The following is a 112,603-nucleotide window of genomic DNA, read 5'->3' on the forward strand; positions in this document are numbered from 1 at the left end:
ACCGGTGCGGCTGTCGTTGCGGCAGCCGGCAGCTGCACCGTCACCGATTGGCCGGCCGGATTGGGCCACAGCTTGAGCTGCTGGGTTTGGGCCTTGCTGGTGCTGGTTGTGACGAAGGCCCGGTTTTCAAGCACCAGAATTCGGTCATCGGTGGCGGCGGGATTGGCGCGGCCGTCACGGTTGCTGGTGGCCACGTACACCCGCCCCTGCGGCGACACGCACACGGCCCGCAACCGCCCGAAGCCGGAGAGAAAGTCGGCGGCCGTGCCCACGGTGGTGCCGTTAGTAGCCAGGGGCAGCTGGGTCAGCTTGTTGCCGCGCAGGGCTACGGCCAGCAGGCTGCCCCGCCAGCCCGGAATGGCGGGGTGGTCGTAGTAGGCGAGGCCGGCAATGCCCACGGTAGGCGCCCAGGCGTAGAGCGGCTCCCGCACGTTGTTGGCGGTGCAGTAGGGTCGTTCGTCGGCCAGGTTGCAGAAGCCTTCCACCGTGGGCCAGCCGTAATTGCCGTTGGGCTCCAGCAGGTTCAGCTCGTCCTCGGCGTTCTGGCCGTGCTCGGTGCTGTACACGCGCCCGTTGGCGGCTCGCACCAGGCCCTGGGCGTTGCGGTGCCCGTAGCTGTACACCAGGCTGCCGGCCACGGGGTTGTCGGCTGGCACAGAGCCGTCGAGGTTGAGGCGCAGCACTTTACCGTTGAGAGAAGCACGGTCCTGAGCCGCGGGCCGGTTCTGGGCGTCGCCGGTGGTCATGAGCAGGGTCCGGTCGGGGAGGATGAGCAGGCGGGAGCCGCTGTGCGTGCTGACGGCCGGAATATCGGCCAGCAGCACCCGCGGGCTGCCCAGCGCGGTGCCGGAGTAAGTGAGGCGCACCAGCTTCACTTTGTAGCCGTTGTCGTTGTAGTTATACACCACGTACACGAAGGGCGAGGTGGCAAAATCGGGGTGCAGCACCATGCCCAGCAGGCCGCCTTCGGAGCTAGTGGCCACGTCGGACAACGTGACGAGCGGCTGCACTTGCCCGGTAGTGGGATTTACGCGGCTGATGCGGCCCCCGCGCTCCGTCATCCAGATGGCATTGTCGGGTCCCCATACCAGCTCCCACGGCACCTGCAAGCCCGTAGTCAGGGCCGATACCGTTACGGTAGTGTTGCCAACCGGAAAAGTGGTTAGGGCTGGCTGGGTTTGGGCGGCGGCCGGTTGCTGAAGTGCCGGCAGGAGTGCGGCGCTACACGCCAGGAGCAGGAAAGAAAGCTTTTTCATAGTCAGTTAGTTAGGTTGGATAAAGAGCAGGGCCGGAAAAGGTAAGCAGTTTTCCACTATAACTCGGCCAAGATGATTGGATGGTTGCCTCAAGCACCGGATACTATGCGTTGCACGTCCAGGCCCTAGCCACCACGGGGCCGCCCGGCAGGAAGTATCAGCTGCTAGAACAGCCTGTGTACTCATGCCACGGAAGTAACGGTACGGCGCTGAAAGAGCCGCTGCTACCCAATACTGCCGCCGTTTGCTTGCAGCTGCCTACTTTACGGCTCGTTTCTTCTGCTCCACCCCATGTTCACCATCAGTACCGACCCCGCCCAACTCGACCTGAACACCGTGCACCGCTACCTGGCCGAGGAATCGTACTGGGCCCGCGGCATTCCGCGCGAGACGCTGGAACGGGCCGTGAGCAACTCCCTCAACTTCGGGCTGTACGCCCCCGATGGCCGGCAGGCCGGCTTTGCCCGCGTCATCACCGACCGGGCCACCTTCGCGTGGCTGTGCGACGTGTTTGTGCTATCTGAGTTTCGGGGGCAGGGCCTGAGCAAGCAGCTGATGACAGCCGTGTGGAGCCACCCCGACTTGCAGGGCCTGCGCCGCTCCATGCTGGCCACGCTTGATGCCCACGGCCTCTACCGGCAGTTTGGGTTCGAGGATCTGGCCGCGCCCGAGCGGTACCTGGAAGTGCGTCGCCCGAACCCGTACGGCGCCCCGACGGCGAACTGAGCGGTGCTGCCGGGCTGCATAGCACATAAGCTAGCGGCAACAGTTTTTAGCGAAGAAAAACGCACCGCTGGGCTTTTTTTCGTGTCCTGTATGCAGAAGGCGGCTTATCTTCCGCTACCGCTCCCATCCGCTGCTATGAATACGACCTTGGCTGCCCGCTGGCACCGTCTTACCACGCCCCTGCTGCCCGATGAAGGATTGCGCAAAGCAGCCCTTCAGCAACTATCGGCGGCGTACGAGGCCTCCGACCGGCACTACCATTCCCTGCGGCACATCCGGGCCCTGCTCGAAACCCTGGACCGCCACGCCGCCCAGCTCCAAGATGCGCCGGTGGTGCAGCTGGCCGTGTGGTTTCACGATGCCGTGTACAACCCCTTGCGCGACGACAACGAAGCCCGCAGTGCCGCCCTGGCCCTGGAGTTTTTGCAGCGCACCACCCTGCCCGCCGACCGGCAGCAGCGCGTAGCCTTCCTGATTGAGCGCACCAAGGACCACACCCAGCCCCAACCCCCCGACGATACCGACCTGCACCTGCTCCTCGACGCTGACCTGCAAATCCTGGGTGCCGCCGAAGCCGACTACTGGCAGTACGCCCGCCAGGTGCGCCAGGAGTACCGCCTCGTGCCCGATTTCATGTACCGCCGTGGCCGCCGCAAAGTCCTGGAAAAGCTGCTCGGCGCCCCAGCCTTGTATCATACCGAAGCTTTCCGCAACAAGCTCGATGCACAGGCCCGCCGCAATTTGCAGGCCGAGCTGAAGGCGTGGCAGAATGGGGGATTGTAGGGGCCTCACCCCCCGGCCCCCTCTCCCGCGGAGAGGGGGAGCCTGACGCCAAGTCGTTCTGCGCCGCCCTGTCGGCTCCCGCCTCCAGAACGGCTTACCATTGAGGACGGCAACGAACAGCAGCCGCATAGCGGGCTACAGGTTTGTAGTGTGAAAGATTGGGTAAAGAGTTCAGCGCCGCGTAGCGGTGCCAGAGACGCTTGACCGTTTCTGGCACCGCTACGCGGCGCTGAACTTATCTGCATTAACCTGGCTACAACCCCTCAACCGCTACGCGGCCACTGTGCTACTACAGGCAGGTAGCCGTTCTGGAGGCGGTAGCCGACAGGGCGGCGCAGAACGACCTGGCGTCTGGCTCCCCCTCTCCGCGGGAGAGGGGGCCGGGGGGTGAGGCCCGCAACTTCACACCGCCTAACGTGTCCATTGGCTGCTGCTGACTAATTTCAGCGCTTCGCTAACCTTTGCTTTTCATGCTACACCGATACGTGCTGCCGCTGGTGGCGCTGAGCCTGCTGGCCGCAGCTGCCCACGCCCAGCAGCTGGCCCCGCTTACTGTTGAGAAAATCATGCGCGACCCGGCGCAGTGGCTGGGAACTTCGCCTTCCAACATCTACTGGGCCGAAGATGGCAAGACCATTTTCTTCACCTGGAACCCCGAAAAAGCCCGCCGCGACTCGCTGTACCGTCTTTCGCCCGCGGGTGGCACGCCGCGCAAGGTAAGCCTGGCCGAGCAGCACAGCCTGCCTGCGCCCGGCGGCGAGTACGACCGGCGCTTCACCCGGCGCGTGTTTGAAAAGGAAGGCGACATCTACCTCCAGGACCTGAAAACCCAGCGCGTGCGGCGCGTCACGAACACGGCCGAGCGGGAAGCCGAGCCGCAGTTTGCCCTGCTGGGCCAGGTGGTGAGCTACACCCGCGCCGGCAACCTGTTCACCTGGGACCCCGCCACCGGCGAAACCGTGCAGCGCACTGATTTCCGCAAGGGCCCCAAGCCTGGCCCGGCCGTGCTCAGCCCCGCCGACAAGTTTCTGAAGGTCCAGCAGCTGGCTTTGTTTGAGGTGCTGCGCGGCAAGGAGCAGGACGCCCAGGCCCGGCAGCGGGTGCAGAAAGCCCTGGCCCGCCTGCGCCCCAAGGCCATCTACCTGGGCACCCAAACCGTGCGCAACCTGCGCCTCGCCCCCGACGGCCGCTACGTCACCTACACGCTGGCCCAGGAGCCCTCGGCCGAAAAAGTGGCCCTGGTACCCAACTTCGTCACGGCCTCGGGCTTCACCGAAGACCTAACCACCCGACCCAAAGTAGGCGCCCCCCAAACGGCTTTCCAGCTGGGCATCTACGACATCGGCCGCGACACCACGTTTCTGGTGGGCTACGCGGAGCTGAAAGGTCTCGACGAGCAGCCCGCCTACCGCAAAGAGTACCAGCTGAAGCCCCAGGCCCCCACGCCCGCTGATACGGCCAAAGCCAAGGCCGCGGCGCGCAAGCCAGCCGCCGAAACGCGGCGGGTGGTGCTGTTCGGGCCGTTCTGGTCGGATGATGGGCAGCGGGCTTTCCTCGTCATTCGCAGCGCCGACAACAAGGACCGGTGGCTGGTGAGCCTGGACCCGGCCACCCAGAAAATCAAGCTCCTGGACCGCCAGCACGACGACGCCTGGATTAACGGCCCTGGCATCGGGTACGACGAAGGCAACGTGGGCTGGCTGCCCGACTCGCGCCGCATCTGGTTTCAGAGCGAGGAAACCGGCTTCAGCCACCTCTACACCGTGGACGTGACGACCGGCCAGAAAAAGGCCCTGACCAGCGGCCGGTGGGAGGTGCAGAAGGCTCGCCTCAGCCGCAACGGCCGCACCTGGTACCTCACGGCCAACAAGGTGCACCCCGGCGAGCAGCACTTTTACCGCATGCCCGCAGACGGCGGCCCGCTCACCCAACTCACCACCCAGCCCGGCGCCCACGACGTTACGCTTTCCCCCGACGAAAAAACCCTGGCCGTGCGCTACAGCACGCCCACCCAGCCCTGGGAGCTGTACCTGATGGACAACAAGCCCGGTGCCCGCATGCGCCGGATCACCCACAGCACTACGCCCGAGTTTGAGAGCTACGCCTGGCGCACCCCCGAGGTCATCAGCTTCAAGGCCCAGGACGGGGCCGAGGTGTACGCCCGCCTGTACCGCCCGGCCTCGCCCCAGGCCCAGGGCCCGGCCGTCATCTTCGTGCACGGGGCGGGCTACTTACAGAACGCGCACAAGTGGTGGAGCCAGTACTTCCGCGAGTATATGTTCCATAACCTGCTGGCCGACAAAGGCTACACCGTGCTCGACATCGACTACCGCGGCTCCAGCGGCTACGGCCGCGACGTGCGCACCGGCATCTACCGCCACATGGGCGGCAAAGACCTCTCCGACCACGTGGACGGCGCCCGGCTGCTGGTGGAGAAGTACGGCGTCAGCCCCCGGCGCATCGGCATCTACGGCGGCTCCTACGGCGGCTTCATTACGCTCATGGCCATGTTCACCCAGCCCGACGTGTTCCGGGCCGGGGCCGCCCTGCGCTCCGTCACCGACTGGGCCCACTACAACCACCCGTACACCGCCAACATCCTCAACGAGCCCTCCGCCGACTCCCTGGCCTACGCCCGGTCCTCGCCCATCAACTTTGCCGAGGGCCTCAAGGGCGCCCTGCTCATGTGCCACGGCATGGTCGATACCAACGTGCACTTCCAGGATATCGTGCGCCTGTCGCAGCGCCTCATCGAGCTGAAAAAGGAGAATTGGGAGCTGGCCGTGTACCCGGTCGAGGACCACGCCTTCGTGGAGCCTACTTCTTGGACGGATGAGTACAAGCGTATTCTGAAGCTGTTTGAAATCAACCTAAACGGAGAGAGCAGATGATTTCTCGTAGTGTGGCGCAGTGGTGGCGCAGGGTTTCGCAGTGTGCTGACGCCTGAACACTGCGGAACCCTGCGCCACCACTGCGCCACACTGCGAGAAATCCTTTAAAAGCGGAATCAGTCGGTGTTTTTGGCCGGCTGGTCGATTGGAGAGGGAAGGCTAGGAGCGGGAAGAGCATCTTTGACTACTCTTTCAGCCACACTTTTAGCCTCTTCTCATGGAACGAAAGCATTTTCTGAAAAGCCTATTTCTGGGGGCCGTATCGACGCCCGTGTTGCTGGCCGCTTGCAGCAAAGACGACGAAGCCGTAACGCCCACTACCACTGGCACCGGTACCACCGGCACGGGCTCCGGCACCTGCGCCGTGGCGCCCACCGAAACCGAGGGGCCGTTTCCCACCAAGTCGCCCGCCTCCTTTGTGCGCTCCGACATCCGCGACGGGAAAGCCGGGCACACCATGACGGCCAAGCTCACCATTACCAACAGCAACGCCAACTGCGCCCCGCTAGCCGGCGCCATCGTGGACATCTGGCACTGCGACACCGAGGGCAACTACTCGGAGTACGGCGGCACGGGCATGCAGTCCACCAACTACCAGAGCGTGCACTTCCTGCGCGGGCGCCAGGTGACGGACGCCAACGGACAAGTCACCTTCACGACCATCTTTCCGGGCTGGTACACGGGCCGCGCCACCCACATTCACGTGCACGTGTACTCGGCCAGCGGCACCTCTCTGAAAATTACCCAGATTGCCTTCCCGGAAGGAACGGGCTCGGCTATAGAAGCTGTGAATGGCTACAGCAAAGGCCTGAACGGCTACACCACCAACGCCCGCGACAATGTGTTCAGCGACGGGGTAGCTCAGGAGCTGGCCACCGTGACGGGCAGCATTGCGGCCGGCTTCAACCTGGCCATTACGTTTGGCGTGCCGGCCTAGCAGCCTGTTTAAAGCTGCTGGAACTCGCCACAGCACGGTTTCTAGCTGCTTCTTCGCTGTCCATCAGCTTACCCCCAAGCCATGACAGAGCGCCGTATCCGCATCAGCTACCGCAAAATCGTCGACGCCACCGCTACCCGGCCCTGGGACAAGCTGGTGTTCGAGGATACCTACCAGGAGTTTCGGTTGCAGGCGCAGCTGTTTAGTCAGGCGGGCAAGTACCGCACGTTCGGTGAGCTGCTGCACCACGCCCCAGGGGCCGAGCAGCTGCATTTTCTGGTCAGCGCCGCCGTGCGCGGGTACGTGCAGCAGCTCACCGGCTGGGTGCCCGATGTGGTCGACAACCTGGGGCGGCTCTTTCTGAAATTCAGTCAGTTTCAGTTTGAAATCATCAACTCCGACCTGCTCGACAAGGCCCGCCACCAGGTAGCGGTGAGCTTCTACTCCGAGCCGCTGCTCTGGCACGACACCGTGGGCAGCTACCTGCTCGTGTCGGAAGCCGCGGCGGAGCCTCAGCCCACGGGCGAGACGCTGACCCACCTGTTTCAGCTGCCGCCCTTTGTTTCCATCCATTCCCTGCACCTCAGCCCTTAGCCCCATGCAGCAGATACCCGGCAAACTGTTCTTGGCCGACCAGCGCGGCACCGCCGCCGACGCCCACTTCCGGCGCTTCAGCACCTTCCATTTCGGCGAGTACCGGGCCGTGCACAAGGAGCCCTTTGGCCGCCTGCTGGCCGTGAACGAGGAAACTCTGGCCGCTGGCCGCCGCGTGTCCCTGGCCGTGCCGGAGGCCGCGCACGTGCTGGTGCTGCCCCTTACCGGCGCGGTGCAAGCCAGCCTGGAGCCGGGCAAAGCGGGCCGAGTGGAAGTGGAGGAGCTGGGCGTGCTGACCGCGCCGGCCGGCAGCACCGTGCACTTCACCAATCCGTACCCGGACGAGGTGATTCACTTCCTGCACCTGTGGGTAGCCGGCCCGGCCACCACGGCCGCCAGCCGGGTTTCCGCTTTCAACGCCGAAGAGCTGGTCAATCAACTAGGGCCGCTGCTACCGACTGAGGGCGGCTCCGGGCTGCCGTTTCGGGTGAGCATGGGCCAGTTTGGCGGGCGGGTAGAAGTCGAATATCAGCTGCAACGCTCCACGGCGCGTTTTTTCGCGTTTGTGCTGGCGGGGGCCTTTGAAATAGCGGGCCGGCTCCTGCACGAAAAAGACGGCGTGGCCCTGTGGGACACCCCGGCCGTGGAGCTGGAGGCGCTGAGCAATGAGGCGGTAGTACTGGTTATCGAGCTGGAAGCGTAGCCATTGTGGGGTGCGGTGCCTGCTGGTGGAAAGTAGCAAGGAGACGAAATGGCACAAACAGCGGAGAATCTTGGTACTTTGTACAAGCTCGGCCGGCAGCCCTGGTGTAGGTGGAAGCCCGGCGGCCAGGCAGTAGCTACCTTATTACGTCACCGGATGTCATTGCTTACCCCGCGCCAGGCGCAGACTGGTTTGTTGCACGCCGTTATTTGGGTGCTGCTGGGGGTGCTGCTGTTTACGCAGCCCGCCGGCAGGCTGCCGGCCCGGTGGTTTTACGCTTTGCAAACGGGCCTGCTGCTGGTGTCGCTGGGCGTGTTTTACCTCAACGCGCAATGGGCCGTGCCGCAGCTGCTGTACCGCCGCCGCGTGCTGCTTTACCTGGCGTTGGTGGGGGCCGTAGTGCTGGCCGTGACGGTGGGACACCGCTGGGTGCAGCAGGCGCTGGAAGCCCACAGCCGCCCGCTTGGCCTAGCGGCCGGGCCGCCGCCCGTCGGGAGCCGGCCGCCGGGTCCGCCGCCCGGCTGGGGCCCCGATGATGAACTTGGGGGCGGACCGCACCCTGGCCGGGAGGCCGGCTGGATAAATCCGGCCGTGCTGCTGTCGACGCTTCTGGTAATGGGGCTGGGTACCAGCGTGGCGGCCGTGCAGCGCGGGCAGCACGAGGCCCAGCTGCGGCAGGCCCTGGAGCAGGAAAAGCTGGCTACCGAGCTTTCGTGGCTGAAGGCGCAGCTCAACCCCCACTTCTTCTTCAACACGCTCCACAACATCTACGCCCTTACCCTGATTGATGGCGGCCAGGCCCGTGAAGCCATTCACCGCCTCTCGCGCATGATGCGCTACGTGCTTTACGAAACCCAGGCCGGCACCGTGCCCCTCAGCCAGGAGGTGCAGTTCGTGCGCGACTATATCGAGCTGATGCAGCTGCGCCTGACCGATAATGTGCACGTGCACCTCGACTTGCCCCAGCCTTTGCACGAGGCGCCCATGGCTCCGCTGCTGCTGCTGCCCTTCATCGAAAACGCCTTCAAGCACGGCACCAGCGCCCTGGCTCCCAGCCACATCCGCATTGAGCTGGCGCAGCCCACGCCCCACACCCTGGCGGTGCGGGTCCGGAACCCGGTGTTTGCCGACCGCCCCGCGGCCCTGGATGAAGGCAGCGGCATTGGCTTGGCCAACACCCGGCGCCGGCTGGCCCTGCTGTACCCCAGTCGTCACACGCTCACCATCACCGAGCTAACCCCGAGCCACGAGTACGAGGTGCACCTCACCCTGACCCTGGCTTGAATTTGAGTTGGGGGACAGTAGATAGGAGAAGGTAGAACGCAGATAGCCTAAAGATTTTCAGTAGCTTATACCGATACAGACACCCTTGCCAGTTTCCTTTTGCCGCATTACCTAACACCATGACCCTGAACTGCATTGCCGTTGATGATGAACCCCTGGCCCTGCGGCTGGTAGCCAGCTTTATCGAGCAAACGCCGTTTCTGAAGCTGGTGGGCACCTACAACAGCGCCGTGGCGGCCCTGCGCGGCTTGCAGCAGACGCCCGCCGTGGATGTGCTGTTTCTGGATATTCAGATGCCCGACCTCAATGGCCTGGAGCTGGCCCGCATCCTCGACCGGGGCCCCGGCTCCGCCAGCCCGCGGGTCATTTTCACCACGGCTTTTCATCAGTATGCCCTGGAAGGCTACAAAGTCGACGCCCTGGACTACCTGCTCAAGCCCTTCGACGCCACCGATTTTGAGCGGGCCGCCCGCAAAGCCCAAGCCTACTTCGAGCTAGTTCGGCGGCCGGCCCCGGCGCCCACCGCCCCCGGCCCGGCGTCGGCGGCCGAGGCGCAGGACTACTTATTTCTGAAAGTGGAATACCAGCTGGTGCGCGTGGCCTTGCAGGACATCCTCTACATCGAGGGGCTGAAAGACTACGTGAAGGTGTACCGCCGCTCCGAGGCCCGGCCCCTGCTGTCGTTGACCAGCCTGAAAGCCCTGGAAGAAAAGCTGCCGCCGCGCCGGTTTATGCGGGTGCACCGCTCGTTTATCGTGGCCCTGGACCAGATTGACAGCGTTTCGCGCGGACTTATTCAAGTGGCCGGCCACTCCGTTCCCATCAGCGACAATTACCGCGCGGCTTTCGAGCAGTACCTGAACGGCTGGAAGTAGGCGGCGCTAGGGCTGGTCGGTGTTGCGGTTGAGGCGGTAGGCCAGCGTCAACTGGCCCTGGTAGTTGCGTAGGGTGTAGGTGCTGGTGGAAAACGCCACCGGCCGCCCGGTATCTTTTTCCACCAGCACCGAATTCACGGTGGTGTTGTCGGTGACGGTGCCGCCGAAGTAGCGGGCCGCGGCCGTGGCCGTGAAGCGGCCCCAGCGGTAGCCGCCTTCCAGGTACACGCCCACCTGCTGGCGCGTGTAGCCCAACTGGCCGCGCACGGGCAGCGCCTGGCTCCGGAAGCTGCGGCCGCTCACGCCGGGGTACTCGGCTTGGTTGCGGCTCAGAACCGTAAACACGTTTAGCAAACCCAGCCCGCCCAGCACCTGCCCGCTGCCCACGGGCCGCAGCAGCCGAACGCCCAGGGCTGCCAAGGTTTGCACCCCGCGCAGGGCGTAGGTTTTGGTTGGATACGCCGGATTGCCCGTTGTGACGGTGCGGGTAAAGGTTTCGGGGGCCCGCACGCTGACTTCGGCGTGGCCCGCCACCCGCCGGCCCGGAAACAGCAGGTCGGCGTAGAGGCCGCCCGTGGGGCGCACACTGCTTTCCAGGCGCTGCCCGGCCAGGTAGAAGGGCTCCAGGGGCAGGGTTTCCAGCTGGGGGCCGCCGGGGGCCACTGCCACGTTGAACCCGGTGGCCGTGCCGCTGCCGAGCGTAGCGCGGGTGTACGCCGCCCCGGCCAGCCCGCCCCACTCCAGGCGCAGGCGGGCCGTACGGGGTTGGGCTGTCAGTACCGAGGCCTGGCCCAGGCACTGCGTGTTGTAATCCTGAATGGCCTGCTGCAGCTGCCGGGCCTCGAAGCGCAGCTTCTCCCACCGACCCGCCAGCGCCGGGCACTCGGGCAGGTACAGGCGCAGCTGCTCCTTGTAGTTGTTCACGGCGCTGAAGTACTGCCGCCCGTCGGGGCCGGTGCGCCGGTACGTGCGCGCCACCAGCTCCAGCGGCGGCCGGTCGGTTTGCTGCACAAAGTAGTGGGGCGTGGTGCCGCGGAAAGCCACCGTGAGCAGCACCGGGCCCTGCACCAGCACTTCGGTCAGGAGCGAGTCCGATACGAGGCGGCTGCGCGGGGCATCGAGTTGGGTTAAGTCGCGGCGCGACTCGGCGGCGGCATCGTAGGTGAGGTACTGGCGACGCCAGAAGCGGCCCTGGCTCAGGCCAAAGCCCCGCAGGGAGCGGGTACTCACCTCCTGCACGGCGGCAGCCGGGGCCGTCCGGAAGCGGAGCGTGGCCGGCGCATCTTCCCAGAAGCCATTTTCCAGCTCCCCGCGCACGGTGTCGCCGGCAGCCCGCACCAGGTAGCCGGGCGTGAAGCTCTGGGCATTACTGAGTAGGGGAGCCGTAGCGCCAAGCACCAGCCCAGCCGCGGCCCAGCGACGGAAAGAAAGGAAGGTCATCAGCAGAAGAATAAAGCAGCCAGCGCTGGCACCAAAACTCGGAAAACTGGTGCGGCACCCTGGCAAGATACTGGTAAATACCCGCTGTATACCCCAAGTAGCCCGGTAAAGCGAAGATATTGGGAGAAGAATAGGTAGGTTTAGCCAGCTGTTTTCTACCAACCATTTTCGTTTTTTTATGACTTCAACTTACTACCAACCTTCTGGCCGCTTCACCATGGGCGGGGTGCTGGGCTTCGTGCTGCTGGGCGCCGTGGTGGCCTTCTTCCTGGCTTTTGCCTACGCCTACGCCATCTGGTACGTGCCGTTCATTTATTTTAATGTGGCCTTCACCGTCATCTTCGGCGGGGCGTTGGGCTACGTGTTGAAGAAGCTTACCAAAGCCGGCAAGCTGCGCAACCCGGCCCTGGTGGGCTGGCTCAGCCTGGGCGTGGCCGTGTGGGCCTGGTACGTGCACTGGGCCGTGTATATAACCCTGCTGGCCGGCGCCGGCGAAACGCAAGCGCTGGGCAGCCGGGCGTCCTACACCTCCACCACCTTCGAGGCCGACCTATTTCTGGGGCTGCTGCTGAGCCCGGCCGAGCTGCTCGGGTTTCTGCCGCGCATCGCCGAAGAAGGCACTTGGAGCCTGTTTGGGACGACGCCCAGCGGCTTTTTTCTGTACCTGATCTGGCTGCTGGAGTTTCTGGGAATTGTGCTGACGGCCTGGTTTTTCCCCCGCGACCAAGCCGGCCAGCCCTTCTCGGAGCTGGCCAGTGAATGGGCCGAAAAAATTACCCTGCCGCAGTCGGCGGTGGCGTTTGCCGATGCTGCCGCCACCAAAGCCGCCCTCGAAGCCGCCGACTGGAACCACCTCCAGCCCCTGCCCGCCGAGGCGCCGGCCTCGCCCAGTGGCCGCCTGCACTTCTACCAGGCCCCCCACGACCCCGACTGCTGCTACCTCAGCCTCGAAAACGTAACCATCGAAACCGACAAAAACGGCAAGCCCTCCGAAAAAACCGACGAGGTGGTGGCCTACCTGCGCGTGCCGCCCCAGGTGCGCCAGGAGCTGCACGCGCGCTTCGGTGCCGCGGCGCTGGTGTCGGCGTCGTAGCGTGTTTCCGAGCGGAGAAAGTGCCAAAGCCCGTCAGCTACTGCTGACGGGCTTTGGTATTGGCGGCCGGGCCAGAAGTAAGGTTATTCTCCGTCCGAGGGGCGCAGGTCAGTCGGGTCGGGGCGGTGCTCCAGCAAGTCGGCGGGCTGGCACTCCAGCACCTGGCAAATGGCGGCCAGCGTGCTGAAGCGCACGGCCTTGGCCTTGCCGCTTTTCAGAATGGACAGGTTGGCCAGCGTAATGCCCACGGCTTCGGCCAGGGCGCTGAGCGTCATTTTGCGCCGGGCCAGCATCACGTCGAGGTTCACGATAATGGGCATCAGATGGTGAGTTCGGCTTCCTGGCTTAGCTCAACGCCCCGCTGGTACACGCCCGCAATAATCAGAAACATCAAACCTACTTCCCAGCCGGGCAACGTATGGTAGGTGTTTAGTTCCACATAATGGCCGAGTGGCTCGTCTAATCTTGGCACCCGAAAAGGCGGCACTAGTTCACGCACCATGAAAGAGGAAAGCTCGTGCCACAAATCCAGACCCAGCACGAGTAGCGCTAAGGTACGGAGGCGCCGGGCACTAGCGTAGGTAAACGGAGTGGTGGGCGTCACGTCCAGGAGCAAGAGCCAAAGTTGCCAGCTACCTACCAAAAAAAAAATCATCAATGCCAGTGAAAGATATCCGTCAGAAGCTCCCAAATACAGTAAGCTGATTCGCTTCCATGTGCTGTCTTCTTGATAGCGTAGAGTAGGTGCAGTAGGGTCGGCTGTAAGAGCAAAACCACTGGAATCGGCCCGCAACGTTGGTGGTTCTACCCACCTTTCCATCGAGCGTCCGTGCCAACCATCTTCAAAGCCTTTCTTGTAAGCTCGTACTTCGGTAAAGACGTTTGGGGCAGTAGTGTCTAGCTTCAGTTTCACTTCTTTTTCGTCAGTACCTACTTCCAACGTTTTGAGTAAGAATAAGGGGAGTAGCAACAGCCCGAACAGGAGGAAGAAAGCCATCAAGGGTCGGGTCAGGCGGAGCAGCGTGTTGAGGGAGAAGGTAGCCATGGTGAGAGTAGGTTTAGTTGACGCATTACATGTAGGCAGACGTAGGAAATCAAGGTCCCAGTACTGGTGTCAAATTGTAAGCTCGGCCTCCTGGCTTAGCTCGACGCCGCGGCGGTACATAAGCGCAACAACGCTGAGAACCATCACCATCCACATTTCTGGCGCCTGAGCGTCTCCGTTTAGCTCGACATAGCGCGCTACGGGCAAGGCAAGATTTTGCAAGGAGAAAGCAGGCATCAGGAAGGAAAGGAACAGATGGGCTAGCTGTTGCCACACAATCCACCCTACTATCAATAAGAGCATCTGCCTTAACCGGCGAGCATTGGTTTGCGTGAAAGGAGTAGCTGGCGTTACATCGCGGAGTAGTCGCCAAAGCAACCACGTCAGGGCAGTTAAGATCAGAGCTGTGCTCAACGCCATGGTTTCGTGCGACGCTCCCAGCCACAGCAACGCTACCCGACGCCAGAGGCTGGGTTCCCGATAGCGCACTATCTGCTGATCGGTATCGGCCAGTAATTCAAAACCAGAACGGTTGAAGCTCGGGGCTACAGAATCTGGAGTGAAAGGCGCAGGTCGTGGCACCGCTAGCGCATCTTGTTGCGCATCCTGCCAGCCCCTTTTCATATCCCGCACGGTTCCTTCGAAGGTGTAATAATGCGGGTGAGCTAAGTTAAGCCGCAATGTCATGGTATCTGCTGGTACCGAAGGATGGCCCGTGGTATGACCCGCGCTGAACAAGGTGGCCAACACATTGACGCAGGAGCCAATAAAGAGCAAGGCAATTACGAATCTGGTGTACCGCAGTACAAACGCCGTTGATTTCGTGGCCATACGCTGAGGAATGGTTAGGTTCGACACCAGCAAAGAAAATAGTATTTATTGAAAAACAATAAATAATTTCTGATAAAGGGAAAAAATATGCCGAAAAGCAACAACCCGGTTTAGCCAAGGCCAAACCGGGTTGCCACGAAAACTAAAAAGAAGGCTTGCTACAGCCGCTTCGTCAGTAGCAGGCCGCTGTAGGCGTAGCCGTTGCTATTGATGCCCTGTATGGGCTCCAGACTCAGGCGGCCTTGACCAGCTTTGTGCAGGTGCGGCACTAGGATGCCGGCCGTGGCGCCCACGGCGTAGCCCAGCAGGTTGTCGGAGAGGAAGTGCTTGCCAGCTTGCAGGCGGTAGTAGCCCACCGCGGCCGGAATGGCGGCTGCCGCGCCCCACACGTAGGGCCGGGCCGGCGAGTCGGGGTGGAAGTCGTTAAACACCTTGGCGGCGAAGAAAGTAGCCGTGGCCGTGGTGGCGGTGTGGCCCGCGAAAAACGAGTTAGTGGCGTTCTTGCGGGTGCGCTGCCGGGTGGAGGCCTCGTTGCTGTAGGTGAGCGGGCGGCTGCGGTACACGTTGCCAGCCGCCATGGTGAACAAAGCGCCCGTGGTGGCTACCGTCTGCACGTACAGGCCCGCCACCTGGCCGTAGCGGTGGCGGGTGGCCGGCAGCAGCGCCAAAAAGGTAGGAGTAGCCACCAAAGAGCCATAAAATAGATAGTCGCTCTTGGTGCGGGCCGATTCACTGTACTTGCCGGCCACAAACCGGTCGAACTTGGGCACGTTGTTTTTGCTGAGGGCGGCCACCTCCTCCTTGGTCAGGCCGGTTTTCTGCTGAATGAGGTAGAGGCCCAGCACGTTGGCGCCGGCCAGGCCCAGCGTAATAGGCGCATCCACCACAAAGCGGGTGCGGTACGGGGAGCTGGCCTGGGGCTGTTGGGCCTGGGCGGTGGCTCCGGTAAGCAAAGAAAAGGTGAGCAGCAGGGAAGCAGCGGCTTTTTTCATGGAAGTACAGCAAAGGAAAATAGGGAGAAACTGCCCCCTAAACGCAACGCTGCTGTTGAGGTTGGCTGCGGCGGTGCGGTTAGGCTTTCCGAAGCATGTTGGCGGCGGAGTTCCCGACGCACTCAGAAAACTTGTAGCTTTGCGGCCCTGCCCGGCACCAAGGCCGCGGCAGGGCAGGGGCTGCCGGCCCCTTGCGTACTTCACTTTTTCAGCTGATGCCTTACCTGTTCACCTCCGAGTCTGTTTCGGAAGGCCACCCCGATAAAGTAGCCGACCAGATTTCGGACGCCATCCTCGACGAATATCTGCGGCAGGACCCCGCGGCGAAAGTAGCCTGCGAAACCCTGGTTACCACCGACTTTGCCCTGGTGGCCGGTGAAATCAAATCGTCGGCCCGCGTGGAAGCCGAGCCAATTATCCGGGAAGTGATTCGGCGCATCGGCTACAACAGACCCGAGTACCTGTTCAACGCCGACACCTGCGAGGTAATGAACCGCCTGCACGAACAGTCGCCCGACATCAACCAGGGCGTAGAGCGGGCCCGCCCCGAGGAGCAGGGCGCCGGCGACCAGGGCATGATGTTCGGGTACGCCACCCGCGAAACGGCCAACTACATGCCCCTGGCCCTCGACCTGTCGCACCGCCTGCTGCGGGAGCTGTCGGCCATCCGCAAGGCCGGGGAGCAGATGACCTACCTCCGCCCCGACGCTAAAAGCCAGGTTACCATCCGCTACACCGACGACAATACCCCCGAGGCCATTGAAACCATCGTGGTCAGCACCCAGCACGACGAGTTCGACCCCAGCGAAGCGGCCATGCTGCGGCAGATTGAGCAGGACATCAAAACCATCCTGATTCCGCGGGTGAAGGACCAGCTGAGCTTTGGCGTGCAGCAGCTCTTCACCGACGACATCACCTACCACATCAACCCCACCGGCAAGTTCGTCATCGGGGGCCCCCACGGCGACTCCGGCCTCACCGGCCGCAAAATCATCGTCGACACCTACGGCGGCAAGGGCGCCCACGGCGGCGGCGCCTTCTCCGGCAAAGATTCCTCGAAAGTGGACCGCTCGGCCGCCTACGCCGCCCGCCACATTGCCAAAAACCTGGTGGCTGCCGGCGTCGCCGACCAGGTGCTGGTGCAGGTAGCCTACGCCATCGGCGTGGCCGAGCCCGTGGGCGTGTTCGTCACCACCTACGGCACCACCAAAGCCAACGGCCCCGACGGCCGCCAGCTCACCGACGGCCAGATTGCCGACAAGGTGCAGCGCCTATTCGACCTGCGCCCTTACGCCATTGTGCAGCGCCTGGGCCTGCAAAACCCCATTTTCGCCGAGTCGGCCGCCTACGGCCACATGGGCCGCCAGCCCGGCACTAAGCACGTGAGCCTGGCCGATGGCACCACCAAGGAAGTCGAAACCTTCACCTGGGAAAAGCTCGACTACGTGGACAAAATCAAAGCCGAGTTCGGCTTGTAGGCTGTAGTTAAAGTTTGCGCTACACCAAAACGCCCGGCCTGCTGTAGCAGGTCGGGCGTTTCTATTTCAGCTCTCTACAAGTGGCGGCTTAATGAGCCGTTAGCTTCTCCTTGTGCTTGGTAATCTGCCGCTTCAGGTTGTCGGCGGCGGCGTCGGTTGCGGCTTCAAACGAGGCGGCGTCTTCCTGCGAGAACAAGGTGGCGCCGGGTACGTGCAGCTTCACTTCCACAGTTTTATTATTGATACCGTCTTTGTTGTTGAGGCGCAGAATTACTTCGCCCTCTATCACGCGGTCATAAAAGGTTTCCAGCTTATCGAGGCGCTTCTGGATGAAGTCGAGCAGTTTCTGGTCGGCATCAAAATGCACCGATTGCGTCTGTACTTTCATCGGGGGTTGGGTTAAGGGGTAGAACAAGAAACAAATCAGGCCTTTGGGTGGGCCTTATCAAACACTGATTTCAGCTTGTCGATGCTCAGGTGAGTGTATACCTGAGTGGCCGCCAGATTCGCGTGCCCGAGCAGCTCCTTAATGGCATTCAGATCAGCCCCTTTGCCCAGCAGGTGCGTGGCAAACGAGTGGCGCAGCACGTGCGGGTGCTGCTGGCCCGAGGCCGTCGTAATCTGACTTAAATAGTGCTTCACGGTGCGGTAGACGAACTTTTCGTAGAGCGGCTCGCCCTTATTGGTAACGAGCAAGGCCGGCCACGCGTTGCTGCCGGGCGCAAAGTCGCGTTGCTTGCGGGCTATATAGCGTTCCAGTACGGCCAGCAGCGTAGGGTTCAGCGGCACCAGCCGCTGCTTGTTGCCCTTGCCCGTTACGCGCACCGTCCGGCCGCTCAAACTCAGGTCGTCGTGCCGGATGCCCAGCAGCTCCGACAAGCGGATGCCCGTGCCGTAGAGCAGCTCCAAAATCAGCTGGTCGCGCACCCCGGCAAAGTCGTCCGGGAAGGCAAACGAGTTAAGCAGCCCGTTCAATGATTCCTCCGGTACGAAGTCGGGCAGCTTCTTAGCCACCTTGGGCGAGGTAATGCGCAGCATGGGGTTTTTCTGAATGGCCCCGGTGCGCAGCAAATACTTGAAATAGGAGCGCAGGCAGGCAATTTTGCGGTTCACGGTGCGCGGGTCGCGGTGCTGCTGCATCAGGGCCACCACCCAGGACCTAATCAGGGTGTGGTCGGCCTGCGTGGGGTCGGCCAGCTCGAAAGCGGCCAGCAGGTATTCCGAAAACTGCCGTAAGTCGGTTTGGTACGAAAGGACCGTATGCGGGCTGTAGCGGCGCTCAAACCGCAGATAGTCAAAAAACAATTCCATACGCGGCAGGCCCGCTGGCTGGGGCCGGGTTTCTAATGTAGAGAATTCGCCGAAAAGAAAAAAGCGAAACCACTGAATACAAAAAGCCGGATAATCTGCCCCGTAGAGCAAATTATCCGGCTTTTCGGCCCTGAAAACGAGGTGGCGTCTAGCTGGCGTCGGTGCCGTAAGTAGCCTGCTTGTAGATAGCTTTCTGCTTCTGCTTACGCTGGGTAATAGAAGGCTTCTGGAAGAAGGTGCGGCGGCGCAGCTCTTTCAGCACGCCCGTGCGCTCAAATTTCTTTTTGAAGCGCTTCAGCGCGCGGTCAACCGACTCGTTTTCTTTGATTTGGACGATGATCATATCTTCAGTGAGGTTGGAATCCAGGGTTGGAGGGCCGCAAAGATAATCACAGATTGTGCAGATTAAAAAATTTGATTTCACAGATTACTGACGAGCCGCCCGAAGTGCACCCCCAAAATCTGTGAAATCAAATTTTTTAATCTGCACAATCTGTGATTCAATCCTGTGATTCTTACTTCAGCAGGGCGCGGGCAATAACCAGCTTCTGAATCTCGGAGGTGCCTTCGCCGATGGTGCACAGCTTGGCGTCGCGGTAGTACTTCTCGGCCGGATAATCCTTGGTATAGCCGTAGCCCCCGAAGATTTGCACCGCCTCATTCGCCACGCGCACCGACACTTCCGAGGCGTACAGCTTGGCCATTGCTGACTCGCGGTTCACGTTCTGGCCGTGGTCCTTCATGTCGGCAGCGCGGTAAGTCAGCAGCGAGGCCGCCTCGATTTCGGTAGCCATGTCGGCCAGCTTGAAGGCCACGCCCTGGAAGTTGCTGATGGGCTGGTTGAACTGGTGGCGTTCCTTGGAATATTGCACGGCCGCCTCGTAGGCACCCTGCGCAATGCCCAGGCTCAGAGCCGCAATGCTGATCCGGCCGCCGTCGAGCACCTTCAACGACTGCACAAACCCGTCGCCAACCTTGCCAATCACGTTTTCCTTGGGCACGCGGCAGTCGGTGAAAATCAGCTCCGTAGTTTCGGAGGCGCGCATCCCCAGCTTATCTTCCTTGCGGCCGGCCGCAAAACCAGGCGTGCCCCGCTCAATGATGAAAGCCGTCATGCCGTGCGAGTCGCCGACTTCGCCGGTGCGGGCAATAACCACGGCCACATTCCCGCTCTTGCCGTGGGTAATGAAGTTTTTGGCTCCGTTCAGCACGTAATAGTCGCCGTCTTCCACGGCCACGGTGCGCATGTTGCCGGCGTCGGAGCCGGTGTTGGGCTCTGTCAGGCCCCAGGCCCCAATCCACTCACCGGAAGCCAGCTTGGGCAGGTACTTGCGCTTTTGCTCCTCCGAAGCGTGCTGCAGGATGTGGCCGGTGCACAAGGAGTTGTGCGCCGCCATGCTTAGGCCGATGCTGCCGTCGATTTTGGCCAGCTCGGCAATGGCCGTGACGTACTCCATGTAGCCAAAGCCCGAGCCGCCGTACTCCTGCGGCACCAGCACGCCCATCAGGCCTAGCTCACCGAGCTTGTGAAACACGTCGATGGGGAACTCCTGGGTTTCGTCCCACCGCATCATGTGGGGCTTGATGTGCTGGGCGCCGAAGTCGCGCACCATCTGGGCAATCATTGTCTGGTTTTCGGTAGCGACCAGTTCCATGGGTGGGGTGGGATATAAGGGTGGGTGGGAAGTAAAGAAGCTAGCTGCAGGCTACAACCCGCAGGGCTCAGTTTTGGGTCCGCGAAAGTACGATTTTGCGGCTGCATCCGCCAGTACAGGATTCGGGCCTGACGGGGCACGAATTTTGAAAGGGCGTCCTAATTCGGTTACCTTTGGTGGTTTTTCAGACAAAAACCGCCCGGCGCGGCGCTGTCGTTACATCCGAACCTGAACCCGGCTTCCCGGCCTGCATGCAACCATCTTTTTCTTGCCGCCTCTTGCGCCTGTGGGTGCTGTGCGTGCCTGTAGTGCTGTTTTTCGCCTCGTGCACTGCCTCGCGCATCCGTCAGCAGAACATCCTCTTCCGCACGGATGGCGCCGGCCGCCTCGACACGGCCAGCCTGCGCAACGTAGTAAACCGGGCCGAGCGCAACTACATCATCCAGCCCAACGACTTCCTCGACGTGCGGGTGTATACCAATAGAGGGGAGCGAATTCTGGACCCCAACGGGGAGTTGTTTTTTGGTCAGCCCGCGGGCACTGGCGCCGGCAGCGTCAACCGGCAGGGCAGCGGTGGCCGGTCAGCCCAGCCACAACGGATTGGGGGCCAGGCGGGGCAGCAACCCTTGGCTGAGTTTTTGGTGCAGCGGGACGGCGTGGTGAAGCTACCCCTAGTAGGCACGGTGAAACTGTCGGGCCTGACGTTGCTGCAAGCCGATAGTCTGCTGCAAACCAGGTACGCAGAGTTTTACAAGGAAGCGTTTGTGACCACCCGGGTCACCAACAACCGCATCATTGTGCTGGGTGCTACCAGCGGAGGGTCCGGACAAATAATCTCCATGTTCAACGACAACATGAATTTGTTGGAAGTGCTGGCCGCCGCGGGAGGCATTGAAGGTGGCTTTGCGGGAACTACCGGCCAGAGCCGCGTTGGCCGGGTCGACAATATTCGCCTGATTCGGGGTGATTTGAAAAATCCGCAGGTGCAAGTTATTGACCTGACGACCATTGAGGGCATGCGCCGGGCTAACCTACAGGTGGAACCCAATGATATAATTTATGTTGAACCCATTCGGCGGCCTTTCTTCGAAAGCCTGCAGGATGCTGGCCCCCTGTTCGGGCTAATTGGCAGCCTTGCCGGAATTGCCAATATCTTTTTTATTATATCCCAAATCAACAACTAACTGCCGATTGACTTGCTATCTGTATCTACGTCATTCTCTGAAAACAATTAGTACTACATGGCAGCGAAAGAAGACGCTGAGCTAGAAGAACTCATCCGCAGTGCGGGCGCCGAGCCGGAGGAAGAAAGCGAAGGCGGCGGCCTTGATCTAACCACGTTGGTGATGGTGGCGCGCAAAAGCGTGCCGTGGATCTTGCTGCTGATTGTGGTGGGTGTTACGGCGGCCTGGCTTTTCCTGCGCTATACTCCGCCCACTTACAAGTCCTCCTCTACTCTCAAAATTGACGAAAAAACCGAAGCTGGCGTGCTGGGCATTGGCGCGCTGGGCGGGGCTGCCGAAAAGCAGCAGAACGTAAACAAGCTGTCGGGTGAAATTGAGCTTATTAAATCCGACCTGATTTACCGGCGGCTAAAAGATTCGCTGAAGCTGGATGTAACCTACTACGTGGAGGGCACGGTGCTGGAAAGTGAGCTGTACCGCACCTCGCCGTTTCGCGTGGAGTATGAAGCGAAAGAGGGTGCTGCCTACAACACCAAGTTTGGGCTGCAGTTTCTGCCTAATCGGCGCTTCCGCCTGACGTATACAGCCAACAATCAAGAGGAATCCGGCGAATACAGCTTCGGCCAGCCGGTTCAGGCGGCGGGCTTTCTGCTGCGCGTGTTTGCTACCGATGCCTACACCACTGAGGCGTTGGATGGTAGCTATCATTTCGTTATTAACGACGACGCCAGCCTGAACGAGTACCTGAACGAAAACCTGCTGGTCGAAATCATCAACCCCGAGGCCAATACCATCGGCATTTCCTTCACCGACCACAATCCGCAGAAAGCTCAGGCCATTGTCAATAAGATTGACTCGGTGTACTTGGTGGAGAAAATACTGCGCAAGCAGGAGCAGGCCGCCCGAAGCATGAAATTCCTGGACGAGCAGCTCGGCGAAAACCGGGGCAACCTGCAAGGGGCCGAAGAAAACCTACAGGCTTTTTTCAAGCGCAACAAAACCAACGACGTCAAAGCCGACGTTGCGCAGATCACCCAGCTGCTCCAGCAGCTGGAAGATGAGCGGGAGAAGCTGGAGGAGCAAGCCGATCTGCTGGCCGACCTGGCCCGCCTGATAGAACAGGACCGCCTGACCACCCGTGAAGACGGAGACGTGTTTCAGAGCGTGCCGGCATTGTCGAGCATCAAGGACGGGCAGCTGACCCAGCGCATTGCCGAGCTGAGCGACCAGCAACTGGACCTGCGGCGGGTGCAGTTCTCGTACCAGAACTCTACCGATGCCGTGAAGCTGCGGCAGGAGCAAATTGCCGATACCAAGCAGGTTATCCGGGAGCTGTTGCAAAAAAACCAGCGGCTGGTCCGGCGCCAACTGGCCAAGATGGACATCAAACAGGCCGAGCTGGAAGCCCGCCTGCGGGAGCTGCCTGAAAAGCAAACCGAGCAAGCTCGCCTCCAACGGCCGCTTGAGTTGTACGAAAAGTACAATATCAACATGATGGACCGGAAGATTGAGTTCGGCATTCAGCTGGCCGGCACCACGCCCGACTTTCAGATTCTGTCGCCGGCCACGCTGCCTAGCATCCCGATTTCGCCGCGCCGGCTGATGGTGTACGCCATCGGGCTGGCGGCCGGCGTGGTGCTGGGCCTGGGGCTGATTGCGGCGCGCTACCTGCTGCACAACACCGTGACCAACGTGGCCGAGCTGGAGCGCAACACCCAGGCGCCGGTGCTGGGCGTGATTCCGACCTACGAGAAGGAAAAGATGGTGGTGTCGAAGCTGGTAGTAGACAAAAACCCCAAGTCGGCCATATCCGAGGCTATTCGCTCCATCCGCACCAACCTGGAGTTCATGGCGTCGTCCAAGAAGAAGCGCCTGATTTCGGTTACGTCGACGGTGAGCGGCGAAGGCAAAACCTTCGTGACGGTGAACCTGGCCGGCATCATTGCCGCCTCCGACCAGCGGGTGGTGATTCTGGACCTGGACATGCGCAAGCCCAAAATCAACCTGGCCTTCGACGCCGAAAACGTGAAGGGCGTTAGCACCATCCTGATTGAGAAGCACACTTGGCAGGAATGCTTGCAGCACACATCTATTCCGAGCCTCGACTTTATCTCGGCCGGCCCCACGCCGCCCAACCCCTCGGAGTTGATTCTGAGTCCGCGTTTCGACGAGTTGGTGGAGAGCTTGTTTCAGCACTACGACGTGGTGATGATTGACACTCCGCCGGTGGGGCTGGTAACGGACGGCATCCTGATTATGCGCCGGGCCGACGTGCCAATTTACATTGTGCGCGCCAACTACTCCAAGAAATCGTTCCTCAAGAATATCAACAAGCTGATTCGCGTCAACGGCTTCACCAAGCTGACCACCATCCTGAACGACGCCCAGGCCAGCAGCATGCATGGCTACGGCTACGGCTACGGCTATGGCTACGGGCAGGGATACTACGAGGAAGAGGCCCCCAAAGCCGGCTTGCTGGGACGGCTCCGCAAGCAGTTCTCCTAATCCCTGATACCTTCGGCCCATGGCAAGTTTTCTGCAAAAGCTGTGGGGCCGCAAAGCGGAGGGCACTACCACCCAACCAGAGGAGCTACGGAGCCTGGCCAGCCTAGGCACCGACATGCATTCCCACCTGCTGCCCGGCCTCGACGACGGCGCCGAAACCATGGAGCAGGCCGTGGAGCTGGTGCGTAGCATGCAGGCCCTGGGCTACCACAAGCTGGTGCTCACGCCCCACGTCATGGGCGACTTTTACCGCAACACGCCCGAGGGCATCGGGGCGGCCCTGCACCAGCTGCAACAAGCCGCCCAAACGGCAGGCATCACGGGAGTGACGCTGGAGAGTGCCGCGGAGTATTACCTGGATGAATGGTTTGGGCAGAAGCTGGCGGACGGGGAGCCGCTGCTCAGCTTCGGCGGGGCCCGGCGCTGCGTGCTGGTAGAAACCTCCTACATCAACGAGCCCTTCAACTTTCAGCAAACCATATTCGAGTTGCAGGCGGCGGGCTACCAGCCGGTGCTAGCCCACCCAGAGCGGTACACCTACTTGTACGGGCGCTTTGAGGAGCTGGAGAAAATTCGGGAAACGGGCGTGTGGCTTCAGCTCAACCTGAACTCCCTGACTGGCTACTACTCCACTGGAGCCAGGCGCGTGGCCGAGAAGCTGATTGACGCCGGCCTGGTAGACCTGGTAGGCTCCGACGCCCACCACCTGAAGCACCTGGAAAACATTCGCACTAAAGTGCTGCCCTCCGACTACCTGCGGAAGCTGCTCGCGCTGCCGCTGATGAATACGAGTTTGTGAGTGGGGACTTAGGGTCTTGGGGGCTTAAGGTTTTAAATTTGTGCTGTCATCTTCTGAGCACGTTGCCTATCAGGCGAGATAAATCCCCTTCTCACGGCGGAGCGGCTGGCGCTAGAATAACTTGGCTGCGCCAACGAGCAGACGACATTAGCTACACTGACTTTTGACTTGGCCATTGCCGGACACCAGATGAAGGATGACGGCTGTTAATTAGAACAGAAACTAAGCCCCTAAGTCCCCAAGACCCTAAGTCCCTATAAAATGATTTTTGTTACTGGTGGCAGCGGCTTGGTGGGTAGCTTTTTGATTCCGGAACTGCGGCGGCGGGGGCTGCCGGTGCGGGCCTTGTACCGGCAGCGTGTGCCGCTGGTAGCCGGGGCCGATGGGGTAGAATGGGTGGAGGGCGACATCCGGGATGGGCTGGGGCTGCGGGCGGCGCTGGAGGGCGTAACTCACGTGTTTCACTGCGCGGGCCTAGTGTCATACGCCCCCCAGGATGAGGAGGCCCTGCTGCAAATCAATGTGGAAGGGGCCGCCAACGTGGTAGATGCCTGCCTGGAGCGGCCCGGCATCCGGCTGGGCTTTGTGTCGTCGGTGGCGGCGCTGGGCGGGGTGGCTGGTACTAGTGAGCAGCTTGTGGGGCCGGTGTTTCTCGATGAAAATGCCAAGTGGGACCTGGGCGCCGAGCACAACGCCTACGCCACGTCGAAGTACCTGGGGGAGCTGGAAGTGTGGCGCGGCGTGTCGGAAGGGCTGCGGGCGGTTATTGTGAATCCCTCCGTGATTCTGGGGCCGGCCGACTGGAACCGCAGCAGCACCCGCCTTTTCCGCTATGCCCACCAGGAACACTGGTTCTACACGCCCGGCAGCATCAACGTGGTGGACGTGCGCGACGTGGTGGACATGCTGCTGCGCCTCACGCTTGACACTACAATAAGCGGGGAGCGGTATGTACTAAGTGCCGCCGCCGTGCCCCTGCACGAATTTCTGGCTCAGGCAGCAGCCAGTTTTGGCAAGCAAGGCCCGTCGGTGGCCGTGCCCACCTGGGCCGCCGAAACCATCTGGCGCCTAGAGCACCTGCGCTCCTGGCTGACTGGAGCCCGCCCGCTCATCACCAAAGACACCGCCCGCGCCGGCCGCCACCCCGTCATCTACCAAACCGACAAAGTGCGCCGTGCCCTGGGCATGGAGTTTCGGCCCGTAGCAGAAACCATTCGCTGGTGCTGTGAGGGGTTACAGGAAAAGGTGAGAAGTGAATGAGGTGGGGAGGTAAATGGTGACAAGTGACACGTAACAGGTAGCACGTCGGTCATGCTGAGCTTGCCGAAGCATCTCTACCACTGGCTAATCTCAATCGTGAGAACGGAGCGGGAGAGATGCTGGGCTACGCCTTCCTTCGGTTCGACTGCGCCTCCGGTTGCGCGGACGCCAGATGAAGCAGAACGTTCAACGTGGCACCTTTTCACTCCTTTTAGAACCGAACCCATGCGCCTCCGGTGCGGTTGTTGTATATTCAGGGCGGACGCTTTTTTCGGAGAGTAAACCGCCGTCCGCCCTGCGGAGGCTGCCATGTTGGCGGCTTCTGGCCGATAGTAGTAGCATGAGAATGAACGAGAATTTTGAGGACCGGGACGAAGTGTTGGATACCGTGCGACGATTCGAGCGCATGGTGGCCCACAATGAGCCTGTATTTTTTGACCTGGCCGATTTCGAGAATATCATCGACCACTACACCACCACTACGCAGTACGAAAAAGCCCTGCAAGCATGTGAGGCGGCCATTGCGCAGTATCCGTTCAGCACGGAGCTGCTGATTGACCGCTCTCAGGTGCTGGCTATGAAAGGGGAGTACGCGGCGGCCAGCAGCCAGATTGAAGACGTGGCCCACCTCGACCCCGATAACCCCGACGTGGCCGTGACGCGCGGCATTATTGCCACCCAGAAAGGCGAGTTTGCCGAGGCCGTGGCCTTTTTCCACCAGGCCGCTGAGCGGGCCCAGGACCGCGACGACATCTTTTTTAACCTGGGCCTGGCCTACCAGAGCTGGCAGAAGTTTAAGAGCGCCGCCAAGTATTATAAGCAGAGCCTGCGCCTGAACCCCGACAACGACGTGGCTGTGCAGGAACTGCTGTACTGCCTGGAAGTGAGCGAGCGGCTGGAGAAAAACCTGGAGTTCTTCCGGCGCTTCACCGATGAAGACCCCTATTCGGCAGTGGCCTGGTACAACCTGGGCCAGGCCTACTACCGCGCCGCCCGCTACGACGACGCCATCAGCGCCTTCGACTACGCCATCCTCATTGACGCAAAATTCTACGAGGCGCACGGCTTTCTGGCCAGCACCTACGTGAGCCTGGAGCAGTACCGGCGGGCCATTGAGGAGTTTCAGCTGAGCTACCCTGAAGGGGAGCCCACGCCCGAGGCCATGTGCAACATCGGGGAGTGCTACGAGAAGCTGGCCGAGTGGGACCAGGCCCGCCGCCACTACCAGCAGGCCATGGACCTGGACCCGAAAATGGACGAGGCCTGGTTTGGCATGGGCATCGTGATGAACGCCCAGGAGCGGTACTTCGAGGCCATCCACTTCTTCCGCAAGGCCGTGAGCCTCTACGACGAAAGCATCGAGTACTGGCTGGCCCTGGCCGCGGCCGAGTACCAGCTGGGCAACGTGGTGTCGGCCGTTGAGGCCTACGACCGGGCCACTCAGGTAGCGCCCGACAACAAGGACGCCTGGCTGAACTGGAGCATCATCCTCTACGAGCAGGGCAACTTCGACGGAGCCATTGACCTGATGCGCAACGCCGTGGAGATTCAGCCCCTGGAAGCCGAGCTGCACTACCGCCTGTGTGCCTACCTGCTGGCCGCCGGCCGCTACCGCGAAGCTTACCAGTGCCTGGAAAACGCCCTGACCCTGGACTTCGACAAGCACCGCCTGCTATTCGAGTACTTTCCGGAGCTGGAGTCGCAAAAAGCCCTGGCCCGCCTGATTGAGCAGTATAGGAAATAGGTTGTTAGGGACTTGGGGGCTTAGGGGCTTAGTTTCTGTTCTACAATACAATCGTTGAGCAGAAACTAAGCCCCCAAGTCCCTAACAACCTATTACAGAATTCGGGCGTACTTTTGCGCCCGTTGTTTTTTTAGGGTAATGGGTATGGCTGAAAAATCAGGCTCCCAGGACCCCAAAACCCCAAGCCCCACGAATGAACTACAACCTCAACCAACTCCCCGAGCGGACCCAAAAACCCCGCGAGCAAGGCTTTACCATGGTGATGGACAAAGGCCTGAGCGTGCGCGAAGCCGAAGATTTTCTGGAGGTTGGGGCCGACTACACCGACATTGTAAAGCTGGGCTGGGCCACCTCTTACGTGACGCCCAACCTGAAGCGTAAGCTGGCCGCCTACAAGGAAGCCGGCGTGCCAGTATATTTCGGTGGGACGTTGTTTGAGGCCTTCATCATCCGCAATCAGTTCGACGATTACCGCCGCCTGCTCTCCGACTTCGACATGGAGTACGCCGAGGTATCGGACGGGTCCATTGACCTGAACCACGACAAAAAGCTGGAGTTTATCAGCACCCTGGCCAAAGACGTGAAGGTGCTGAGTGAGGTAGGCTCCAAGGATGCGGAGAAGATTATTCCGCCCTACAAGTGGATTGCTCAGATGAGAACCGAGCTGGAAGCCGGGGCCATCAAAGTTATCGGCGAGGCCCGCGAAGCCGGCAACGTGGGCCTGTTCCGGAGCACGGGCGAGGTACGCTCGGGCTTGGTAGAGGAGATTCTGACCCAGATTCCGTTCGAGAAAATCCTGTGGGAAGCCCCGCAGAAGGCCCAGCAGGTATGGTTTATCAAGCTGCTGGGTGCCAACGTGAACCTGGGCAACATTGCACCCAACGAAATTGTGAGCCTGGAAACCATCCGCCTGGGCCTGCGCGGCGACACGTTCACCCACTTCCTCGACATGGACGGCGTGGACGAAATGTTCCGCCCCGAAGTCCGGCCCGCCGGCAAGCCCGGCACCTCCATGCCGCGCGGATAACTTACTGGCGCTTACAGCCGCTGCTCTTTCGGGCAGCGGCTTTTCTTTTTCCGGTTCTGCTAGTCTGTATACGGCCCGGCCGCCCGTTGCTGGCCGGGCCTTCTATTCCCGAAATGCGTATTCCGAAGCCTCTGGTGGTGTTGCTGGCCGTGCTGGTGCTGGCTGATATGGTGTATTCCTTTGGCCAGCACTTGCAGGCCCCGCTTGATGGCGACATGGCCGCCATCATCTGGCCCAGCGAAGGGTACCGCGCTGTGCTGCACGACCCGCTGGGGCTGGGGGCCTTGCTGCGGCACGAAATTTACGCCGCGCCCAACCGCTACGTCGCTCACCAGTCGTTTTCGTCCTACTTCAAGGCTGTGCCTCTGTGGCTGCAAGCCGCTGGCGCTACTCCGCTCGACAGCGTGTACCTGGCCTGCGCCCTGGCTAAGACGTTGGTGCAGGCGGCGCTGCTGTATTTGCTGGCAGCATATTGCAGCGGTACGGCCCGCCCCACGCGCGCCCCGTTTGTTGTGGCAGCCGCGTTGCTGACGCCGCTGTTTCAGACGGCCGGCTACAACAACCAGCTGGGCCTGATTGACCGCTCCATCACCTACACGTGGTTCTACGCCCTGCCTTCGGTGCTGCTGCTGCTGTTCTTCTGGCCGTTCTACCGGGCCTGGCGCCAGGGCCAACCGGTGCTGCGGCTGCCGGCGCCGCTGGTCCTGGGGCTGGCGGGCTTGGCCGTGGTGCTGGCCCTGCATGGCCCGCTGGTGCCGGGCGTAGTGCTGCTAGTGTGCCCATTGGTGGTGGCCGGCACCTACTGGCGCCGCCGGCCGATGGTGGCCGGCGGCGGGCTGAGCCGGTGGCTAGCTCCGCTGCCCACCTTGCCCTGGGCCACTGTGCTGCTGTTCGGATTTTTCAGTTTGGTGTGTTTGTATTCTCTGTACATCGGCACGCACAACGCCGAGAATCTGACCCACACGCTGCCCCTGGCCGAGCGGTACCAGCGGCTGCCCCAGGGCTTCTTTTCTCAGTTGACGCAGAAGCTCGGTACGCCTATCGTACTGGCGGTGGTGTTGTTGAACGCGTGGCTGATTCGCCGGAAGGCGGCCACCGCCGAGGGCCACCGCCTACTCACGGCCCTGCGGTGGCTGGGCGTGCTGGCGGTGGTATACATGCTGCTGCTGCCCCTGGGTGGCTACCGGGAGTACCGCCCCCACATCCTGCGCCGCGACACCCTGCAGCCGGTGCTGCTGGGGCTGTTTTTTGCCTACGGAGCCACGACGCTCTACTTACTGCAACAACTTCCGGCCGCGGCCCGGCGACGCTACGTGGGGTTAGCCCTCGGAGTAGGAATCCTGTTTGCCGTGACGGACAGATTCCGGCTGAAAGACGGCAACGCCTGTGAGCGGCAGGCCCTGGCCCAGCTGGCCCAGGCCTCCACCAACGTAGTGCCCCTGCCCAACACCTGCACCATTATGAGCTGGTTTCCGGTTACCGACCCCGGCCAGTCGGCGGTAAATGTGGCGCTGCTGCACTACTGGGGCGTGCTGCCCCGCAAAACGCTGTACGTGCAGCCGGCCAGCGCAGCCGGTCAGTAGGCTACCGTGGCTGGTCGCGCTACGGGCTGCTAGTGCTGCCCTGCCGGGCCCATTGCGGCTCGTCGAGAACCAGGCTCACCAGCAAGGCATGGGGCAGCGTAACCACCGAGGCCACCACCAAGGCGCCGCTGAACAGTGCGGCCGGTGTGGGCAGGTGAGGAGCCAGCCAATAGTAAAGAACTCCTAAAGCCAGCACGCTCACGGCCAGCAGCGGCCACGCCCGCCGCAAAAAGAACACAACCTGCCGGCCCAACGCCGTCCAACCCGGCAAGCGGCCTGGCTGGGTGGCGGAATAGCCCAGCAGCGGAGTCATGCGCAGCACGTGCTGCAAGCTGTGCCAGAACACAAAGTACACCCCCACCGACAGCACCGGCGGCAACGCGGCCAGCATAAAGGTGAGCACCAGCACGTCGGCGGCATCGGTGCGCCAGAGCAGATGCTCCCGCCGGGCGGCGCAAGCAGCCCACACGGCCAGTAGGCCCGCGCCAACTGCCAGGACCAAGATTATCCGGACCTGGGCCAGTACTACTGCTGGCACAGGCGCCGCGCCCACCAGGCGCAACAGCTCCTGCACAACGCCTTGGGTTTCGGTGGGCCAGGCGGCCAACGGCACGGCAAACAGCAGCAGGCCGCGCAGCCAGCTGTGGGCCACCCACCACGCCGGACGGCCGGGCTGCGGGGGCGCGTCGGCGGAGCCCCAGTGCCAGGCGCTCAGCAGAAAAAACAGCCCCACGGCTACCCCCGGCCAGCACCACCACAGCCCAACTACCACGCCCGCCAGGCCCAGGTATGCCCCGCCAAACGCCAGCAGGTAGCGCCACGAGCCCAGCCCAACTGTAGCCCGGCGGCCCGGCACCACAAACTGGTCGCAGGCGCCGTGGGCCAGGCCGAGCACCAGCAGCCCCACCAGCAGCGGCGGCCCCAGCAGCAGGGTGGCGGCAGTGGGCAGCAGCACCCCAACAACGCCAGCCACGGCCAGCGCGACGTACGAATAGGCCCGGCCCGTTGCCGGAAGCCGGTAATCAGAAAAAGCAATTGCCATGGGAGAAAGGCACCAAATGCTGCCGGGCCAGCCGCGAAACGCCAACGAAGCAGTGGCTACAGGTGTAGCTCTACCCCTACGCACATTGTCTTGTTCTTGTTGGCCGCCGCCGGGCAGTAGCTACCTGGCACTAGGTCAGGCAGAAATGACGTCCGGAAGTAATAGTGACCAGCAGCTGCAAAGGCACAAAAAGGCGCTTGGCGAAGTCGACAGGCCCATTTTCGGGCGGCTGTGGCAAATACGAAGGGAGTGGAAGCATACGGACCAGCGCATCAGCACTGTGGGTGGGGCGCGAATAGAGCCGGCGAGTAAGAGGTAGAGCCGCCTCACCTGAAAAAAGATAGAAGCGGAGTGTAATGCTGAGCTGCTTCGGGCGAATAAGGAGGCAGTTCATCTACCCTAACCCCTATGCGTATGCAACTCTTTCACCGGGCGGCCCTGGCCGCGGCCCTGCTGCTTTCCGCTTTCAGCACGCAGGCTCAGAAAGTTAAAGTCAAGGCGAAAACCGAAACTTCGGCATCGGCAGCGGCGCCGGCTAACTCGCTGCTTTGGGAAGTGTCAGGCAAAAACCTGAGCCAACCCTCGTACATCTACGGCACCATTCACCTCATCTGCCCCCAGGACTTGCAGATAACCGAACCCACGAAGCGGGCCTTTACCAGCGCCCAGCAGGTGGTAATGGAGCTGGACATGGACAGCCCCACCCTGGCCCAGGAAATGCAGGCCGGCATGCTCATGGGCGGCGGCCAAACTCTGGAGAAGCTGCTGCCCCCCGCCGACTACGCCCGCGTGGGCGAGTACCTGCAAGCCAAAGCCGGCCTGCCAGTGGCGCAGGTAGGCATGCTCAAGCCCTTCATCGTCAGCTCCATTCTGTATCCGGCCCTGCTGGGCTGCAAGCCGGCCAGCTACGAAACTACTTTCGTGGAAATGGCGAAGGCGCAGCAGAAGGAAGTGACGGGCCTGGAAACGGTGCAGGAGCAGCTGGGCTTCTTTGAGAAGATACCCTACCCCGCGCAAAGCAAGATGCTGGCCGACATGGTGCTGAAAGAAGCCCAGGCCCAGCAGGAATTTCAGCAGATGCTGACCCTCTACAAAGCCCAGAACGTGGAAGGCCTGCGCGACATGACCAGTAAAAGCTCCTTTGGCTTCCGCGAATATGAAAGCCTGCTCCTGGACGAGCGGAATCAGCAGTGGATTGCCCGCATCGAAAAGCAGGCCGCAGCTAAGCCCACGTTTTTCGCCGTGGGCGCCGCCCACCTCGGCGGCCCCAAGGGCGTGCTGAACCTGCTGCGCCAGCAAGGCTACCAGGTGCGCCCCGTAGTGCAGTAAGCTACCCCAGGCCCGGCGCTAGCAACGCTGAAATCCTCCGGCTTGAGCTATGGAAGTAGCTTGGGCCGGAGGATTTATTTTTATGCCTCCATCCGGTCCGCTGCTGGTAACGAACTTGCTTCAGACTGCATGGGAAAATTACCAAGAACTTCCTGCGCTGGCTGGCGTCCGTGCAGCCAGAGCCGAAGCATCTCGCGTGCTGACGTTGTGGAGCTAACCATCCTACTCCATCTGGCGTCCGCTTGTCGAAGCATCTCTTCCGCTTCGTTGGGTCCTCCGTAGCCCAAGGTTTAACCCCTGGGCTATGCAGCGGAAGCCGTTTGCACGATTGGAATTAGCCCGCAGTAGAGATGCTTCGACTGGGGCTGCGCACCCTGGCTGGATGCGCCACATGCTCAGCATGACCGTTCACTTGTCACTTGTCACCTGTTACCCTTCACCTCTAAACACAATATGCACAGGCTGCTGACGAGGCTGCGGCATTGGCTGAGCTACGTGGTGCCGCTCACGCGCCGCGTGCCCTCCCAGCATAGCGGGGAGCTGGAAATTACCCTGTACCAGGGGCAAAAGGTGCTCAACACCCGCCATGCCAACTACAGCTACGGCGGCCTCCATCAGGTGCTGCGCTACGGGCTGCTGTTTACCCAGCCGCCGGCCACGGCACCCGTGCTGGTGCTGGGCCTGGGCGGGGGCTCGGTGGTGCAGCTGCTGCGGCAGGAGCTGCACCTGCACGGGCCCATTACGGCCGTGGAGCTGGACCCCGCCGTGGTAAGCGTAGCGGCCGACGAGTTTGGCATTGAGGCTTCCGACACGCTCCGCGTTGTGTGTGCCGACGCGTTTGCCTGGCTGCCCACAGCTCCGGCCGACACCTACGGACTCGTTGTTATCGACCTGTTTCTGGACCTGGAGCTGCCAGCGGGGCTGGCCCAGGCGTCGTTCTGGCGCCAGGTGCACCGCTGCCTGCAACCCGGCGGCTGGGTGCTGTTCAACAGCCTGCTGCGCCAGGACCTGCTGATTGACCACGTGCCGGCCTCCGACAAGCTGCCGAGCCTGGGCTTGGTGGTGCAGGAGCAGCTGGAAGTGGAGCTGAACCGCCTACTGGTGCTGCGCAGGCAGAAGTAGCCGCCGAAAGGCGCAGGGCAACTCAGCCGGAACACATTGCGCCGACCGGCGTAACTTCGGCGCCCTATGACGCTTTCCTTCTTCGATACTCCCCGGCGGACCGCGCTGGGGTGGTGCTTGCTGCTGGTGCTGGGGTGGCTGCCGGGCCGCGCCTGGGCTCAGGGCGAAGGCGACGAGCGGCCCGTGCGCTTCAACGGCATGGAGTTTCGCTCCGCCGACTCGCTCTTCTACATCAACTTCCGCTTCCGGATGCAAAACCGGGTGGGCCTGGTAACCCGCGGCGGCGACAACCTACGCGTAGCCAACTACGACGCCCGGGTGCGCCGCCTCCGTTTGCGCGCCGACGGCTACGCCCTGGGCGAAAGAATTGGCTACAGCCTGCAGCTGGCGTTTGCGCGCGGCGACCAGGACTTCGAGAATACCGGCGTGGCCAACATTGTGCGCGACGCGGTGATTTTCTATAATGTCACGCCCAACTTCTATTTGGCGTTTGGCCTCAACAAGCTGCCCGGCAACCGGCAGCGGGTTACCTCGTCGGGGCAGCTGCAGTTTGCTGAGCGCTCCATTGTCAACTCGGCCCTGAACATCGACCGGGACTTTGGCCTGAAGGCCTACTACACCCACCAGCTGGGTGCCAACGCCCTGTGCTTGCTGAAAGGCGCCATTACCACCGGCGAGGGCCGCAGCGCCAACGGCACCGATGCCGGGCTGGCCTACACCGGCCGGGTAGAGCTGCTGCCGCTGGGCGCGTTTCAGGACGGCGGCGACTACTCGGAGGGCGACCTGGCCCGGGAGCCCACGCCCAAGCTGGCCGTGGCCGGGGGCTACAGCTTCAACCGGCGCACCACCCGCAGCGGCGGCCAGCTCGGCCCCGACCTCTACGGCCCCGTCGACCTGGGCACGCTCATCGTGGATGGGGTGTTCAAGCACCGCGGCTGGGCCTACCTGGTGGAGTACCTGGACCGCCGCAGCCCCCAGCCCCTCACCTACGATGGCGGGGGCGAGCTGCGCTACGCCTACGTGGGGCGCGGCCTCAACCAGCAGCTTTCTTACCTGCTGCCCAGCAATCTGGAGCCCGCCCTGCGCTACTCCTGGCTACAACCCCGCCGCAGCCTGCGCGGGCTGGAGCGGCAGCAGGAAGTGCTGGAAGTGGGCCTGACGCAGTACCTGCGCAAGCACCGCGTGAAGGCCCAGCTCAACGCCAGCTACCAGGTGCAGCAGGGGCGGTGGCAGCTTGGCAGCCCTGGCAACCGCTGGGGTGGGGTGTTTCAGTTTGAGCTGGGCATTTGACCCCAGCGGCCGGCCGCTTATTGCCCGGCACCTGCTTTCTTTGCAGCCTCAACCCCCGGCGCCCATGGAAATTCTGAAACAGCTGCTCGATTTTATTCTTCACCTCGACAAGCACCTGGCCGACATCATCCAGGACTACGGCGCCTGGACCTACGCCATTCTGTTCCTCATCATCTTCGTCGAAACCGGCGTAGTGGTGCTGCCCTTCCTGCCCGGCGACTCCCTGCTGTTTGCGGCCGGCTCCCTGGCTGCCTTGCCCAATTCGCCCCTGAACGTGTGGGTGATGATGGGCCTGCTCATTGTGGCGGCCGTGCTCGGCGACACGCTCAACTACCACATCGGCGACTATCTGGGGCCGCGGGTGTTCCGCGAAAACTCCCGGTTTCTGAAGCGGGAGCACCTGGAGCGCACCCAGGCCTTCTACCAGAAGCACGGCGCCAAGACGATTATTCTGGCCCGCTTTATCCCCATTATCCGCACGTTTGCGCCGTTTGTGGCCGGCGTGGGCACCATGAGCTACGGCAAGTTTCTGAGCTACAACGTGGTAGGGGCCGTGCTCTGGGTAACGCTGCTGACGCTGGCCGGCTACTACTTCGGCGGCCTGGAAGTGGTGCAGAATAACTTTTCCCTGGTTGTGGTGGCCATCATTGTACTGTCGGTGCTGCCGGCGGTGTGGGAGTTCTTCAAAGCCCGCCGTGCCCCCGGCCGCCCCGTAGCCTAAACCGTACTGCAGGGAGGCATAGCTAAGCTCCGCGGTACGAAACCAGTCTGCACCAGTGATTGTAGCTACGGACGAGCTTGGGGCCGGACGGTTTTTTTCGTTGCTTTAAGCGGGCATCAAGTGCCCGCCTGTTATGCCCGACTACGGACTTATTGGCCGCTCCCTGCGCCATTCCTTTTCCCAGACGTATTTCACGCAGAAATTTCACAACCTCGACCTCGCTGACCATCGGTACGAGCTGTTTGAGCTAAGCTCAGTGGAAGAGCTGCCCGCGCTGGTGCAGCGGGAGCCGAACCTGCGGGGCCTCAACGTCACCATTCCGTACAAGGAAAAAGTCTGGCCTTTTCTGGATGGCGTAGCGCCGTCGGCCGCGCGGGTGGGGGCCGTCAACGTAATTGAGTTTCGGGAGGATGGCCGCCTTATCGGGCACAATACCGACATGGTGGGCTTCCGGGATTCGCTGCGCAGCTTTTTGCCGGTGGGCTTCCAGGGCCGGGCCCTGGTGCTGGGCAGCGGCGGGGCTTCCAAAGCCGTAGAAGTAGCTCTGCGCGACCTGAACCTGGGCTACTGGGTGGTGTCGCGCAACCCGCTGGGGCCGGGCTTCACCTACGACGAGCTGACGCCCCGTCTGCTCCAGGAGCATCCGCTCATCATCAACACCACGCCCCTGGGCACCTTCCCCGACGTGCACGAGTGCCCCCCGCTGCCCTACGAGGCCCTCACCACCCAGCATTACCTCTACGACCTCATCTACAACCCCCGCGAAACCGAATTCATGCGGCGCGGTGCCACCGCCGGCGCCCAAACCAAAAACGGGTTTGAAATGCTCTGCCTCCAGGCCGAAGCCGCCTGGAAGATTTGGCAAGGGTAGTGGCCTCACCCCCCGGCCCCCTCTCCCGTGGAGAGGGGGAGCCTGACGCTCCGCCCAGCGCCGCCCCGTCGGCTACCGCCTCCGGAACGACTACCGCTGTGAACGACAACGGACATCACGGCCGCCTAGCGGCCCAGAGGGTTGTAGATGGATGGGAGGGAACAGCATAGCACAGCGTAGCGGGGCAAGAGACGCCTGAACGTTTCTTGCCCCGCTATGCGGCGCTACTTCTTTATAACGTGTGGTTTCTACAATCCTTCGGCCGCTATGCGGCCACTGTGTTACCACGAGCAGGTAGCCGTTCCGGAGGCGAGAGCCGACGGGGCGGCGCTGGGCGGAGCGTCAGGCTCCCCCTCTCCACGGGAGAGGGGGCCGGGGGGTGAGGCCACTACTGCTGGCCCTGGCCGCCGCCTTCGCCCTGCTTGGCGTCGTCGTTCTGGATGCCGCGGCGGCGCTTCTGAGGCTGCTGCGACACCTTGCCGAAGCGGTAGTTGAAGGCCAGGCGCACCCCGCGCAGGTAGATATAGTTGTTGCTTTCCTGGCGAAACTGCTCGGTGTCGAGGATGCTGTTCAGGTTGCGGGTGGCTTGCAGGAAGTTGTCGGCGTTCAGGGTCAGGTCGCCTTTTTCCTTGAGGATGTTTTTGCGCAGGCCCATGGAGTAGAACGCCCAGGCCCGCTGCCGCCCTTGCAGCTGGATGCGCGGCGAGTTCAGGCCCCCGAAGAATTGCAGGCTCAGTCCTTTCTCGAACTTGTAGCTGGAGTTCAGGTTCAGGTTGTACATCACCCCGCTGTTGGAGTAGCCCGCCATGCTGCCCACGCCTTCGCCAAAGTTCAGGGACGGGCTTTTCAGCGACACGAAATAGGCGTTTACGTTGCCGCTCAGGTCCCACTTGGGCAGCGGCTTCACCGACCCAAACACGCTCAGGCCGTACGTGGCGTTGCGCCCGATGTTGCGAAACGTCTGGTTGTTGACCCCGTTGCTGACGAAGCGCACGGCCTCAATAGCATTGCCGGTGCGCCGGGCATAGGCCGAGAAGTTCAGCACCGAGCCTTTGATGAACGTGGTGTAGTTCAACTCGTAAGAATCGGTCAGCTCGGGTTTCAGTCCTGGCTCGCCGTAGCTGACGTTGAGGCTGTCGGCGGCGTTGCGGAAGGGGTTGAGGAAGAAAATCTGGGGGCGCTGGATGCGGCGCGAGTAGGCCAGGCGCAGGGTCTGGCCGGGTTTTTTGGGGTTGCCGGGCTGGTAGCTCACGCTCAGGTTAGGCAGCAGGTTGGTGTAGTTCTGCTCCACGCCGGAGTTCTGGCTTTCCTGCTGCTGAAACGAGCCGTCGATGCGGGTGTTTTCCAGGCGGGCACCCAGCTTGAAGCTCACCTTCTTGGAGGCCGAAAACCCGTAGGTGCCGTAGGCTGACAGCACATCCTGGCGGTAGTCGAACAGGTTGGACCGCAACGGGTTAAACACCGGGTCGATATTGCTGCTACGGGCGGGGCTGGTGAATACGTCGAAGTCGCTGCTCACGCGGCGCAAGATGGCCTTGGCGCCGGTTTCCAGCAGGGCGGTTTCCGAAAACGGGTGGGCGTAGTCGGTTTGCAGGGTGGTTTCGAGGTTGCGGGCCAGGTTGTCGCTTTCTTCCCGGTAGGTTTTGTCCTCGTTGCGCTCCGAGCGGCCCCGAAACTGGTCGAGGTTGTAGGCCTGCACGTTGCGGTTGCGGGTGTGCTGGGCCAGCACGCTCCACTCGCGGCGCTTCTCCTCGAAGGTGCGGGTATAGGAGCCGTTCAGGTCGTAGCTCTGGGTGTGGAAGCCGCGGCGCGTGTCGCGGCTAAACTCATTGGCTACCACATTGCCCACTGGCAGCACGTTGTTGTATTGGTCGTAAGTGCCGGCGTTGCGGAACAGGCTGCCCTGCACGTTCAGCGTGAGGTTGTGGTACTGGGCCGGGTCGTAGTCGAGGCCCAGGCGCCCGAAGCCCCCGCCACCCAGCGTAAACCCGTCGCCTTCCTGCTGCAAAGACAGCTGCTCGGTGCCATTGGGGCTTTTCAGGTAGCGGGTCAGGTCGTTGCGGTTGGGGCTGTAAAACGTCCAGCCGTTAGCCGAGCTGCTCAGGCCCACCTTGCCTTTGCGGTAGTTCAGCGAGGCGTTGGCGTTGGAGCTGCGCGTGCCGGCCGCCGCACCCACCGAGCCATTGAGGCCGCCCAGGTCGTTCTTTTTCAGAATAATATTGATAATGCCGCCCGTGCCTTCGGCGTCGTACTTGGCCGAGGGCGTCGTCACCACCTCCACGCTCTTAATCTGGTCGGCCGGAATCTGCTTCATGGCATCGGCCACCGACGAGGCTACCACGCCCGAGGGCTTGCCGTTGATGAGCACCCGCACGTTGGAGGTGCCGCGCAGCTCCACGTTGCCGTCGGGGTCCACGTTTACCAGCGGCACCTTGCGCAGCACGTCGGCGGCCGTGCCGCCCGTGTTGGTCAAGTCCCGGTCGGCGTTGTAGATGATGCGGTCCGGCTTGGTTTCCACCACTTCCCGCTCCCCGGTCACCTTCACCTCGCCCAGCTTCTGGGCCGTGGAAGCCAGCTGCACGGTGGGCACGGTGGTCAGGCCCTGGCCCACGGTTACGTTCAGCGTCTGGGTGGCATAGCCGATAAAGCTGATTTGCAGGCGGTAGTCGCCGGCGGCCAGGCCCTTCAGCGCGAAGCGGCCCCGCTCGTCGCACACGCCGCCGTCCAGCGGCGTGTTGCCGGCCAGGGGCAGCAGGGCCACCGTGGCAAACTCCACCGGCTTTTTGGTGGCAGCGTCGAGCACGGTGCCCTCCAGGCGGCCAGCGCCCTGGGGCGCCTGGGGCAGCACGGGCCGGGTCGCGGCAGGGGCGCCAGCGGGCCGGGCACCCGCCGGCGCAGCGCCGGCGGGCGGGGTGGTTTGCGCCAGGGCCGGGGCGGCGAGCAGGCCGGCCAACAGCAGGAGCAACGTAGATTTTTTCATGTAACAATAAGAAAAGAGAAACTCCCGGAAAAAGCTGGCTTCCACAACGGGGCGCCCAAGCTGCCCACCACGGTAACGAAGTCGGCTACTGACAGCAAATGTCCGCTACCGTTGCGCTGCCCGGCGTTTTATTCAACAAATCCGATACACAGGCCCTTCAACGCCCCGCTGCTCCCCGTGTACCGGGGCGGCGGAGCGCCTACTTGGCCCGCCGAAAAAACACGTCCCCGCTGATGGATTCCAGCCGCAGAGCCGGCCCCGTGCCGCCGGCCAGCGTGCCCTTCACCTCGTAGCCCACGATGGGGTTTTCCTGCCGGTTGACGAAGGCCACATCCTGGTCGGTGTACACCTCGCCGGTAATGGTTTTCAGGGCTACGCTGGCGGCCCGCGCCGCCGGCCAGCTCACATCCACGAAGCCGCTGATGGACTTGGCCTGTAGCTCGCCCGTGAGGCCCTGCACGTCAATGTCGCCGCTGATGGTGCTGATGCGCAAGTCGGTAGCGGCCGGCACGGTGACTTCAAAAACGATGTCGGCGCACACCGGGGCCGAGTTTTGTTTGTTGCCGTTCCAGGTGCCGTAGTACATCGTGCCGTTGGCGGGACAGTCGCCGGGCTTAGCTTGTTCCAGACGCTTTTTATTTAGGTCCGAAGCCACCCGGAGCCCGTTCCCAGCGGGCGTTAGGTCCAGCTCGAAGGCATCGTTGAGCTTGTTCTGGTTGATGCTGACGGTGGCCCGCACCCGCAGCTGCCCATCCGTTGCGGGCCGGACGCGGATGGTGGTGGCGTGCTTCAGGTCCAGGGTTACGGCCTGGCCGGCCGGCACGGGCGCGTTCTTCTCGATGACGGATTGAGCAGCTACCGGGCGCTGGCCACTCAGCAGCAATAGCAAAGCGAAAGAAAATAGCAGGCGCAACATGGGAAAAGAGAGGTTGAGGTGAAAGATTTGATGACTGCCGAAGCTCTCGGCGCTTACTTGGCCTTGCGCACGAAAATGTCGCCGCTGATGGTGTGCAGGCTCAGCTTGGGGCCGCCGCCGTTCAGGGGCACCGTAATGGTTTGGCCGCCCACCCGGTTAAGGCCGTCGGGAGTAGGGCGCGGGTTCAGGTCGAAGTCGGTATAGATTTCCCCGGATATAGAGCGCAGGGCTAGATTGGCCTTCGTAGAGGCCGGCATCGTAACATCCAGCTTCCCGCTGATAAGCGACACGGCCGTGGGCGCATCGGGCACTTCGGAGAAGCGCACGGCCAGGTCGCCGCTGGTGCTGTTGGCTACCAGGGGGCCCGTCACGTTGGTCAGCGTAACATCCCCGTTTTTCATGTTCAGCTCCAGGCTGCCGGCCAGGCCCGTAACCGTGAGGTTGCTGCCGCTCCAGGTGGTTTCGGTGAAAACCAAGCTGGTGCGCCGGGGCACGCGCAGGGTGTAGGTGACGTCTTTGCGCGAGGCCTGCACCACTCGCAGGGCGTTGCCATCGGGGGCTACCGACAGGCCCAGGCGGGTGTTGTCTTCGGCAGAGTTGTAGAGGGGCCGCAGCCCCTCCGCCTGCTTGGGCGGCGCCTCGTAGCCATTGCCCCGAATGACTACCTCATCCCCATCGTAGCCCTCCACCACCACGTTGCTGCCCCGCATTTCGATGACGAGGCGGCGGTCCTGGCGGTTGGTGAAGCGGGCTTTGTATTCTTGGGCGTGGAGGGCAGTGCCGGTGCCCAGCGTCAGCAGTAGAAAAAAGAAACAGGAGCGGTTCATAAGCAGAAGAGTTAGTAAGGAGAAATCAAAAAGGAAGGACAAGCCGGGCCCAGGCTACGGGCGCAGGGCCGGTGGCAAGCCGTGAAAACCACGGAAAAGGAAGAAGCAAGCGGCGGGCAGCCGGGGCTAAATCAGCAGGCTCAGGCCCCGCTCGGCCTGCTGGCGCACGGCGGGCAGCACCTGGGGCTGGCGGGCCAGCTGCTCCAGTGGGGCCACAGCCCGCTTGTCGCGCAGGGCTACGAGCAGCTCAATCAGGGTTATCTGCACGTTGGGGTCGGTTTGGTTGGGCAGGGCCTGCACCAGGGCGGGCCCCACGCGGGGGTCGGCGCGCAGGTGGTACAGGGCTTCGGCAGCGGCCAGGCGCACGTTGGGGCTGGGGTCGGCGTTGAGCGTGGTGATGAGCACCTGCACGGCCGGGTCGCCGGGCTGCACGGTGGCCGGAGCCTCGCTCACCAGCCGCAGGCGGCGGCTGGCCGTGGCCGGCTGGCCGGAGGCGGATGTCAGCTGGGCGGCCAGCTCCGCGGCCGGAGCGGGGCGCGTCGCCACTTCCGGCTGGGCCACGGGCCGCAGCAGCAGCCCCAGCACCGCACCCACGGCCAGCAAGGCTACGGCTGCCGCTATGCGCAGCCACTGCCCGGCCGGCGAGGCTTCCCACAGCGGCACCACCTTGGCCTCCTGAGTCGATGGGGGTGAAGAGCTGGGTGAAAAGTTGAGCGAGGCAGCCGGCGCGGCGGCATCGGCCAGTGCAGCTTTCTCCTGGGCCAGGGAGGCCAGAAAATTGTCGCGCAGGGCCAGGGGCGGCACCGGAGCGGGCACGTCGTCTAGGTCGCGGAGCAGCTGGCGCAGCTGGGTTAGCTGCTGGCTACACGCTAGGCACTGAGGCAGGTGAGCGGCCACGGCAGCGGCTTCGGCCGGGGCTAGGGTACCGTCGGCGTAGGCGGCCAGCAGCGGCACCAGGGCAGCGCAGTCAGGCGAGAGTGGAACGGCAGTTTCGGGCGAGGCAGACATATAGGGAGGCAGCGCGGGCCGCCGGTGAGGTTAGCGGAAGTACAAGGTGCGCAGGGCTTCTAGGGCGCGGTGGGCTTTCACGCGGGCCGCCCCTTCCGAGCAGCCCAGCATCTCCCCGATTTCGGCGTAGTCGAAGCCCTGAAAGCGGTGCAGCACCAGGATTTCGCGCTGGGCGGCGGGCAGCAGGGCCAGGGCTTCCTGCACCGAGTCGGCGCAGTCGGTGGCGGTGCGGTGGGCCTGGGCGGCGCGGCCGTGGGAGGTGGTGCGCTCCAGAGAGTCGAGGTCGGTGGGGGCGGGGCGGCGCTGCTGCCAGTGGTCGGCGTGCACGTGGCGGGCCAGCTGGTAGAGCCAGGTGCGGAAGCTTAGGCCTGGCCGGTAGGAGGCCCGGTACTTCAGCACCCTGAGGAACACGTTTTGGGTCAGGTCCTGGCCGGTGTCCCGGTCGCCGTTGTTGAGGCGAGTCAGGAAGCCGAACAGGGGGCCGTGGTAACGCTCAAACAGCGGCGTGAGCTGGTCCAGGTCGTTGGCCTGCACCCGGAGCATCAAGTCTTCGTCGCTGGGAGTAGAGGAAGCTACCACGTGAGAGAAAGGTCAGAGAAGCGAATGTGACCCGAATACCGGCCAGGTTGCTATTCGTTACAAGCGTTGTGAAAAAAATTTGCAGACGGGTTTTCTCGCTGAGGTTGGCTACGCCTTCCCTCGGGTCGCAGAGGAAAAGCGCAGAGGTTCGCGGAGGTTGTTCAATGACAACACTGCGAACCTCTGCGCTTTTCCTCTGCGCAACACTGCGAGAAACCTTACCCCGCCGCCCGCCGCCACCGCAGCAGCGCGTACCCAGCCACCGCTGCTACTGCAAACCAGGCCAGGCTCCACCACTCCGACGACGACATGGCCGTTTTCACCAGCAGCTCGCCCTGCTTGCCGCCTTCAAACGCCGACAGCACCTTGGTGGAAGCAGCGTACGGAATCAGGTCACTATGCTCCCAGCGCAGCAGCGTCAGGGCCGTGACGATGCCCCCGATGCCCAGGGCCAGGGGCCCCACGAAGCTGCGCAGGGCCAGGGCCGCCGCAAACTGCACGCCCAGAATGCCCAGCGTTGCCACAAACGTGTGAGCCAGCATCAGCAGCAGGGGCGCTACCTCCACCAGGCCGCTCTGGAAGCCCAGCCCCGGCCGCAGCCAGCCCAGCACTACCCCCGAGGCCAGCAGCAACACCACGTACAGGCTCTGGGCCAGCGCGTTGAGGCCCAGCAGCACCAGCAGCTTGCTGCCGTACGCGGCCCCGCGGCCCACGGGCTGCACCAGCAAGTGCTTCCACCCTTCGGACCGGTGCTCCAGGGCCAGCACTAGGCTGCTGAGCAGCACCACAAACAACGGCAGCAGCAACACCGAAGCCGTTTGCCAGCTCATGCTGATGTAGGCTGGCCAGGGGTTTTGGCCGGGCTTGAGCAGCTTGTCGCCCTTGAAGTAGAAGATCAGGAAGTTGAGCAGCACGGGCAGGGCCCCGCCGCCCAGCGTCAGCCAGAGTGCGGCCGTGCGGCGCAGCTTGAGCATATCCACGGACAGGCAGCGGGCCAGCTGGGTTAGGGCGCTGGGCCGGGGTAAGGCGAGAGTAGGGGCGGAGCTCATGCTATCTGGCTGGTTTGGGTGAGGTGGAGGAAAGTGGTTTCGAGGCTAGGCTGCTCGCAGCGCAGGCCGTACACGGGCTGGCCCGCGCCCACCAGGGCCGCCGCCAGCGCCGCCGTGTGCTCGGGCCCCTGATAGGGCAGCCGCAGCGTGCCGGCATCTGCCACCAGAGCCGTGCCCAGCAGTTGGGGCAGCAGGTTGCGGCAGGTGTCGGCGCTGTTGGTTTCCAGCACCAGCTCGGCCCGGCCCAGTTGCAGGCGTTGCAGCTCCGTCAGGCTGCCCTGAAACACCAGCTGGCCCTGCTGCAATACGCCCACGTGAGTTGCCACTTTTTCTACTTCGCTGATGAGGTGGCTGCTGACCAGGATGGTAGTGCCCTGCTCCTGGCACAGACGCCGCAGCAGCTCCCGCATCTCAATAATGCCGTTGGGGTCGAGGCCGTTGGTAGGCTCGTCGAGCAGGAGCAGGTCGGGGCGGGGCAGCAGGGCCAGAGCCAGCCCCAGCCGCTGCCGCATGCCCAGCGAGTAGCCCCGCACCGGCCGGCGGGCCGAAGCCGCCAGGCCCACCAGCTCCAGCACGGCCATGGTGCGCTCGGCCGGCAGCCCGCGCAGGCGGCGGGTAGCCTCCACGTTTTCCAGGCCCGTAAGGTGGTCGTAGAGGGAGGGGTTTTCGATGAGGGCACCCACCCGGCTCAGCAGGGCCACGCGGTGCTGCTCCAGCTCCTGCCCAAACACGCGCACCGTGCCGGCCGCCGGTTGCAGCAGGCCCAGCAGCAGGCGCATGGTAGTGGTTTTGCCGGCGCCGTTGGGCCCCAGAAAGCCATAGATGCTGCCCGGCGGTACGGCCAGGTTCAGGTCGTGCAGCACAGGGCGCTGGCCGAAGCGGAAGTGCAGGCCCTGGGTTTCGAGTAGGGGAGCGGGTGTTGGCATAGTGAAGTCAGAAGTTGAACCGCTGCAAACCTACCCGCGCCGGAATATAGAGCCCGGTCTATTCAACCAATCCTGGCACCGGTGGCTTGCAACGGCTGTTTTCGGCCACCGAACGAGCCTGCGCCGGCTGGCTGGCCCGCCGCTGCCTTTGGTTGGACCCGCTGGGGCGTTGAGGGCCCCGGCCGCGGGGTTGATTGAAAACCAGCCGCCCGATTTCTGGCCTCCTGCTATTTTTCGGTATGGAAGTGTCCTCGCCCTACGTTGCCCCGCCCGCTGCCGAGCCCCTGCCCGCGGCCCGCCCCACCTGGCGGAGCCGCCTGCGCACCTGGCTGCGGCCCGCCAACTGGTCGGCGGCCGCCGAGCCGGGCCGCATTCCGCGCGGCGTGCACGTGCTGCTGTGGCTGTGGCTGCTGGGGCTGGATGCGCTGAAGCTGAGCGGGGTAGTAGCCGCGCTGCCTCGCTTACCCAATACATTCAGCGAATGGCAGCCCCTGCTGGCTATGATGGGCCGGCTGCTGCTGGAGGATGTCTGCGGAGCTACGCTGTTTTACCTGGTGTGGCGGTGGCTGATTCCGCGCACCCTGGGCCGGGCTAGGGTAGTGCTGTACGTGGCGCTGGCAGTGGCGCTGGTGCTACCATATGCCGCCCTGCTGGGTTGGGTAGCCAGCCGAATCAGCTACCAAGACGCGAAAACGAAAGTTGCGCGCATGATGCAGCCGGCAGCGACGCCCAAGAAGCCTGCCGCAACAACGCCAATCAAGAAAAACCAAGAAGCAGCCGCGGCAAAGCCGGGAACGGACAAGATTGAACTGTGGATGCTTATGCTGGGCCATCTGATTATCGGTACGTTCATCGTAGCCAGCTCCTCGGCCCTGCGCATTACCGGCGACTACATCCGGGGGCAGCGCAACCGCCGGGAGCTGGAGCGCCAGCAGCTGCTCACGGAGCTGGCCATGCTCAAAACCCAGATCAACCCGCACTTCCTGTTCAACACCCTCAACAACATTTACTCGCTCACGAGCCGCAAGTCTGACAAGGCGCCCGAGGCTGTGCTGCGGCTGTCGGAAATTATGCGCTACCTGCTCTATGAAAGCAGCACCGACATGGTGCCCCTGAGCCGGGAGCTGGCCCATCTGCACTCTTTCCTGGACCTCCAGCGCCTGCGCCTGCCAGCCACGGCGCAGGAGGCCATCCGGCTGGATGTGGAGGGCACCGACCCCGACTGCGCCTACCCCGTAGCGCCCCTGCTGCTGCTGCCCCTAGTCGAAAACGCCTTCAAGCACGGCGACTTATCGGCCCGGCCGGTGGCGGTGCACATTCGCCTGCTGCTGGCCGCTGATGGACTGCTGCGCTTCTCGGTGCTCAACCACGTGCCCCCCGCCGACCCCACCCGGCAGCTGCCCGCCCAGCCCGGCGGCGTGGGCCTGGTCAATCTGCGCCGCCGCCTGGAGCTGCTCTACCCCAACCGTTACTCTCTTGAAGTGCACGCTACTCCCGCCCAGCACCTGGTTACATTGGTGCTGTTGCAGTAAGCCTTCTTGATGGCAACACATTTAGCACATTTCTCATAGTTCCACATTCGCCTCCCCCATGACGTGCGCTATTCTCGACGATGAACCGTTGGCTCTGGACTTGCTGGCCGATTATTGCGCGCAAGTGCCGGGGCTAGAGCTGAAGGGGCAGTTTGATGATGCCCTGGTGGGCCTGGCTTTTTTGCAGGACAACCCCGTGGACATTGTGTTCCTGGACGTGCACATGCCCCGGCTCACTGGCCTGCAACTGGCCCAGTTGCTGCCCACCCCGGGGCCGCGCATCATCTTCACCACCGCCTACGACCAGTACGCCGTGCGCAGCTACGACCTGAACGCGGCCGACTACCTGCTCAAACCCATTGCCTTCGACCGGTTTGTGCAGGCCGTGCAGAAAGTGCGGCAGCAGCTGGCATCGGCCGCTCCCGCCACGCTGCCCGCCGCTCCGGCTTCTCCGGAAGCGCCCGTCGTGGCCCCCGATGCCATGTTCGTCAAGAACGAGCACCGCCTTCAGCGCGTGGCCTTCGATGATATTCTCTACATCGAGGGCATGAAAGAATACCTGATGCTCTACACCACGGCCGGCAAGGTACTCACGCTCCAGTCGTTTCGGCGGGTGGAGGAGGTGCTGCCCCCCGACCGGTTTGCCCGCATTCATAAGTCGTACCTGGTGGCCCTGAGCCGCATCGAGCACGTGGAGCGCGGCAAGGTGCAGATTGCCGGCCGCCTGCTCCCCATCGGCGACACCTACCGGGAACCCTTCTTCAACCTGATTAAAGCCTACAATCTGTTATAGAATAGAAGTGAGTACCGAGAAGTGAGAGGTGAGACTCTCGTTCTATCGTAGAGGGTAGATACTAGAAGTGAGAGGTGAGACTTTCGCTCTGAGAGCCCGGCTGGGTTGCAGAACAAGAGTCTCACCTCTCACTTCTCGGTACTCACTTCTCCTAGTCTCAGGTCTGGTCTACTTACCGCGCCAGCTTGCTGGCAATTTCGGCGGTGTGGCGACCTTGGTGGCGGGCACCTTCCAACTCATTTTCGCTGGGCATCCGCTCGCCTTGACCCCCGGTCACGGTGCTGGCGCCGTAGGGCGTGCCGCCGGTTACTTCCTCGTGGCCCATCTGGCCCTGCCAGGCGTAGGGCAGGCCCACAATGACAAAGCCGTGGTGGAGCAGCTCCGTGTGAAACGACCGGATGGTGGTTTCCTGGCCGCCGTGCTGGGTGGCAGTGCTGACGAACACGCCCCCAACCTTCCCAATCAGCGCGCCGCTGGCCCACAGGCCGCCCGTGCTGTCCATGTACGCCTGCATCTGGCCGCACACGTTGCCGTAGCGGGTGGGCGTACCGAATATGATGGCGTCATACTCCGTCAGCTCGTTGGGGGTAGCCACTGGAATATGCTCGAAGGCTTTCTGGGCCTGCGTAGCGCCAATTTGGTCGAGCAGAGCGGGCGGCAGCGTTTCCGGCACCCGCTTCAGAACCACTTCGTTGCCGGCTACCTGGCGGGCACCTTCGGCTACGGCTTCTGCCATTCTGTAAAGGTGTCCGTAGGTGGAATAAAACAAGACAAGCGTTTTCATACAGTGGAATTAGTTGGAAATGAAAAAAACAAACGCGAAAGCAGACGTACGGCGCCTCCACCCGTGAGGTAGGTAAAAGAGTAGGTGCTGGCAAATATATGTACATACATTATATGTTCTAACATGGTTGCTCTTTTTCTATTCTCAAAAGTTGAACGGCTTGGTTTACAGCGGAGCAGCTTATCTTTTCATAAAAAATAAGTAGCCATTGCAACCTTCGTCCGGCCAGGGTAGCTCTTCCTTCCGAAGCACCCGCCCTCGACGGGGCTGCCTCTAGTATTGCCTTATCTGATTCTGCTGCATATGCCGCAATCGTACCTCCGTTGCACCTGGGCTGCGCCCGCCGGTGCCCACCTAACCGCCGGTCCTGGGGACCGGACTGCCCGATGAGTGCCGTGGCGCCGCTGGGAGCCGGCGGCTTGCACCGGCTGCTGCCTGGCGCGGCTGCGGCCGCGCGCCCGGAGTCCCTATCGTCGTCGTTATCCGCTCCCGTGCGTACCCTGACCCCGCCTTCCCAGCTCTCCGATGCCGAGCTGATTGACGGCTGCCTCGCGGGCAGCCGCCTGATGCAGAAGTATCTGTACGAACGATTCTCGGGCCGCATGTTGGCCGTGTGCCTGCGCTACGCCCAAACCACCTTCGAGGCCGAGGATATTTTGCAGGATGGCTTTCTGACGGTCTTCAAGAGCCTGGGCAACTTCCGGCGCGAATGTCCGCTGGAATTCTGGATTCGGCGTATTATGATTAACGCCGCCCTGCGCCAGCACCGCCGCAACGCCCCGCTGGTAGCAGTAAGCGACGGCGGCGAGTACCCCGAGGACCTGGCCGGTGAGGAATTTACCCTGTCTAACTACAACTTCGAGCAGCTGCTGAGCATGGTGCAGGAGCTGGCTCCGCGCTACCGCATGGTATTCAACCTGTTTGCCATTGAGGGCTACGGCCACAAGGAAATCGGGGAGATGCTGGGCATTTCGGAAGGCACCAGCAAGTCGCAGTACTCCCGGGCTCGGGCAATTTTGAAAAGCAAACTGGAGCGCCTCGACGCTCATCATACGCATGGTACCCTCCGCTCCTAATTCTACTCCCAACCCACACGACCAGCACCCGCGCACGGGCAGCCTGGAAGACGTGTTTCGCCAGAAGTTTGCCGAGGCCGAAGTGACGCCCCGCGCCAGCCTCTGGGAGCAGCTCGACCATGAGCTGCTGGTGCAGCAAAACGACACTTACCGTCGCCGCCTGGCCGTGCACCGCTGGGTAGCGGCGGCTTGCCTGCTGCTGCTGCTGGGCGGGGGCGGGTGGGCCACGTGGCGCCAATGGGCCCAAAACGCCTCGGCGGAGCTGGCTGCTCAGGCCTCTGGCAACGCTAACCCCTCGGCTGCCACGGCCGACGCCCGCGCCACCTTGCCGGCTGGTGCACGGAGTGTCGCTGGCCCCGTAACACCGGGCACCGCCGCCTCCGAGGCAGCCACAGCAACCGGTATGCTGGCTGCGGCTGGCGGCGCAACCGAAACGGCAACTGGCGCAACTGCTTACCCGAACTCGCCGGCCGCGGCAGCTCGCCTGCTGCAAAATGCCCTACTGGGTGCGCCTGCCGGTACGCCCGCGGCAGTAGGTTTCGGGTTCAACGGCAGCCTGACCACCGAACAAGCCTACGCCAATCTGCTAGGGAGTGCCTTCGGCGACATGCCGCTGCGCGCCGTGCGGGTAAGCGGCTTCGGCAGCCTGGCCGGCCGCCCCGATACGCTCAAGCCCGCCCTGCTCACCTTGCCCCAGGCCCCGGCCGGCCAGGCGCAACTGGCAGCCGCCAGCCCGGAAGCTCAGGAAAGCCAGCTCCCCACGAAGCTGTGGCGGCGTCTGCGCCTGGGCGGCAGCTATGCCGCCTCATCCTACAACCCCAACATTAATTTCTCCCAGTCGGAAGGCCGGGTGAAGGCTGACCCCGTAACGGTGGCTTTGCGCAACTACTACCAGGACGATGCCGAGCAGGAGTACCGCCGCAACCTGCGCGCCGGCCTGAGCCAGCGCGTAGCCTTGGCCGCCACCTTCGCCCTCAACGACCGGTGGGCCGTAACGGCCGGGGCCGAAGTAGCCGAGCACCGCGCCACCTCGGCCACTACCTATGGTTTCCTGGATGGCAAGCAGCAGGGCCGCCAGGCCGCCGACTTGTTCCGGCCGGCTTCATTGCCCCCGTCGCAGCCCGAGACCCGCGCTACCTCGTACCGCTACCGCACGGCCAGCGTGCCGGTGGGCGTGCGCTATGGCAGCACCAAGCCGGGCGTGTCGCTTTACGCCAAGGTGGGCGCGGCCGTGAGTGTGCTGCTGAGCAGCCGCTCCGAGCTGGAAGGTTCCCCCGAGGCCACCCGCACCTACACCGTGTCGTCGGCGGAGTCGCCCTACCGCCAGGTGCTGACTTCGGCGCGGGCCGGAGCCGGGGTGCGCTACCAGCCCACCGATGCTTCCTGGAACGTAGCCGTGGGTCCCACCGCCGAGGTGGGCCTGACCACGCTCAACGCCAGCCCCACCCAGCGCCTGCTGCGCCAGAGCCGCCCGTATAGCGTAGGCGTGGAGGCCAGTGTCGAGTTTGGTCCGGTGAAGGCAAGCCCCGTAGGTCAATAAGAGCAGTAGATGGGTTGAACTTTACGCTGTGCGCCATGTCACGCCTCCTTTCCTGGATTCTTCTGCTTCTGCTCGGCACCGTTGCGGGCTGCAACGTGGCCAGCGAAGAAGCCACTCCCAACTGCCCCAGCGACTTTTCGGCCACGCTGATTGAGCAGCTCAAGCAGCAGCCCAAGCAAAACCCGCCCGCCGAAGTAACCCAGTACACCTACCAGGGCCGCACGGTGTACCTCGTCACGGGTGGCTGCTGCGACAACTACAACTACCTGTTCGATACCTGCGGCAACGTGCTGTGCGCGGCCAGCGGCGGCGTATCCGGCCGCGGCGACGGCCGCTGCCCCAACTTCAGCGCCACCGCCACCAACCCTGTGCTCATCTGGCGCGACCCGCGCTAGGTGTCTGCTACCGGCGCTGTTCACGGGGGCCATGTTCAACCAACTGCTGTTTAGGTGATGAAAACGCTACTTCTTCTACTTGGATTCTGGGTGCTGCTGGGGCTGGTGCAATGCACCAAAGACGAGGACCCGGCCGTGGTAAAGCTGGGCCAGAAAATAGAGCTGAAGAAAGACCAAAGCGTGCAAGTAGTCACTGCCAAGGCACCGGTGCAGCTCACTGTAACCGAGATAACCGACTCGCGCTGCCCCAGTGGTGTAAACTGCGTGGCGCCCGGACAAGCCGACGTGAGCGTGGAGCTGCGCGACGGCGCAGGCGCAGTGCAGAAAGCCACCCTGTGCCTCGGCAGCTGCTCCAACGACTCGGCGGCCGTGGTGCTGGATGCCGTGCCGTACTGGCTGCGCCTGACCGACGTGAACCCATACCCTTCAGCAAACGCGCGCTTCGGCCCCCAGACGGCCACGCTCTACCTAACGCAGCAGTAAGCTGCTCCTGGTTTTGTTCTGAAGCCCGCTCCTGATGCCTTGGGAGCGGGCTTTTTGTTTACCAGAACAGCTCAGCGACCCGAAGGAAGGCGTAGCCACCCTACGCGCCACCCTCCGCGCACCTTAGCGAGAAAAAGACGCCTAGCTTAACCTCAATTTCCCCCGAACCAGAAACGGGTAATTACAGTTATCCTAGGCTACGTATCTTTCCCTGCATGAAGTATCAGCTCACCTCCGAGTTCAAACCCACCGGCGACCAGCCCCAGGCCATTGCCCAGCTGGTAGAGGGCATCCGCAACGGCGAGCCGGCCCAGGTGCTGCTCGGCGCCACCGGCACGGGCAAAACCTTCACCATGGCCAACGTCATTGCCCAGACCGAAAAGCCGGCTCTGGTGCTGTGCCACAACAAAACTCTGGCCGCCCAGCTCTACGGCGAGTTCAAGCAGTTCTTCCCCAACAACGCCGTCGAGTACTACATCAGCTACTACGACTACTACCAGCCCGAGGCCTACATTGCCTCCACCGACGTCTTCATCGAGAAAGATCTGGCCATCAACCAGGAAATTGAAAAGCTACGCCTGCACTGCACCTCGTCCTTGCTGAGCGGGCGGCGCGACGTGATTGTGGTGGCGTCGGTGTCGTGCATCTACGGCATCGGCAACCCTGAGGAGTTCGGCAAGAACGTCATCTACCTGGCCCCAGGGCTGCGCTACTCGCGCAACAACCTGCTCTACTCGTTTGTGCAGATTCTGTACTCGCGCACCGAGGGCGAGTTTACCCGCGGCACCTTCCGCGTGAAGGGCGACACCGTTGACATCTTCCCGGCCTACGCCGACCATGCCTTCCGCATCTTCTTTTTCGGCGACGAAATTGAGGCCATCCAGAAGATAGACCCGGTGAGCGGCAAGAAGCTGGCCGACGAGAAAACCGGCATCACCCTATACCCGGCCAACCTGTTCGTGACCGGCAAAGACACCTTGCAGCAGGCCATCAAGGAAATTCAGTTCGACATGGTGCAGCAGCACGCCTACTTCGAGAAGGAGGGGCGCGACGTGGAAGCCAAGCGCATCATGGAGCGCACCGAGTTCGACCTGGAGATGATTCGGGAGCTGGGCTATTGCTCGGGCATCGAGAACTACTCACGCTACTTCGACCAGCGCCAGCCCGGCGCCCGGCCCTTCTGCCTGCTCGACTATTTCCCCGACGACTACCTGCTGGTAGTGGACGAAAGCCACGTCACGATGCCGCAAATCCGGGCCATGTGGGGCGGCGACCGGAGCCGCAAAACGGCCCTGGTAGAGTATGGCTTCCGCCTGCCCAGCGCCATGGACAACCGCCCGCTCACCTTCAACGAGTTTGAGGGCATGGTGCGCCAGGCCGTGTACGTATCAGCTACGCCCGCCGACTACGAGCTGGCCCAGGCCGGCGGCGTAGTAGTAGAGCAGATTATCCGCCCCACCGGCCTCTTGGACCCCGAAATCGACGTGCGGCCCAGCATCAACCAGATTGACGACTTGCTGGACGAGGTGGATAACCGCGTGAAGATGGGCGACCGGGTGCTGGTGACGACCCTGACCAAGCGCATGGCCGAGGAGCTGCAAAAGTACATGGAGCGCCTGGGCATCAAGTCCCAGTATGTGCACTCCGACGTGAAAAGCCTGGACCGGGTGGAAATTCTGCGCCAGCTGCGCCTGGGTGAAATCGACGTGCTTATCGGCGTCAACCTGCTGCGCGAAGGCCTCGACCTGCCCGAAGTCAGCTTGGTGGCCATCCTCGACGCCGACAAAGAAGGCTTCCTGCGCGACCAGCGCAGCCTCATCCAAACCATGGGCCGCGCCGCCCGCAACGACCGGGGCAAGGTCATCATGTACGCCGACCGCATGACCGGCTCCATGCAGCGCGCCATCGACGAGACGAACCGCCGCCGCGCCACCCAGCTGGCTTACAACGAGGAGCACGGCATCACGCCCCAAACCGTGCGCAAGAGCCGCGAAGCCATTCTGGAGCAAACCTCGCTGTCGGACTACCGCATCGTGGAGCCCCAGGGCTACGCCGGCCCCACCGAGGATGTGGCCCTGGCCATTGCCGCCGAGCCGGTGGTGTCCGTCATGAGCAAGCCCGACCTGGAAAAGCTCATCAAGCAAACCGAAAAGCAGATGGAAGCCGCCGCCAAGGAGCTGGACTTCCTGCAAGCCGCCAAGCTGCGCGACGAGCTGGCCGCCCTACGGCAGGTGCTCAAGACCAAGCGGGAGTAAGTAGGTATCTTCGACTATGAATTCCATTCACCCGCACATCAGCCTCAATCCTGCCGTTCGGTTTGGCAAGCCTTGCATTGTCGGCACACGCATCACCGTGCAGGATATTCTGGGATGGTTGGCCTCGGGTAGGACGTTCGAGGAGATTGAGGAAGACTTTCCGGAGCTGAATCAGACTCGGTGCGGAACTGGCGGCTGCTGATGAATTAAGCCTGTTAGAATTGTAGTAATCTTTCGGCACGATAGTAGGAACACAGCCGAATCGGCTGGCCCAGGTATCATAACCCTGCTGCCAGCCGGTTTGTGTTTTCTTCCTTATCGTGTTTTTTATGAAGCTACGTTTCCTTCTCCTGCTACCTGCGCTGTGCGTGCTGCCCTTCGCCGCCGCTACCCAGACCGCCCCGCCGGCTGTCGTGCGGCCTGTGTCGTTGGCCGCCCTGCCGGAAGGCACATGGCAGCCGGTGGCTACCAGCACCATCTTGGCGGCCCCGGCTACTACGAGCACGCGGTTTCAGTATCAGCTACTGAAAGTGGAGGATGACGAGCAGGCCTTTTTGGCCCCAGCGTGGCGGGGCCACACTCAGCTGGCGCCTGAGCAGAAGAACCTGTTTGGCCGGCCCAAGGCCGGTGAGTTAGACGCCTTAGTGATGCAGGCGCTTAACGACTTGGCCGCTGAAGGCTGGGAGCTACTGGAAGTGTACCATCTGACACAGCCCGTGCGGGCCACGCAAAAGATAGAAACCGACCTGACTTTCAACAACCCCAACCGGCCCAACTATACCGGCAACACTTCCATTCAGAGCCACACCGAAACCCGCTACCTCTTCCGCCGCCCTTTGGCGAAGTAAGGCTCGAGGGCACCCACAGCAAACAGGCTCAGGCTAGTAACCGGCAGCAAGCGTATCGTCTACTCTCCACCCGATTCTTCGCCCTGCCCCGGAAGACGGCTTTTCGAGCTTTGCAGGTGGGGTAAGCGTCCTTGGTTCGACGGTTTGGGAGCGGGAGTTGGCCGAGGGAAAGTGCCTGTTGAAGGGAGAGGCTTTTGGGCGGATAGATATTCCACTAATTTCCGGAGGTTTTTTACATCCTAATTGCTTTACGCGCATGCGGTTTACTTTTTTTCTGTTTTTGCTGCTACTGCTGGGCGGCGCGCACCACTCGGCCCAGGGCCAGGTTCGGCCACTGGCATCGGCTGGAATTGCGTACCAGTACTTGCAAATGACGACGATTGAATCGATAGTAGCCGGGGGGATGGGCCGGTCCCGCATCCTGTTTACGCCTCAGTTCAAAGGCAATAAGGAGGTCAACCTGGAAAACCTGTTCAGCCTGACGGGCCTAAACCTACAGAACGTCCGCAGCAACGAGGAAACCATTTTGCGCTACCTCGCCGAGCTGGACGCCGAAGGGTGGGAACTGGTACAAGCCACTCCCTTGACGCAGACGCTGGTCAGCGGCGGCACTACCGGCCAAGGCCTGTTTATGACGCGCTACCTGTTCCGAAAAGCCAAGTAACCGCCCAGAAGGCTGCCCGCCTGAGTGACAGCAGAAAGCCCCGAGCCAGCCAGGCTCGGGGCTTTCTGCTGTGGGGCTCTTTCCCTCTGAGAGTTTTCAGGCAAACCAGTGCTTTCCCTGATGCCCGCTGGCCCGACCCAACTGAAAAATAGTAGCTCACAAGCACGATGGGCCGCGGGCCATTTCCTTAAATTACTGCGCACTTCTTCCCGAATGAAGAATATGAAATCTTGGTTTCCTCTGATGCTGGCCCTGCTGCTGGCCTTGCCCATCCCGCCGGCGAGTGCCCAACAACGCCCGGTGGGAGCGGCCCCCACGCCCCCGCTGGGCTGGAACAGTTACAATTGCTTTGGCTCGGCCGTGCTCGAAGACGAGGTGAAGGCCAATGCCGCCTACATGGCCCGGCACCTGAAGTCGCACGGCTGGCAGTACGTGGTGGTGGACTTTCTCTGGTCCTACGACAACCCGCCCGGCAGCAACTTCGGCAACCCCCAGCAGTACCGGCTGCCCGACGGTGCCCACGTGCCCTGGCTGACCATGGACCAGTGGGGCCGCCTGCTGCCGCAGCCGCGTAAGTTTCCTTCGGCCCAGGGCCAGGCCGGCTTTAAGTCCCTGGCCGACTACGTGCACGGGCAAGGGCTCAAGTTTGGCATTCACCTGATGCGGGGCATCCCGCGCCAGGCCGTGTGGGCCAAGACGCCGGTGCTGGGCGCCAGCGGCATCACGGCCGACATGATTGCCGACACGACCTCGACCTGTTCCTGGAACAACCACATGTATGGCCTGAACATGGCCAAGCCCGGCGCTCAGGAGTACCTGAATTCGCTGTTCCAGCTCTACGCGGCCTGGGATGTGGACTTTGTGAAAGTGGACGACCTCTCGCGGCCCTACCACGCGGCCGAGGTGGAAGGCTACCGCAAGGCCATCACGCAGAGCGGGCGCGAGATGGTGTTTAGCTTGTCGCCGGGCGAAACACCGGTGGCCCAGGCCGCCCACGTGGCGCAGCACGGCGACATGTGGCGCATGGCCGACGACTTCTGGGACGAGTGGAAGGCCGTGCTGGGCATGATGGCCTACGCCCGGCAGTGGCAGGGCAAGGACCGCGAAGGGCACTGGGCCGACTGCGACATGCTGCAAATCGGGCGGCTCTCCAAGCGCGGGCCGGTGGGCCCCGAGCGGTACAGCCGCTTCACCAACGACGAGCTGTACACCCACATGACGTTCTGGTCCATCTTCCGCTCGCCGCTGATGATGGGCGGCAACCTGCCCGACAACCGGGAACTGGAACTGAAGCTGCTCACCAACGACGAGGTGCTGGCCGTCAACCAGCAGGGCCGCAACCCGCGCGAGCTGTACCACAAAAACGGCTATTCGGTGTGGTACTCCCAGGCGCCCGGCCCCCAGGGCGGCGTGTACGTGGCCCTGTTCAACCTCAACGAGAAGCCCGGCCAGCTGGCTCTGAACCTTGGGGAGCTGGGCTTCAAGGGCAAGGTCAAGGTGCGCAACCTCTGGGAAAAGCGCAACCTGGGGTCCTTCAAAACCAGCTACGGGCAAACCCTGAACCCTCACGCCACGGCCCTGCTGCTACTCACGCCGGAGTAGCCGGCGCTGCTGCCTGCTCTACCCTGGGAGCTGCCGGGCGGCCTTGGCTTGACCTATACTGCACATAAAGCCAGGGCCCTGGTTGCGCCAGGCGCCTGCTTCCCACCCCCAATTTTCGTCTATGAATCAGCTTCTTCCCTTTCGCCTTTGCTTTACCACCCAGCAAACCACCGAGCCGGGCCGACGACGAGCCGTGCTGACGCTGGTAGGTGCGTTGCTGCTGGCGGGCGGGCCGGCGGTAGCGCAGGTAGCGCCGGCGGCGGGCGGGGCCGCAGCGGCTTCAGTGCCGCAGGTTATTACGCTTGAGCCGGGGGAGCACTGGTGGGGCGGGGCAGTTAAAGAAGGCCACAAAATGCCTTTCAGCACGGCACCCTACGCCTTCAACCTCTACGGCGACAACCTCTACAATCAGTCGCAGCCGCTGCTGGTTTCCGACCACGGGCGCTACGTGTGGAGCGAGGAGCCGTTTCGTTTTGCCTTTGAAGGCAATAAGCTCACCATCAGCGAAGCGCGGGGCCCGGTGCAAACCGGCTCGGCCGGCCGCACCCTGGCCGATGCGTACCGCTTTGCGAGCCGCAAGTTCTTTCCGCCCAGCGGCAAAACGCCCGACCCGGCCCTGTTTGCTCAGCCCCAGTACAACACCTGGATTGAGCTGAACTACCACCACAACCAGGCCGACGTGCTGCGCTACGCCCACGCCATCATCGACAACGGCCTGCCGCCGGGCGTGTTCATGATTGACGACACCTGGCAGGAAGACTACGGTCTGTGGCGCTTCCACCCCGGCCGCTTCCCCAACCCCCAGGCCATGATGGACGAGCTGCACCGGCTGGGCTTCAAAGTCATGGTGTGGGTGTGCCCGTTCGTCAGCCCCGACTCGCCCGAGTACCGCGACCTGCGCGCCCGCAAAGCCTTTTTGCTGGACCGCCCCGCCGACCCGGCCGCGACCTGGCTTACCGCCCAAACCCAGCCTCGGCTGGTGCAGTGGTGGAACGGGGCCAGTGCCGTGTTGGACTTCACCAACCCCGCTGCCGTAGGCTGGTTTCGGGAGCAGCTCACCAGCGCCGCCAAAACCTACGGCATAGACGGTTTCAAATTTGACGCCGGCGACATGGAGTTTTACCAGGGCAACCCGCTTTCCTTCGCCCCGGCCACGCCCAACGAGCACTGCCGGCTCTACTCGCAGTTCGGGCTGGAGTTTCCGCTTAATGAATTTCGGGCCTCCTGGAAAACCGGCGGCCAGCCCCTGGCCCAGCGCCTGGCCGACAAAAACCACACCTGGGCCGACCTGCAAAACCTGATTCCGCACATGGTGCTCGAAGGCCTGAGCGGCTACACCTTCACCTGCCCCGATATGATTGGGGGCGGCGAAATCAAGTCCTTCGGCTACACCGACGCCGGGGCCAGCGCCGACGCCTTCGTGGCCAACAAGCTCGACCAGGACCTGGTGGTGCGCTCGGCCCAGTGCCACGCCCTGATGCCGATGATGCAGTTCTCGGTGGCACCCTGGCGCATCCTCGACCCCGAGCACCTGGCCGCCGTCAAGCAAGCCGTGGCGTTGCGCAGCCGTTTCGCGGCCCGCATCGTGGCGCTGGCCCAGGCTTCGGCCACGAGCGGTGAGCCCATCGTGCGCAGCCTGGAGTACGTGTTTCCGCGCCAGGGCTACGCCGAAGTCAACGACCAGATTATGCTCGGCGACAAGCTGATGGTGGCGCCGCTGCTGGTTCATGGCCGGGGCACGCGCGAGGTGGTCTTCCCCAGGGGCCGCTGGCGCGCCGACGACGGACAAGTGTTCCGCGGGCCCGGCAAGCACACCATCACGGTGCCGCTAGACCGGCTGCCGTATTTTGAGCGCCAGTAAGTCCCGGCAGAAACTCTCGCCACTTCGACCCCAGTTCTGGCCTTGCCTCCCGCCAAAGCCGCAGTGGCTCAGCTACGCTATCCTCCAGTTCGCGGAGGACGCAGCTTGCGTAGCACCAGCAAGGCCGTACTCCACGCCGAACACCACGCCTAGAAAGCGCAGGTACCAGAGCCCCACTGCAACCCCTGTCGGCTCAATGCGGACATTAAAAGCAAATCAGCCACCCAGGATTATACCTGAGTGGCTGATTCTGAATGAGCGGGAAACGAGGCTCGAACTCGCGACCCTCAGCTTGGGAAGCTGATGCTCTACCAACTGAGCTACTCCCGCGGTTTTTGGTAAAGCAAAAATACACTTGGAAAATCAATTTCCAATCCAGATACGAGGCAAAACGTGCCCGGCCCGGATAAGGAATGTACGTTCTTTTTCTGACTTTTCGGCCGCTGAAGCGTAGGTACGCTTTGCGTATTCGGTTGAAAGAACGTTGTCTATGCCGTGGCCTTTGCCTTCCCAGACCCGCCGGCTTGTGGGCTGGCTGTTACTGATTGCTGGAGTGCTATTACTGCTCGGGCAGGTGCTGCGCTTGGTGGTAACGTACTACGAGTATCGGCGCCTGGGCGCAGAGGCTATCAGCGCGGTGCAGCTTGCAATGCAACTACTGCTGCTGCTAGCAGCCATGCTGCTGCTGCGCTACGGCTGGCACGAGCGGCGCGGCGGTGGCGCTGCCAAGTAGGATTGCCGTAGTAGCGCACTGCGTAAGCCAGTCCAAATTCTGCCATCTTCGCGTTATGTCTTCTCCTCTTCGCATTGTGGTGGCCAAGCACACAGCCGCCGTGGCCGCCCAGCTGGCCGAACTCGGCCGCCGCACCTTCCACGATACCTTCGCGGCTCACAACCGCCCCGAGGACATGGCCGCTTATCTGGAGGCCACTTTCAGCCCCGAAAAGCAGCTGGCCGAGCTGCACGACCCGAACATCGTATTTCTGCTGGCTCAGCTAAACCAGGAGGTGGTCGGCTACGCCAAACTCCGGCTGCACTCCACGCTGGGCCTCACCGAAGAGAAACCCCCCGAGGACCGGCTGGAAATCGAGCGGTTGTATGTGCTGGAAGACTGGATTGGCACGGGGCTGGGCGCGGCTCTTATGCGCCGGGCCATCGAGGAGGCTCGCCAGCGGGGTAGCCGGGCCGTGGTGCTGGGCGTGTGGGAGAAAAATGAGCGCGCCCTGGAGTTTTACCACCGGTTTGGATTTAAGAAGAGCGCACAGCACGAGTTTATGCTGGGCACCGATGTGCAAACGGATATAGTGCTGCGCAAAGGCCTGTAGATGCCGTTGGCGTGAGTTGGCCGAGCGGGGGTGGGTTGAAAACTAGCTGGGCCGCGTACCTTTGGCGGCGCCTTGCCGGAGCTGGTAGCTGGCAATGCTGCTTTCCGGTCCCGTTCGTATCATCTAATTCCTAGCTGCTTGCCGTTGAAATTCGTTTCGTATGCTGGTCGGGCCGCTTCGTGGCCTGGGCTGTGGGGGCTGATTAGGATAGGCGCGGGAGTGGGCGGCGTCTTGCTGGCGGGCTGCTCCCCCGATGCATCCCGCGACAAGCCTGCTGTGGCGCTGCCCACCGGGCACTACGAAGGACCCGTTACCTACCAGGGCACCGAGCTGCGGGTAGCCCTGGACCTGCGCGAAACCCAGCCGGGGCAGCTTACGGCCACCATCAGTTTTCCGCAGCTGCCCGGCCTGGAAATAGCCGCCACCGATGTGCGCTACCAGGAGCCGCAGCTGCGCCTGGCGCAGGAGCCGGGCCAGGCAGGCGGCGTCAGCGTGCAAGCCATCCGGGAGGGCGACTTTCTGCGGGGGGCGTTTGCCTGGGACAGTATCCGGACCGATTTTGTGTGGGTGCGCCGGGGGCCAGCACCCGAATTGGGGTTTCGGGAGCAGCCATTGACGCTGCAACTGCCGGGTGGCGCTCAAACTGCTGCCCTGCTGATTCCCGACGATACCCTAACCCGACACCCGGCGGTGGCTTTTCTGCCTACGGGCGTGGCGGCGGCCCGGCAGCGGGCCGTGTATCTGGCCCGGCGGGGTTTCGCAACCTTGTTGCTGCCCGGTCCGGTAGTAGCCGCTGACTCCGCCGCCGCTCACCTCACGGCGGCAGCGCTGGCAGGGTTGCGCCAGCACCCCGCCGTGGACTCGGCGCGGGTGGGCGTGTGGGTGCGCGGTGCCCTGGCGGCCCAGGTAGCCACGGCCGCCGCCCAAGCCCAGCCTGCCGCCGCATTCGTACTACTGGAAGGGGCCCCAGCCAACACGCCGGCCGAGGCCCAGCCTTTTCAGGTGCTGGCCCGGCGCCGGGTGCCGGTGCTGGGCCTCTACGCCGGCCTCGATACCACGGTGCGCCTGCGCGAAAGTAGCCGCCGCCTCCGCAGCGCCGTGGGCTACCGCCGCCATACCCAAGTCCGCACCTTCTCCCGTGCCACCGCCGACTTTCTCCAGCCCGGCCACATAGGCCCCAACGGCCAGTGGCAGTGGCCCCAGCCTGCTCCCGGCTATTGGGAAGGGCTGGAAGCGTGGCTGCGGCAGCTATGAAATGAAGGGAGGCATACCTTATCAAAGTATGCCTCCCTTTAGGTTCGGTGGCCTTTAGGCTCGCCCTAGATTCAAACTTTTGTACACTTCTTTTGCAGTAGTGTTATTGCATTAGTACCCTAGTCACCGCAACACTACCAGCGCTGCGGGCTCGTAACAGGTACACACCCACGGGCAAAGTAGGCATAGTGAGGGTGGCCGTATGCCGCCGCCCAATTCCGGCAGGAGCAGCAGTTGTGCGAGCTATAACCTGACCAAGCGACGAAAGTAGTTCTACCGTTACCGGACCAGGTGCGGAAGCTAGGCCGCCTACCTCCACGCGTAGCGAGTGGCCACTCACTGGGTTTGGCGTCACGCGCAGTTCTCCGGTGGTAGTGCGGCCCCGTGTAGCCAAGCCGATAGGGGCGCGGGCCGCCCGCAGCACGGCAAAACGGCTATTTTGGCCCGTCGCCGTAGCAGCTGCAAACCCCACAGCTACGGTGTTGCCATCAGGCTGCTCTACCACATCGGTTAAACGGTCAACTGCGTCCTCGTTCACGGTCAGGTAGCTATTGAGGCCATAGGTGAGGTCGGGTTGGCCGGTGGGCAGCAGCCGACGCAGGGCAAAATCGTTGTTGACGGAGCCAACCAGCAGGATTTTGGCATCAGCTAGCAAGCTCATTTCTGTGAAGTCGTTAGCAGTCAGCAAGCCCAGGTTAACGGTGCCGTTGGTACCGAACGTTGCATCAAGAGTGCCGGTGGCGGTGAAGCGGGCCAGAAACAAGGAGGCAGTAGCCCCCCGCGTTTCACCTAATACAAGGAATTGGCCACCGGGTAGCTCGCTCACAGAACGGCCAGCTACCGGGGCATTATCAAGCTGCCGCAGTTCGGCTACCCCTGCGGTGCCAAAAGCCGGGTCGGCTGCGCCAGTGGGTAGGCGGCGCGCCACAATCAGTTGGCGAGTGATGGTACTGGAGCCACTTTCCGCCACGTCCTGGAATCCCACGGCTATGGCTCGCCCGGCGTTGTCAACGAAACCATCGGTGAAGCGGGCATAGCTGCGGCCAAGGTCGCCGACATAGCTGTTATCAAGAGTGCCGTTGGCTTGCAGCCGATACACGGCGGGGTTGCCCGCCCCGATGGGGTAGTTGCCCGAATTAATGCCTACCCGATGGGCCATTACCAGCAACTCGCCCGTAGGCTGCCGGCCCACGCGCACGGGGTACCCGGCTACCGTGCCCCCGCAAACGTAGGTTATGCCATTGGTGCCAAACCCGGTATCGAGGGCACCCGTGGGTAGAAACCGCGCTACAAAACTGGCTTTCGAAGCGGCCGAACCTGCTACCACCAGCTTGCCGTCGGCCTGTAAGGTCATGGCATAGGTAATAACCGGAACTGTGCCGGGGTTGGTAGCAAAGCACGGCGAACCGGTGGGCGGTGCAACAAGATAGGTGACCTTGCCATCCGTGCCGAACGTGGGGTCGAGGGCGCCAGTGGGATTGTACCGGGCTATTTCCAGGCCCGCGGCGCCTTGCCCAGCCACTACTAGCTTACCATCGGGTTGCAAAACTACGGCGGCGGCAGCATCGGTGGTTGGCGCCGCCGTGAAGGTGGTAAATACCTTTCCGCCGGTACCAAATGTGGCGTCCAGGCCCGACTGCGCCTAGGCGGCGTGGCCTGCTACCAGCATGCCTACTACCTGAGCACATAATCTGAATAAAGAATGCTTCATACGTCATGGGGTTTATTTGACGCACGAAATGTACGAGTCTGCTATATACTTGTCTTTATCATATATAAAGTATTGGTAGAGCAACTGCCTTACAAAACCTATCTACACCACCAGCAACCCCTTTTCCCGCAGCAACTGCCACGCCGGCGTTTGCAGAAACTGCTCAAACGATTGACCGGCGGCAGTCGGGTAGGAGACGGCAGCATCTTTCACTAGCACTTTGGTGTCGTAATCGGTGCTGAGGCGCGTAAGCAGCTCCAGCAGCCAGGGGCCTATAGCAGCAGGCACTTTCACCTCGAAGTCCTCGGCCTGTTCATAAAACGTAAGCACGGCGCGGCGGCCTTTCCGAGTGTCTTCGTAGCGCAGCTCGGGGGCGTGGCCCAGCCAGAACAAGCGGTTATTAAGACGAGCAGAATCGGGTTTGACCGGTTCTTGAAGGGCTTGCTGGATAAGCTGGCGCGGCACCGTGGGGCGCGGCACTCGGAAATCAAACCAGAAGCTGAGCGGCTCAGTGAGGGCTACGCCGTGCAGGTAGTTGTACAGGGCTTTGCTCAGGCCGGGCCCGAACTGCTCGTGGTCGGTGCCGGTGGGGTCGTCGTGCCAGAGGTCGTTCCAAGCAAAGGGGCCGGGCTCGGGACCCACGGGTACCACCTGGTACTTCGCCGGGTTTTTGCCCACCGGCGAGTGGGCCGTCATCGAAAAGCGGTGCCAGTAGCCACTCTGCACAATGCCGGCCTCGAACAGCTGCCGTACCACTTCCAAGGAGTCCATGGTTTCCTGGGCGGTCTGAGTGGGGAAGCCGTACATGAGGTAGGCGTGCACCATGATGCCTGCTTGCGTGAAGCCATCTGTCACGCGGGCCACCTGGGCAATGGTTACGCCCTTTTCCATGAGGGCCAGCAGCCGGTCGGAGGCCACTTCCAGTCCGCCGCTCACGGCAATGCAGCCACTGGCGGCCAGCAGGCGGCACAGGTCGGGCGTGAAGGTTTTCTCAAACCGGATGTTGCCCCACCACGTGATGCTCACGCGGCGCTTCAGCAGCTCCACGGCCAGGTCGCGCAGGGCCAGGGGCGGGGCGGCCTCGTCCACGAAGTGAAAGCCAGTCTGGCCGGTTTGGGCAATAATCTGCTCGATGCGGTCCACGAGCAGGGCAGCGGGAGCGGTTTCGTAGCGGCTGATGTAGTCCAGCGTCACGTCGCAGAACGAGCAGCGCTTCCAGTAGCAGCCGTGGGCCACCGTGAGCTTGTTCCAGCGCCCGTCGCTCCAGAGGCGGTGCATGGGATTCAGCACCTCAATCACCGACAGGTATTCCGTCAGCGGCAAGTCCGAGTAGTCCGGCGTGCCCACTTCCGGGTGCGGAATGTCGGGGTAGGGCTGGTTGATGTACTGAACCTCGCCCGCGGTATTCCGAAGAAAAGTGCGTTGCAGGGGGAGTTGCGCCGCCGGAGCGTCCTGCTCCATCTGGCGTCCGCCTTGCCGAACCGAAGGAAGACGCAAGCCAAGCATCTCTCCCGCTTCGTCCTCACGAGTAGAGTTAGCTAGAGGGAGAGATACTTGCCTAACGGCGACCTGCGGTTCGGCAGAGCGGACACCAGATGGAGTAGGACGTTCTTTTTCGACTGCCAGCCACTCTAGCAGCCGCAGCCAGGGACCTTCGCCGTCGTCGAGGGTCAGAAAGTCGATGTAGTCGAAAAAGCGCGGCTCCTGCAGCTGGCGCAGCTCGGTGTTGGGGTAGCCGCCGCCCATGAGCGTGTATGTGGCCGGGCATAATTCCTTCACGCGGCCCGCCAGGCGCAGGGCCCCGTACAAATTTCCCGGAAACGGCACCGTAAACCCTACCACGTCGGGCTGCACGCGAGCCAGCAGGTCGTCGAGCAGCTCCAGCAGCAGCTGATCCAGCAGGTTGGGCGGGGCTTGCAGAGCCTCGTGCAGGGCGTCGAAGGTGGTGGCCGACATGGCCAGCTTCTCGGCGTAGCGCGAAAAGCCAAACTGCGGCCCCACAGTTTCCTTGATTAGGTCGCCCAAGTCTTCGAGGTAGAGCGTGGCCAAGTGGCGGGCCTGGTCGGTGAGGCCCATGGTACCGAAGGCCGCCTCCAGGTCGGCTACGTTGTCGAAACGGCTGGCTTCGGGTAAGAAGCGGCTATGGCAGATGCGCGGGGCCAGCGTGTTGTCCTTGTTCTGCAAAAACCGGATAACCGGCCCGATGGTGCTCAGGTAGCTCTGCTGGAGCCGCACCATGCGGCGGGCATTGTCGCTGAGGTTAAACCCGCCGGCCTCAATGGCCGCAAACACCCGCGTCAGCCCCTCCCGCGAAAACAGCTTTAGCACCAGCTCCAAGCCCAGATCGGCCTGCCTCACATTGTAGCCGCGCCCGCCCAAAAAACCTTTCAGGTACGCCGTAGCCGGGTAGGGCGTATTCAGCTGCGTAAGCGGTGGGGTAATGAGTAGAATGCGGAGCACAGCACAAAGGTACTTTGATAGACCTGAGACTGTGAGACATGAGAGGTGAGACTTTCGTTCTTCTCGTGGAGGTGAGACATGAGAAGTGAGACGTTGTTCTACTGGTGTTACGTCAGCACGAAGTCTCGCTTCTCATGTCCTACTGTCTTAGGTCTACCGCCTCACTTCTACAAAAAATGAGAGGCGAGAACCAGTCTCACCTCTCACTTCTAGTATCTAATCTCTAAACTCAGGCCAGCTGGTCTAAGGACAACCGCTTGGGCAGCAGGTCGCGGCGGAATTCGCTGACGGAACGGCCCGTCACCTGGCGGAACTGGTTGCTGAGGTGCTGGCCGGAGCTGTAGCGCAGCTGCTCGGCTATTTCGCTTAGGGTCATTTCGTTGTAGCTGAGCATTTCCTTAACCTGCTCAATCTTGAGGCGGATCAGGTACTTCTCAATGGTTAGGTTGGCTGTGCGCGAAAACACCTTGCTCAGGTGGGAGTAGGTAGCGGCAAACCGGTCGGTGAGGAAGGCCGAGGTAGTGAGCGGCATGCGGGCCGTGCGCAGGTGGTCGAGGTACTCAACCAAAGCGGTTTTGATTTGCTCGGTCAGCTGCTCGGCCCGGCCCATCAGCACATCGAAGCCGGCTTCGCGCAGCAGTGGCGCCACCGAGGCCGGGTCGGCGGGGGTAGTGTGGTCGAGTTGAGCCTGGCCCAGCTGCACGTCGGTGGGCCGGTAACCAGCTTGTTCCAAAAGGCTGCGCACGGCATCAATGCAACGCGGGCAAACCATGTTTCTGATGTGGAGGAGCGTTGTTTTCACGGACAATGAAGGTTAATCAACCCGCGTAGCGGGACGGGTGGCGGTACGAGACGAAGCCGGGCGGGACCGTCGAACCGGCACTGCGGCCGGCGTTTCAGTCCACTCTTTCCCAAACCAGTGTGCGGCAGCCCAGTTAACAAAAGGAACAACTCCCAGAAACGTAACTGCCAGCAGCCAGAAAAATACGAAAAAAGCTCCGAACAGCCGGCCGAAGAACTGGTCCTGCACCCCAAAGAGGTACGCCACCAGCACCAGCGCCAGCACCAGGCTCACACCTGCCAGCACAGCCGCCCGCCGAAGCAAGAACCTATACGCAGGGAATGAACGGAAGGTGCGGCTCATAGCAACAAACTTGGGGGCAACAAATATACAGACGCGGCGCGGCTGCACTGGCGCGTGCGGACTTGTAGCGCAACAGCCCCCGTGCGGGTTGCCCCGCGGGCGAAGCACCAAAAAACCAGCGCCGCAGTCAGCCGTACAGCAGGGGTACTATTGACCCTTCAGCCCCCTGTAAACTCATGAAAACGTTTTCTGTTTTCCGCCCGGCCTTGGCCGCCGCTCTGCTCCTGACCTCTTCCCTCGTGGCCTGCAACACCGGCACCGAAGCCGGCGACACCAATGTGGAGCGCGGCGCCGTCAAAACCAAAGACCCCAGCGCATCTCAGTCTTCCACCGTAACCGGCGACTCCGCCACCTCGGGCACGGCCCGGCAAAACCCCGGCCCCTCAAACCGCAAGGTGTACGAAGACGCCGCCGACCGCAAAGACCGAAACAACGACGGCCTGGCGGACTAGTTATCAGAAGTGAGACTATGAGAAGTGAGAGGTGAGACTGTCGTTCTGCTGGCCTGGCTAGGTTGCAGAACGACAGTCTCACCTCTCACTTCTCATAGTCTCACTTCTAACTTCTAATAAAACACAAAGCCGTTCGGGCCAATGTTGACGGTGAAGGAGTCGATGGCTGCGCCGTTGCTGCGGTAGCGAATCACCTTATCGGCGGCGGTGAAGGAGCCGATGCCGCCATAGATGGCGTTATCCTGTGGGTCGACGCCCAGGCCGTAGAAGCGGCGGCGAATCAGGGGGGCGGTGGGCAGGTTGGCGTCGCCGATGCCCAGCGTGTACACGCCGTTCTGGTAGGTATAGTATAGCTGGTTGCGGGCCCCGTTGATGGTCAGCCGGCCGGGGGCGCTGCGGTTCGATTCCACTTCGCGCTTGGTGGCGGTGAGCTGGTCGGGCGTAATCAGGGCCAGGCTGCCCTTGGTGGTGCGGGCGTAATCCACGGAGAAGTCGGGGTTATAGGCCACCCGGCCGCCACACAGCACCCACACATTGCCGTTGCGGTCCAGGGCTAGGCTGTTGGGCGCGTCGCCCACCGGTATGGTGCCTTCCACGGCGTCGGTCGTGGTGTTGATGACCGTAACCGTGTTTTCGCCGCTGTTGGTGACGTAGAGGCGGGAGCCAGCCACCAGCAGCTGCTCAGGCTGCCGGCCTACGGCAATGGTTTTGGTCACCGCGTTGGTTTTCAGGTCCAGCACCGACACCTGCCCGGCCGAAGCTGAGTACGACACGGTTTCCGTCACGTAGCCCTTGGCCGACGAAGCCGCCGCGAAGTAGCGGGGCAGCTTCAGGCCCGCAATAGTGGCCTTGGACCGAAACTTGGCCAGGGACACGACCTCCACTTTGTTGCTGTTGTTGACCACGATGTAGCCGAGGCTATCCTGCACGGCCATGCTCTGGGCCACGTCGCCGAGGGCCCGGCCGTTGGTGCTGCTAAACAGGGTGCGGTTGGTGACGGTGGCGCTGGCCTTACTGAACAGGCTGATGTCGGCGTTGGAGCGCATAAAGTTGCCTTCATTCACCACAAATACAGACTTGGTGACAATGGGCTGCTCGGTGGGCTCGGGGTCCTTGTCCGGGTCGCAGGCGGCGAGGCTGAAGGTGGCGGCGGTGCCTAGCAGCAGGCGCAGAAGGGGAGTGCGCGAAAGAGAGGAAAAGCAGGTCATAGAAAAAGAAGGTGGAAAACGAAAAAACAAGGAGGAGTCAGCGCCACAGCACCCGCAGGCTCAGGGCCCCGTGGCGGAGTGGCATAGCGCGGTTCTGGTAGCTCTGGTAAGTCTGGTTGGTGAGGTTGTAGCCTTGCGCCAGCACTACCAGCCGCCAGGCCGGATGCACGGCCAGTATGCGGCCCACGGAAGCATTCAGCAGCAGGAAAGAAGGCAGAAAGCTGGTGGCCGAGGCGTCGGTGTAGCGGTAGCCGGTGAAGGTGAGCGTGGAACCCAGCTGCCAGCCCCGCCAGGCATGGTCGGTGCTCAAGGCGGCCGTGTGCCGGGGCACGAAGGGCAGCTGCCGGCCCACCGGGTCGGAGTCGGCGGCCGTGCCGCGGGTTTTCTCCGATTGGGTGAAGGCGTACGTGGCTCGCGCCGTGAGCTGGTAGGCACCCGGCCGCCACGTGAGCTGGCTGCTGGCTTCCAGGCCCTGAGCCCGCACCTGCCGCAGGTTGCGCGGCGACCAGTACGTAGCCCCCGGCGTCCACTGCACCCAGTTATCAACGAGTTGGCGGTAGGCGGTGAGTTCGGTTTGCAGGCGCAAGCTGGGTGCCGGCCAGTCCAGGATATGCCCCAAGCCCGCTTCGTAGCCCAAGCTGTGCTCGGGCAGCAGGTCGGGGTTGCCGCCGGGGCGCCAATACCGTTCGTTCAGGGTAGGAGCCCGGTAGCTGCGCGAGGCGCTTCCTTTCAGTGTAAGCAGGTGCGGCCCCCGGCGCAGAGCCTCCCATTCCAGCCCAGCCGTAGGCGTGAGCGGGGGCTGGCGGCCGGGCAGCACGGCCTGGCGCAGGTTGGCCGACAGCCGCAGGCGGGGCCGCGGATCGTAGCGCAGCAGCAGAAAGCCCGAAAACCGGTCTTCTATCCGCGGGTCTGCGCCGTACCCGTCCACCTGGGCCGCAAAGTGCTGAGTTTCGGCACCCAGGCGCACTGAGGCGTTGGGGCGTAGGTTCCAAGTGTGCTCGGCCTGGGCCTGGGTGGTGCGCACCCGGGACTCGCTCAGCCCGCTCACGTCGTCGCGGTAATTGAGCACGTCTTCAAACCAGGCTACGCGGCCCGTCCACTCGTGGCGGGGGCTCAGGTGGCGGTAGCCGGCCGTGAAGCGGCGGCTCTGGTCCCATTCCCGGCCGTGGGTGTTGTTGGTGCCGATGCCGGGCTGAATCTGCCGGTCAGCGTCGGTCAGCCAGGCGGCAGCCGTCAGCTCCCCGCGCTGGCCCAGGCGCAGAGTTAGGTCCTGGGTGAAGCTGGCCTGGCGGAAGGCGGCGTTCTGCTGGCGGTGGCGCACGAGGCCGGCAGCTTCCTGAGCAAAGTAGGGGAAGTCGTTATCCGCCTGGCGGTAGAGCAGCGTGGTGCGCAGGGCGAGTTTCTGATTGCTGAAGCCGGCTTCCATCGTGCCAGCATGTAGGCCAAAGCTGCCGCCCTCAACCTGCGCCGCCCCGTGCCAGCCCGCACCCCAGCGCACCGCGGAACTGAGCAGCACCGTGCCGCCCACGGCGCCGTTGCCGTACGTGGCTCCTGCGGGTCCGGGCTGGATATCTACCTGCGTGTTGCCTAGCGTGGGCAGCAGGGCAAAGTCGGCCTCACCCAGGGAAGGCAGGTTGATATTGAAGCCTTGCCAGAGCACGGCCGTGTGGCGGGCCGAGGTACCGCGCAGCGTGATGGAGGACAGCTGGCCGGGGCCGTAATTTCGGAGGTGAATGGCCGTGCGGGCACCGAGCACGTCGGTGAGTGTGCCGGTGCGGTAAGGGGCCAGGGCCAGCGAGTCGAGGGTAAGCCGGCGGCTGCCCACGCTGAACCGCTCAATGCGGGTGGCCTGCACGCGCACAGTCGGCAGCTGCTGGGGACTCACCGCGGCGGAGTCGGCCGTGGACGGAGCCTGGCCCAGACCGGTACGCGCCGCCAACAGCAAGGCAGCAGCCGTTACGCAGCGGGGCCAGCTCAGCAGTCGAGAAAGAACTATGGTGTTACTCCGAACCAAATCTTCGTAGCCGAAAAATTCAGTTCAGAACTCCACGGCAGCCGCTTGCTCGTTGCCAAGCCAGCCGCTACCCCGAAGCCGAGGCCGAAAACAGCAGGTAAACCGGCGCCACCGAAGCCGCGCCACTGCATTCGTTCTCCGTCTTTCCTCCGAAGACGCTGAACATGGGACTAGCAGAGGCAGGTCTCCTGGCTTGCTTCCGGTGCGCCGCCTTCCCATCTCCGGGGCTTGTTCATGGGAAAAGCCCTCCGGAAACAGTGGCAGCAGAATGGCGCACCACACTCATGAAGCGTACAGTTGCGGGGACAGCTCCGGCTTTGAACCGGATTCCCTTTTCAGCCTCGCCCCCCAATCGGGGTCCGGCCACCTCTACGTCGGCAAAGATACGAGAATGTGGCATGTGGCATAAGCTTCAGCTTGTGCCGGTTGAAGTCAATAGTTTGAGGTCAGTAGCCCGTCATGCTTCATCTGGCGTCCGCGCAGCCGAAGCATCTCTCCCTCTGACTAAATCTAATCGCGCAGGCAAAGCAGTAGAGATGCTTCGCGGGGCTCAGCATGACGGTCTGTTGACTTCTTAAATAACTCCCCTGGTTAAACTATGCAGCCTTTTCTGGGCTAGCACCGTTACGGCACAAGCTGAAGCTTGTGCCACATGCCCTATCCGAAACTCTCCCTCGACTTTTACCGCCGCCCCGACCCAGTACAAATTGCCCGCGACCTGCTAGGTAAGCACCTGTTCACGCAGATAAACGGGGTGCTGACCGGTGGGCGCATTGTCGAAACCGAGGCCTACGCCCACCTCAACGACCAAGCCTGCCATTCCCACCTGGGACGCTACACAGCCCGCACCCAGGTGATGTACCAGGCCGGCGGCGTAGCCTATGTGTACCTGGTGTACGGCCGCTACGCCTTGTTCAACATCATCACCAACGAAGCCAGCAAAGCCGACGCCGTGCTCGTCCGCGGCCTGGAGCCTACTGTCGGAATCAAAGAAATGTTGCTGCGCCGGGGCCTGCCGCGGGTGCAGCGCAGCCTCACGGCTGGTCCGGGCCTGCTCACCCAAGCCCTCGGCATTACCACCGCCCATTACGGCCTGGACCTCACTGGCAACCTTATCTGGCTGGAAGACCACGACGAAACCATTCCCCCCGAATCCATCCGTGCCTCTCCCCGCGTGGGCATCGACTACGCCGGCGCCGACGCAGCCCTACCGTGGCGCTTCCGCCTCATCGGCAGCCCCTGGACTAGCCCGGCAAGGTGAATCGCGGATTGAACGAATTACGCGGATTGCGCGGATTTTGGTCACGTTAGCTGTTCGGTGTCACCCAACTCATGAACAAGACTTGCCGAAGGCAAGCCTTGTTCATAAGCCAGCCTAATCGTCACCAAAATCCGCGCAATCCAGTAATTCGCGTAATCCGCGATTCAGATTTTCTCACACACCAGCACTATCAGCTTGCCTTCCAAGTTAGTGGTGGCAAACAGGTACAGCTCGCCTCCTTCGCGGATGCCGGTGCGGTGGCGGAACTCGGCCACGGTGTCGGGGAAGTTGCGGGTGGTAACGTGGGCGCGGGCCTCGGGACCCAGGTGGGCGCGCAGGGCTATGCCGTCGTACTTCTCCACGGCCCGAATGCGGAAGATGCGGCCCGGAAACTCCGGGCGCAGCGTGTCGGAAGTGTACAGGTGGCTGTGCTGGTGCAGCTTCAGCAGCTCGAAGGCCGTGCCAATGCTGCGGAAGCCGCCCGCCTTGAGCACGGCCACGTTGGGCTCGTACAGGTACTGCTGGGGCTCGGCGTAGCGCGGCACGGCGCGGGCTTCGCGGGCCCGGTTCAGCCGAAACTCCTGCTGGCTTCCGTCGCGGAGCAGGTTCACGCAGTACCGCTCGGGGTCCACGGCTGCTTCCTGGCCCAGCTCGTAGAGCACCTCTTTGCACTCATTATCCGCGGCTACCACCCACAGGCGCCGCACGTGGCGCAGCTCCTGCACGGCCTGCTCAATGTCGAGCATGGGTGAGGTTTTGAGCAGCACGCTCCGGCCTTTGTGCAGCAGCAGCGGCAGCAGGCGCAGCACGTCCGGCTCACAGTCCTGCAACCGGAAAATCTTGCGGGCCGCCGTGTCGCGCCGGGCTGGGTCGAGGTACAGCCAATCAAATGTGCCGGGGGTGCTGCGCAGAAACTGCACGGCGTCCTGGGTGTGCAGCTGCACGTTGTCGATGCCCAATTGTTGAAGATTGAAGCCGACTACTTCCGCCAAAGCCGCGTTGCGCTCCACGTAATGCACCTCCGGCACGCGGGCAGCAAAATGGGCGGTATCTACCCCGAAGCCCCCGGTGAGGTCGGCCAAGCGCTGGCCCTGCACCAGCATGGCCTTAAACTCCGCCGTGCGCGCCGACGAGGCCTGCTCCACTGATAGCGCTGGCGGAAATACCAGGTCGGGATTGTCGGCCCAGGCGGGCAGCTTGGTGCGGGCCTTCTGCCGGGCCTGGATTTGGCGCACTAGGTCGGGCACAGGCAAGCCGGGGTAGCGGCGGGCTTGCAGGGCAAGCTGGGCGGGGTCGTCGTGCAGATGCTCGGCTACGTATTGCCGGGCCGCTGCCGGCAGCGGATATTCCATGAAAGGCTACTACGGTAAATCGACAGCCCCGAACGACCGGGGCGGTTCGTGGCTCAAACGTAAGGAGGAATCCGACACCCTGCTTCGGATGCTGGATTCCTCCTCGGAATGATTTCACCTGGCAAGCAGGTGAAGCACAGTAAAACAGCCAGGTAAAACTACAGGTTCCAGCGCAGGGCCAGCACCGGCCGGCCCGCGGGGGTGGCCCCCACGCCGAGCCCGGCCGGCCGCAGCCGGCGTAGCGCACCGGTGCGGGCCGCAGGAGGGCCCGCATTGTAGGCTTCTACCGCCTGCTGCAAATGCTGATTGGTGTAGCGCGAAATGAAGATGTTGCTCAGCAAGCTAGCAGCGGCTACCCCGGCTGCCACTTGCTGGGTCCGGTTGAAGTACTGCTGCTCGGTGTCCTTGGCCAGTACCTGCTGCGCGTACACGCCCACGGCGCCCACAAACACCAGGCGCTCCGTCAGAAACAGCCACTTCTGCCGCCGGTACAGGTTCAGATTATCCAAGGCAGCAGAGTTAGCAGCCAGGTAAGGGCGCAGGCGCTGGCCAAAGAAGCCGGCGTTCTGATATTCTTCTTCGGTAGTGCCCAGGCCGGTCGTAAAAAAGAAGTTTTTCTGCACCCCGTTCAGGCCCCGCTGCTGGTCTTCGGGAGTGAGCCGGATGATGGTAGCGGGCTGCTGGGCCCGAGCCGCAACACCCAGGCTCATCAGCAACACCAGCGTCAGCAAGGCCCGGCGTGCTGCGCCTCCGGCAGAAAGTAGCAAGACAAAAGAAGCCATGGCTGCAAAGCTAGGATACTATATTTCTCTGGCTAAGGCATTAATCGAGAGAAAAGTGCAACTCGCCGAGCAAAAGTTGGGGTGGCAACTCAACAAAAGCAGCAAGGGCTTCGTTCTGACGGGCACTTCACCAACCTTTGTTTCTATCTATGAAAGCTTTGGCATCTTTCTTCCACCGGGCCGCTATGCTGGCCGTTTTGCCGGCTGCTCTGGCCTTCACGGCTTGCTCCAACGACGACGATGACAACACCACGCCTACGCCCGACCAGGGCAAGGTGATGCTGGTACACGCGGCCGCGGCCTCCAACGTGCAAGTCACGGCCTTTGTAAACGACCAGCAGGTAGGCCAGCTTAACTACGGCCAAAACAGCAGCTACCTGAACGTAAACGCGGGCACGCCCACGTTGCGCATCAACAACGGTAGCACCGTGCTTACCTCGCAAGGACTGACCGTAGCCAAAGACCAGAGCTATTCTGCGTTTGCGTACTCGCCTTCCGCCACCATCGGCGCCACGCCCTCGCTGCTCGTCACCCCCGACGACCTGACTGCTCCAGCTTCGGGGCAAGCCAAAGTGCGGATCGTTCACCTCGCCGTCAATGCGCCTACGCCGGTGCGGCTTACTGCTCCTTCGGCAGTACCCGGCACTCCCGGCGCCGACATAACCCCGGATATAGCTTTCGGGGCGGCGTCGAGCTTCTTCCCCGTTAACGCTGGCCCCTTGAACCTGAGCATCACAGCCGGTACGCCACGCACCCAAGTGCGGTCTGTTGGCGACGGGACAGGCTCGGGAATAGGCACCAAAAACTACGAGGCCGGAAAAATTTACACCATTGTGGTACGAGGCATTGCTGGCGCGGGCGTACCGGCCGCGCAAGAAATGCAAGCCGTCATTATTCAGAATAACTAAGCTCGCCTTTTGAACAAGGCGCGAAGCTCGGCTTACTCTTTTTGTAGAAAACTTCCGCTCTGCACTTTATTCGTTAGCTACGAAAAGTCTGCTTCTCTCCGGAGGCAGACTTTTTCGTGTAAATAGCTGATTGTCAGAAATAGAAGCGAATGGGTAACAAATTGATTACTTTTGCGGTTGAAACGCGACACGCATTCAGCTACCTATCATCATGGTTGAAACCAAGACCACGGCCTACGTTCCGTACAAAGTAAAAGACATGTCTCTGGCCGAGTGGGGCCGGAAGGAAATCCGCCTCGCCGAAGCCGAAATGCCCGGCCTGATGGCTCTGCGCGAGGAGTTCGGTGCCAGCAAGCCCCTGCAAGGCGCGCGCATCGCCGGCTGCCTGCACATGACCATCCAAACGGCCGTGCTCATCGAAACCTTGAAGGAGCTGGGCGCCGAGGTTACGTGGTCGTCGTGCAATATCTTCTCTACCCAAGACCATGCCGCCGCCGCCATTGCCGCCGCGGGCATTCCGGTGTACGCCTGGAAAGGCATGAACGAGGAAGAGTTTAACTGGTGCATCGAGCAGACGCTGTTCTTCGGCGAGGAGCGCCAGCCCCTGAACATGATTCTGGACGACGGCGGCGACCTGACCAACATGGTGCTGAACCAGTACCCCGAGCTGGCCGCCGGTATCAAAGGCATCTCGGAGGAAACCACCACCGGCGTGCTGCGCCTGATGGACCGCGTGAAAGCCGGCACCCTGCCCATGCCCGCTTTCAACATCAACGACTCGGTAACCAAGTCGAAGTTTGATAATAAGTATGGCTGCAAAGAGTCGGCCGTAGACGCCATCCGCCGGGCTACCGACGTGATGATGGCCGGCAAAATTGCCGTGGTGGCCGGCTACGGCGACGTAGGAAAAGGCACGGCCGCTTCCTTGCGCGGCGCCGGGGCCCGCGTCATCGTCACGGAAATTGACCCCATCTGCGCCCTGCAAGCCGCCATGGATGGCTACGCAGTGAAGAAGATGAGCAATGCCATCAAGGAAGCCGACATTGTGGTAACGGCTACCGGCAACTGCGACATCATCACCGAGGAGCATTTCCGCGCCCTCAAGGACAAGGCCATTGTCTGCAACATCGGCCACTTCGACGATGAAATCGACATGGCGTGGCTGAACAAAAACTACGGCCACACCAAGGACACCATCAAGCCCCAGGTGGACCTCTACAGCATCGACGGCAAGGAAATCATCGTCCTGGCCGAAGGTCGCCTCGTAAACCTGGGCTGTGCTACCGGCCACCCCTCGTTCGTGATGTCGAACTCGTTCACGAACCAAACCCTGGCGCAGCTGGAACTGTGGCAGAACGCCGACCAGTACGAAAACAAGGTGTACACCCTGCCCAAGCACCTCGACGAAAAAGTAGCCCGCCTGCACCTAGCCAAAATCGGGGTGGAGCTGGATGAGTTGAAGCCCAAGCAAGCCGAGTACATCGGCGTATCGCCGGAAGGCCCCTTCAAGTCGGACCTGTACCGCTACTAAGCGGCCCAGCTTTAAGCAAAACCCCGCTCGGTTTAGCGCCGGGCGGGGTTTTGTATGTGCTATATTCTTTACCGGTGAGTATCAGTGGTTGGTATACTTCCAGTATGTGATTCGACTGAGTGATAAATCGACATGCCCAGTAGCTTCCATTGGTGAGACATCACAACGTGATAGTTGAGTTTACCCAGCTCAGAATTGACCGTGCCCATATCTGCCGTCCATTTGTGACCCATTACAAACCCCGAAACGTCAGCATACAAACCCAGCGGTTCTACTCCCGAGGTGGTACGGTTGCCTTCAACACGGAGGCTAAGAGAATGAATTACGCTGAGAGTTTTAGAATGATCTGCGCTCCAGTTTCCTAATGATTGACGGCTTGCTTTCTGCGCCAATAGATTCTCATCAGGCTCGTTGACCACAGAACCTCCCGCACTGGCACAAGTAGTTAGCAGTCCTATTGTGAATATAAGAGTTAAACCTGTTCCAATCTTCCGCCGAAGCACTACAAGGACCTGAAGCCAAGAGTACAGGAACAAAAGCAGGAGAAGAAGATTGAGGAGTGACCACAGGAGAGATGCCATCCGATCTGATGTGTATGGTTTCTGAATAGTTTAGAAAAACCGCTGCCCTACCATCTGCTCCGACTGTTCCCACAGTGCCTGAACATTTTCGGGGGTGTTAAAAGGGTGCTGCACGGGTTCAGCGCGTTTCTTGGCGAAAAAACCGCCGCTGCTGTTGCCTGCTGCCGGGTCGAGAGCCAGGAATAAGGTGGTTTCGGCGCCTTTTTCCGGGGAAAGCAGGAAAGGGCGGGCCAGTTTCACTCCCCAACCCAGCAGGCCGCCCGACTGCTGGCCGAACCCGGTGGCTACTACGCCGGGGTGTAGGCTGTGGGTGATGACGTTCTGGATGTTTCGTTCGCGCAGGCGCCGCGCCAGCTCTTGCGTGAACAGGATATTATAGAGCTTGGTGTTGGCGTACTGCCGCATAGGGCTGTAGCCACGTTCCTGGTTAAGGTCGTCGAGGCGGGGCTTAGCCATCTTGTAGCCCATCGAAGCCACGTTGATAACACGCGCCGCCGGGCTCCGGCGTAAGTGGTCCAGGAGCAAGGCCGTCAGCAGAAAATGCCCCAGATGATTGGTGGCCAGCGTCATTTCAAAACCCTGCTTCGATACTTGTCGCGGCGTGCCAAAGAGCAGGCCGGCGTTGTTGATTAACAGGTCGAGCCGCGGGTAAGTAGCCTGAAACTCGGTGGCAGCCCGCCGCACCTGTTCCAGGTCCGACAAGTCGCATAGCACCACGCTTACCCGGTCGGGGCCGGCCACCCGCGCAATAGCGCGGCGCGACAACTCGGCTTTGTCAGCGTTGCGGGCCAGCAGCACTACATGGTAGCCGTAGCGGGCCAAGTCACGGGCCGTAATTTCACCGATGCCGGAAGTAGCGCCGGTAACCAGCGCAACGGGAGGAGCCTCTGTGGACATAGCAGGTAGAGAGAAGAGAACAGAATGCCGGATGCAGACGCAAGCGGGGGCTAAATATTGTAGCTAAATTCTGCACCGCTCCCGGTTGGGCTTGCGGGCTAAGAGACGGTGGTAGCTTTCGAGCTGAAAACCGGGGCTTTGGCTATAAGAATTGGCTGCTGATTACCATTCCCCAACCTTTAGTGTGCCACCTCTAGCTGGAGCATATGCGGGCGGGCGGCAGCATCCACAATTCGCACTATGTACCTACCCGCGGGTAGCCCATCTACCGGAATGTCGAGCGTAGCGGCTAGGGAGTCGTATGTTCGCACTTGCTGCCCGCGAGTATTGAAGAGCTGCACCGTGCGGCGGCCGGCATAGCTAAAGTCCAGGGTGGCGCGGGTGTGGGCGGGGTTAGGGTAGAGCCGGGCAGGCACGGCAATGGCAGATGCTGGTAAGACAGATGCCTGGCGGGCGGACTGCTGTAAGCGGTAAGCTGGTAGACTGTCCAGTTCAGCTGCGTAAAAGGTCCGCAGGTGCTTGATGTCGAAGCGCAGCCGTATGCTGTCAGGTTCAGGGTGGCGGTAACGGACCAGCTCAGCTGCATACCCTTTCCTAACGGCAGCAGCCAGATGGCTCATCTGGAGGAAGCCAGTCAGCAAGCCGCGCACCTCACCGTCCCGGATTTGCACCGCATGAACCCAGCAGCTCGAGTTAGCCTGCGGCTCCACCACATAGTAAAGCCGACGGTGCCGAAGCACCCAAGCGTCCAGCAGCAAACTGCTGTCGGCCAGGTTGATAATCCGGCTGCGCTTGGTGGATGGGTCAAACTGGGTAGCCAAGTGCAAAGTGTCATCGGGGCCAAGCAAGGTCAACTGTGGGCCAAGCACCCGAACCAGGCTAACAGAGCGCTTGACTGTAACAGCATCAAAAGCTGCTCCCGGAAACTCAGGCTGTAAATTTTCGCACCCACTCAGGCCGGCAGCTGCCCCAAACAGTAACCCCCAACCAAGCAGCAGTAAGCCAAGACGTGACATAGGATTCGGCATCAGACGGTGGACCAGTCCTGCTGAATCCGAATTTGGCAACTATGTCACCTTTGCGGGGCGTGCAAAATCATGGCGCCGCCAAAACCCCCGATATTTGCCGCTGCTATGCCCGTTGCCGTTCCCTTATCTGTCGTCATTATCACCTACAACGAAGAAGCCAACATCGGCCGCTGCCTGGAAGCCCTGCACGAAGTAGCCGATGAGGTAGTGGTGGTTGATTCGTTTTCCACGGACCGCACTGTGGACATCTGCCGCCAGCACGGGGCGCGGGTCATTCAGCACGCTTTCGAGGGCTACGTGCAGCAGAAGAATTTTGCCACCGCCCAGGCCCGCCACGACTACGTGCTTCAGCTCGATGCCGATGAGGTGCTGACTGAGGAGCTGCGCCAAAGCATCCGGGCGGCCCGCCACAACTGGCAGGGTGGGGGCTACACCCTGGCCCGCCTCACCAACTACTGCGGCTCCTGGGTGCGCCACGGCGGCTGGTACCCCGACCGGAAGCTGCGCCTCTACGACCGGCGCTGGGGCCAGTGGACCGGCTTGCTCCTGCACGAGCGGTACGAGCTGCAACCCAATCAGCCCGCCCCCTTGCCCCTGGCCGGCGACGCCCTGCACTACTCGTATCATTCCGTGGAGCAGCACGTCAGCCAGCTCAACCGCTTCACCAGCATTGCCGCCGAGGAGCTGCGGCTGCGCAATAAGCGGCGCGTCACGCTGTATCATCTGCTGCTGAAGCCCTGGTGGAAATTCGTGCACGGCTATTTCCTGCGGCTGGGCTTTCTAGATGGGTTTGCCGGCCTGTGTATCGCCGTTATTTCGGCCTGGGGCGTGTTTCTGAAATTCGCCAAGCTCAAACTCAGAAAGTAGCCTCCGCCACTCTATAGGTTACAGCATTTAACGCCCAACGCAGCCAACTCACCACTTCACTACCCCATGCTCACCTTTCTTATCAGCCGCACCGATGCCATTGGCGACGTAGTGCTGACGCTGCCGGTGGCGGGTCGGCTTAAGCAGCTGTTTCCGGGGTGCCGGGTGGTGTTGCTAGGGCGCACCTACACGGCGGCCGTTGCCGCCGCCTGCCCAGCCATCGATGACTTCCTGAACTTCGACGACCTGCTCCAGCTGCCGCCCGCCGAGCAGGTAGCCGCGCTCCGCCGCCAGCAGGCCGCTGCCATTGTGCACGTATTCCCGAACAAGCACGTTGCCAGATGGGCCCGGCAGGCCGCAATTCCCCTGCGCATCGGCACCCGTAACCGGTGGTTCCACTGGCTCACCTGCAACCGCTTGGTAGCACTAAGCCGCAAAAATTCACTTCTGCACGAGGCTCAACTCAATCTGCTACTGCTTCAACCTCTGCACCAGCTAGCCGCCCAGAGTGGAGCCACAGGGCCTTCGGACACCCTAGCTCAGCCTATACCGCTACCGGAGCTAGGCCGATTGGCACCGCTGAGGCCGGCGGCCCCGCTGCCCACCGAGCTGCGGCAGTTGCTGGAAGCTCGCCGGCCGGGGCAGCTCAACGTGCTTCTACACCCGCGCAGCCGGGGTAGCGCCCGGGAGTGGGGCCTGGCGCACTTCGGGAAACTGGCCCGCCTGCTACACCACAGCGGCCACCGCGTATTCGTGACAGGCACGGCGGCGGAAGAAGAGGAGCTGCGCACCTGGTTAGCTGAGCACCAGCCCTACTTGGCCGCCGACCTCACCGGCCAGCTGAGCCTGCCGGTGTTCATCAGCTTCATAGCCGCCGCCGATGGCCTGGTAGCGGGCAGCACCGGACCCTTGCACCTGGCGGCGGCGCTGGGGCGGCACGCGCTGGGGCTCTACCCGCCCATCCGGCCCATGCACCCCGGCCGCTGGGCGCCGCTGGGCCCGCACGCCACCTACCTGGTTTTCGACAAGCCCAACTGCCAGGATTGCCGCACGCAGCCACAGGCCTGTGCCTGCATCAAAGCCATTGAGCCGGCCCAGGTCGGGGCCCAGGTTCAGGCCTGGGCACCCTTGCCTTCCGGTGGTTTCTGAGCTACTTGCTTTCCGAATGGGTCTTTTTTCTTTTTTACATCGTCCGGGCAGCTTTGCACTATGGTGGCGCACCGGGCGCCTTTCCCAGCACCTGTTGTGGCTGGCGTGCATGGCCGGAGTAGCGGGGCTGTTGGCTTCTAGGGCGCTGGTGGCCCTTAGCCCCGTGGCGGGCGTAGTGGCGGCGCTGGCCAACCCACACGTGCGGCAGGAGCTGCCCCGCTGGCTGCGGCTGCGCACGGTGTGGCCCCCGCTGCTCTTGTATCTGCTGCTGGTTGTGAGCGGGGTGTACACCCAGCAGCTGGACATTTGGCGGCACGAGCTGTTTCGGCAGCTGCCCTGGCTTGGGGTGCCGCTGGCTTTCGGGCTAGCCGTGCCGCTAACCGGGCGGCAGCGCTTCAGCGTGGGCGTTTTCTTCGTGCTGGGTACGGCCGCAGTAGGAGCCGCCACCGTGGCGCAGTACCTGCTGAACCCCGCGGCCGCCAACCACGCGTTTGGCACGGGGCAGAGCATGCCTTCCGTCACACGCATCTTTCACATTCATTTTGGGCTGATGCTGGCCCTGGCTACCTTCTTTGGCCTGCTGCTGCGGCGGGAGCGGTGGGCGCGGGCCTGGCTGCGCGGAGCCTTGCTGGCGGCGGCCATCCTGTGCGGGCTCACGCTGCACGTACTGGCCTACCGTACCGGGCTGCTGGTGTTGTACGCGGGGCTGCTGTTGAATTCCCTGCTGCTCTTGCTTGTGCAGCGCAAGGTGTGGCTGGGCCTGGGGCTGCTGGGGCTGCTGGCCGGTGTGCCCTGGATTGCCTATCAGTCGCTGGAGTCGGTGCGGCAGCGGGTGGAGGCTACCACCTACGACCTGGTCCGGTTTCAGCGGGGTGAAGACATCAACCAGTTTTCCCTGGCCCGGCGGCTGGCGGCCTGGCAAACGGCTTCGGTGGTTATTCGGCAGCAGCCCTGGCTTGGCACGGGCCCGGCCGATGTGCACGCCGCCATGATGCAGCAGTATAGCTGGCGCAGCTACGGCCTGCGCCCCGAAAACCGGGCCATGGTGCACAATCAGTACCTGCACGCCCTCGTAGCCGGCGGCGTAGTAGGCTTAAGCTTGTGGCTGCTCGCACTATTGGGGCCGTTGGTGCAACCCGGCCTACGCTCAAGCCCGTACGTGTATCATTTCCTGCTGGTGCAGGCCACCGCCATGCTGGTCGATTCGCTGCTCGAAATGCAAATCGGCTTCAACTTGTTTGTATTCCTCTACGGCTTCCTCATTGTCGCCCGCGAACGGCAGCTTCGGGCCCGCTTCTACTCTGCCTGCGCCTCTCTTAGAAGGCCCGGTTTAAAGCGTACATTTGTCTAACAGCGGTATTTTTTCAATATTCAGCCGCAATTTTCAGCGTCCATGAGCGACTCTCCCGAACGGGTTCCTAAACTGAGCAAAGAGGAAAAAGACCGGCGTTTTCAGGCCGAACTGATGCCCGTGCTCGACTCCCTGTACAACTTCGCCTTCCGACTTACCCTGGACGAAGACGATGCAAATGACCTTGTGCAGGAAACTTATCTGAAAGCATATCGCTTCTTTGAGTACTTTGAACCAGGAACGAACGCCAAAGCGTGGCTGTTTCGCATCCTGAAAAACTCGTTCATCAACGATTTCCGCAAAAAAAGTAAGCAGCCTGCCAAGGTTGATTACAGCGAAATCGAAGGGTACTACAACTCGGAAGATGTGGAGGCCGAAGGCGACGCCGGCAGCACCTCAACCGACCTGCGGCAGCAAGCCGTGCGCGACCTGATCGGCGACGAGGTGGCCAGCGCACTCAACTCGCTGCCGGTGGATTTCCGTACCGTCATTATCCTCTGCGACCTGGAAGGGTTTACCTACGAGGAAATGGCCAAGGTGCTAGATATTCCCATCGGAACGGTGCGTTCCCGCTTACACCGGGCCCGCAACTTTCTGAAGGAAAAACTGGAAAGGTACGCCAAGTCGATGGGCTACGGCTCTGAGAACGGCGGCGAGGAAGAACCTGAAACCGAAGACAACGAATAACTTTCACCTCCACTTCCCCCACAAGTATGGAAACTACATCTACGAAGCTAACCAACCAGAGCGTGGCCGCCACGTCCGGCCCCGACTGTGAACGTGTGAATACGATTCTCGACCAAATCATCGTTGGGCACGAGCCCACGGCCGAAGACGAAGAGTATTTCGTCAACCACGCCGAAGATTGCTCGCCATGCTTTGACAGCATTGATAAGCAGCGCATTTTCGTTGACTTTCTGGCTCAGCACATCGGGCGCAAAGGAGCGCCGACTGCCCTGTCCACCTCAATTCTTGCGCGCGTTCAAGCAGAAATGGCCTAATTTTACCCCATGCAGGGTAAAATCATCGCCTTTTCGGCTCCGTCAGGTGCCGGCAAAACTACTATTGTGCGCCGGTTGCTGGAGCGGATTCCAGAGTTAAGTTTCTCCATTTCAGCGTGTACGCGCGACAAGCGGGGCCGCACCGAGGTCAACGGCAAGGATTACTACTTCATCTCCGTACAGGAGTTTCAGGAGAAAATCCGCCGCGACGACTTTGTCGAGTGGGAAGAAGTATACGAGGGAGCTTTCTACGGCACGCTCAAATCGGAAATTGAGCGTATCTGGGAGAGCGGCCACCACGCTGTGCTGGATGTGGACGTAAAAGGCGGCCTTAGCATCAAGGAGTTCTACAAGGACCGCGCCCTGGCCGTGTTCGTGAAGCCTCCGTCGCTACAGGTGCTGGAGCAGCGCCTGCGTCACCGCGCCACCGACTCCGACGCCAGCATCTCAGCCCGTCTTTACAAAGCCAACTTTGAGCTGACTTTCGAGGACCGGTTTGACGTTACCATCGTCAACGACGACTTGGACCGCGCCATCGACCAGGCCGAGAAGCTAGTGCGTGAGTTTATCATGTCCGAGCCCGCCATTCTGTGAGCAGCCTTGCTTCCGTGGGGAAAGTGGGGCTGCTTTTTGGCTCTTTTAACCCCATCCATACCGGGCACCTCATTTTGGCCAACTTCATGGCCACGCACACCGACCTGAGTGAGGTATGGCTGGTGGTATCGCCGCAAAGCCCCGATAAAGTAGGGCAGGAGCTGTTGCCCGAGCAGCAACGGCTGCACTTGGCACAACTCGCCATTGCCGGCAACGACCGGCTGCGGGCCCTGGATGTGGAGTTCAGCTTACCCAGGCCCAGCTACACCATCGACACGCTGGAGGAGCTGCGCCGCCGGTATCCTGCGCAGCAGTTCGTACTGCTGATGGGTGAAGATAATATGCCCGGTTTGCCTCGCTGGAAAGAAGCCGCCCGCATCCTCGCCGAGTACGAAATCTACGTGTATCCCCGCCCCGGCGTACGCACCGCCGACGCCAGCGCGCTGCCGCGGGTGCGCATCGTGCCAGCGCCCTTGCTCGACATTTCGGCTACGTTCATCCGCGCCTGCGTGCGAAACGGCCAATCCATCCGCTACCTGGTGCCGGAAGCCGTAGAGAAGCAGATTCTAGCCGCCGGCTACTGGCGTTGATGTAGAGGTTAGACTAGGAGAAGTGAGAGGTGAGACTTTGTTCCGCAACCCAGCCGGATTTTCAGAACAAAGTCTCACCTCTCACTTCTCCTAGTCTAACCTCTACTAAATAGTCATGATTTCGGCTTCCTTGCGGCTCAGCAGCTCGTCTACTTTGCTGATATAGGAGTCGGTGGCTTTCTGCACTTTGGCTTCGGCGTCCTTGATGGCGTCTTCCGAGGCGCCATCCTTTAGCAGCTTGCGCAGCGACTCATTCACGTCCTTGCGGATGCTGCGGATGCGCACCTTGCCGCTCTCCGATTCCGACTTGGCCTGCTTCACCAGGTCCCGGCGCCGCTCCTCGGTCATGGCCGGGATGTTCAGGCGCACGCCCTCGGCATCGGATTGGGGGTTCAGGCCCAGGTCGCTGTTTTTGATGGCCTTGGCAATTTCGGAAATCATGTTTTTCTCCCAGGGCTTGATAAACAGCGTGCGGGCATCGGGGGCCGACACGTTGGCTACCTGGGCCACGGGCGTGGGCGTGCCGTAGTAATCCACCCGCAGCGAGTCGAGCATGGCCGGGGAGGCCTTGCCAGCCCGGATGCGCGTCATTTCCACGCTGGTGTGTTGCAGGGCTTTGCCCATCGATTCCTCGGCTTCGTCCAGGTAAAACTTGATGTCTTCGTCCATGTGTAGAATGAATTAAAAATTGAGAAGTAAAAATTAAAAATGAGGTGCTGCTTAAAGCCGAAACTGGTTAGGGCCCAATTCCTATTTCTTCATTTTTAATTTTTACTTCAAGCTAAGCTTGTTCGGCTGAGGTGTTTTGCACGCTTGGTTGCAGGCTGCTGTGCTTAGAGTCGAAGCCTGAGGCGCTGCCGTTCATCGTCACCAAAGTGCCCACCATGTCGCCGTCGATAAGACGCTGCAAGTTGCCTTCCTTGTTCATGTCGAACACGATGATGGGCAGATTATTCTCCTTGCACAGCGTAAACGCCGTCATATCCATCACGTTCAGGTTCTTTTCCATTACCTCATCAAAGGTAATTTGCGGGTAGCGCACGGCCGTGGGGTCCTTCTCAGGGTCGGCGGAGTAGATGCCGTCCACGCGCGTGCCCTTCAGCACCACGTCAGCCTCAATCTCAATGGCCCGCAACGACGCTGCCGAGTCGGTGGTGAAGTAGGGGGAACCAATGCCCGCCCCAAAGATGACCACGCGCCCCTTTTCTAAGTGGCGTAGGGCCCGGCGGCGGATGTAGGGCTCACACACCCGCTGAATAGTGACGCCCGACAGCAGCCGCGTCGGGATGCCCAGCTTCTCCAGGGCGCTTTGCAGGGCCATGGAGTTAATTACCGTGGCCAGCATGCCCATATAGTCGCCCTGCACCCGGTCGAGGCCAAAGGCTTCGGCCTGCACACCCCGGAAGATGTTGCCGCCGCCAATAACCACGGCTACCTGCGTGCCCGTAGCGGCTACCGCCCTGATTTCTTCGGCGTACTGCATCAGGCGCTCAGCATCAATACCGTATTGCTGCTGGCCCATCAGGGCCTCGCCGCTCAGCTTCAGCAGGATTCGTTTGTACTTCAAAATAGAGGGAGTTAGGCGTGAAACGCTACGTGTGTCTGAGGCAACAACCGCCTGAGCTGCCCAGGCGGCTCCGTTATGCGCCGGTCGGCGCGGAGTTAGGCAAACTGCACCAGGACTTGGCCTTTAGTCACGTTGTCACGCAAAGTTACTTTAACAGCAGCCACGGTTCCGTCGCCGGGGGCCTTCAGGATGTTTTCCATCTTCATGGCTTCCAGCACCAGCAGCGGGTCGCCCTTCTGCACGGTCTGGCCTGGTGTCACCCGAATATCCACGATTAGGCCCGGCATGGGGGCTTTCAGCTCGTTCACTTTTCCGGCGGCTGCATTGCTCATGCCCAGCTTGTCCAGCAGCAGGTCGAACCGGTCTTTGGCTTGCAGCTCCAGGCGCTGGCCGTTGAGCTTCAGCGAAATGGTTTTGGCGGCGTAGTCGGCGGCCAGCAGCTCGGCCGTGTACGAGCGGCCCTCGTGCAGCAGGTGGTAGCGGCCGTTACCCAAGGGGCTCAAGTCCCAGGTGAAAGGCTGGCCATTTACGGTAATCGAGCCTGTGGGGCTGTACTCAATTTCCCAGAGCTGGGCCGAAGAGCCGGCGCGTACCTGTAGCATGCAAAAAGGGGGAGGGGTGGGGCAGAAAAGGGCTTAAAGATAGGCCAAATCTGAAATAAATTCGGAACTTCACCCTCCATTACCCTATCGCCTTTCCGCATGAAATACTCGATCCTCGGCGCTCTTGGCTTGGCGCTGATGTGTCAGGTGACGGCTCCCGCTCAGGCGGTTAAGTCCAGCAAACCGGCCGTAGTAACAAAGCCGGCCATTCGCAAGAAAATACCGGCCGCGCCCGAGCCGGCTTCCGCGTCGGCGCCAGCGCCGGCCCCGGTGCCTAACTGGCTGCCGTCTACCAACCCGGTGCAGCCCGCCGCTACCATCGTGCACGACCTGCTCGATACCAAGCTGGACGTGCGCTTCGACTGGGCCAAGCAGTGGCTGCTGGGCACGGCCACGCTCACGGTGCGTCCGCACTTCTACCCGCAAAGCCAGCTGGTGCTCGATGCCAAAGGCTTCGACGTGAAAACCGTGGAGCTGGTGAGCAGCGCGGGCAAAAAGGACTTGAAGTATACGTACGACAAGCGCCGCCTGACTATTGCGCTGGACCGCCAGTACCCGCGCACCGAGCAGTACCAGGTTCGGATTCAGTACGTAGCCAAGCCCAATGAACTGCCCAGCACGGGCGGCAGCGAGGCCATTACCGGCGACAAGGGCCTGTACTTCATCAACCCGCTGGGCACCGACAAAAGCAAGCCCCGCCAGGTGTGGACCCAGGGCGAGACGGAAGCCAGCTCCTGCTGGTTCCCGACCATCGACCGGCCCAACCAGCGCATGACCCAGGAAATTAGCATCACCGTCGAAAACGGGTTTAGAACCCTGTCTAATGGCTTGCTGACAACCTCACGCCGCAACTCCGACGGCACCCGCACCGATGTGTGGAAGCAAAGTCTGCCGTCGGCGCCCTACCTGACCATGCTGGCCGCCGGCAACTTCGCCGTGGTAGCCGATACGTGGCGCGGCAAGCCGGTGGAGTATTACGTCGACCCCGCCTACCAACCCACAGCCAAGCAGGTGTTCGGCAACACGCCCGAAATGCTGGACTTCTTTTCCAAAAAGCTAGGAGTAGAGTATCCGTGGGAGAAATACTCGCAGGTAGCCGTGCACGATTTCGTGTCGGGGGCCATGGAAAATACTACCGCCACCGTCATTCAGCAGCAGCTGGTGCAGTTTACGCCCCGCGAGCTGCCCGACGTGAGCTACGAAACTGAGGCCGTTATTGCCCACGAGCTATTTCACCACTGGTTCGGCGACTACGTGACCAGCGAGTCGTGGAGCAACCTGCCCCTCAACGAGAGTTTCGCCGACTACTCGGAGTTTCTGTGGGCCGAGCACAAGCACGGCGCCGACGAGGCCGCCCTGGTGCACCAAACCAAGCTCAGCAACTACCTGCAAGAAGCCCAGGACAAGCGGGAGCCCCTGATCCGGTATCGTTATGCCAATCAGGAGGATATGTTTGACCGGCACTCTTACGACAAGGGCGGGCGGGTGCTGCACATGCTGCGTCATTACGTCGGCGACGAGGCCTTTTTTGCCTCCCTGAACCGCTACCTGAACCAGCATAAGTTTTCAGCCACCGAAATAGCCAAGCTGCGCATTGCCTTCGAGGAAACCACTGGCGAAGACCTGATGTGGTTTTTCGACCAGTGGTTTATGCAGCGCGGCCACCCCGAACTGCGCGTGGCCCACGCCTTCAGCAACGGCGCTGTAGTGTTGCGGGTGCAGCAGGTACAGGATACCCTGTTTCAGCCCGTGTACCGGCTGCCTGTCACCGTCACCACCTGGACCAATAACCAGCCCACCGACCACCGCATCGTCGTTACGAAAGCTGACCAGACCTTCCGGCTGCCCGCTACGCAGCGCCCCAGCCTCGTGAAGTTCGACAGCGACGGTATTCTGCTGGCTCAGGTTACCGAGGAAAAGTCGCAGGAGGAACTGCTTTACCAGTTCAGCCACGCCCGCAACTACCTGCAGAAGTACGAAGCCATTGAAGAGCTGCGCAGCAAGTCTGGCGACTTGATTGTAAGCTCCATGCTGCGCAACGCCCTCAACGACCCTTTTTGGGCGGTGCGCCTGGCAGCCGTGAATGCGCTGCGCAAATACAAAGGCGCAGAAGGCAATGCGGTGCGCAAAGATTTGCAGCGGGTGGCAATGAACGAAAAGAAGGGCCGGGTGCGCGCCGCCGCCATCGGCGCTCTGTCCACGTTTCAAAATGAGGACTTCAGCCAGGAATACCACGCGGCCCTGAAAGACAGTTCCTATTTGGTAGTGGGGGCGGCTATTGAGGCTTTGGCGAAAGCGCCCACCGTTTCAACACGGGCCGAAGTCAGTGCGCTGCAAAACACCCGTAATCCTGCCCTCATGACGGCGCTGGCCAACTACTACGGCCTCAACGGCACTGCCGACGACTACCAGTGGTTTTTGAAGCGCAGCCAGGATGCTCCCAACGAAGTGCTCTACACACTGCTCGAAAGCTTTGGGATGTTGATGCAGCGGATGCCGCCCATTGAGCGTGAAAAGGGCATTGCTCGGTTGGAAAGCCTGGCCCGCACGCACTCGCACTTCTATGTGCGGCTGGGGGCCTACAAAGGTCTGCACCAGCTGATACCCAGCATGCCCACACTTAAACCGACTCTGCAAGATATCCGGGCCAAGGAAAAGGACGATAACCTGAAATCTATCTACAGTCTGATTCAATAAAACCAGCGAAAGTGTCGGGACCCGGCCGGAGTAGGTTTGGGTACTTATTTCTGCTCTATCAGGTAGTTAGCTCACGCAAAGCAGAAAGGAGGAAGCCAAGCTGCAAAAATATTTCCCTCGTTTTTGCAAGCAGCCTTGACTTACATCAGAAAGCCCTTAATTTTGCAGCTCCAATCGACGCCCGGAGGCTTTGGCCGCGGTTAGAGAAAGGAAAAAGGCGCTGTAAACGGCAGGCCTACATAGCTGGGGGCGTCGCATAGCGGCAATTGCGGGTGACTGTAACTCACCTCCTTCGGGTTCAAAGGTTCGAGTCCTTTCGCCCCCACAGGTATAGTTTGAAAGTTATAAAGTTGATGAGTTAGAAAGTTAGGAGTGATACGCTCACTTTTAAACTTCCCAACTTCTGAACTTCTTAACTGCCATCACGCGGGAGTAGCTCAGTTGGTAGAGCGGCAGCCTTCCAAGCTGCAGGTCGCGGGTTCGAACCTCGTCTCCCGCTCAGCAGTGATAATGAGGTGGAAAAGATACTTGCCGGTCCTGGCAAATGTTCTTACCACCACGTACCTTTGCCGAGCAAAAATAAGCCGTTGTAGCTCAGGGGTAGAGCACTTCCTTGGTAAGGAAGAGGTCATGGGTTCAAATCCCATCAATGGCTCAGAAGTACGAGTGCCACCGGGTAGTGCGCTGCACCGGTTGGATCCAGCAGAAAAGTAAAGCGACGTGCAGTCCCTACTAAACGGAGCTGCGTTTCGCTTTCTTCCTGTATAAGCCAAGTCGCGTTTTCCCCCTCTTCACCACAAAAGTTCTCTAATCTCTTTACAATGGCTAAAGAAAATTTTGATCGTTCCAAACCGCACGTGAACATCGGTACGATCGGGCACGTCGACCACGGCAAAACCACCCTGACTGCTGCTATCACCACGGTACTGGCGAACAAAGGTCTGGCCGCTAAGCGTGACTTCTCGTCGATTGACAACGCTCCCGAAGAAAAAGAGCGTGGTATCACGATCAACACGGCGCACGTTGAATACGCTACCGAAAACCGTCACTACGCCCACGTTGACTGCCCCGGCCACGCCGACTATGTGAAGAACATGGTAACGGGTGCTGCCCAGATGGACGGCGCTATCCTCGTAGTAGCTGCCACCGACGGCCCCATGCCCCAAACTCGTGAGCACATCCTACTCGCTCGTCAGGTAGGCGTACCCCAGCTGGTAGTGTTCATGAACAAAGTGGACATGGTGGATGACCCCGAACTGCTGGAGCTGGTAGAAATGGAAATCCGCGAACTGCTCTCGTTCTACGATTTCGACGGCGACAACATCCCGGTTATCCAAGGCTCGGCTCTGGGCGGCCTGAACGGCGACGCCAAGTGGGTTCCCAAAATCGAGGAGCTGATGGCCGCTGTGGACTCGTACATTCCGATTCCTCCGCGTCTGACCGACCAGCCCTTCCTGATGCCTGTGGAAGACGTATTCTCGATTACTGGTCGTGGTACCGTAGCTACTGGCCGTATCGAGCGTGGCGTTATCAACTCCGGTGACCCGGTTGACATTCTGGGCATGGGCGCTAAGCAAGGCCTGAAGTCGACGGTAACGGGTGTGGAAATGTTCCGCAAGATCTTGGACCGCGGCGAAGCCGGTGACAACGTAGGTCTGCTGCTCCGCGGTATTGAAAAAGACGACATCCGTCGTGGCATGGTTATCTGCAAGCCTGGCTCGGTAACCCCCCACACCAAGTTCAAGGCTGAGGTGTACGTGCTGTCGAAAGAAGAAGGTGGTCGTCACACCCCGTTCTTCAACAACTACCGTCCCCAGTTTTACTTCCGCACCACCGACGTAACCGGCATCATCACGCTGGCCGAGGGTGTAGAAATGGTAATGCCCGGCGACAACGTAACCATCACTGTTGAGCTGATCAACGCCGTAGCTATGGAGAAAGGTCTGCGCTTCGCTATCCGCGAGGGTGGCCGTACCGTAGGTGCCGGTCAGGTTACCGAAATCCTCGACTAGTCTTTGCTAGTAACTAGGTAATCAACACAATCCGCCTCCGAAATTTTCGGGGGCGGATTTGTTTTGTATCAACAGTTCCCTACATTTGCATTCCCAATCCAGCCCTTAAGCGGTTTGGGACGCATACACGGGCGTAGTTCAAGGGTAGAATAGAGGTCTCCAAAACCTTTGATGGGAGTTCGAATCTCTCCGCCCGTGCCAAGAATAACGGCTGCTTCGGCAGCCGTCATCTTACATAACACCTAACTGGTGCAGGCATCATGAGCAAGTTGACAAACTACTTCCGGGAAACCTCCGAAGAGATGCGCTACAAAGTAACGTGGCCGTCGCTGGAGGAGCTGCAGAAAAGCGCCGGATTGGTGCTGATTGGCTCCTTGGTATTTGCCGTGGTAGTGGGGCTAATGGATGTTGCTTTCAGCAAGAGCCTAGAGGTATTTTATAACTCGTTCCGGTAATCGGTAGCAAGCACGACAATGGGCGAGTTGAAATGGTACGTGGTCCGCTCGGTTAGCGGACAAGAAAAGAAAGCCAAAACCTACCTGGAAACCGAGATTGGCCGTCATGGCCTTTCTGAGTTGGTGCCGCAGGTGCTGATTCCAGTGGAGAAGGTGTTCGAGATGCGCAACGGCAAGAAGCGTGTGCGTGAGCGGAACCTTTACCCTGGCTATATCATCATCCACGCCGACCTCAGCCACGGCGAAGTAGACCACATCATCACTAGCACCCCCGGTGTAATTGGTTTTCTGAGTGACAAAGAAGGCAAAGCAGCCAGCCAGAATACTAAGCCGGTGCCGCTGCACATTTCGGAAGTAAACCGCATCCTCGGCATCGTGGATGAGGCGGAAGAGCAGACGGCTTCACTGGAAACTCCCTTCGTGGTGGGCGAGCTGGTGAAGATTGTGGACGGAGGTTTTGCGGGAATGTCGGGTACGGTATCGGAGGTGTTTGAAGAGCGGAAGCGTCTGAACGTTATCGTGAAGATTTTCGGCCGCAGCCAGCCCATGGAGTTGAGCTACACACAGGTAGAGAAAGAAGTGTAGAAGTGAGATTCTAGAGGTGAGAAATGTGATTCTGTTCTGGCTTCTAAACGCAATCTAACCCCTCACATCTCACATAAAAAACGTCACCGGTTATCCGCTCCGGGCCGGTGGGGCTTCCACTAGGAGCAATCAACATACCTGACGGCCTGTGTGTTACGATGCAGTGCCCGAAGTCTTTCAAACCAAATGGCCAAGGAAATTAGAGGTTATCTGAAGCTTCAGATAAAGGGAGGCGCCGCGAATCCCGCGCCGCCGGTTGGACCTGCACTTGGTAGCAAAGGCCTGAACATCATGGAGTTCTGCAAGCAATTTAATGCGCGGACCCAAGATAAGGCCGGCCAAGTTTGTCCTGTTCTCATCACCATGTACACCGACAAGTCGTTCGACTTCGTGGTGAAAACCCCGCCAGTGCCGGTACTGCTCATGGATGCTGCCAAGCTCCAGGGCGGCTCGAAAGAGCCCAATCGGAACAAAGTAGGGTCGGTTACGTGGGACCAGGTGCGCACCATCGCCGAGACGAAAATGCCCGACTTGAACGCCTTCAAGGTGGAGTCGGCCATGAAGCAGGTGGCGGGTACGGCTCGCAGCATGGGCATCACCATCTCGGGTACTTCTCCCTTTGCTGAATAATCTAACGACGGAGAAGACACATGGCAAAGATTAGCAAGAAGCGCAAGGAAGCCCTTGCCAAGCACGACCTGACTGAAGTTCGGAACCTGCTGGATGCCGCCAAAGTAGTGAAGGACATCACCTACACCAAGTTTGACGCTTCAGTAGACATCGACGTTCGTCTGGGCGTTGACCCCCGCAAAGCCGACCAGATGGTGCGCGGCGTAGCCACGCTGCCCCACGGCACCGGCAAAACCGTCCGTGTACTGGCCCTGGTAACTCCTGACAAGGAAGCCGAAGCCACTGCCGCCGGCGCCGACTACGTTGGTTTGGACGATTACATCTCGAAAATCGAGAAGGGCTGGACCGACATCGACGTGATTATCACCATGCCATCGGTGATGGCGAAGGTGGGTCGTCTGGGTCGCGTACTCGGTCCTCGGGGTCTGATGCCGAACCCGAAGTCGGGCACGGTAACGACCGACGTAGCCAAGGCTGTGCAGGAAGTGAAGGCTGGTAAAATCGACTTCAAAGTCGACAAAACCGGCATCATTCACTGCTCGGTTGGTAAAGTGTCGTTCGACGAGCAGAAGCTGGCCGAAAACGCCATCGAGGTTATTCAGACGCTCCAGCGGCTGAAGCCTTCGTCAGCTAAAGGCACTTACATTAAGAGCATCACGCTGTCGAGCACGATGTCGCCCGCCGTTCCGGTTGACACGCAAGTAACTTCCGCTTAAGTTTTAATCAACACGACGATATGATCCGGGAAGAAAAACAAGCCCTCGTCGACGAGTTGAGCGAGAAGTTTCAATCGCACAACGCGTTCTACATTGCCGATGCGTCGGGAATGTCGGTGGCGAAAATCAACGAATTCCGTCGCCTGTGCTTCAACCGCGGCATGGAGTTTAAAGTGTACAAGAACACGTTCATCCGCAAGGCGCTCGATACCCTGGGTGGCGACACCACCGAGATGGACGCCGCCCTGAAAGGTCAGTCGGGCATTCTGTTCTCCAAGGAGTCGGGCAATGCTCCGGCCAAGCTGCTACAAGAGTTCTACAAATCCCAGGCGTACGGCAAAGGCGTAGAGCCTAAGCCTGCTCTGAAAGGAGCTTACGTGGATGCTGGCATCTATCTGGGCGCCAACCAGTTGGAGACCCTCAGCACGCTGAAAGGCAAAAACGAGCTTATCGGTGATGTTATCGGTCTGCTTCAGTCGCCCGCCAAGAACGTTATCTCCGCTCTGTCGAGCGGCGGCAGCAAGCTGGCTGGTATCCTCAAAACGCTTTCCGAAAAAGAAGAGGTTGCAGGCTAACCGCTGCTCATCTTTTTCACTTTCTTTTTTCAAAAATCAACCCTCTTTTAACAATCTACAGAAATGGCAGATTTGAATGCATTCGCCGAGCAGCTCGTTAGCCTGACGGTAAAAGAAGTAAACGAACTGGCTACCATCCTGAAAGAGCAGTATGGCATTGAGCCGGCTGCTGCCGCTCCCGTAATGGTATCGAGTGGCCCCGGCGCTGCTGCTGAGGCTCCCGAGGAGAAGACCTCGTTCGACGTAATCCTGAAGGCTGCCGGTGGCCAGAAATTGGCTGTTGTGAAACTGGTGAAAGACCTGACCGGCCTGGGTCTGAAAGAAGCCAAAGAACTGGTTGACGGTGCTCCTAAGCCCCTGAAAGAAGGTGTTGCTAAGGACGAAGCTGACTCGCTGAAGAAGCAACTGGAAGAAGCTGGCGCTGAAGTAGAAGTTAAGTAATTTCTGCTACCCGCTCAGAACACCAGCAAATAAGGAGAGGCCTGGCAACTAAGCCAGGTCTTTTCCTGTTTGTAGGCAACAAACTACTCGGAAGTTCGTTTGCGCGCCGCTTTGCGGCTTTTCGTGCCTACGGACGCTGGAAGCGCAAGGTTCTGCTTTGCGCTTTCGTGCGCCTCAACCTTCCTTTTGCTTCAGCTTACGGGCTTTGTCGGTAAGCTGAGTTGGATTCTCTCAGTATCCATTTCCTAACCCCACATACATTGGCTACACCGAAAGCACAGACCGGCCTGCAAAAACTGCAAGCCGCTGACGAGCGGATCAACTTCGCCAAGATTAAAAAGGTTATTGAGTACCCGGATTTCCTGGACGTGCAAGTACGCTCGTTCATGGATTTCTTCCAGTTGGAAACGGCTGCCGAGAACCGGACCGATGAGGGCCTTTTCAAAGTATTTGCCGAGAACTTTCCGATTTCAGACTCGCGCGAAAACTTTGTGCTGGAGTTCATCGACTACCACGTCGACCCGCCGAAGTACTCCGTGGACGAGTGCATCGACCGGGGTCTGACGTACTCGGTGCCGCTGAAAGCCAAGTTGCGCCTGATCTGTAACGATACGGACAACGAGGATTTCGAGACAATTGAGCAGGAAGTGTTCTTGGGCAACATTCCCTACATGACCGAAAAAGGCTCGTTTGTCATTAACGGGGCTGAGCGGGTAATTGTGTCGCAGCTGCACCGCTCGCCGGGCGTGTTCTTTGCCCAGAGCAAGCACACTAACGGCACCAAGCTGTATTCGGCCCGGATTATCCCGTTCAAAGGTTCGTGGATTGAATTTGCCACGGACGTGAACAACGTAATGTATGCCTACATCGACCGGAAAAAGAAATTCCCGGTTACCACGCTGCTGCGCGCCATCGGCTACGGCACCGACAAGGACATTTTGGACCTGTTCGGGCTGTCGGAAGAGTTGAAGGCTGACCGCAAGACGCTGAAGAAGGCAGTGGGCCGCAAGCTGGCTGCCCGTGTGCTGCGCACCTGGACCGAAGACTTCGTGGACGAGGATACCGGCGAAGTAGTATCTATCGACCGGAATGAGGTGCTGCTGGAGCGTGACTCGACTATTGAGGATGACGACATTGAAACCATCCTGAATGCCGGAGCGAAGTCGGTGATTCTGCACCGCGAGAACGTGAACATTGCGGACTACGCCATCATCTACAACACGCTGCAGAAGGACAACTCCAACTCGGAGAAGGAAGCCGTGGAGCAGATTTATCGTCAGCTCCGCAACACGGAGGCCCCCGACGAAGAGACGGCCCGCGACATCATCCAGAAGCTGTTTTTCTCGGATAAGCGCTACGACCTCGGCGACGTAGGCCGCTACCGTATTAATAAGAAGCTCGGTATTGACACGAACTGGGATGCCCGCGTGCTGACCAACGAGGACATTGTTCTCATCGTGAAATACCTCATTGGCTTGATCAACTCAAAGGCCATTGTCGATGACATTGACCACTTGAGCAACCGCCGCGTGCGCACGGTAGGGGAACAGCTTTACGCCCAATTTGGCGTGGGTCTGGCCCGGATGGCGCGTACCATTAAGGAGCGCATGAACGTGCGCGACAACGAGGACTTCAAGCCGGTTGACCTGATCAATGCCCGTACTCTGTCGTCGGTCATCAACTCGTTCTTCGGCACCAACCAGCTTTCGCAGTTCATGGACCAGACCAACCCACTGGCTGAGGTGACGCACAAGCGTCGCGTATCGGCGCTGGGGCCGGGCGGTCTGAGCCGCGAACGGGCCGGTTTCGAGGTACGTGACGTGCACTACACCCACTACGGCCGCCTGTGCACCATCGAAACGCCGGAAGGACCGAACATCGGGCTGATTTCGTCGTTGTGCGTGCACGCCCGGGTTAATTCGATGGGCTTTATCGAGACGCCGTACCGTACGGTGGAGAATGGTAAGGTTGACATCACGGAAAACGTGAAGTACCTGACTGCTGAGGAGGAAGACACCCACCACATTGCCCAGGCTAACGCCCGTATTGATGAGCAGGGCAACTTTGTGAACGAGCTGGTGAAAGGCCGTTTCGAGGGTGACTTCCCGGTGGTAGGCCCTACGGAGTACAGCTACATGGACGTGGCCCCGAACCAGATTGTGTCGGTGGCGGCTTCGCTGATTCCGTTCCTGGAGCACGATGACGCCAACCGCGCCCTGATGGGCTCGAACATGCAGCGCCAGGCTGTACCGCTGTTAAAGGCGGAAGCTCCCATCGTGGGCACTGGTCTGGAAGGTCGTGTAGCCATTGACTCGCGTACTTTGGTAGTAGCCGAAGGCGACGGGGTTATCGACTATGTGGACGCCAACAAGATTGTGGTGAAGTACGACCTGACCGAGGACGACATCCTCGTAAGCTTCGACGCTGAGAAGGTTTCGTACGACCTCATCAAGTTCCGCCGCACCAACCAGGATACCTGCATCAACCTGACGCCGCTGGTGAAAAAGGGCGAGCGGGTGACCAAAGGGCAGCCGCTATGCGAAGGCTACGGCACCAACCAAGGCGAGCTGGCTTTGGGCCGCAATATGCAGGTGGCCTTCATGCCGTGGCAGGGCTACAACTTCGAGGACGCCATCGTCATTTCGGAGCGGGTAGTGCGCGACGACATCTTCACTTCGATTCACATCGAGGAGTTTGAGCTGGAAGTGCGCGAAACCAAGCGCGGCGAAGAAGAGCTGACCTCGGAAATTCCGAACGTAAGCGAAGAAGCTGTGCGCAACCTCGACGATAACGGCATCATCCGTTTGGGGGCTGAGGTTCGGGAAGGCGACATCCTCATCGGTAAGATTACGCCGAAAGGTGAAACCGACCCAACCCCGGAAGAGAAGCTGCTCCGCGCCATCTTCGGCGACAAAGCCGGCGACGTGAAGGATGCCTCTCTCAAGGCGCCACCTTCGCTCAACGGCGTGGTTATCGGTACCAAGCTGTTCTCACGTCCGAAGAAAGACAAAAACCTGCGGGCTAAGTCGAAAAAGGAAGTGGAAGAGCTGAAGGAGTCGTATGCCCGCGAGCTGCGCGGCATTAAGGCCGTCATGATTGACAAGCTCGTGCAGCTGCTGGAAGGCAAAACTTCCCAGGGCGTGAAGCACAAGTTCGGCGATGAAATCGTGAGCAAGGGCGTGAAATTCGGCAAGAAGAACATTGCCGAAAACCTCTTTCCCGAGAAGAACCCTTACAAGGACGAGAGCAACTATGCCGTGCCCGAGGAAGTGAACATGTTCAAAGACCTCGTGCTGGAAGGCTGGACCGCCGACGCCAAAGTGAACGGCATGGTGCTGGAACTGGTGAAAAACTACACCAAGAAGCGCAACACCATCACGGCCCGCTTCAAGCGCGACCGGTTCACGCTGGAAGTTGGCGACGAGCTACCCGCCGGCATTGTACAGTTGGCCAAGGTGTACATCGCCAAGAAGCGGAAGCTGAAGGTAGGTGATAAGATGGCCGGCCGCCACGGTAACAAAGGCGTAGTAGCCCGCATCGTGCGCGACGAGGACATGCCCTTCCTGCCCGACGGCACCCCGATGGACATCGTGCTCAACCCGCTCGGTGTACCGAGCCGCATGAACATCGGTCAGATCTACGAAACCGTGCTGGGCTGGGCTGGCCTCAAGCTGGGCCGCAAGTATGCCACGCCGATTTTCGACGGTGCTACCGAAGAGGAAGTATCGAAGGAACTGGCTGAGGCTGGCTTGCCCCACTTCGGCCGCGCTTACCTGCACGATGGCCTAACCGGCGACCGGTTCGACCAGCCCGTGACTGTGGGCGTGATTTACATGCTTAAGCTGGGTCACTTAGTCGACGATAAGATGCACGCCCGTTCTATCGGTCCGTACTCGCTCATCACGCAGCAGCCGCTGGGTGGTAAGGCGCAGTTCGGTGGTCAGCGCTTCGGCGAGATGGAAGTGTGGGCATTGGAGGCCTTCGGTGCTTCCAACGTGCTGCAGGAAATCCTGACCGTAAAGTCGGACGACGTGGTGGGCCGCGCTAAAGCGTATGAAGCCATTGTAAAAGGTGACGTGTTGCCCAAGCCCAATATCCCCGAGTCGTTCAACGTACTCATCCACGAGCTACGCGGTCTGGCCCTGGAAATCACGCTTGACTAAGGTTTGAAGAAGGTGGCTGCTGGTGTCTTGGCTCCGGCAGCCACCTATTTGAGCGTTGAGAAATATGCGGTAAGTGTGGTTGCCAACGCCGTTCCGAGATAGGTCAGAATGGCATCAACCTCGGCAGCAACGAGCCGCAAACCGATTCAGATTCTGAATCAACCTATTACCTAGACCTGGCGGAAATCTACTGCGCGGCGTACCTGTCCGACCCGCAGAGCACTTTTCGCAGAGTCGAACTGTTACGTTCTTTCCGACCACGCTTAAGCGCGGCGGAACCAACCGACAGATAACAGCCAACAGCTAACAACAGCTACCCTACATGGCGTTTGCAAAAAACAAGAAACTGGTACAGGACTTCTCGAAAGTTACCATTTCGCTGGCCTCGCCCGAATCCATCCTGGAGCGGTCGAACGGGGAAGTGGTGAAGCCCGAGACGATTAACTACCGTACATACAAGCCCGAGATGGGCGGCCTGTTTTGCGAGCGGATCTTCGGTCCGGTGAAGGACTGGGAATGCCACTGCGGCAAATACAAGCGCATCCGCTATAAAGGCATCATCTGCGACCGGTGCGGCGTGGAGGTGACTGAGAAGAAAGTGCGTCGGGAGCGGATGGGCCACATCGAACTGGTGGTGCCCGTGGCGCACATCTGGTACTTCAAGTCCCTACCCAATAAAATCGGCTACCTGCTGGGCCTGCCCACCAAGAAGCTCGACCAGATTATCTATTACGAGCGGTACGTAGTTGTTCAGCCTGGTCTGCTGGCTGAAGAAGGCGTGCAGCAGCTCGATTTCCTGACCGAAGACGAGTACCTCGACATCATCGACAAGCTCCCGCGGGAGAATCAGATGCTGCCGAACGAGGACCCCAACAAGTTCATTGCCCGCATGGGCGCCGACGCGCTGCAACTCCTGCTGGAGCGCATCAACCTCGACGAGCTGAGCTACTCGCTGCGTGACTCCGCGGCCCACGAGACTTCGCAGCAGCGTAAAGCGGAGGCGTTGAAGCGTCTGCGTGTGGTGGAAGCCTTCCGCGACGCCGCTACCCGCATCGAGAACAAGCCCGAGTGGATGGTTATCCGCATGGTACCGGTGATTCCGCCGGAACTGCGTCCCCTTGTGCCCTTGGATGGTGGTCGTTTCGCTACCTCCGACCTGAACGACTTGTACCGCCGCGTTATCATCCGCAACAACCGCCTCAAGCGCCTGATTGAAATCAAAGCGCCGGAGGTGATTCTGCGCAACGAAAAGCGCATGTTGCAGGAGGCTGTGGATTCGCTATTCGACAACTCGCGCAAGGTGAATGCCGTGCGCGCCGAAGGCAACCGGGCCCTGAAGTCGCTGTCCGATATGCTGAAAGGCAAGCAGGGCCGCTTCCGCCAGAACCTGCTCGGTAAGCGTGTGGACTACTCGGGCCGTTCGGTTATCGTGGTAGGCCCCGAGCTGAAGCTGCATGAGTGCGGTCTGCCCAAGAACATGGCCGCCGAGCTGTTCAAGCCCTTCATCATCCGCAAGCTCATTGAGCGCGGCATTGTGAAGACGGTGAAGTCGGCCAAGAAGATTGTGGACCGCAAGGACGCCGTGGTGTGGGACATCCTGGAGAACGTGCTGAAAGGCCACCCGGTGCTCCTCAACCGTGCCCCTACGCTACACCGCTTGGGCATCCAGGCCTTCCAGCCCCGCCTCATCGAGGGTAAAGCTATTCAGCTGCACCCGTTGGTGTGTACCGCCTTCAACGCTGACTTTGACGGTGACCAGATGGCCGTGCACGTTCCTCTGGGGCCGGCTGCTATCCTGGAAGCCTCCATGCTCATGCTGGCTTCGCACAACATCCTGAACCCCGCCAACGGCGCGCCCATTGCGGTACCGTCGCAGGACATGGTGCTCGGGCTGTACTACGTGACCAAGGGCAAGCGCAGCACCGACGACGAGAAAGTGCTCGGCGAAGGCCGCATGTTCTACTCCGATGAGGAAGTAGTCATTGCCATCAACGAAGGCCAGCTGTCAAAGCACGCCTATATCAAGGTGCGGACGCAGGTGCGTGATGAAAACGATGAGCTGGTAACCAAAATCATCGAAACCGTAGCCGGCCGCGTGCTGTTCAACCAGCTTGTGCCCAAGGAAGTTGGTTTCGTGGATGAGCTGCTGACTAAGAAAAAGCTCCAGCAAATCATTTCGCTGGTGTTTAAGCGCACGGGTATGGCTCGCACTGCCCAGTTCCTCGACGACATTAAGACGCTGGGCTTCCAGTCGGCGTACAAAGGTGGTTTGTCGATGGGCCTAGGTGACATCAACATCCCGGCCGAAAAAGACAAGCTCATTGCCCAAGCGCAGGCCGACGTAGCTGCCGTAACGCAGAACTACCAGATGGGTCTGATTACGGACAATGAGCGGTACAACCAGGTTATCGACATCTGGACGCGCATCAACAACCAAATCACTGAAACCCTCATGGGTCGCCTCGAAAAGGAGAACCAGGGCTTCAACTCGATTTACATGATGATGCACTCCGGGGCCCGTGGTTCGCGGGAGCAGATTCGTCAGCTTGGCGGGATGCGGGGTCTGATGGCCAAGCCGCAGAAGTCGCTGCAAGGCTCGGTAGGTGAGATTATTGAAAACCCGATCTTGTCCAACTTCAAAGAAGGTCTGGACGTTATCGAGTACTTCATCTCGACCCACGGTGCCCGGAAAGGTCTGGCCGACACCGCATTGAAAACGGCCGACGCCGGCTACCTGACCCGCCGTCTGGTGGACGTGTCGCAGGACGTTATCGTAAACGAAAACGACTGTGGTACGCTGCGGGGCATCGAAACCTTCGCGTTGAAAGACAACGAGGACGTGGTAGAGCCACTGGCCGAGCGTATTCTGGGTCGCGTAGCGGTGCACGATATCATCGACCCGCTGACGGATGAGCTGATTCTGGCCGCTGGTTCGGAAATCACTGAGGACATCACCCGCCGCATCGACAACACGGCCATCGAGTCGGTAGAAATCCGCTCGGTGCTGACCTGCGAATCGAAGCGCGGCATTTGCGCCAAGTGTTACGGCCGCAACCTGTCGTCGGGCCGCATGGTGCAGAAGGGCGAGGCTGTCGGTGTAATTGCTGCTCAGTCCATCGGTGAACCCGGCACCCAGCTCACGCTGCGTACTTTCCACGTGGGTGGTACGGCCTCCAACATTGCCGTAGAAGCCAGCCTGAAAGCCAAGTTTGCGGGCGTTATCGAGTTTGAAGACATCCGGACCGTGGACACCGTGAATGCCGAAGGCGAGCCGGTGAAAGTGGTAATGGGCCGTTCGGGCGAGATTCGCATTGTGGAGAAAGGCACCGGCAAGGTGTTCATCTCCAACCACGTGCCCTATGGCTCGTTCCTGCTGGTTGACGAAGGTCAGGAAGTAGAGAAAGGCCAGGAGCTGAACAACTGGGACCCGTACAACGCCGTGATTCTGGCCGAGTTCGACGGCAGTGTGCAGTACGACGCCATCACGGAAGGCATCACCTACCGTGAAGAGTCGGACGAGCAGACGGGCCACCGCGAGAAGGTGATTATTGAATCCAAGGACAAGACGCAGAACCCGGCCATTATCGTGCGCCCCGGCAAGAAGGGCGACACCGAAGGCCAGAAAGCGTACAGCATCCCCGTAGGTTCGCACCTGAACGTGGAGAACGGCGAGAAAATCAAGGCTGGTCACATCCTGGCCAAGATTCCACGGGCCGTGGGCAAAACCCGCGACATTACCGGTGGTCTGCCCCGCGTTACGGAACTGTTCGAAGCCCGCAACCCCTCGAACCCGGCCGTTGTGTCGGAAATCGACGGTGTGGTAACCTACGGTACCGTAAAGCGTGGTAACCGCGAAATCTTCGTAGAGTCGAAAGACGGGGTGAAGAAGAAGTATATGGTGCCGCTGTCCAAGCACATTCTGGTGCAGGACAACGACTTTATCCGCGCCGGCATGCCGCTGTCGGATGGTGCCATTACACCTTCGGATATCCTGAGCATCCAGGGCCCCGGCGCCGTGCAGGAGTACCTCGTGAACGAGATTCAGGAAGTGTACCGCTTGCAGGGTGTGAAGATCAACGACAAGCACATTGAGGTGGTCGTGCGCCAGATGATGCAGAAAGTTGTAATTCTGGACGCCGGCGACACCAGCTTCCTGGAGCACCAAGTGGTGGATAAGATTTCCTTCATGGAGGAAAACGACACCATCATCGACATGAAGGTGGTGACCAACGCCGGTGACTCGACCAACCTGAAGCCCGGTCAGATTGTGACGGCTCGCCGCTTGCGCGACGAGAACAGCAGCCTGAGGCGTCGTGACCTCGCCCTGGTGGAAGTGCGTGACGCCCAGCCGGCCGTATCGCGGCCCACGCTGCAAGGTATCACGCAGGCGTCGCTGGGTACCCAGTCGTTCATCTCGGCCGCTTCCTTCCAGGAAACGACCAAAGTGCTTTCGGAAGCTGCCATCCGTGGCAAGGCCGACGAGCTGCTGGGCCTGAAAGAGAACGTAATCGTAGGTCACCTCATCCCGGCTGGTACCGGTCTGCGCGAGTACACGCGTCAGGTGGTCGGCTCGAAAGAGGAAATGGAAGCCGCTCAGGCTACTAAGACCGACGATGTAGCTGCTCCCGCCAAGCGCCCCGCCCGCGCCTCGCGCCGCGAGTCGGTGTCGGAGTAAGCTTGGAGTTAAGTGAATAAGAGAAGCCGACTGGAGAAATCCGGTCGGCTTTTTCTTTTTATAGGTAGCTTTATAAAGTGGTTATAGCCACATTTCACGTTTTCGTTTTGCTTTGACCATGCAGCAGCCAAATCAGCCTGACTCCAACGCCCCACAAGACCCCAACGCCATCAATATCGAGCTGTCGGAAGACATTGCTGAAGGCGAGTACGCCAACTTGGCGATGATTGCCCATAGCAACAGCGAGTTTGTCATTGACTTCATTCGGTTGATGCCCGGCTTGCCCAAAGCCAAGGTAAAGGCTCGTATCATCCTAACGCCTGAACACGCCAAGCGCCTTCAGGCTGCTCTGAGTGAGAATATCGAGCGGTACGAGCAATCCTTTGGCAACATCAAGCAGCAGCCTGATTCGCCGGGTTACCCGATGGGATTTGGTGGCGCAATGGGGGAGGCTTGAGCTAAACTGTCACTTAACGCAGAAGCGGCTTTTACTGAAAAGTAAGAGCCGCTTCTGCGTTAAGCAGCACAGGCAGCGGATGGAACTAGAACTTGCATTATGAAGGAAACCTTCAGCCCCAAACGGCAGGTAGAACTGCCAATAAGGAGATAGAAATTCACCAAGAAAGCGCAGTCTAGCACGTCTAAAACAAACTATTTCAACTCGTTTGCTATTTCAACCGCAAGTCTATACCTTTGCAAGCCTAATTTTTGGAGAGAACCCTCCTGGACAAACCATTCCGTAGATGCCTACCATCAACCAGTTAGTACGAAAAGGCCGCGAGAAGCTGACGACCAAGTCGAAGTCGCCGGCTCTTGACTCGTGCCCGCAGCGCCGTGGCGTTTGCACCCGGGTGTACACCACCACGCCCAAGAAGCCGAACTCGGCTATGCGTAAAGTAGCCCGTGTGCGCCTCACCAACGGTAAAGAAGTTAACGCTTACATTCCCGGTGAAGGCCACAACCTGCAGGAGCACAGCATCGTGCTGATCCGTGGTGGCCGCGTAAAGGACCTGCCCGGCGTGCGTTACCACATCATCCGGGGTGCTCTTGACACTGCCGGCGTAAACGGCCGTTTGCAGCGCCGCTCGAAGTACGGCGCCAAGCGTCCGAAGCCCGGCCAGCCGGCCGCAGCAGCTGGTAAAGGTGGCAAACCAGCACCCGGCAAGAAAAAGTAATTGAGAACGAGGGCGGCAGCGCCCGGCGCCGGCTAGCAAATGGTTCTTAGTCCGTTGCCTGCTGTCCGTCGCTCATTTCTATACCCATGAGAAAGTCTAAACCGAAGAAGCGCATCCTCCTGCCCGACCCCAAGTACAAGGAGACGCTGGTAACCCGTTTCGTCAACTACATGATGTACGACGGGAAGAAAAACCTGGCCTATACCATTTTCTACGATGCCTGCGAGCTGGTTGAGCAGCGCACCAAGGAAAGCGGCCTGGAAATGTGGCGCAAAGCCCTCAACAACGTAATGCCGACCGTGGAGGTAAAAAGCCGCCGCGTAGGTGGTGCTACCTTCCAGGTGCCCACCGAGGTTCGCCCGGACCGCCGCATTGCCGTTGGCTCGAAGTGGCTGATTCAGTACGCTCGTCGTCGTGGTGAGAAAACCATGAAGGACAAGCTAGCCGGCGAAATCATTGCCGCCGCTAAAGGGGAAGGTGCCGCCGTCAAGAAAAAGGACGACACGCACCGGATGGCCGAAGCCAACAAGGCCTTCTCGCACTTCCGATTCTAAACAGTTATTAGGGACTTGGGGACTTAGGGTCTTAGTTTTTTGTTAGCACGACAACTAAGACCTTAAGTCCCCAAGTCCCTAAGACCCTACCAAAGACATGGCTGTTAATCAAGAACTGAAATATCTCCGCAACATTGGGATTATGGCGCACATCGACGCCGGTAAGACCACGACGTCGGAGCGTATTCTGTATTACACTGGTAAAACCCACAAGATCGGGGAAGTGCACGAAGGTGCTGCCACGATGGACTGGATGGAGCAGGAGCAGGAGCGGGGTATTACCATTACCTCGGCCGCTACCACCACGCAGTGGAACTACCCCACAGAGCAGGGTGAGCCGACTTCCGAAACCAAAACCTACCGCATCAACCTGATCGATACTCCTGGTCACGTTGACTTCACGGTGGAAGTAGAACGTTCGCTGCGTGTACTCGACGGTGCCGTGGCACTGTTCTGCGCTGTATCGGGCGTAGAGCCCCAGTCAGAAACCGTATGGCGTCAGGCTGACAAGTACAAGGTGCCCCGCATCTGCTTCGTCAACAAGATGGACCGTGCCGGTGCCGACTTCTTCAAGGCCGTTACCGAAATCAAGGAAAAGCTCGGTGCTAACCCCGTGCCGCTGCAAATCCCGATTGGCGCCGAAGACACCTTCAAGGGTGTAGTCGACCTGCTGACCGGTAAGGCTATTGTGTGGGATGATGCCACCCAGGGCAAAACCTACAAGGAAGTCCCGGTTCCCGAAGACCTCGTGGAGACTGTACAGGAGTGGCGCGAAAAGCTCGTGGAAAGCGTAGCTGAGTACGACGACACCTTGATGGAGAAATTCTTCGAGGACCCGGACAGCATCACCCGCGAGGAAATGATGGACGTTATCCGCAAAGCGGTTATCGACATGAAGTTCTCGCCGGTAATGTGCGGCTCTGCTTTCAAAAACAAAGGTGTTCAGGCTATGCTGGACGCGGTAATGGCCTACCTGCCCTCGCCGCTCGACATGCCTGCCATTGTAGGTACCAACCCCGACACCGGTGCTGAGGAAGAGCGTCACCCCGACAACTCGGAGCCTTTCACCGCCCTGGCGTTCAAAATTGCCACCGACCCGTTCGTAGGCCGGCTGTGCTTCTTCCGCTGCTACAGCGGGGTGCTGGAGTCGGGCTCGTACGTACTCAACAACCGCACCGGCAAGAAGGAGCGTATCTCGCGCCTGATGCAGATGCACTCCAACAAGCAGAACCCCATCGACAAGATCCAGGCTGGTGACATTGCCGCCGGCGTGGGCTTCAAGGACATCAAGACCGGTGATACGCTGACGCAAGAAGGCAAGCCGCTGGTTCTGGAGTCGATGAGCTTCCCCGAGCCCGTAATCGGCTACGCTATTGAGCCGAAGACGCAGGCTGACGTGGACAAGATGGGTATGGCTATTGCCAAGCTCGTGGAAGAAGACCCAACCCTTGTGGTACAGACCGACCAGGAAACTGGCCAGACCGTACTGAAAGGTATGGGTGAGCTTCACCTCGAAATCATCATCGACCGGATGCGTCGGGAGTTCAAGGTAGAAATCAACCAGGGTGCTCCGCAGGTTGCCTACAAAGAGGTGCTGACCAAGAAAGTCGAGCACCGCGAAACCTACAAGAAGCAGACCGGTGGCCGTGGTAAGTTCGGTGACATCGTGTTCGAGCTGGGCCCGAAAGAAACCGAACCCGAGAAGCCCGGCCTGGAGTTCGTGAACGACATCACGGGTGGTGTTATCCCCCGCGAATTCATTGCTCCAGTGCAGAAAGGCTTTGAAGAAGCCATGAAGAACGGTCCGCTGGCCGGCTTCCCGGTTGATGGCATGAAAGTGCGTTTGTTCTTCGGTTCCTACCACGACGTAGACTCGGACGCTCTGTCGTTCGAACTGGCCGCCCGCGGTGGTTTCCGCGAAGCTGCTCGTCAGGCTGGTCCGAAACTGCTCGAGCCCATCATGGCTGTTGAAGTAGTGACGCCGGATGAGTATACGGGTTCGGTAACCGGTGACTTGAACCGTCGTCGGGGCATCATGAAAGGCATGGACACCAAAGGCGGTGCCAACGTGGTGAAGGCTGACGTTCCGCTGTCGGAACTGTTCGGCTACGTAACCTCGCTGCGTACCATCACCTCGGGTCGTGCTTCGGCTTCGCTGACCTTCTCGCACTACGACCAGGTGCCATCTAACCTCGCCGAAGGCATTATTGCTAAGCAAAAGGGCAACCCCGTTCGCTAATCCGCTTTCTCATTACAGACATGAACCAGAAGATTCGCATCAAACTGAAATCCTACGACCACAACCTTGTGGACAAGTCGTCGGAGAAGATTGTGAAGGCGGTGAAGGCTACGGGCGCCATCGTAAGTGGCCCCATTCCGCTGCCCACCGACAAGGAGAAGTTCACCGTGCTTCGTTCGCCCCACGTGAACAAGAAGAGCCGGGAGCAATTCCAGCTCTGCACCTACAAGCGCCTCGTGGACATCTACTCTACTTCGTCGAAGACGGTAGACGCCCTGATGAAGCTGGAGCTGCCGAGCGGCGTAGATGTGGAAATCAAAGTCTGAGGACTGATTTATCTACCACTATGTGAGCAACACCCTACTGGTTCTGCGGAGCCAGTAGGGTGTTTTCTTTTCCGGGCGTGCAACCTGTAACAAGGAGTATGGGCTCCGTGGGGCAGTATATTAGCTGCCACAAACTACGCCCGCCGTCCGTTTCATCTTCATGCCCGCTCTTCCTGGCTCCGTACTCACGCTACCTCGTTTGCTGCTTGCGGCTGCCTTCTTCTGCGGCTGCACTATTGCTGGGCTGTTCACCAGTTCCTTTTTTCGCATTCTGCCAAGCATTGGTATGGCTGGGCTGGTACTAACCTCACTGGTCTGCTACTGGCGCCACCGCGCCGCTTACCGGCGATGTAATGCAGTAGGGTACGGGAGTTTCTTGCTGGTATATGCCGTGCATGTGTTTTCAGGTCTGCTCCTGGATACCCTGAGCGAAGCCAAGTATAAGCAGGATGTAGTGCTACAGCTGCCGTTTCTGCTGCTGCCACTAGCCTTCTGGCTGCTACCGCCGCTACCCACCCGCTACTTACGCGGGCTGTGGATGTGGTTTATTGCTCTGACTGTGTGTGCCGCTGCCTACAGCACAGGCAACTATCTGTTGCACCAAGAAGAAATCAATGGGCTCTATTTGCAGTCGAAGGTGATGCCTACCGAGCCGGACCACATCCGCTTCAGCTTGATGGTGACCCTGGCTGTGGCAGTAGGCAGTATACTACTGGCGCATCGTGCGGTAGCCGAGCGCCTGCGGCCCTGGGTGCTCACGGCAACGCTGAGTTTGGCGCTTTTCCAGCATTTGCTGGCCGTGCGCAGCGGGTTGCTCACGCTCTACATTGTGGGCGGCGTGGCTGTGCTGTGGCTGGCAATCCGGCTACGCAGGTTTCGGCCGGCTGCCGGGCTGCTGAGCTTACTGCTACTGCTGCCCATTGTCGGTTACGTGTGTTTTCCTACGTTTCGCAACAAGTTTACCAACACACGGGAGGACATAGACCGGGTTGAGCACACTGCTTCGGCCAACAACTATTCCCTAGTTGGACGGGTGTACTCCTACCGAGTAGCCTACAAGGTTTTCGGCGACAATCCGTGGCTCGGTGTGGGTAAGGCCAACATGGAGGCAGAACTGGCCGCGCGCTATAAGCAGGATTTTCCCAACATCAACCCGCAAGCCTACATTCTGCCGCACAATCAATATCTGTACGCGGCTGTGGCGTTTGGTTTGGTAGGAGTACTGCTTTTTATGTTCGGGTTCTACTATGCTGGCGTCAGTATCTGGCCGGCGTACGCTCCTATTCTCGTGACGCAGTATCTCATCGTTACGTTGTCCTTTTTGGTGGAGTACACGGTAGAAACGCAGATTGGCATAGCCTTCTCCCTTTTCTTTCTGCTACTGGCGCTGGAAGGCAGCAAGCCCTCTGCTGCTGACGGCTGGCGCCCTCGTTAATACGGTTCTAAATCCGGGCCTGTAGTTCGTGATTGTACTTTTTCATAGCTCTGCCATAGAGCAGGATCGAGCCAGTAACCTATGGGAAAGTTGAAAGGAAGCTTGGAGCCGCCGCGAGGTTCAGGGAAAGTACCTGAGCATCAAGTGTACATAGCGGGAATAACCTAACTGCGTGATGCTGAAAATATTTTAGAACGTAGCTAGAATATACCTTAACTATTTCCTAGCTTTGCACTCCATTTCCGAAAACGCCACTCGGGCGTTTTCGCTGTGTCTTTTCTAAAACCCCAATCGAATGCCTGGCATCATCGGTAAAAAAATCGGTATGACAAGCCTCTTCACTCCGGACGGGAAGAACATTCCCTGCACGCTCATTGAGGCGGGTCCGTGCGTAGTGACGCAGGTAAAGACCGTCGAAACGGACGGCTATTCGGCCATCCAGCTCGGTTACGGCGAAAAAAAGGCGAAGAACACCACCAAAGCACTGGCTGGTCACTTTGCTAAAGCCGGAACCACCCCTAAGAAAAAACTCGTTGAGTTCCGCACCGACGAGGTAGCTAACTTCACCGCCGGCGCCACCATTGATGCTTCTTCCTTTGAAGAAGGCGAGTTCGTGGACGTAGTGGGCACCTCCAAGGGTAAGGGCTTCCAGGGCGTTGTAAAGCGCTATAACTTCGCCGGTGTGGGCGGCCAGACCCACGGCCAGCACAACCGCGGCCGTCACCCCGGTTCCATTGGTGCCTGCTCCTGGCCCTCGCGCGTGTTTAAGGGCATGCGCATGGGTGGCCGCATGGGCAACGACCGGGTGAAAGTGCAAAACCTGAAGGTAATGCGCGTGGTAGCCGACAGAAACCTGATTCTGGTGAGCGGCTCGGTTCCCGGTGCCAAGAACTCTTACGTGGTCCTGGAAAAATAACCCCCGAAGATGGAACTGTCAGTATATAACATCAAAGGCGAAGACACCGGCCGCAAGGTTACCCTGTCCGACGCCATCTTCGGCCTGGAGCCGAACGAGCACGTGATGTACCTCGACGTAAAGCAGTACCTAGCCAACCAGCGCCAGGGCACGCATAAGTCGAAACAGCGCAACGAAGTGCACGGCACCACCAAGAAGCTGAAAAAGCAAAAAGGCACGGGCGGTGCTCGCGCCGGCTCCATGAAGTCGCCCGTGTTCGTAGGCGGTGGCCGTGTATTTGGCCCCCAGCCCCGCGACTACGGCTTCAAGCTGAACAAAAAGACCAAGCGTCTGGCCCGTTTGTCGGCCCTGTCGAGCTTGGCCAAAGACGGCAAAGTGTCGGTAGTGGAAAACATTGCCCTGTCGGCTCCCCGTACCAAAGACTTCGCTGCCATTCTGGCTGGCCTCAAGCTGAATAACGGCAAGAAAACCTTGCTGGTAACCGGCTCGGTTGACAAGAACGTGGTGCTGTCGGCCCGCAACATTCAGAAAGTGAGCGTGGCTACTCCCGTAGCCCTGAACACCCACGATCTGCTGAACACCGACACCCTGCTGCTGTCGGAAGATGGGTTGAGCGCACTGGAACAACTCTATACCACTGCTGAGTAATGAGCATCCTGAAGAAACCCATCGTGACTGAAAAGGCCACGGGTCTGAACGAGAAAGGCCAATATGCTTTTGAAGTGGCCACTAAAGCCAATAAGGTTCAGATCAAGAAAGAGATTGAGCAGCTGTACGGCGTGACGGTTACGGGCATCAGCACCATCCGCACCATCGGTAAAGTAAAGTCGAAGTTCACGAAAGGTGGCGCCGTATCGGGCCGCCGTCCGCATGGCAAAAAAGCCATCGTGACCGTGAAGGAAGGCGACGTTATCGACTTCTACAGCGGCCTGTAGGCCAGCTTCCCGCCAAGACATTTTTCTTAAGCAAGAGTAATGGCACTCAAAAAACTAAGACCAACATCACCGGGTCAGCGCTTCCGCATCGCCCCGGCTTTCGACGAGATTACGACGTCGGAGCCGGAGAAGTCGCTGTTGGCACCCCTCAAAAACTCCGGTGGCCGTAACAACTCGGGCAAAATGTCCAACCGCTACATCGGCGGTGGACACAAAGCCAAGTACCGCATCATCGACTTCAAGCGCGACAAGGCCGTGGTGCCCGCCACGGTGAAGACGATTGAGTATGACCCCAACCGCACCGCCCGTATAGCCCTGCTGCAGTACGCTGACGGTGAAAAGCGCTACATCATTGCTCCCGCCGGCCTGGCCGTGGGTGCTACCGTAGTGTCGGGTACGGGTGTAGCTCCGGAAGTAGGTAATGCCCTTCCTCTGCGCGAAATTCCGCTGGGTACCATCGTGCATAACATCGAGCTGATGCCCGGTGGTGGTGCCGCCATGGCCCGCTCGGCTGGTACCTATGCGCAGCTGGTAGCTCGCGAAGACAAGTACGCCACCCTGAAGCTGCCCTCCGGCGAAATGCGCATGGTACTGGTTACCTGCATGGCCACGGTAGGCACCGTATCAAATGGCGACCACATGAATGTGCGTCTCGGCAAAGCTGGCCGCAACCGCTGGTTGGGCCGCCGTCCGCGCGTACGTGGTGTGGCCATGAACCCCGTTGACCACCCCATGGGCGGTGGTGAAGGCAAGTCGTCGGGTGGTCACCCGCGCAGCCGCAACGGTATCTTCTCGAAGGGCCAGAAGACGCGCAACAAGAATAAGTATTCCGAGAACCTGATCGTCAGCCGCAAAAACAAGAAGTAATCAATGGCACGTTCGCTAAAAAAAGGGCCGTACATTGACTTCCGGCTCGAGAAGAAAGTAACGGCAATGGATGAGTCCGGCAAGAAGTCGGTGGTGAAGACCTGGTCGCGCCGCTCGATGATTTCGCCCGACTTCGTTGGCCACACCTTCGCTGTGCACAACGGCAATAAGTTTATTCCGGTGTATGTAACGGAGAACATGGTAGGACACAAGCTCGGTGAGTTTGCTCCCACCCGCAACTTCCGTGGCCACATCGCCAAGAAAGATAAAGGCAAGCGCTAATCATGGAAGCAGTAGCTAAACTCCGGAACGTGCCCACCTCGCCGCGCAAGATGCGCCTGGTGGCCAACCTGGTACGTGGTCAGAAAGTGACCCGTGCACTGGGCCTGCTGAAATTCGAGGCTAACTCGGGCGCCGCCAAAATCGAGAAGCTGCTCTTGTCGGCCCTGGCCAACTGGCAGCAGAAAAACGAGGATGAGCGTATCGAAGACGCTAACCTCTACATCAAAGAGATTTTCGTGGACGAAGGCCGTATGCTGAAGCGCCTGCGCCCCGCCCCCCAGGGCCGTGGCCACCGCATCCGCAAGCGCAGCAACCACGTGACGCTGGTAATTGACTCGAAAGTAGAGCCGCTGGGTAGCAAAGCTGCCGCCAAGCAGGCCGCCGAGAGCAAGCCCTCCGCCGAAGTAGTAAACGAAGCTCCGAAACGGACTCGTCGCAGCTCGGCTAAGAAATCCAACGAAACCACGGCAGAAGCCACCGCATAAGCACTATGGGACAGAAAGTAAATCCGGTTGGCTTCCGTCTGGGCGTCATCAAAGGATGGGACTCGAACTGGTACGGCGGCAAGGACTTTGCCGACAAGCTGGTTGAGGACGAAAAAATCCGCAAATATATCAACGCTCGTATCCCGAAGGGTGGCATCAGCCGCATCGTGATTGAGCGCACACTGAAGCGTGTTACCATTACCATCAACACGGCTCGTCCGGGCGTGGTAATCGGTAAAGGTGGTCAGGAAGTTGATAAGATCAAGGACGAGCTGAAGCAGATCACCGGTAAAGACGTTCAGATCAACATCTTCGAGATTAA

103 protein-coding genes, 5 tRNA genes and 1 riboswitch (2 of these 109 only partly in view) are annotated in these 112,603 nt (G+C 60.8%); of the genes, 75 read left to right on the top strand and 33 right to left on the bottom strand.

Annotated features, from left to right (window positions below):
• Positions 1-1,256, bottom strand: the 5' portion of a protein-coding gene (locus tag OIS53_RS17555; RefSeq protein ID WP_264679877.1) for a PQQ-dependent sugar dehydrogenase. Its footprint begins 148 nt before the window's first position; only the first 1,256 of its 1,404 coding nucleotides appear in the window; the start codon lies at positions 1,254-1,256; the stop codon falls past the left edge of the window.
• Between the two features lie 291 nt (positions 1,257-1,547).
• Between OIS53_RS17555 and OIS53_RS17560 the strand changes: the two genes are divergently transcribed.
• The 8 genes from OIS53_RS17560 to OIS53_RS17595 all read left to right on the top strand — a co-directional run bounded on the left by OIS53_RS17560 (position 1,548) and on the right by OIS53_RS17595 (position 10,049).
• On the top strand, positions 1,548-1,982 hold the full coding sequence (locus OIS53_RS17560; protein ID WP_264679878.1) for a GNAT family N-acetyltransferase: 435 nt from the start codon (positions 1,548-1,550) through the stop codon (positions 1,980-1,982).
• 135 nt (positions 1,983-2,117) lie between these two features.
• Positions 2,118-2,765: an HD domain-containing protein gene (locus OIS53_RS17565; RefSeq protein ID WP_264679879.1), complete on the top strand. Its 648-nt coding sequence runs from the start codon at positions 2,118-2,120 to the stop codon at positions 2,763-2,765.
• A 470-nt stretch (positions 2,766-3,235) separates the two neighbouring features.
• Positions 3,236-5,656, top strand: coding sequence for a prolyl oligopeptidase family serine peptidase (locus tag OIS53_RS17570; protein WP_264679880.1), 2,421 nt, complete (start codon positions 3,236-3,238; stop codon positions 5,654-5,656).
• Positions 5,657-5,873: 217 nt separating this feature from the next.
• The gene (locus OIS53_RS17575) at positions 5,874-6,593 is read left to right on the top strand and encodes a dioxygenase family protein (protein ID WP_264679881.1); all 720 of its coding nucleotides are present in this window, start codon (positions 5,874-5,876) and stop codon (positions 6,591-6,593) included.
• Between the two features lie 81 nt (positions 6,594-6,674).
• Positions 6,675-7,187 (top strand): hypothetical protein, encoded by a 513-nt coding sequence (locus OIS53_RS17580; RefSeq protein WP_264679882.1) that lies wholly within the window; start codon positions 6,675-6,677, stop codon positions 7,185-7,187.
• Between the two features lie 4 nt (positions 7,188-7,191).
• Entirely contained in the window at positions 7,192-7,890 is a 699-nt protein-coding gene (locus OIS53_RS17585; protein ID WP_264679883.1) for a pirin family protein, read from the top strand.
• A 156-nt stretch (positions 7,891-8,046) separates the two neighbouring features.
• On the top strand, positions 8,047-9,174 hold the full coding sequence (locus OIS53_RS17590; protein ID WP_264679884.1) for a sensor histidine kinase: 1,128 nt from the start codon (positions 8,047-8,049) through the stop codon (positions 9,172-9,174).
• A 119-nt stretch (positions 9,175-9,293) separates the two neighbouring features.
• Positions 9,294-10,049: a LytR/AlgR family response regulator transcription factor gene (locus tag OIS53_RS17595; RefSeq protein ID WP_264679885.1), complete on the top strand. Its 756-nt coding sequence runs from the start codon at positions 9,294-9,296 to the stop codon at positions 10,047-10,049.
• Between the two features lie 6 nt (positions 10,050-10,055).
• On the opposite strand, the gene OIS53_RS17600 is transcribed toward OIS53_RS17595, so the two are convergent.
• Positions 10,056-11,489: a hypothetical protein gene (locus OIS53_RS17600; protein WP_264679886.1), complete on the bottom strand. Its 1,434-nt coding sequence runs from the start codon at positions 11,487-11,489 to the stop codon at positions 10,056-10,058.
• 178 nt (positions 11,490-11,667) lie between these two features.
• Between OIS53_RS17600 and OIS53_RS17605 the strand changes: the two genes are divergently transcribed.
• Positions 11,668-12,582 carry a hypothetical protein gene (locus OIS53_RS17605; RefSeq protein ID WP_264679887.1) on the top strand — a complete coding sequence of 305 codons (915 nt, stop codon included), beginning with the start codon at positions 11,668-11,670 and terminating at the stop codon, positions 12,580-12,582.
• 83 nt (positions 12,583-12,665) lie between these two features.
• On the opposite strand, the gene OIS53_RS17610 is transcribed toward OIS53_RS17605, so the two are convergent.
• From OIS53_RS17610 to OIS53_RS17625, 4 genes are all read right to left on the bottom strand, one after another.
• Positions 12,666-12,902 carry a helix-turn-helix domain-containing protein gene (locus OIS53_RS17610; protein ID WP_264679888.1) on the bottom strand — a complete coding sequence of 79 codons (237 nt, stop codon included), beginning with the start codon at positions 12,900-12,902 and terminating at the stop codon, positions 12,666-12,668.
• On the bottom strand, positions 12,902-13,627 hold the full coding sequence (locus OIS53_RS17615; protein ID WP_264679889.1) for a DUF2975 domain-containing protein: 726 nt from the start codon (positions 13,625-13,627) through the stop codon (positions 12,902-12,904). The genes OIS53_RS17610 and OIS53_RS17615 overlap by 1 nt, the downstream gene beginning before the upstream one ends.
• 69 nt (positions 13,628-13,696) lie before the next feature.
• On the bottom strand, positions 13,697-14,458 hold the full coding sequence (locus tag OIS53_RS17620; protein WP_264679890.1) for a DUF2975 domain-containing protein: 762 nt from the start codon (positions 14,456-14,458) through the stop codon (positions 13,697-13,699).
• A 158-nt stretch (positions 14,459-14,616) separates the two neighbouring features.
• Positions 14,617-15,450, bottom strand: a complete 834-nt coding sequence (locus OIS53_RS17625; RefSeq protein ID WP_264679891.1) for a phosphatase PAP2 family protein — start codon at positions 15,448-15,450, stop codon at positions 14,617-14,619.
• A 215-nt stretch (positions 15,451-15,665) separates the two neighbouring features.
• On the opposite strand from OIS53_RS17625, the gene metK reads away from it, so the two are divergent.
• The gene (gene metK / locus OIS53_RS17630; protein ID WP_264679892.1) at positions 15,666-16,928 is read left to right on the top strand and encodes a methionine adenosyltransferase; all 1,263 of its coding nucleotides are present in this window, start codon (positions 15,666-15,668) and stop codon (positions 16,926-16,928) included.
• Between the two features lie 88 nt (positions 16,929-17,016).
• On the opposite strand, the gene hpf is transcribed toward metK, so the two are convergent.
• The 4 genes from hpf to OIS53_RS17650 form a co-directional block, all read right to left on the bottom strand.
• A complete protein-coding gene (gene hpf, locus OIS53_RS17635) occupies positions 17,017-17,316 on the bottom strand; it encodes a ribosome hibernation-promoting factor, HPF/YfiA family (RefSeq protein WP_264679893.1) in 300 nt (99 codons plus the stop codon).
• A gap of 35 nt (positions 17,317-17,351) precedes the next feature.
• On the bottom strand, positions 17,352-18,239 hold the full coding sequence (locus OIS53_RS17640) for a tyrosine-type recombinase/integrase (RefSeq protein WP_264679894.1): 888 nt from the start codon (positions 18,237-18,239) through the stop codon (positions 17,352-17,354).
• Positions 18,240-18,387: 148 nt separating this feature from the next.
• Positions 18,388-18,582 (bottom strand): 30S ribosomal protein S21, encoded by a 195-nt coding sequence (rpsU, locus tag OIS53_RS17645; RefSeq protein WP_264679895.1) that lies wholly within the window; start codon positions 18,580-18,582, stop codon positions 18,388-18,390.
• Positions 18,583-18,754: 172 nt separating this feature from the next.
• On the bottom strand, positions 18,755-19,894 hold the full coding sequence (locus OIS53_RS17650; protein WP_264679896.1) for an acyl-CoA dehydrogenase family protein: 1,140 nt from the start codon (positions 19,892-19,894) through the stop codon (positions 18,755-18,757).
• Positions 19,895-20,145: 251 nt separating this feature from the next.
• On the opposite strand from OIS53_RS17650, the gene OIS53_RS17655 reads away from it, so the two are divergent.
• The 7 genes from OIS53_RS17655 to OIS53_RS17685 all read left to right on the top strand — a co-directional run bounded on the left by OIS53_RS17655 (position 20,146) and on the right by OIS53_RS17685 (position 29,996).
• On the top strand, positions 20,146-21,078 hold the full coding sequence (locus OIS53_RS17655; protein WP_264679897.1) for a polysaccharide biosynthesis/export family protein: 933 nt from the start codon (positions 20,146-20,148) through the stop codon (positions 21,076-21,078).
• 57 nt (positions 21,079-21,135) lie between these two features.
• Positions 21,136-23,583, top strand: a complete 2,448-nt coding sequence (locus OIS53_RS17660) for a GumC family protein (RefSeq protein ID WP_264679898.1) — start codon at positions 21,136-21,138, stop codon at positions 23,581-23,583.
• 19 nt (positions 23,584-23,602) lie between these two features.
• Entirely contained in the window at positions 23,603-24,382 is a 780-nt protein-coding gene (locus OIS53_RS17665; protein WP_264679899.1) for a tyrosine-protein phosphatase, read from the top strand.
• A 261-nt stretch (positions 24,383-24,643) separates the two neighbouring features.
• On the top strand, positions 24,644-25,642 hold the full coding sequence (locus OIS53_RS17670) for an NAD-dependent epimerase/dehydratase family protein (RefSeq protein WP_264679900.1): 999 nt from the start codon (positions 24,644-24,646) through the stop codon (positions 25,640-25,642).
• 346 nt (positions 25,643-25,988) lie between these two features.
• Positions 25,989-27,386 (top strand): tetratricopeptide repeat protein, encoded by a 1,398-nt coding sequence (locus tag OIS53_RS17675; protein ID WP_264679901.1) that lies wholly within the window; start codon positions 25,989-25,991, stop codon positions 27,384-27,386.
• Positions 27,387-27,579: 193 nt separating this feature from the next.
• Positions 27,580-28,413, top strand: coding sequence for a phosphosulfolactate synthase (locus OIS53_RS17680; protein ID WP_264679902.1), 834 nt, complete (start codon positions 27,580-27,582; stop codon positions 28,411-28,413).
• A 113-nt stretch (positions 28,414-28,526) separates the two neighbouring features.
• Positions 28,527-29,996, top strand: coding sequence for a hypothetical protein (locus OIS53_RS17685; RefSeq protein WP_264679903.1), 1,470 nt, complete (start codon positions 28,527-28,529; stop codon positions 29,994-29,996).
• 19 nt (positions 29,997-30,015) lie between these two features.
• Here the strand turns inward: OIS53_RS17685 and OIS53_RS17690 are convergent, their stop codons facing one another.
• Complete coding sequence (locus OIS53_RS17690) at positions 30,016-31,038, bottom strand: Brp/Blh family beta-carotene 15,15'-dioxygenase (protein WP_264679904.1); 1,023 nt, start codon at positions 31,036-31,038, stop codon at positions 30,016-30,018.
• A gap of 414 nt (positions 31,039-31,452) precedes the next feature.
• Between OIS53_RS17690 and OIS53_RS17695 the strand changes: the two genes are divergently transcribed.
• From OIS53_RS17695 to OIS53_RS17715, 5 genes are all read left to right on the top strand, one after another.
• Positions 31,453-32,367: a TraB/GumN family protein gene (locus tag OIS53_RS17695; protein WP_264679905.1), complete on the top strand. Its 915-nt coding sequence runs from the start codon at positions 31,453-31,455 to the stop codon at positions 32,365-32,367.
• Positions 32,368-32,820: 453 nt separating this feature from the next.
• A complete protein-coding gene (locus OIS53_RS17700; RefSeq protein ID WP_264679906.1) occupies positions 32,821-33,489 on the top strand; it encodes a spermidine synthase in 669 nt (222 codons plus the stop codon).
• A 66-nt stretch (positions 33,490-33,555) separates the two neighbouring features.
• A complete protein-coding gene (locus tag OIS53_RS17705) occupies positions 33,556-34,779 on the top strand; it encodes a porin (protein WP_264679907.1) in 1,224 nt (407 codons plus the stop codon).
• 64 nt (positions 34,780-34,843) lie between these two features.
• Complete coding sequence (locus tag OIS53_RS17710; RefSeq protein WP_264679908.1) at positions 34,844-35,500, top strand: DedA family protein; 657 nt, start codon at positions 34,844-34,846, stop codon at positions 35,498-35,500.
• 133 nt (positions 35,501-35,633) lie between these two features.
• Positions 35,634-36,371 (top strand): shikimate dehydrogenase family protein, encoded by a 738-nt coding sequence (locus OIS53_RS17715; protein WP_264679909.1) that lies wholly within the window; start codon positions 35,634-35,636, stop codon positions 36,369-36,371.
• A gap of 388 nt (positions 36,372-36,759) precedes the next feature.
• Here OIS53_RS17715 and OIS53_RS17720 read toward each other — a convergent pair whose 3' ends face one another.
• From OIS53_RS17720 to OIS53_RS17750, 7 genes are all read right to left on the bottom strand, one after another.
• Complete coding sequence (locus tag OIS53_RS17720) at positions 36,760-39,351, bottom strand: TonB-dependent receptor (protein WP_264679910.1); 2,592 nt, start codon at positions 39,349-39,351, stop codon at positions 36,760-36,762.
• 199 nt (positions 39,352-39,550) lie between these two features.
• Positions 39,551-40,267, bottom strand: coding sequence for a DUF4097 domain-containing protein (locus OIS53_RS17725; protein WP_264679911.1), 717 nt, complete (start codon positions 40,265-40,267; stop codon positions 39,551-39,553).
• A gap of 53 nt (positions 40,268-40,320) precedes the next feature.
• The gene (locus OIS53_RS17730; protein ID WP_264679912.1) at positions 40,321-41,094 is read right to left on the bottom strand and encodes a DUF4097 domain-containing protein; all 774 of its coding nucleotides are present in this window, start codon (positions 41,092-41,094) and stop codon (positions 40,321-40,323) included.
• 126 nt (positions 41,095-41,220) lie between these two features.
• On the bottom strand, positions 41,221-42,102 hold the full coding sequence (locus OIS53_RS17735) for a HEAT repeat domain-containing protein (RefSeq protein WP_264679913.1): 882 nt from the start codon (positions 42,100-42,102) through the stop codon (positions 41,221-41,223).
• Between the two features lie 30 nt (positions 42,103-42,132).
• Positions 42,133-42,681, bottom strand: coding sequence for an RNA polymerase sigma factor (locus tag OIS53_RS17740; RefSeq protein WP_264679914.1), 549 nt, complete (start codon positions 42,679-42,681; stop codon positions 42,133-42,135).
• Between the two features lie 218 nt (positions 42,682-42,899).
• Positions 42,900-43,730 carry an ABC transporter permease gene (locus tag OIS53_RS17745; RefSeq protein WP_264679915.1) on the bottom strand — a complete coding sequence of 277 codons (831 nt, stop codon included), beginning with the start codon at positions 43,728-43,730 and terminating at the stop codon, positions 42,900-42,902.
• A complete protein-coding gene (locus OIS53_RS17750; RefSeq protein ID WP_264679916.1) occupies positions 43,727-44,656 on the bottom strand; it encodes an ABC transporter ATP-binding protein in 930 nt (309 codons plus the stop codon). The genes OIS53_RS17745 and OIS53_RS17750 overlap by 4 nt, the downstream gene beginning before the upstream one ends.
• Before the next feature lie 239 nt (positions 44,657-44,895).
• Between OIS53_RS17750 and OIS53_RS17755 the strand changes: the two genes are divergently transcribed.
• Positions 44,896-46,188, top strand: a complete 1,293-nt coding sequence (locus tag OIS53_RS17755; RefSeq protein ID WP_264679917.1) for a sensor histidine kinase — start codon at positions 44,896-44,898, stop codon at positions 46,186-46,188.
• Positions 46,189-46,246: 58 nt separating this feature from the next.
• Positions 46,247-46,981 (top strand): LytR/AlgR family response regulator transcription factor, encoded by a 735-nt coding sequence (locus OIS53_RS17760; RefSeq protein ID WP_264679918.1) that lies wholly within the window; start codon positions 46,247-46,249, stop codon positions 46,979-46,981.
• A 172-nt stretch (positions 46,982-47,153) separates the two neighbouring features.
• On the opposite strand, the gene wrbA is transcribed toward OIS53_RS17760, so the two are convergent.
• Positions 47,154-47,765, bottom strand: coding sequence for an NAD(P)H:quinone oxidoreductase (gene wrbA / locus OIS53_RS17765; RefSeq protein ID WP_264679919.1), 612 nt, complete (start codon positions 47,763-47,765; stop codon positions 47,154-47,156).
• Positions 47,766-48,256: 491 nt separating this feature from the next.
• Here wrbA and OIS53_RS17770 point away from each other — a divergent pair, with 491 nt between their 5' ends.
• The 10 genes from OIS53_RS17770 (at position 48,257) to OIS53_RS17815 (ending at position 58,489) form a co-directional block, all read left to right on the top strand.
• The gene (locus OIS53_RS17770; protein WP_264679920.1) at positions 48,257-48,841 is read left to right on the top strand and encodes an RNA polymerase sigma factor; all 585 of its coding nucleotides are present in this window, start codon (positions 48,257-48,259) and stop codon (positions 48,839-48,841) included.
• Positions 48,822-50,381 carry a hypothetical protein gene (locus OIS53_RS17775; RefSeq protein WP_264679921.1) on the top strand — a complete coding sequence of 520 codons (1,560 nt, stop codon included), beginning with the start codon at positions 48,822-48,824 and terminating at the stop codon, positions 50,379-50,381. The genes OIS53_RS17770 and OIS53_RS17775 overlap by 20 nt, the downstream gene beginning before the upstream one ends.
• A gap of 35 nt (positions 50,382-50,416) precedes the next feature.
• Entirely contained in the window at positions 50,417-50,776 is a 360-nt protein-coding gene (locus OIS53_RS17780; protein WP_264679922.1) for a DUF6970 domain-containing protein, read from the top strand.
• A gap of 57 nt (positions 50,777-50,833) precedes the next feature.
• Positions 50,834-51,259: a hypothetical protein gene (locus tag OIS53_RS17785; RefSeq protein WP_264679923.1), complete on the top strand. Its 426-nt coding sequence runs from the start codon at positions 50,834-50,836 to the stop codon at positions 51,257-51,259.
• A 215-nt stretch (positions 51,260-51,474) separates the two neighbouring features.
• Positions 51,475-53,514: an excinuclease ABC subunit UvrB gene (gene uvrB, locus OIS53_RS17790; protein WP_264679924.1), complete on the top strand. Its 2,040-nt coding sequence runs from the start codon at positions 51,475-51,477 to the stop codon at positions 53,512-53,514.
• 16 nt (positions 53,515-53,530) lie between these two features.
• Complete coding sequence (locus OIS53_RS17795) at positions 53,531-53,716, top strand: DUF433 domain-containing protein (RefSeq protein ID WP_264679925.1); 186 nt, start codon at positions 53,531-53,533, stop codon at positions 53,714-53,716.
• Between the two features lie 127 nt (positions 53,717-53,843).
• Positions 53,844-54,362, top strand: coding sequence for a hypothetical protein (locus OIS53_RS17800; RefSeq protein ID WP_264679926.1), 519 nt, complete (start codon positions 53,844-53,846; stop codon positions 54,360-54,362).
• 256 nt (positions 54,363-54,618) lie between these two features.
• Entirely contained in the window at positions 54,619-55,026 is a 408-nt protein-coding gene (locus tag OIS53_RS17805) for a DUF4177 domain-containing protein (protein WP_264679927.1), read from the top strand.
• 222 nt (positions 55,027-55,248) lie between these two features.
• Positions 55,249-56,628, top strand: a complete 1,380-nt coding sequence (locus OIS53_RS17810; RefSeq protein ID WP_264679928.1) for a glycoside hydrolase family 27 protein — start codon at positions 55,249-55,251, stop codon at positions 56,626-56,628.
• Between the two features lie 121 nt (positions 56,629-56,749).
• A complete protein-coding gene (locus tag OIS53_RS17815) occupies positions 56,750-58,489 on the top strand; it encodes a glycoside hydrolase family 31 protein (protein WP_264679929.1) in 1,740 nt (579 codons plus the stop codon).
• A 257-nt stretch (positions 58,490-58,746) separates the two neighbouring features.
• Here the strand turns inward: OIS53_RS17815 and OIS53_RS17820 are convergent.
• Positions 58,747-58,819, bottom strand: a tRNA-Gly gene (locus OIS53_RS17820).
• Positions 58,820-59,042: 223 nt separating this feature from the next.
• Here OIS53_RS17820 and OIS53_RS17825 point away from each other — a divergent pair.
• The 3 genes from OIS53_RS17825 (at position 59,043) to OIS53_RS17835 (ending at position 61,068) form a co-directional block, all read left to right on the top strand.
• Positions 59,043-59,222, top strand: a complete 180-nt coding sequence (locus OIS53_RS17825) for a hypothetical protein (RefSeq protein ID WP_264679930.1) — start codon at positions 59,043-59,045, stop codon at positions 59,220-59,222.
• A gap of 55 nt (positions 59,223-59,277) precedes the next feature.
• On the top strand, positions 59,278-59,814 hold the full coding sequence (locus OIS53_RS17830) for a GNAT family N-acetyltransferase (RefSeq protein WP_264679931.1): 537 nt from the start codon (positions 59,278-59,280) through the stop codon (positions 59,812-59,814).
• Positions 59,815-59,958: 144 nt separating this feature from the next.
• Positions 59,959-61,068 (top strand): hypothetical protein, encoded by a 1,110-nt coding sequence (locus tag OIS53_RS17835; RefSeq protein WP_264679932.1) that lies wholly within the window; start codon positions 59,959-59,961, stop codon positions 61,066-61,068.
• Positions 61,069-61,171: 103 nt separating this feature from the next.
• Here OIS53_RS17835 and OIS53_RS17840 read toward each other — a convergent pair whose 3' ends face one another.
• The 4 genes from OIS53_RS17840 to OIS53_RS17855 form a co-directional block, all read right to left on the bottom strand.
• Positions 61,172-62,698 (bottom strand): delta-60 repeat domain-containing protein, encoded by a 1,527-nt coding sequence (locus OIS53_RS17840; protein WP_264682390.1) that lies wholly within the window; start codon positions 62,696-62,698, stop codon positions 61,172-61,174.
• Positions 62,699-62,881: 183 nt separating this feature from the next.
• Positions 62,882-65,239 carry a B12-binding domain-containing radical SAM protein gene (locus OIS53_RS17845; protein ID WP_264679933.1) on the bottom strand — a complete coding sequence of 786 codons (2,358 nt, stop codon included), beginning with the start codon at positions 65,237-65,239 and terminating at the stop codon, positions 62,882-62,884.
• Between the two features lie 229 nt (positions 65,240-65,468).
• Positions 65,469-66,041 carry an AraC family transcriptional regulator gene (locus OIS53_RS17850; protein WP_264679934.1) on the bottom strand — a complete coding sequence of 191 codons (573 nt, stop codon included), beginning with the start codon at positions 66,039-66,041 and terminating at the stop codon, positions 65,469-65,471.
• A 12-nt stretch (positions 66,042-66,053) separates the two neighbouring features.
• Positions 66,054-66,326 carry a hypothetical protein gene (locus OIS53_RS17855; RefSeq protein WP_264679935.1) on the bottom strand — a complete coding sequence of 91 codons (273 nt, stop codon included), beginning with the start codon at positions 66,324-66,326 and terminating at the stop codon, positions 66,054-66,056.
• Positions 66,327-66,559: 233 nt separating this feature from the next.
• Between OIS53_RS17855 and OIS53_RS17860 the strand changes: the two genes are divergently transcribed.
• Positions 66,560-66,835, top strand: a complete 276-nt coding sequence (locus OIS53_RS17860) for a hypothetical protein (RefSeq protein ID WP_264679936.1) — start codon at positions 66,560-66,562, stop codon at positions 66,833-66,835.
• Between the two features lie 113 nt (positions 66,836-66,948).
• Here OIS53_RS17860 and OIS53_RS17865 read toward each other — a convergent pair whose 3' ends face one another.
• Both OIS53_RS17865 and OIS53_RS17870 read right to left on the bottom strand, forming a co-directional pair.
• The gene (locus tag OIS53_RS17865; protein WP_264679937.1) at positions 66,949-68,043 is read right to left on the bottom strand and encodes a DUF5074 domain-containing protein; all 1,095 of its coding nucleotides are present in this window, start codon (positions 68,041-68,043) and stop codon (positions 66,949-66,951) included.
• A 37-nt stretch (positions 68,044-68,080) separates the two neighbouring features.
• A complete protein-coding gene (locus OIS53_RS17870) occupies positions 68,081-69,982 on the bottom strand; it encodes a TonB-dependent receptor plug domain-containing protein (RefSeq protein ID WP_264679938.1) in 1,902 nt (633 codons plus the stop codon).
• 236 nt (positions 69,983-70,218) lie between these two features.
• Positions 70,219-70,443: riboswitch (cobalamin riboswitch) on the bottom strand.
• A 266-nt stretch (positions 70,444-70,709) separates the two neighbouring features.
• Between OIS53_RS17870 and OIS53_RS17875 the strand changes: the two genes are divergently transcribed.
• The gene (locus OIS53_RS17875) at positions 70,710-71,318 is read left to right on the top strand and encodes a DNA-3-methyladenine glycosylase (protein ID WP_264679939.1); all 609 of its coding nucleotides are present in this window, start codon (positions 70,710-70,712) and stop codon (positions 71,316-71,318) included.
• A 164-nt stretch (positions 71,319-71,482) separates the two neighbouring features.
• On the opposite strand, the gene OIS53_RS17880 is transcribed toward OIS53_RS17875, so the two are convergent.
• On the bottom strand, positions 71,483-72,670 hold the full coding sequence (locus tag OIS53_RS17880; RefSeq protein WP_264679940.1) for a class I SAM-dependent methyltransferase: 1,188 nt from the start codon (positions 72,668-72,670) through the stop codon (positions 71,483-71,485).
• Between the two features lie 158 nt (positions 72,671-72,828).
• Positions 72,829-73,452 (bottom strand): hypothetical protein, encoded by a 624-nt coding sequence (locus OIS53_RS17885; RefSeq protein WP_264679941.1) that lies wholly within the window; start codon positions 73,450-73,452, stop codon positions 72,829-72,831.
• 149 nt (positions 73,453-73,601) lie between these two features.
• Here OIS53_RS17885 and OIS53_RS17890 point away from each other — a divergent pair, with 149 nt between their 5' ends.
• The gene (locus OIS53_RS17890) at positions 73,602-74,360 is read left to right on the top strand and encodes a DUF4397 domain-containing protein (protein WP_264679942.1); all 759 of its coding nucleotides are present in this window, start codon (positions 73,602-73,604) and stop codon (positions 74,358-74,360) included.
• Positions 74,361-74,571: 211 nt separating this feature from the next.
• Positions 74,572-75,891: an adenosylhomocysteinase gene (ahcY, locus tag OIS53_RS17895; RefSeq protein WP_264679943.1), complete on the top strand. Its 1,320-nt coding sequence runs from the start codon at positions 74,572-74,574 to the stop codon at positions 75,889-75,891.
• A gap of 611 nt (positions 75,892-76,502) precedes the next feature.
• Here the strand turns inward: ahcY and OIS53_RS17900 are convergent.
• Together OIS53_RS17900 and OIS53_RS17905 are read right to left on the bottom strand one after the other, a co-directional pair.
• Positions 76,503-77,369: an SDR family oxidoreductase gene (locus OIS53_RS17900; protein WP_264679944.1), complete on the bottom strand. Its 867-nt coding sequence runs from the start codon at positions 77,367-77,369 to the stop codon at positions 76,503-76,505.
• 179 nt (positions 77,370-77,548) lie between these two features.
• The gene (locus tag OIS53_RS17905) at positions 77,549-78,190 is read right to left on the bottom strand and encodes a T9SS type A sorting domain-containing protein (RefSeq protein ID WP_264679945.1); all 642 of its coding nucleotides are present in this window, start codon (positions 78,188-78,190) and stop codon (positions 77,549-77,551) included.
• A 312-nt stretch (positions 78,191-78,502) separates the two neighbouring features.
• On the opposite strand from OIS53_RS17905, the gene OIS53_RS17910 reads away from it, so the two are divergent.
• The 7 genes from OIS53_RS17910 (at position 78,503) to nadD (ending at position 83,949) form a co-directional block, all read left to right on the top strand.
• Positions 78,503-79,264, top strand: a complete 762-nt coding sequence (locus OIS53_RS17910; RefSeq protein ID WP_264679946.1) for a glycosyltransferase family 2 protein — start codon at positions 78,503-78,505, stop codon at positions 79,262-79,264.
• A 66-nt stretch (positions 79,265-79,330) separates the two neighbouring features.
• A complete protein-coding gene (locus OIS53_RS17915) occupies positions 79,331-80,413 on the top strand; it encodes a glycosyltransferase family 9 protein (RefSeq protein WP_264679947.1) in 1,083 nt (360 codons plus the stop codon).
• A 16-nt stretch (positions 80,414-80,429) separates the two neighbouring features.
• Entirely contained in the window at positions 80,430-81,764 is a 1,335-nt protein-coding gene (locus OIS53_RS17920) for an O-antigen ligase family protein (protein WP_264679948.1), read from the top strand.
• Positions 81,765-81,806: 42 nt separating this feature from the next.
• On the top strand, positions 81,807-82,451 hold the full coding sequence (locus OIS53_RS17925) for a sigma-70 family RNA polymerase sigma factor (protein WP_264679949.1): 645 nt from the start codon (positions 81,807-81,809) through the stop codon (positions 82,449-82,451).
• A 26-nt stretch (positions 82,452-82,477) separates the two neighbouring features.
• Positions 82,478-82,765 (top strand): hypothetical protein, encoded by a 288-nt coding sequence (locus OIS53_RS17930; protein WP_264679950.1) that lies wholly within the window; start codon positions 82,478-82,480, stop codon positions 82,763-82,765.
• 9 nt (positions 82,766-82,774) lie between these two features.
• A complete protein-coding gene (gmk, locus tag OIS53_RS17935; protein WP_264679951.1) occupies positions 82,775-83,359 on the top strand; it encodes a guanylate kinase in 585 nt (194 codons plus the stop codon).
• Positions 83,360-83,373: 14 nt separating this feature from the next.
• Complete coding sequence (gene nadD / locus OIS53_RS17940) at positions 83,374-83,949, top strand: nicotinate (nicotinamide) nucleotide adenylyltransferase (RefSeq protein ID WP_264682392.1); 576 nt, start codon at positions 83,374-83,376, stop codon at positions 83,947-83,949.
• A gap of 105 nt (positions 83,950-84,054) precedes the next feature.
• Here the strand turns inward: nadD and frr are convergent, their stop codons facing one another.
• The 3 genes from frr to OIS53_RS17955 form a co-directional block, all read right to left on the bottom strand.
• On the bottom strand, positions 84,055-84,618 hold the full coding sequence (frr, locus tag OIS53_RS17945; RefSeq protein ID WP_264679952.1) for a ribosome recycling factor: 564 nt from the start codon (positions 84,616-84,618) through the stop codon (positions 84,055-84,057).
• 112 nt (positions 84,619-84,730) lie between these two features.
• Positions 84,731-85,516 (bottom strand): UMP kinase, encoded by a 786-nt coding sequence (pyrH, locus tag OIS53_RS17950; RefSeq protein ID WP_264679953.1) that lies wholly within the window; start codon positions 85,514-85,516, stop codon positions 84,731-84,733.
• 95 nt (positions 85,517-85,611) lie between these two features.
• Positions 85,612-86,118, bottom strand: coding sequence for an acyl-CoA carboxylase biotin carboxyl carrier protein subunit (locus OIS53_RS17955; RefSeq protein ID WP_264679954.1), 507 nt, complete (start codon positions 86,116-86,118; stop codon positions 85,612-85,614).
• Between the two features lie 99 nt (positions 86,119-86,217).
• Between OIS53_RS17955 and OIS53_RS17960 the strand changes: the two genes are divergently transcribed.
• The 27 genes from OIS53_RS17960 to rpsC all read left to right on the top strand — a co-directional run.
• Positions 86,218-88,815, top strand: a complete 2,598-nt coding sequence (locus OIS53_RS17960; protein WP_264679955.1) for a M1 family metallopeptidase — start codon at positions 86,218-86,220, stop codon at positions 88,813-88,815.
• A 245-nt stretch (positions 88,816-89,060) separates the two neighbouring features.
• A tRNA-Tyr gene (locus OIS53_RS17965) sits at positions 89,061-89,140 on the top strand.
• A gap of 101 nt (positions 89,141-89,241) precedes the next feature.
• Positions 89,242-89,314 (top strand) — tRNA-Gly (locus OIS53_RS17970).
• A gap of 84 nt (positions 89,315-89,398) precedes the next feature.
• Positions 89,399-89,470, top strand: a tRNA-Thr gene (locus OIS53_RS17975).
• Positions 89,471-89,636: 166 nt separating this feature from the next.
• Positions 89,637-90,827: an elongation factor Tu gene (gene tuf / locus OIS53_RS17980; RefSeq protein ID WP_264679956.1), complete on the top strand. Its 1,191-nt coding sequence runs from the start codon at positions 89,637-89,639 to the stop codon at positions 90,825-90,827.
• A 127-nt stretch (positions 90,828-90,954) separates the two neighbouring features.
• Positions 90,955-91,028, top strand: a tRNA-Trp gene (locus tag OIS53_RS17985).
• Positions 91,029-91,087: 59 nt separating this feature from the next.
• Positions 91,088-91,282, top strand: coding sequence for a preprotein translocase subunit SecE (gene secE, locus OIS53_RS17990; RefSeq protein ID WP_264679957.1), 195 nt, complete (start codon positions 91,088-91,090; stop codon positions 91,280-91,282).
• An 18-nt stretch (positions 91,283-91,300) separates the two neighbouring features.
• The gene (gene nusG / locus OIS53_RS17995) at positions 91,301-91,867 is read left to right on the top strand and encodes a transcription termination/antitermination protein NusG (protein ID WP_264679958.1); all 567 of its coding nucleotides are present in this window, start codon (positions 91,301-91,303) and stop codon (positions 91,865-91,867) included.
• A gap of 186 nt (positions 91,868-92,053) precedes the next feature.
• A complete protein-coding gene (rplK, locus tag OIS53_RS18000) occupies positions 92,054-92,497 on the top strand; it encodes a 50S ribosomal protein L11 (protein WP_264679959.1) in 444 nt (147 codons plus the stop codon).
• A gap of 20 nt (positions 92,498-92,517) precedes the next feature.
• Complete coding sequence (rplA, locus tag OIS53_RS18005) at positions 92,518-93,213, top strand: 50S ribosomal protein L1 (RefSeq protein WP_264679960.1); 696 nt, start codon at positions 92,518-92,520, stop codon at positions 93,211-93,213.
• A gap of 20 nt (positions 93,214-93,233) precedes the next feature.
• On the top strand, positions 93,234-93,788 hold the full coding sequence (gene rplJ, locus OIS53_RS18010; RefSeq protein WP_264679961.1) for a 50S ribosomal protein L10: 555 nt from the start codon (positions 93,234-93,236) through the stop codon (positions 93,786-93,788).
• A gap of 63 nt (positions 93,789-93,851) precedes the next feature.
• On the top strand, positions 93,852-94,229 hold the full coding sequence (gene rplL / locus OIS53_RS18015) for a 50S ribosomal protein L7/L12 (protein WP_264679962.1): 378 nt from the start codon (positions 93,852-93,854) through the stop codon (positions 94,227-94,229).
• 296 nt (positions 94,230-94,525) lie between these two features.
• Positions 94,526-98,392 carry a DNA-directed RNA polymerase subunit beta gene (gene rpoB / locus OIS53_RS18020; RefSeq protein ID WP_264682394.1) on the top strand — a complete coding sequence of 1,289 codons (3,867 nt, stop codon included), beginning with the start codon at positions 94,526-94,528 and terminating at the stop codon, positions 98,390-98,392.
• Positions 98,393-98,714: 322 nt separating this feature from the next.
• A complete protein-coding gene (gene rpoC, locus OIS53_RS18025; protein WP_264679963.1) occupies positions 98,715-103,067 on the top strand; it encodes a DNA-directed RNA polymerase subunit beta' in 4,353 nt (1,450 codons plus the stop codon).
• Between the two features lie 118 nt (positions 103,068-103,185).
• The gene (locus OIS53_RS18030; protein ID WP_264679964.1) at positions 103,186-103,524 is read left to right on the top strand and encodes a DUF3467 domain-containing protein; all 339 of its coding nucleotides are present in this window, start codon (positions 103,186-103,188) and stop codon (positions 103,522-103,524) included.
• Between the two features lie 286 nt (positions 103,525-103,810).
• Positions 103,811-104,242, top strand: a complete 432-nt coding sequence (rpsL, locus tag OIS53_RS18035; RefSeq protein ID WP_264679965.1) for a 30S ribosomal protein S12 — start codon at positions 103,811-103,813, stop codon at positions 104,240-104,242.
• A gap of 86 nt (positions 104,243-104,328) precedes the next feature.
• Entirely contained in the window at positions 104,329-104,796 is a 468-nt protein-coding gene (gene rpsG, locus OIS53_RS18040; RefSeq protein ID WP_264679966.1) for a 30S ribosomal protein S7, read from the top strand.
• A 97-nt stretch (positions 104,797-104,893) separates the two neighbouring features.
• Positions 104,894-107,035 carry an elongation factor G gene (fusA, locus tag OIS53_RS18045; RefSeq protein WP_264679967.1) on the top strand — a complete coding sequence of 714 codons (2,142 nt, stop codon included), beginning with the start codon at positions 104,894-104,896 and terminating at the stop codon, positions 107,033-107,035.
• Between the two features lie 20 nt (positions 107,036-107,055).
• Positions 107,056-107,361: a 30S ribosomal protein S10 gene (gene rpsJ / locus OIS53_RS18050; protein ID WP_022822123.1), complete on the top strand. Its 306-nt coding sequence runs from the start codon at positions 107,056-107,058 to the stop codon at positions 107,359-107,361.
• Positions 107,362-107,521: 160 nt separating this feature from the next.
• Positions 107,522-108,796 carry an O-antigen ligase family protein gene (locus tag OIS53_RS18055; protein WP_264679968.1) on the top strand — a complete coding sequence of 425 codons (1,275 nt, stop codon included), beginning with the start codon at positions 107,522-107,524 and terminating at the stop codon, positions 108,794-108,796.
• 295 nt (positions 108,797-109,091) lie between these two features.
• Positions 109,092-109,712: a 50S ribosomal protein L3 gene (gene rplC / locus OIS53_RS18060; RefSeq protein ID WP_264679969.1), complete on the top strand. Its 621-nt coding sequence runs from the start codon at positions 109,092-109,094 to the stop codon at positions 109,710-109,712.
• A gap of 9 nt (positions 109,713-109,721) precedes the next feature.
• Positions 109,722-110,360 (top strand): 50S ribosomal protein L4, encoded by a 639-nt coding sequence (gene rplD / locus OIS53_RS18065; protein ID WP_264679970.1) that lies wholly within the window; start codon positions 109,722-109,724, stop codon positions 110,358-110,360.
• Positions 110,360-110,647 carry a 50S ribosomal protein L23 gene (gene rplW / locus OIS53_RS18070; RefSeq protein WP_264679971.1) on the top strand — a complete coding sequence of 96 codons (288 nt, stop codon included), beginning with the start codon at positions 110,360-110,362 and terminating at the stop codon, positions 110,645-110,647. Before rplD ends, rplW begins: the two co-directional genes overlap by 1 nt.
• A 39-nt stretch (positions 110,648-110,686) precedes the next feature.
• Complete coding sequence (rplB, locus tag OIS53_RS18075; RefSeq protein WP_264679972.1) at positions 110,687-111,514, top strand: 50S ribosomal protein L2; 828 nt, start codon at positions 110,687-110,689, stop codon at positions 111,512-111,514.
• 3 nt (positions 111,515-111,517) lie between these two features.
• Positions 111,518-111,796, top strand: a complete 279-nt coding sequence (rpsS, locus tag OIS53_RS18080) for a 30S ribosomal protein S19 (protein WP_044003251.1) — start codon at positions 111,518-111,520, stop codon at positions 111,794-111,796.
• Between the two features lie 2 nt (positions 111,797-111,798).
• Positions 111,799-112,281, top strand: coding sequence for a 50S ribosomal protein L22 (gene rplV / locus OIS53_RS18085; protein WP_264679973.1), 483 nt, complete (start codon positions 111,799-111,801; stop codon positions 112,279-112,281).
• A 5-nt stretch (positions 112,282-112,286) separates the two neighbouring features.
• Positions 112,287-112,603 carry the 5' portion of a 30S ribosomal protein S3 gene (gene rpsC, locus OIS53_RS18090; RefSeq protein ID WP_264679974.1) on the top strand. Its footprint extends 565 nt past the window's final position, so the window shows 317 of its 882 coding nt (coding positions 1-317); it begins with the start codon at positions 112,287-112,289; its stop codon lies beyond the right edge, outside the window.

This window comes from Hymenobacter sp. YIM 151500-1 (genome assembly GCF_025979885.1).
Classification (GTDB): Bacteria; Bacteroidota; Bacteroidia; order Cytophagales; family Hymenobacteraceae; genus Hymenobacter.

What these genes read in the sequence shown, in the direction of transcription:
- rplD (WP_264679970.1), top strand. Translation starts at nt 109,722, where the DNA reads ATGGAACTGTCAGTATATAACATCAAAGGCGAAGACACCGGCCGCAAG.
- secE (WP_264679957.1), top strand. Translation starts at nt 91,088, where the DNA reads ATGAGCAAGTTGACAAACTACTTCCGGGAAACCTCCGAAGAGATGCGC.
- OIS53_RS17920 (WP_264679948.1), top strand. Translation starts at nt 80,430, where the DNA reads ATGGGTCTTTTTTCTTTTTTACATCGTCCGGGCAGCTTTGCACTATGG.
- OIS53_RS17660 (WP_264679898.1), top strand. Translation starts at nt 21,136, where the DNA reads ATGGCAGCGAAAGAAGACGCTGAGCTAGAAGAACTCATCCGCAGTGCG.
- OIS53_RS17860 (WP_264679936.1), top strand. Translation starts at nt 66,560, where the DNA reads ATGAAAACGTTTTCTGTTTTCCGCCCGGCCTTGGCCGCCGCTCTGCTC.
- OIS53_RS17565 (WP_264679879.1), top strand. Translation starts at nt 2,118, where the DNA reads ATGAATACGACCTTGGCTGCCCGCTGGCACCGTCTTACCACGCCCCTG.
- OIS53_RS17810 (WP_264679928.1), top strand. Translation starts at nt 55,249, where the DNA reads ATGAAATCTTGGTTTCCTCTGATGCTGGCCCTGCTGCTGGCCTTGCCC.
- OIS53_RS18055 (WP_264679968.1), top strand. Translation starts at nt 107,522, where the DNA reads ATGCCCGCTCTTCCTGGCTCCGTACTCACGCTACCTCGTTTGCTGCTT.
- OIS53_RS17610 (WP_264679888.1), bottom strand. Translation starts at nt 12,902, where the DNA reads ATGCCCATTATCGTGAACCTCGACGTGATGCTGGCCCGGCGCAAAATG.
- OIS53_RS17590 (WP_264679884.1), top strand. Translation starts at nt 8,047, where the DNA reads ATGTCATTGCTTACCCCGCGCCAGGCGCAGACTGGTTTGTTGCACGCC.
- rplW (WP_264679971.1), top strand. Translation starts at nt 110,360, where the DNA reads ATGAGCATCCTGAAGAAACCCATCGTGACTGAAAAGGCCACGGGTCTG.
- rpsG (WP_264679966.1), top strand. Translation starts at nt 104,329, where the DNA reads ATGAGAAAGTCTAAACCGAAGAAGCGCATCCTCCTGCCCGACCCCAAG.
- OIS53_RS17585 (WP_264679883.1), top strand. Translation starts at nt 7,192, where the DNA reads ATGCAGCAGATACCCGGCAAACTGTTCTTGGCCGACCAGCGCGGCACC.
- OIS53_RS17605 (WP_264679887.1), top strand. Translation starts at nt 11,668, where the DNA reads ATGACTTCAACTTACTACCAACCTTCTGGCCGCTTCACCATGGGCGGG.
- OIS53_RS17715 (WP_264679909.1), top strand. Translation starts at nt 35,634, where the DNA reads ATGCCCGACTACGGACTTATTGGCCGCTCCCTGCGCCATTCCTTTTCC.
- OIS53_RS17615 (WP_264679889.1), bottom strand. Translation starts at nt 13,627, where the DNA reads ATGGCTACCTTCTCCCTCAACACGCTGCTCCGCCTGACCCGACCCTTG.
- rplC (WP_264679969.1), top strand. Translation starts at nt 109,092, where the DNA reads ATGCCTGGCATCATCGGTAAAAAAATCGGTATGACAAGCCTCTTCACT.
- OIS53_RS17735 (WP_264679913.1), bottom strand. Translation starts at nt 42,102, where the DNA reads ATGTCTGCCTCGCCCGAAACTGCCGTTCCACTCTCGCCTGACTGCGCT.
- OIS53_RS17865 (WP_264679937.1), bottom strand. Translation starts at nt 68,043, where the DNA reads ATGACCTGCTTTTCCTCTCTTTCGCGCACTCCCCTTCTGCGCCTGCTG.
- OIS53_RS17805 (WP_264679927.1), top strand. Translation starts at nt 54,619, where the DNA reads ATGCGGTTTACTTTTTTTCTGTTTTTGCTGCTACTGCTGGGCGGCGCG.
- OIS53_RS17745 (WP_264679915.1), bottom strand. Translation starts at nt 43,730, where the DNA reads ATGAGCTCCGCCCCTACTCTCGCCTTACCCCGGCCCAGCGCCCTAACC.
- OIS53_RS17640 (WP_264679894.1), bottom strand. Translation starts at nt 18,239, where the DNA reads ATGGAATTGTTTTTTGACTATCTGCGGTTTGAGCGCCGCTACAGCCCG.
- OIS53_RS17795 (WP_264679925.1), top strand. Translation starts at nt 53,531, where the DNA reads ATGAATTCCATTCACCCGCACATCAGCCTCAATCCTGCCGTTCGGTTT.
- rplB (WP_264679972.1), top strand. Translation starts at nt 110,687, where the DNA reads ATGGCACTCAAAAAACTAAGACCAACATCACCGGGTCAGCGCTTCCGC.
- OIS53_RS17725 (WP_264679911.1), bottom strand. Translation starts at nt 40,267, where the DNA reads ATGTTGCGCCTGCTATTTTCTTTCGCTTTGCTATTGCTGCTGAGTGGC.
- OIS53_RS17650 (WP_264679896.1), bottom strand. Translation starts at nt 19,894, where the DNA reads ATGGAACTGGTCGCTACCGAAAACCAGACAATGATTGCCCAGATGGTG.
- OIS53_RS17665 (WP_264679899.1), top strand. Translation starts at nt 23,603, where the DNA reads ATGGCAAGTTTTCTGCAAAAGCTGTGGGGCCGCAAAGCGGAGGGCACT.
- OIS53_RS17575 (WP_264679881.1), top strand. Translation starts at nt 5,874, where the DNA reads ATGGAACGAAAGCATTTTCTGAAAAGCCTATTTCTGGGGGCCGTATCG.
- rpsJ (WP_022822123.1), top strand. Translation starts at nt 107,056, where the DNA reads ATGAACCAGAAGATTCGCATCAAACTGAAATCCTACGACCACAACCTT.
- OIS53_RS17685 (WP_264679903.1), top strand. Translation starts at nt 28,527, where the DNA reads ATGCGTATTCCGAAGCCTCTGGTGGTGTTGCTGGCCGTGCTGGTGCTG.
- wrbA (WP_264679919.1), bottom strand. Translation starts at nt 47,765, where the DNA reads ATGAAAACGCTTGTCTTGTTTTATTCCACCTACGGACACCTTTACAGA.
- OIS53_RS17600 (WP_264679886.1), bottom strand. Translation starts at nt 11,489, where the DNA reads ATGACCTTCCTTTCTTTCCGTCGCTGGGCCGCGGCTGGGCTGGTGCTT.
- OIS53_RS17925 (WP_264679949.1), top strand. Translation starts at nt 81,807, where the DNA reads ATGAGCGACTCTCCCGAACGGGTTCCTAAACTGAGCAAAGAGGAAAAA.
- uvrB (WP_264679924.1), top strand. Translation starts at nt 51,475, where the DNA reads ATGAAGTATCAGCTCACCTCCGAGTTCAAACCCACCGGCGACCAGCCC.
- OIS53_RS17915 (WP_264679947.1), top strand. Translation starts at nt 79,331, where the DNA reads ATGCTCACCTTTCTTATCAGCCGCACCGATGCCATTGGCGACGTAGTG.
- OIS53_RS17890 (WP_264679942.1), top strand. Translation starts at nt 73,602, where the DNA reads ATGAAAGCTTTGGCATCTTTCTTCCACCGGGCCGCTATGCTGGCCGTT.
- OIS53_RS17780 (WP_264679922.1), top strand. Translation starts at nt 50,417, where the DNA reads ATGTCACGCCTCCTTTCCTGGATTCTTCTGCTTCTGCTCGGCACCGTT.
- OIS53_RS17785 (WP_264679923.1), top strand. Translation starts at nt 50,834, where the DNA reads ATGAAAACGCTACTTCTTCTACTTGGATTCTGGGTGCTGCTGGGGCTG.
- rplL (WP_264679962.1), top strand. Translation starts at nt 93,852, where the DNA reads ATGGCAGATTTGAATGCATTCGCCGAGCAGCTCGTTAGCCTGACGGTA.
- OIS53_RS17710 (WP_264679908.1), top strand. Translation starts at nt 34,844, where the DNA reads ATGGAAATTCTGAAACAGCTGCTCGATTTTATTCTTCACCTCGACAAG.
- gmk (WP_264679951.1), top strand. Translation starts at nt 82,775, where the DNA reads ATGCAGGGTAAAATCATCGCCTTTTCGGCTCCGTCAGGTGCCGGCAAA.
- OIS53_RS17800 (WP_264679926.1), top strand. Translation starts at nt 53,844, where the DNA reads ATGAAGCTACGTTTCCTTCTCCTGCTACCTGCGCTGTGCGTGCTGCCC.
- OIS53_RS17960 (WP_264679955.1), top strand. Translation starts at nt 86,218, where the DNA reads ATGAAATACTCGATCCTCGGCGCTCTTGGCTTGGCGCTGATGTGTCAG.
- OIS53_RS17775 (WP_264679921.1), top strand. Translation starts at nt 48,822, where the DNA reads ATGGTACCCTCCGCTCCTAATTCTACTCCCAACCCACACGACCAGCAC.
- OIS53_RS17695 (WP_264679905.1), top strand. Translation starts at nt 31,453, where the DNA reads ATGCAACTCTTTCACCGGGCGGCCCTGGCCGCGGCCCTGCTGCTTTCC.
- rplK (WP_264679959.1), top strand. Translation starts at nt 92,054, where the DNA reads ATGGCCAAGGAAATTAGAGGTTATCTGAAGCTTCAGATAAAGGGAGGC.
- tuf (WP_264679956.1), top strand. Translation starts at nt 89,637, where the DNA reads ATGGCTAAAGAAAATTTTGATCGTTCCAAACCGCACGTGAACATCGGT.
- OIS53_RS17700 (WP_264679906.1), top strand. Translation starts at nt 32,821, where the DNA reads ATGCACAGGCTGCTGACGAGGCTGCGGCATTGGCTGAGCTACGTGGTG.
- OIS53_RS17815 (WP_264679929.1), top strand. Translation starts at nt 56,750, where the DNA reads ATGAATCAGCTTCTTCCCTTTCGCCTTTGCTTTACCACCCAGCAAACC.
- OIS53_RS17880 (WP_264679940.1), bottom strand. Translation starts at nt 72,670, where the DNA reads ATGGAATATCCGCTGCCGGCAGCGGCCCGGCAATACGTAGCCGAGCAT.
- OIS53_RS17625 (WP_264679891.1), bottom strand. Translation starts at nt 15,450, where the DNA reads ATGAAAAAAGCCGCTGCTTCCCTGCTGCTCACCTTTTCTTTGCTTACC.
- frr (WP_264679952.1), bottom strand. Translation starts at nt 84,618, where the DNA reads ATGGACGAAGACATCAAGTTTTACCTGGACGAAGCCGAGGAATCGATG.
- OIS53_RS17560 (WP_264679878.1), top strand. Translation starts at nt 1,548, where the DNA reads ATGTTCACCATCAGTACCGACCCCGCCCAACTCGACCTGAACACCGTG.
- nusG (WP_264679958.1), top strand. Translation starts at nt 91,301, where the DNA reads ATGGGCGAGTTGAAATGGTACGTGGTCCGCTCGGTTAGCGGACAAGAA.
- OIS53_RS17900 (WP_264679944.1), bottom strand. Translation starts at nt 77,369, where the DNA reads ATGTCCACAGAGGCTCCTCCCGTTGCGCTGGTTACCGGCGCTACTTCC.
- hpf (WP_264679893.1), bottom strand. Translation starts at nt 17,316, where the DNA reads ATGAAAGTACAGACGCAATCGGTGCATTTTGATGCCGACCAGAAACTG.
- OIS53_RS17910 (WP_264679946.1), top strand. Translation starts at nt 78,503, where the DNA reads ATGCCCGTTGCCGTTCCCTTATCTGTCGTCATTATCACCTACAACGAA.
- OIS53_RS17730 (WP_264679912.1), bottom strand. Translation starts at nt 41,094, where the DNA reads ATGAACCGCTCCTGTTTCTTTTTTCTACTGCTGACGCTGGGCACCGGC.
- rplJ (WP_264679961.1), top strand. Translation starts at nt 93,234, where the DNA reads ATGATCCGGGAAGAAAAACAAGCCCTCGTCGACGAGTTGAGCGAGAAG.
- OIS53_RS17620 (WP_264679890.1), bottom strand. Translation starts at nt 14,458, where the DNA reads ATGGCCACGAAATCAACGGCGTTTGTACTGCGGTACACCAGATTCGTA.
- rpsS (WP_044003251.1), top strand. Translation starts at nt 111,518, where the DNA reads ATGGCACGTTCGCTAAAAAAAGGGCCGTACATTGACTTCCGGCTCGAG.
- OIS53_RS17680 (WP_264679902.1), top strand. Translation starts at nt 27,580, where the DNA reads ATGAACTACAACCTCAACCAACTCCCCGAGCGGACCCAAAAACCCCGC.
- OIS53_RS17705 (WP_264679907.1), top strand. Translation starts at nt 33,556, where the DNA reads ATGACGCTTTCCTTCTTCGATACTCCCCGGCGGACCGCGCTGGGGTGG.
- ahcY (WP_264679943.1), top strand. Translation starts at nt 74,572, where the DNA reads ATGGTTGAAACCAAGACCACGGCCTACGTTCCGTACAAAGTAAAAGAC.
- rplV (WP_264679973.1), top strand. Translation starts at nt 111,799, where the DNA reads ATGGAAGCAGTAGCTAAACTCCGGAACGTGCCCACCTCGCCGCGCAAG.
- rpsL (WP_264679965.1), top strand. Translation starts at nt 103,811, where the DNA reads ATGCCTACCATCAACCAGTTAGTACGAAAAGGCCGCGAGAAGCTGACG.
- OIS53_RS17670 (WP_264679900.1), top strand. Translation starts at nt 24,644, where the DNA reads ATGATTTTTGTTACTGGTGGCAGCGGCTTGGTGGGTAGCTTTTTGATT.
- OIS53_RS17750 (WP_264679916.1), bottom strand. Translation starts at nt 44,656, where the DNA reads ATGCCAACACCCGCTCCCCTACTCGAAACCCAGGGCCTGCACTTCCGC.
- OIS53_RS17755 (WP_264679917.1), top strand. Translation starts at nt 44,896, where the DNA reads ATGGAAGTGTCCTCGCCCTACGTTGCCCCGCCCGCTGCCGAGCCCCTG.
- OIS53_RS17570 (WP_264679880.1), top strand. Translation starts at nt 3,236, where the DNA reads ATGCTACACCGATACGTGCTGCCGCTGGTGGCGCTGAGCCTGCTGGCC.
- rpoC (WP_264679963.1), top strand. Translation starts at nt 98,715, where the DNA reads ATGGCGTTTGCAAAAAACAAGAAACTGGTACAGGACTTCTCGAAAGTT.
- OIS53_RS17720 (WP_264679910.1), bottom strand. Translation starts at nt 39,351, where the DNA reads ATGAAAAAATCTACGTTGCTCCTGCTGTTGGCCGGCCTGCTCGCCGCC.
- metK (WP_264679892.1), top strand. Translation starts at nt 15,666, where the DNA reads ATGCCTTACCTGTTCACCTCCGAGTCTGTTTCGGAAGGCCACCCCGAT.
- OIS53_RS18030 (WP_264679964.1), top strand. Translation starts at nt 103,186, where the DNA reads ATGCAGCAGCCAAATCAGCCTGACTCCAACGCCCCACAAGACCCCAAC.
- OIS53_RS17595 (WP_264679885.1), top strand. Translation starts at nt 9,294, where the DNA reads ATGACCCTGAACTGCATTGCCGTTGATGATGAACCCCTGGCCCTGCGG.
- OIS53_RS17955 (WP_264679954.1), bottom strand. Translation starts at nt 86,118, where the DNA reads ATGCTACAGGTACGCGCCGGCTCTTCGGCCCAGCTCTGGGAAATTGAG.
- OIS53_RS17885 (WP_264679941.1), bottom strand. Translation starts at nt 73,452, where the DNA reads ATGGCTTCTTTTGTCTTGCTACTTTCTGCCGGAGGCGCAGCACGCCGG.
- OIS53_RS17760 (WP_264679918.1), top strand. Translation starts at nt 46,247, where the DNA reads ATGACGTGCGCTATTCTCGACGATGAACCGTTGGCTCTGGACTTGCTG.
- rplA (WP_264679960.1), top strand. Translation starts at nt 92,518, where the DNA reads ATGGCAAAGATTAGCAAGAAGCGCAAGGAAGCCCTTGCCAAGCACGAC.
- OIS53_RS17830 (WP_264679931.1), top strand. Translation starts at nt 59,278, where the DNA reads ATGTCTTCTCCTCTTCGCATTGTGGTGGCCAAGCACACAGCCGCCGTG.
- OIS53_RS17580 (WP_264679882.1), top strand. Translation starts at nt 6,675, where the DNA reads ATGACAGAGCGCCGTATCCGCATCAGCTACCGCAAAATCGTCGACGCC.
- OIS53_RS17655 (WP_264679897.1), top strand. Translation starts at nt 20,146, where the DNA reads ATGCAACCATCTTTTTCTTGCCGCCTCTTGCGCCTGTGGGTGCTGTGC.
- OIS53_RS17675 (WP_264679901.1), top strand. Translation starts at nt 25,989, where the DNA reads ATGAACGAGAATTTTGAGGACCGGGACGAAGTGTTGGATACCGTGCGA.
- OIS53_RS17875 (WP_264679939.1), top strand. Translation starts at nt 70,710, where the DNA reads ATGCCCTATCCGAAACTCTCCCTCGACTTTTACCGCCGCCCCGACCCA.
- rpsU (WP_264679895.1), bottom strand. Translation starts at nt 18,582, where the DNA reads ATGATCATCGTCCAAATCAAAGAAAACGAGTCGGTTGACCGCGCGCTG.
- fusA (WP_264679967.1), top strand. Translation starts at nt 104,894, where the DNA reads ATGGCTGTTAATCAAGAACTGAAATATCTCCGCAACATTGGGATTATG.
- OIS53_RS17690 (WP_264679904.1), bottom strand. Translation starts at nt 31,038, where the DNA reads ATGGCAATTGCTTTTTCTGATTACCGGCTTCCGGCAACGGGCCGGGCC.
- OIS53_RS17930 (WP_264679950.1), top strand. Translation starts at nt 82,478, where the DNA reads ATGGAAACTACATCTACGAAGCTAACCAACCAGAGCGTGGCCGCCACG.